96 protein-coding genes, 2 rRNA genes and 3 pseudogenes (1 of these 101 running past the window's edge) are annotated in these 115,343 nt (G+C 70.2%); 43 read left to right on the forward strand and 58 right to left on the reverse strand.

What is annotated here, in order from left to right; translation table 11 throughout:
* The 3 genes from KIS93_RS14710 to KIS93_RS14720 form a co-directional block, all read right to left on the reverse strand.
* A 23S ribosomal RNA gene (locus KIS93_RS14710) occupies window positions 1-2,675 on the reverse strand; the annotation flags it as partial.
* 283 nt (window positions 2,676-2,958) lie between these two features.
* Window positions 2,959-4,479: ribosomal RNA gene (locus KIS93_RS14715) — 16S ribosomal RNA — on the reverse strand.
* A 532-nt stretch (window positions 4,480-5,011) separates the two neighbouring features.
* Window positions 5,012-5,455, reverse strand: a complete 444-nt coding sequence (locus KIS93_RS14720) for a MarR family winged helix-turn-helix transcriptional regulator (protein ID WP_222107478.1) — start codon at window positions 5,453-5,455, stop codon at window positions 5,012-5,014.
* A gap of 109 nt (window positions 5,456-5,564) precedes the next feature.
* Between KIS93_RS14720 and KIS93_RS14725 the strand changes: the two genes are divergently transcribed.
* Window positions 5,565-5,948 (forward strand): PPOX class F420-dependent oxidoreductase, encoded by a 384-nt coding sequence (locus KIS93_RS14725; RefSeq protein ID WP_230466004.1) that lies wholly within the window; start codon window positions 5,565-5,567, stop codon window positions 5,946-5,948.
* 236 nt (window positions 5,949-6,184) lie between these two features.
* Window positions 6,185-7,792, forward strand: coding sequence for a glycosyltransferase family 39 protein (locus KIS93_RS65145; protein ID WP_230466003.1), 1,608 nt, complete (start codon window positions 6,185-6,187; stop codon window positions 7,790-7,792).
* Between the two features lie 207 nt (window positions 7,793-7,999).
* Here the strand turns inward: KIS93_RS65145 and tyrS are convergent, their stop codons facing one another.
* Window positions 8,000-9,268 carry a tyrosine--tRNA ligase gene (gene tyrS / locus KIS93_RS14735; protein ID WP_080037036.1) on the reverse strand — a complete coding sequence of 423 codons (1,269 nt, stop codon included), beginning with the start codon at window positions 9,266-9,268 and terminating at the stop codon, window positions 8,000-8,002.
* 189 nt (window positions 9,269-9,457) lie between these two features.
* On the opposite strand from tyrS, the gene KIS93_RS14740 reads away from it, so the two are divergent.
* The gene (locus tag KIS93_RS14740; protein ID WP_206067740.1) at window positions 9,458-9,757 is read left to right on the forward strand and encodes a PH domain-containing protein; all 300 of its coding nucleotides are present in this window, start codon (window positions 9,458-9,460) and stop codon (window positions 9,755-9,757) included.
* Here the strand turns inward: KIS93_RS14740 and KIS93_RS14745 are convergent.
* From KIS93_RS14745 to argC, 9 genes are read right to left on the reverse strand one after another with little or no spacing between them, the layout of a single operon-like run.
* Entirely contained in the window at window positions 9,697-10,461 is a 765-nt protein-coding gene (locus KIS93_RS14745) for a DNA-3-methyladenine glycosylase (RefSeq protein ID WP_080037034.1), read from the reverse strand. The two genes, KIS93_RS14740 and KIS93_RS14745, sit on opposite strands and share 61 nt — an antisense overlap.
* Window positions 10,443-11,864 (reverse strand): argininosuccinate lyase, encoded by a 1,422-nt coding sequence (argH, locus tag KIS93_RS14750; protein WP_080046510.1) that lies wholly within the window; start codon window positions 11,862-11,864, stop codon window positions 10,443-10,445. The genes KIS93_RS14745 and argH overlap by 19 nt, the downstream gene beginning before the upstream one ends.
* A 32-nt stretch (window positions 11,865-11,896) precedes the next feature.
* A complete protein-coding gene (locus tag KIS93_RS14755) occupies window positions 11,897-13,096 on the reverse strand; it encodes an argininosuccinate synthase (RefSeq protein ID WP_080037033.1) in 1,200 nt (399 codons plus the stop codon).
* Between the two features lie 19 nt (window positions 13,097-13,115).
* The gene (locus KIS93_RS14760; protein WP_155126573.1) at window positions 13,116-13,622 is read right to left on the reverse strand and encodes an arginine repressor; all 507 of its coding nucleotides are present in this window, start codon (window positions 13,620-13,622) and stop codon (window positions 13,116-13,118) included.
* Entirely contained in the window at window positions 13,619-14,542 is a 924-nt protein-coding gene (gene argF / locus KIS93_RS14765; RefSeq protein WP_080037032.1) for an ornithine carbamoyltransferase, read from the reverse strand. Before argF ends, KIS93_RS14760 begins: the two co-directional genes overlap by 4 nt.
* The gene (locus KIS93_RS14770) at window positions 14,539-15,705 is read right to left on the reverse strand and encodes an acetylornithine transaminase (RefSeq protein ID WP_080037031.1); all 1,167 of its coding nucleotides are present in this window, start codon (window positions 15,703-15,705) and stop codon (window positions 14,539-14,541) included. Before KIS93_RS14770 ends, argF begins: the two co-directional genes overlap by 4 nt.
* A complete protein-coding gene (argB, locus tag KIS93_RS14775) occupies window positions 15,702-16,577 on the reverse strand; it encodes an acetylglutamate kinase (protein WP_080037030.1) in 876 nt (291 codons plus the stop codon). The genes KIS93_RS14770 and argB overlap by 4 nt, the downstream gene beginning before the upstream one ends.
* Window positions 16,574-17,725, reverse strand: a complete 1,152-nt coding sequence (gene argJ / locus KIS93_RS14780; protein ID WP_080037029.1) for a bifunctional glutamate N-acetyltransferase/amino-acid acetyltransferase ArgJ — start codon at window positions 17,723-17,725, stop codon at window positions 16,574-16,576. Before argJ ends, argB begins: the two co-directional genes overlap by 4 nt.
* Window positions 17,722-18,753 carry an N-acetyl-gamma-glutamyl-phosphate reductase gene (gene argC, locus KIS93_RS14785; protein WP_080037028.1) on the reverse strand — a complete coding sequence of 344 codons (1,032 nt, stop codon included), beginning with the start codon at window positions 18,751-18,753 and terminating at the stop codon, window positions 17,722-17,724. The genes argJ and argC overlap by 4 nt, the downstream gene beginning before the upstream one ends.
* Before the next feature lie 231 nt (window positions 18,754-18,984).
* Between argC and KIS93_RS14790 the strand changes: the two genes are divergently transcribed.
* Window positions 18,985-19,440, forward strand: a complete 456-nt coding sequence (locus tag KIS93_RS14790) for a hypothetical protein (RefSeq protein WP_230466002.1) — start codon at window positions 18,985-18,987, stop codon at window positions 19,438-19,440.
* 25 nt (window positions 19,441-19,465) lie between these two features.
* Here the strand turns inward: KIS93_RS14790 and KIS93_RS14795 are convergent, their stop codons facing one another.
* From KIS93_RS14795 to KIS93_RS14815, 5 genes are all read right to left on the reverse strand, one after another.
* Window positions 19,466-21,508: a bifunctional rhamnulose-1-phosphate aldolase/short-chain dehydrogenase gene (locus KIS93_RS14795; RefSeq protein WP_080037027.1), complete on the reverse strand. Its 2,043-nt coding sequence runs from the start codon at window positions 21,506-21,508 to the stop codon at window positions 19,466-19,468.
* Between the two features lie 6 nt (window positions 21,509-21,514).
* A complete protein-coding gene (rhaI, locus tag KIS93_RS14800; protein WP_080037026.1) occupies window positions 21,515-22,666 on the reverse strand; it encodes an L-rhamnose isomerase in 1,152 nt (383 codons plus the stop codon).
* Window positions 22,667-22,676: 10 nt separating this feature from the next.
* On the reverse strand, window positions 22,677-22,994 hold the full coding sequence (locus KIS93_RS14805; RefSeq protein WP_080037025.1) for an L-rhamnose mutarotase: 318 nt from the start codon (window positions 22,992-22,994) through the stop codon (window positions 22,677-22,679).
* Window positions 22,995-23,116: 122 nt separating this feature from the next.
* The gene (locus KIS93_RS14810; RefSeq protein ID WP_080037024.1) at window positions 23,117-25,045 is read right to left on the reverse strand and encodes a beta-galactosidase; all 1,929 of its coding nucleotides are present in this window, start codon (window positions 25,043-25,045) and stop codon (window positions 23,117-23,119) included.
* A gap of 182 nt (window positions 25,046-25,227) precedes the next feature.
* Window positions 25,228-26,289: a Gfo/Idh/MocA family protein gene (locus KIS93_RS14815; RefSeq protein ID WP_080037023.1), complete on the reverse strand. Its 1,062-nt coding sequence runs from the start codon at window positions 26,287-26,289 to the stop codon at window positions 25,228-25,230.
* 138 nt (window positions 26,290-26,427) lie between these two features.
* On the opposite strand from KIS93_RS14815, the gene KIS93_RS14820 reads away from it, so the two are divergent.
* The 7 genes from KIS93_RS14820 (at window position 26,428) to KIS93_RS14850 (ending at window position 34,650) form a co-directional block, all read left to right on the forward strand.
* Window positions 26,428-27,429, forward strand: coding sequence for a LacI family DNA-binding transcriptional regulator (locus KIS93_RS14820; RefSeq protein ID WP_080037022.1), 1,002 nt, complete (start codon window positions 26,428-26,430; stop codon window positions 27,427-27,429).
* Entirely contained in the window at window positions 27,426-28,853 is a 1,428-nt protein-coding gene (locus tag KIS93_RS14825; RefSeq protein WP_080037021.1) for a rhamnulokinase, read from the forward strand. Before KIS93_RS14820 ends, KIS93_RS14825 begins: the two co-directional genes overlap by 4 nt.
* Window positions 28,854-28,916: 63 nt before the next feature.
* Window positions 28,917-32,144: a formate dehydrogenase gene (fdh, locus tag KIS93_RS14830; protein WP_080037020.1), complete on the forward strand. Its 3,228-nt coding sequence runs from the start codon at window positions 28,917-28,919 to the stop codon at window positions 32,142-32,144.
* Window positions 32,144-32,965, forward strand: coding sequence for a 4Fe-4S dicluster domain-containing protein (locus tag KIS93_RS14835; RefSeq protein WP_080037019.1), 822 nt, complete (start codon window positions 32,144-32,146; stop codon window positions 32,963-32,965). Before fdh ends, KIS93_RS14835 begins: the two co-directional genes overlap by 1 nt.
* Window positions 32,966-33,056: 91 nt before the next feature.
* Entirely contained in the window at window positions 33,057-33,962 is a 906-nt protein-coding gene (nrfD, locus tag KIS93_RS67460) for an NrfD/PsrC family molybdoenzyme membrane anchor subunit (protein WP_186404239.1), read from the forward strand.
* Window positions 33,959-34,117: a hypothetical protein gene (locus KIS93_RS14845; RefSeq protein ID WP_155126570.1), complete on the forward strand. Its 159-nt coding sequence runs from the start codon at window positions 33,959-33,961 to the stop codon at window positions 34,115-34,117. The genes nrfD and KIS93_RS14845 overlap by 4 nt, the downstream gene beginning before the upstream one ends.
* Window positions 34,114-34,650: an NUDIX hydrolase family protein gene (locus KIS93_RS14850; protein WP_080037017.1), complete on the forward strand. Its 537-nt coding sequence runs from the start codon at window positions 34,114-34,116 to the stop codon at window positions 34,648-34,650. Before KIS93_RS14845 ends, KIS93_RS14850 begins: the two co-directional genes overlap by 4 nt.
* A 14-nt stretch (window positions 34,651-34,664) precedes the next feature.
* Here KIS93_RS14850 and KIS93_RS14855 read toward each other — a convergent pair whose 3' ends face one another.
* The 4 genes and pseudogenes from KIS93_RS14855 to KIS93_RS14870 form a co-directional block, all read right to left on the reverse strand.
* Window positions 34,665-35,183, reverse strand: a complete 519-nt coding sequence (locus KIS93_RS14855; RefSeq protein WP_080037016.1) for a peptidoglycan recognition protein family protein — start codon at window positions 35,181-35,183, stop codon at window positions 34,665-34,667.
* A 112-nt stretch (window positions 35,184-35,295) separates the two neighbouring features.
* Window positions 35,296-36,962, reverse strand: a pseudogene (locus KIS93_RS14860) (arylsulfatase).
* 79 nt (window positions 36,963-37,041) lie between these two features.
* Complete coding sequence (locus tag KIS93_RS14865; protein WP_080037014.1) at window positions 37,042-37,935, reverse strand: sulfotransferase family protein; 894 nt, start codon at window positions 37,933-37,935, stop codon at window positions 37,042-37,044.
* 65 nt (window positions 37,936-38,000) lie between these two features.
* Window positions 38,001-38,882: a MurR/RpiR family transcriptional regulator gene (locus KIS93_RS14870; protein ID WP_080037013.1), complete on the reverse strand. Its 882-nt coding sequence runs from the start codon at window positions 38,880-38,882 to the stop codon at window positions 38,001-38,003.
* A gap of 80 nt (window positions 38,883-38,962) precedes the next feature.
* On the opposite strand from KIS93_RS14870, the gene KIS93_RS14875 reads away from it, so the two are divergent.
* The 10 genes and pseudogenes from KIS93_RS14875 to KIS93_RS14920 all read left to right on the forward strand — a co-directional run.
* A complete protein-coding gene (locus tag KIS93_RS14875) occupies window positions 38,963-40,507 on the forward strand; it encodes an ABC transporter substrate-binding protein (protein ID WP_080037012.1) in 1,545 nt (514 codons plus the stop codon).
* Window positions 40,504-41,469: an ABC transporter permease gene (locus tag KIS93_RS14880; RefSeq protein WP_080037011.1), complete on the forward strand. Its 966-nt coding sequence runs from the start codon at window positions 40,504-40,506 to the stop codon at window positions 41,467-41,469. The genes KIS93_RS14875 and KIS93_RS14880 overlap by 4 nt, the downstream gene beginning before the upstream one ends.
* On the forward strand, window positions 41,466-42,284 hold the full coding sequence (locus KIS93_RS14885) for an ABC transporter permease (RefSeq protein WP_230466001.1): 819 nt from the start codon (window positions 41,466-41,468) through the stop codon (window positions 42,282-42,284). Before KIS93_RS14880 ends, KIS93_RS14885 begins: the two co-directional genes overlap by 4 nt.
* Window positions 42,281-43,183 (forward strand): N-acetylmuramic acid 6-phosphate etherase, encoded by a 903-nt coding sequence (gene murQ / locus KIS93_RS14890; RefSeq protein ID WP_080037010.1) that lies wholly within the window; start codon window positions 42,281-42,283, stop codon window positions 43,181-43,183. Before KIS93_RS14885 ends, murQ begins: the two co-directional genes overlap by 4 nt.
* Window positions 43,180-44,367 carry an anhydro-N-acetylmuramic acid kinase gene (locus KIS93_RS14895; RefSeq protein ID WP_080037009.1) on the forward strand — a complete coding sequence of 396 codons (1,188 nt, stop codon included), beginning with the start codon at window positions 43,180-43,182 and terminating at the stop codon, window positions 44,365-44,367. The genes murQ and KIS93_RS14895 overlap by 4 nt, the downstream gene beginning before the upstream one ends.
* Window positions 44,364-45,389 (forward strand): serine hydrolase domain-containing protein, encoded by a 1,026-nt coding sequence (locus KIS93_RS14900; protein WP_080037008.1) that lies wholly within the window; start codon window positions 44,364-44,366, stop codon window positions 45,387-45,389. The genes KIS93_RS14895 and KIS93_RS14900 overlap by 4 nt, the downstream gene beginning before the upstream one ends.
* Window positions 45,386-46,978 (forward strand): ABC transporter ATP-binding protein, encoded by a 1,593-nt coding sequence (locus KIS93_RS14905; protein WP_080037007.1) that lies wholly within the window; start codon window positions 45,386-45,388, stop codon window positions 46,976-46,978. Before KIS93_RS14900 ends, KIS93_RS14905 begins: the two co-directional genes overlap by 4 nt.
* 4 nt (window positions 46,979-46,982) lie before the next feature.
* The gene (locus KIS93_RS14910; RefSeq protein WP_080037006.1) at window positions 46,983-47,726 is read left to right on the forward strand and encodes a carbon-nitrogen hydrolase family protein; all 744 of its coding nucleotides are present in this window, start codon (window positions 46,983-46,985) and stop codon (window positions 47,724-47,726) included.
* Between the two features lie 72 nt (window positions 47,727-47,798).
* Entirely contained in the window at window positions 47,799-48,080 is a 282-nt protein-coding gene (locus KIS93_RS67465; RefSeq protein ID WP_186404241.1) for a sensor domain-containing protein, read from the forward strand.
* Window positions 48,047-48,445 (forward strand): annotated as a pseudogene (locus KIS93_RS14920) (sensor domain-containing protein); the annotation flags it as partial. The gene KIS93_RS67465 and the pseudogene KIS93_RS14920, both read left to right, overlap by 34 nt.
* Window positions 48,446-48,454: 9 nt before the next feature.
* On the opposite strand, the gene KIS93_RS14925 reads toward KIS93_RS14920, so the two are convergent.
* Entirely contained in the window at window positions 48,455-52,141 is a 3,687-nt protein-coding gene (locus KIS93_RS14925; protein ID WP_080037004.1) for a S8 family peptidase, read from the reverse strand.
* Window positions 52,142-52,285: 144 nt separating this feature from the next.
* Here KIS93_RS14925 and KIS93_RS14930 point away from each other — a divergent pair, with 144 nt between their 5' ends.
* The 7 genes from KIS93_RS14930 to KIS93_RS14960 all read left to right on the forward strand — a co-directional run bounded on the left by KIS93_RS14930 (window position 52,286) and on the right by KIS93_RS14960 (window position 60,005).
* Complete coding sequence (locus KIS93_RS14930) at window positions 52,286-53,095, forward strand: alpha/beta fold hydrolase (protein ID WP_080037003.1); 810 nt, start codon at window positions 52,286-52,288, stop codon at window positions 53,093-53,095.
* A gap of 219 nt (window positions 53,096-53,314) precedes the next feature.
* Complete coding sequence (locus KIS93_RS14935; RefSeq protein ID WP_155126567.1) at window positions 53,315-54,364, forward strand: AAA family ATPase; 1,050 nt, start codon at window positions 53,315-53,317, stop codon at window positions 54,362-54,364.
* Entirely contained in the window at window positions 54,354-55,373 is a 1,020-nt protein-coding gene (locus KIS93_RS14940; protein WP_186404242.1) for a hypothetical protein, read from the forward strand. Before KIS93_RS14935 ends, KIS93_RS14940 begins: the two co-directional genes overlap by 11 nt.
* Window positions 55,374-55,383: 10 nt before the next feature.
* Window positions 55,384-56,706, forward strand: a complete 1,323-nt coding sequence (locus KIS93_RS14945) for a type IV secretory system conjugative DNA transfer family protein (RefSeq protein WP_186404243.1) — start codon at window positions 55,384-55,386, stop codon at window positions 56,704-56,706.
* A 39-nt stretch (window positions 56,707-56,745) separates the two neighbouring features.
* Window positions 56,746-57,837: a GTP pyrophosphokinase gene (locus tag KIS93_RS14950; protein ID WP_080037000.1), complete on the forward strand. Its 1,092-nt coding sequence runs from the start codon at window positions 56,746-56,748 to the stop codon at window positions 57,835-57,837.
* Window positions 57,837-58,262, forward strand: a complete 426-nt coding sequence (locus KIS93_RS14955; protein WP_155126564.1) for a hypothetical protein — start codon at window positions 57,837-57,839, stop codon at window positions 58,260-58,262. Before KIS93_RS14950 ends, KIS93_RS14955 begins: the two co-directional genes overlap by 1 nt.
* A gap of 252 nt (window positions 58,263-58,514) precedes the next feature.
* Complete coding sequence (locus tag KIS93_RS14960) at window positions 58,515-60,005, forward strand: P-loop NTPase family protein (RefSeq protein WP_155126561.1); 1,491 nt, start codon at window positions 58,515-58,517, stop codon at window positions 60,003-60,005.
* Between the two features lie 78 nt (window positions 60,006-60,083).
* Here the strand turns inward: KIS93_RS14960 and KIS93_RS14965 are convergent, their stop codons facing one another.
* Together KIS93_RS14965 and KIS93_RS14970 are read right to left on the reverse strand one after the other, a co-directional pair.
* Window positions 60,084-60,473 (reverse strand): hypothetical protein, encoded by a 390-nt coding sequence (locus KIS93_RS14965; protein ID WP_080036997.1) that lies wholly within the window; start codon window positions 60,471-60,473, stop codon window positions 60,084-60,086.
* Between the two features lie 50 nt (window positions 60,474-60,523).
* On the reverse strand, window positions 60,524-61,129 hold the full coding sequence (locus tag KIS93_RS14970) for a VOC family protein (RefSeq protein ID WP_080036996.1): 606 nt from the start codon (window positions 61,127-61,129) through the stop codon (window positions 60,524-60,526).
* A gap of 109 nt (window positions 61,130-61,238) precedes the next feature.
* Between KIS93_RS14970 and KIS93_RS14975 the strand changes: the two genes are divergently transcribed.
* A complete protein-coding gene (locus KIS93_RS14975) occupies window positions 61,239-64,226 on the forward strand; it encodes an alpha-mannosidase (RefSeq protein ID WP_080036995.1) in 2,988 nt (995 codons plus the stop codon).
* Window position 64,227: 1 nt separating this feature from the next.
* Here the strand turns inward: KIS93_RS14975 and KIS93_RS14980 are convergent, their stop codons facing one another.
* Window positions 64,228-65,400 (reverse strand): ROK family transcriptional regulator, encoded by a 1,173-nt coding sequence (locus KIS93_RS14980; protein WP_080036994.1) that lies wholly within the window; start codon window positions 65,398-65,400, stop codon window positions 64,228-64,230.
* Between the two features lie 86 nt (window positions 65,401-65,486).
* Between KIS93_RS14980 and KIS93_RS14985 the strand changes: the two genes are divergently transcribed.
* From KIS93_RS14985 to KIS93_RS14995, 3 genes are read left to right on the forward strand one after another with little or no spacing between them, the layout of a single operon-like run.
* Window positions 65,487-66,854, forward strand: a complete 1,368-nt coding sequence (locus KIS93_RS14985) for an extracellular solute-binding protein (protein WP_080036993.1) — start codon at window positions 65,487-65,489, stop codon at window positions 66,852-66,854.
* Window positions 66,851-67,768 carry a carbohydrate ABC transporter permease gene (locus KIS93_RS14990; protein ID WP_080036992.1) on the forward strand — a complete coding sequence of 306 codons (918 nt, stop codon included), beginning with the start codon at window positions 66,851-66,853 and terminating at the stop codon, window positions 67,766-67,768. The genes KIS93_RS14985 and KIS93_RS14990 overlap by 4 nt, the downstream gene beginning before the upstream one ends.
* The gene (locus tag KIS93_RS14995) at window positions 67,765-68,586 is read left to right on the forward strand and encodes a carbohydrate ABC transporter permease (RefSeq protein WP_080036991.1); all 822 of its coding nucleotides are present in this window, start codon (window positions 67,765-67,767) and stop codon (window positions 68,584-68,586) included. Before KIS93_RS14990 ends, KIS93_RS14995 begins: the two co-directional genes overlap by 4 nt.
* Before the next feature lie 610 nt (window positions 68,587-69,196).
* Here the strand turns inward: KIS93_RS14995 and KIS93_RS15000 are convergent.
* On the reverse strand, window positions 69,197-70,249 hold the full coding sequence (locus KIS93_RS15000; RefSeq protein ID WP_155126558.1) for a hypothetical protein: 1,053 nt from the start codon (window positions 70,247-70,249) through the stop codon (window positions 69,197-69,199).
* Window positions 70,250-70,704: 455 nt separating this feature from the next.
* The gene (locus KIS93_RS15005) at window positions 70,705-72,318 is read right to left on the reverse strand and encodes an endo-1,4-beta-xylanase (protein ID WP_230466000.1); all 1,614 of its coding nucleotides are present in this window, start codon (window positions 72,316-72,318) and stop codon (window positions 70,705-70,707) included.
* A gap of 306 nt (window positions 72,319-72,624) precedes the next feature.
* Here KIS93_RS15005 and KIS93_RS15010 point away from each other — a divergent pair, with 306 nt between their 5' ends.
* The 4 genes from KIS93_RS15010 to KIS93_RS15025 all read left to right on the forward strand — a co-directional run bounded on the left by KIS93_RS15010 (window position 72,625) and on the right by KIS93_RS15025 (window position 76,772).
* Window positions 72,625-74,286: a class I adenylate-forming enzyme family protein gene (locus KIS93_RS15010; RefSeq protein WP_080036988.1), complete on the forward strand. Its 1,662-nt coding sequence runs from the start codon at window positions 72,625-72,627 to the stop codon at window positions 74,284-74,286.
* Window positions 74,287-74,516: 230 nt separating this feature from the next.
* Window positions 74,517-74,924 carry a hypothetical protein gene (locus KIS93_RS15015; RefSeq protein WP_080036987.1) on the forward strand — a complete coding sequence of 136 codons (408 nt, stop codon included), beginning with the start codon at window positions 74,517-74,519 and terminating at the stop codon, window positions 74,922-74,924.
* Window positions 74,925-75,004: 80 nt separating this feature from the next.
* Window positions 75,005-75,358, forward strand: coding sequence for a nuclear transport factor 2 family protein (locus KIS93_RS15020; protein ID WP_080036986.1), 354 nt, complete (start codon window positions 75,005-75,007; stop codon window positions 75,356-75,358).
* 124 nt (window positions 75,359-75,482) lie between these two features.
* Window positions 75,483-76,772 (forward strand): MFS transporter, encoded by a 1,290-nt coding sequence (locus KIS93_RS15025; RefSeq protein WP_230465999.1) that lies wholly within the window; start codon window positions 75,483-75,485, stop codon window positions 76,770-76,772.
* 170 nt (window positions 76,773-76,942) lie between these two features.
* On the opposite strand, the gene KIS93_RS15030 is transcribed toward KIS93_RS15025, so the two are convergent.
* A complete protein-coding gene (locus tag KIS93_RS15030) occupies window positions 76,943-77,686 on the reverse strand; it encodes a metallophosphoesterase family protein (RefSeq protein WP_080036985.1) in 744 nt (247 codons plus the stop codon).
* Window positions 77,687-77,806: 120 nt separating this feature from the next.
* Entirely contained in the window at window positions 77,807-78,043 is a 237-nt protein-coding gene (locus KIS93_RS15035) for a hypothetical protein (protein ID WP_080036984.1), read from the reverse strand.
* A gap of 164 nt (window positions 78,044-78,207) precedes the next feature.
* On the opposite strand from KIS93_RS15035, the gene KIS93_RS15040 reads away from it, so the two are divergent.
* On the forward strand, window positions 78,208-78,693 hold the full coding sequence (locus tag KIS93_RS15040; RefSeq protein ID WP_246005286.1) for a Uma2 family endonuclease: 486 nt from the start codon (window positions 78,208-78,210) through the stop codon (window positions 78,691-78,693).
* 39 nt (window positions 78,694-78,732) lie between these two features.
* Here the strand turns inward: KIS93_RS15040 and KIS93_RS15045 are convergent.
* The 7 genes and pseudogenes from KIS93_RS15045 to infC all read right to left on the reverse strand — a co-directional run bounded on the left by KIS93_RS15045 (window position 78,733) and on the right by infC (window position 85,850).
* Window positions 78,733-81,284 (reverse strand): annotated as a pseudogene (locus KIS93_RS15045) (phenylalanine--tRNA ligase subunit beta).
* Entirely contained in the window at window positions 81,284-82,324 is a 1,041-nt protein-coding gene (pheS, locus tag KIS93_RS15050) for a phenylalanine--tRNA ligase subunit alpha (protein WP_230466446.1), read from the reverse strand. The pseudogene KIS93_RS15045 and the gene pheS overlap by 1 nt, the downstream one beginning before the upstream one ends.
* Before the next feature lie 131 nt (window positions 82,325-82,455).
* Window positions 82,456-83,547 (reverse strand): sensor histidine kinase, encoded by a 1,092-nt coding sequence (locus tag KIS93_RS15055; protein WP_080036980.1) that lies wholly within the window; start codon window positions 83,545-83,547, stop codon window positions 82,456-82,458.
* 50 nt (window positions 83,548-83,597) lie between these two features.
* Window positions 83,598-84,401 carry a TrmH family RNA methyltransferase gene (locus KIS93_RS15060; RefSeq protein ID WP_080036979.1) on the reverse strand — a complete coding sequence of 268 codons (804 nt, stop codon included), beginning with the start codon at window positions 84,399-84,401 and terminating at the stop codon, window positions 83,598-83,600.
* A gap of 77 nt (window positions 84,402-84,478) precedes the next feature.
* Window positions 84,479-84,862 carry a 50S ribosomal protein L20 gene (gene rplT, locus KIS93_RS15065; protein ID WP_043622113.1) on the reverse strand — a complete coding sequence of 128 codons (384 nt, stop codon included), beginning with the start codon at window positions 84,860-84,862 and terminating at the stop codon, window positions 84,479-84,481.
* 27 nt (window positions 84,863-84,889) lie between these two features.
* On the reverse strand, window positions 84,890-85,084 hold the full coding sequence (rpmI, locus tag KIS93_RS15070; protein WP_043622108.1) for a 50S ribosomal protein L35: 195 nt from the start codon (window positions 85,082-85,084) through the stop codon (window positions 84,890-84,892).
* Between the two features lie 121 nt (window positions 85,085-85,205).
* Window positions 85,206-85,850 carry a translation initiation factor IF-3 gene (gene infC / locus KIS93_RS15075; protein ID WP_080036978.1) on the reverse strand — a complete coding sequence of 215 codons (645 nt, stop codon included), beginning with the start codon at window positions 85,848-85,850 and terminating at the stop codon, window positions 85,206-85,208.
* A gap of 281 nt (window positions 85,851-86,131) precedes the next feature.
* On the opposite strand from infC, the gene KIS93_RS15080 reads away from it, so the two are divergent.
* Together KIS93_RS15080 and KIS93_RS15085 are read left to right on the forward strand one after the other, a co-directional pair.
* Window positions 86,132-86,410 carry a type II toxin-antitoxin system Phd/YefM family antitoxin gene (locus tag KIS93_RS15080; protein ID WP_080036977.1) on the forward strand — a complete coding sequence of 93 codons (279 nt, stop codon included), beginning with the start codon at window positions 86,132-86,134 and terminating at the stop codon, window positions 86,408-86,410.
* A gap of 67 nt (window positions 86,411-86,477) precedes the next feature.
* Window positions 86,478-86,825 carry a PIN domain-containing protein gene (locus tag KIS93_RS15085; protein ID WP_222107480.1) on the forward strand — a complete coding sequence of 116 codons (348 nt, stop codon included), beginning with the start codon at window positions 86,478-86,480 and terminating at the stop codon, window positions 86,823-86,825.
* Here KIS93_RS15085 and KIS93_RS15090 read toward each other — a convergent pair.
* From KIS93_RS15090 to KIS93_RS15140, 11 genes are all read right to left on the reverse strand, one after another.
* Window positions 86,797-87,654 carry a shikimate dehydrogenase gene (locus KIS93_RS15090; RefSeq protein WP_080036975.1) on the reverse strand — a complete coding sequence of 286 codons (858 nt, stop codon included), beginning with the start codon at window positions 87,652-87,654 and terminating at the stop codon, window positions 86,797-86,799. The genes KIS93_RS15085 and KIS93_RS15090 overlap by 29 nt on opposite strands.
* A gap of 87 nt (window positions 87,655-87,741) precedes the next feature.
* Window positions 87,742-88,893: an endolytic transglycosylase MltG gene (gene mltG / locus KIS93_RS15095; protein ID WP_080036974.1), complete on the reverse strand. Its 1,152-nt coding sequence runs from the start codon at window positions 88,891-88,893 to the stop codon at window positions 87,742-87,744.
* A 211-nt stretch (window positions 88,894-89,104) separates the two neighbouring features.
* Window positions 89,105-90,535: an endolytic transglycosylase MltG gene (gene mltG, locus KIS93_RS15100; RefSeq protein WP_268966938.1), complete on the reverse strand. Its 1,431-nt coding sequence runs from the start codon at window positions 90,533-90,535 to the stop codon at window positions 89,105-89,107.
* An 85-nt stretch (window positions 90,536-90,620) separates the two neighbouring features.
* Window positions 90,621-91,100 (reverse strand): Holliday junction resolvase RuvX, encoded by a 480-nt coding sequence (gene ruvX, locus KIS93_RS15105; RefSeq protein WP_080036973.1) that lies wholly within the window; start codon window positions 91,098-91,100, stop codon window positions 90,621-90,623.
* Between the two features lies 1 nt (window position 91,101).
* Window positions 91,102-93,774: an alanine--tRNA ligase gene (gene alaS, locus KIS93_RS15110; protein ID WP_080036972.1), complete on the reverse strand. Its 2,673-nt coding sequence runs from the start codon at window positions 93,772-93,774 to the stop codon at window positions 91,102-91,104.
* A 117-nt stretch (window positions 93,775-93,891) separates the two neighbouring features.
* Entirely contained in the window at window positions 93,892-94,125 is a 234-nt protein-coding gene (locus KIS93_RS15115) for a hypothetical protein (RefSeq protein ID WP_080036971.1), read from the reverse strand.
* Window positions 94,122-94,523: a DUF948 domain-containing protein gene (locus KIS93_RS15120; protein ID WP_080036970.1), complete on the reverse strand. Its 402-nt coding sequence runs from the start codon at window positions 94,521-94,523 to the stop codon at window positions 94,122-94,124. Before KIS93_RS15120 ends, KIS93_RS15115 begins: the two co-directional genes overlap by 4 nt.
* A gap of 85 nt (window positions 94,524-94,608) precedes the next feature.
* A complete protein-coding gene (locus KIS93_RS15125) occupies window positions 94,609-95,472 on the reverse strand; it encodes an oxygenase MpaB family protein (protein ID WP_080036969.1) in 864 nt (287 codons plus the stop codon).
* Between the two features lie 81 nt (window positions 95,473-95,553).
* Window positions 95,554-96,336 carry a cyclase family protein gene (locus KIS93_RS15130; RefSeq protein ID WP_080036968.1) on the reverse strand — a complete coding sequence of 261 codons (783 nt, stop codon included), beginning with the start codon at window positions 96,334-96,336 and terminating at the stop codon, window positions 95,554-95,556.
* 28 nt (window positions 96,337-96,364) lie between these two features.
* Entirely contained in the window at window positions 96,365-97,606 is a 1,242-nt protein-coding gene (locus tag KIS93_RS15135) for a replication-associated recombination protein A (protein WP_240973235.1), read from the reverse strand.
* A gap of 134 nt (window positions 97,607-97,740) precedes the next feature.
* A complete protein-coding gene (locus KIS93_RS15140) occupies window positions 97,741-98,220 on the reverse strand; it encodes a DUF2231 domain-containing protein (protein WP_155126552.1) in 480 nt (159 codons plus the stop codon).
* 168 nt (window positions 98,221-98,388) lie between these two features.
* On the opposite strand from KIS93_RS15140, the gene KIS93_RS15145 reads away from it, so the two are divergent.
* The gene (locus KIS93_RS15145) at window positions 98,389-99,309 is read left to right on the forward strand and encodes a peptidylprolyl isomerase (RefSeq protein ID WP_080036965.1); all 921 of its coding nucleotides are present in this window, start codon (window positions 98,389-98,391) and stop codon (window positions 99,307-99,309) included.
* A 58-nt stretch (window positions 99,310-99,367) separates the two neighbouring features.
* On the opposite strand, the gene aspS is transcribed toward KIS93_RS15145, so the two are convergent.
* The 3 genes from aspS to KIS93_RS15160 are packed head-to-tail and all read right to left on the reverse strand — an operon-like array spanning window position 99,368 to window position 103,090.
* Window positions 99,368-101,104 (reverse strand): aspartate--tRNA ligase, encoded by a 1,737-nt coding sequence (aspS, locus tag KIS93_RS15150; RefSeq protein WP_080036964.1) that lies wholly within the window; start codon window positions 101,102-101,104, stop codon window positions 99,368-99,370.
* A 43-nt stretch (window positions 101,105-101,147) separates the two neighbouring features.
* Complete coding sequence (gene hisS, locus KIS93_RS15155) at window positions 101,148-102,410, reverse strand: histidine--tRNA ligase (RefSeq protein ID WP_080036963.1); 1,263 nt, start codon at window positions 102,408-102,410, stop codon at window positions 101,148-101,150.
* Window positions 102,410-103,090 carry an MBL fold metallo-hydrolase gene (locus tag KIS93_RS15160; RefSeq protein WP_080036962.1) on the reverse strand — a complete coding sequence of 227 codons (681 nt, stop codon included), beginning with the start codon at window positions 103,088-103,090 and terminating at the stop codon, window positions 102,410-102,412. Before KIS93_RS15160 ends, hisS begins: the two co-directional genes overlap by 1 nt.
* Before the next feature lie 138 nt (window positions 103,091-103,228).
* On the opposite strand from KIS93_RS15160, the gene KIS93_RS15165 reads away from it, so the two are divergent.
* The 3 genes from KIS93_RS15165 to KIS93_RS65160 all read left to right on the forward strand — a co-directional run bounded on the left by KIS93_RS15165 (window position 103,229) and on the right by KIS93_RS65160 (window position 106,603).
* Complete coding sequence (locus KIS93_RS15165; RefSeq protein ID WP_329607692.1) at window positions 103,229-104,110, forward strand: peptidylprolyl isomerase; 882 nt, start codon at window positions 103,229-103,231, stop codon at window positions 104,108-104,110.
* A 62-nt stretch (window positions 104,111-104,172) separates the two neighbouring features.
* On the forward strand, window positions 104,173-105,402 hold the full coding sequence (locus tag KIS93_RS15170) for a DUF349 domain-containing protein (protein WP_080046504.1): 1,230 nt from the start codon (window positions 104,173-104,175) through the stop codon (window positions 105,400-105,402).
* Between the two features lie 109 nt (window positions 105,403-105,511).
* Window positions 105,512-106,603, forward strand: coding sequence for a cupin domain-containing protein (locus KIS93_RS65160; protein ID WP_080036960.1), 1,092 nt, complete (start codon window positions 105,512-105,514; stop codon window positions 106,601-106,603).
* A gap of 32 nt (window positions 106,604-106,635) precedes the next feature.
* Here KIS93_RS65160 and KIS93_RS15180 read toward each other — a convergent pair whose 3' ends face one another.
* The 7 genes from KIS93_RS15180 to ruvA form a co-directional block, all read right to left on the reverse strand.
* Entirely contained in the window at window positions 106,636-108,828 is a 2,193-nt protein-coding gene (locus tag KIS93_RS15180) for a RelA/SpoT family protein (RefSeq protein WP_155126549.1), read from the reverse strand.
* A gap of 204 nt (window positions 108,829-109,032) precedes the next feature.
* Window positions 109,033-109,551, reverse strand: a complete 519-nt coding sequence (locus tag KIS93_RS15185; protein WP_080036958.1) for an adenine phosphoribosyltransferase — start codon at window positions 109,549-109,551, stop codon at window positions 109,033-109,035.
* 187 nt (window positions 109,552-109,738) lie between these two features.
* Window positions 109,739-110,737, reverse strand: a complete 999-nt coding sequence (secF, locus tag KIS93_RS15190) for a protein translocase subunit SecF (RefSeq protein WP_080036957.1) — start codon at window positions 110,735-110,737, stop codon at window positions 109,739-109,741.
* Window position 110,738: 1 nt separating this feature from the next.
* A complete protein-coding gene (gene secD, locus KIS93_RS15195; RefSeq protein ID WP_080036956.1) occupies window positions 110,739-112,550 on the reverse strand; it encodes a protein translocase subunit SecD in 1,812 nt (603 codons plus the stop codon).
* A gap of 91 nt (window positions 112,551-112,641) precedes the next feature.
* On the reverse strand, window positions 112,642-113,034 hold the full coding sequence (yajC, locus tag KIS93_RS15200; protein WP_080036955.1) for a preprotein translocase subunit YajC: 393 nt from the start codon (window positions 113,032-113,034) through the stop codon (window positions 112,642-112,644).
* Window positions 113,035-113,246: 212 nt separating this feature from the next.
* Entirely contained in the window at window positions 113,247-114,281 is a 1,035-nt protein-coding gene (gene ruvB, locus KIS93_RS15205) for a Holliday junction branch migration DNA helicase RuvB (RefSeq protein WP_080036954.1), read from the reverse strand.
* A gap of 881 nt (window positions 114,282-115,162) precedes the next feature.
* Window positions 115,163-115,343: the 3' portion of a Holliday junction branch migration protein RuvA gene (gene ruvA, locus KIS93_RS15210; RefSeq protein WP_080036953.1), read on the reverse strand. The gene runs 440 nt beyond the window's last position; only the last 181 of its 621 coding nucleotides appear in the window; its start codon lies off the right edge, out of view; its stop codon occupies window positions 115,163-115,165.

Consider the following 115,343-nt stretch of genomic DNA (forward strand, 5'->3'; position numbering starts at 1 on the left):
ATCCCGTCGATATGGACTCTTGGGGAAGATCAGCCTGTTATCCCCGGGGTACCTTTTAGCCGTTGAGCGACACCGCTTCCACACGCCGATGCCGGATCACTAGTCCCAGCTTTCGCTCCTGCTCGACCCGTCAGTCTCACAGTCAAGCTCCCTTGTGCACTTACACTCAACACCTGATTGCCAACCAGGCTGAGGGAACCTTTGGGCGCCTCCGTTACCCTTTAGGAGGCAACCGCCCCAGTTAAACTACCCACCAGACACTGTCCCCGATCCGGATCACGGACCAGAGTTAGACGTTCAAAACGACCAGAGTGGTATTTCACCAATGACTCCACCCGAACTAGCGTCCGAGCTTCCCAGTCTCCCACCTATCCTACACAAGACGCTCCAAACGCCAATGTCAAGCTGTAGTGAAGGTCCCGGGGTCTTTCCGTCCTGCTGCGCGTAACGAGCATCTTTACTCGTAGTGCAATTTCGCCGGGTCTGCGGTTGAGACAGCGGGGAAGTCGTTACGCCATTCGTGCAGGTCGGAACTTACCCGACAAGGAATTTCGCTACCTTAGGATGGTTATAGTTACCACCGCCGTTTACCGGCGCTTAAGTTCTCACCTTCGCCACATTGCTGCGGCTAAGCGGTCCCCTTAACGTTCCGGCACCGGCAGGCGTCAGTCGTATACATCGTCTTACGACTTCGCACGGACCTGTGTTTTTAGTAAACAGTCGCTTCCCCCTGGCCACTGCGACCCCCACCAGCTCCGAGTGCAAGACTCATCACCAGCAGAGGTCCCCTTCTCCCGAAGTTACGGGGGCAATTGCCGAGTTCCTTAACCACAGTTCACCCGATCGCCTTAGTATTCTCTACCTGACCACCTGAGTCGGTTTAGGGTACGGGCCGCCACAACACTCACTAGAGGCTTTTCTCGGCAGCATAGGATCATCCACTTCACCACAATCGGCTCGGCATCACATCTCAGGCACATGGCGCGGATTTGCCTACGTTCCCCTACATGCTTACCCCAGGACAACCATCGCCTGGGCTGGACTACCTTCCTGCGTCACCCCATCGCTTACCTACTACCCAATCAGGCCGAGCGTTCACTCTGACCCGCCCGAAAGGCTTTAGCGAGTTAAGGACTCTTAGTATCAAGGGGTTCAGTATGGGCGCATTGAAGCGGGTACGGGAATATCAACCCGTTGTCCATCGACTACGCCTGTCGGCCTCGCCTTAGGTCCCGACTTACCCTGGGCGGATTAGCCTGGCCCAGGAACCCTTGGTCATCCGGCGCGAGGGTTTCTCACCCTCGATTCGCTACTCATGCCTGCATTCTCACTCGCACAGCCTCCACAACTAGATCACTCTGCTGCTTCGCCGGCTGCACGACGCTCCCCTACCCACCAACAGCACAAAGCTGTCAGTGCCACGACTTCGGCGGTGTACTTGAGCCCCGCTACATTGTCGGCGCAGAATCACTTGACCAGTGAGCTATTACGCACTCTTTCAAGGGTGGCTGCTTCTAAGCCAACCTCCTGGTTGTCTCTGCGACTCCACATCCTTTCCCACTTAGCACACGCTTAGGGGCCTTAGTCGGTGATCTGGGCTGTTTCCCTCTCGACTACGAACCTTATCGCCCGCAGTCTCACTGCCACGCTCTCACTTACCGGCATTCGGAGTTTGGCTGACGTCAGTAACCTTGTCGGGCCCATCGGCCATCCAGTGCTCTACCTCCGGCAAGAAACACGCAACGCTGCACCTAAATGCATTTCGGGGAGAACCAGCTATCACGGAGTTTGATTGCCTTTCACCCCTACACACAGATCATCCCCCAGGTTTTCAACCCTGGTGGGTTCGGTCCTCCACCCAGTCTTACCTGAGCTTCAACTGCCCATGCGTAGATCACCCCGCTTCGGGTCTACAGCATGCGACTCAAACGCCCTCTTCAGACTCGCTTTCGCTACGGCTCCCCACACGGGTTAACCTCGCCACACACCATAACTCGCAGGCTCATTCTTCAAAAGGCACGCAGTCACATCACACACCAGCAAGCTGATGTAAGCTCCTACGCTTGTAGGCACACGGTTTCAGGTACTATTTCACGACCCCTCACCGGGGCACTTTTCACCTTTCCTCACGGTACTCGTGCACTATCGGTCATCAGGGAGTATTTAGGCTTACCAGGTGGTCCTGGCAGATTCACACAGGATTCCTCGAGCCCGTGCTACTTGGGATCCCCTCCAGCAGTCCATCCGATTTCGTCCTACCCGGCTCTCACGGTCTACGGCGCCCCTTCCCAGAGGCTTCAACTATCAGACAGATTTATCACTGCTTGGCCGACCGGCAGATCGACCCAGAAGGTCCCACGACCCCGGACATGCAACGCCTGCCGGCTATCACACACGCCCAGTTTAGCCTCATCCGCTTTCGCTCACCACTACTCACGGAATCACTCTTGTTTTCTCTTCCTACGGGTACTGAGATGTTTCACTTCCCGCGTTACCACCAACCGCCCTATACATTCAGGCGGAGGCAACACCACATGACTGGTGCTAGTTTCCCCATTCGGACATCCCCGGATCAACGTCTGGTTGGCGACTCCCCGAGGCTTAACGCAGCCTCCCACGTCCTTCATCGGCTCCTGATGCCAAGGCATCCACCGTGTGCCCTAAAAAACTTGGCCACAAAGATGCTCGCGTCCACTATGCAAATCTCAAACAACAAACAGCAAACCAGCTCCCACCCCCAAAGGGATGCTCGCTGGTCCTGTCTCCGAAGAACCGGTCGCCCGTTCCTTCAGGACCCAACAGTGTGTCCGATGCCCCGTGATCCCTGAACCTGCCGTTCCACTCCCGAAGGGCGGTACTTGCCAGGCAGCGACCCCGCTGCACCGAATAGCCAGTGCTCCACTAGTGAGCTGTCACCCCACCGATCGTGCGCCGGTGACGGGTGAGAGTGCTCCTTAGAAAGGAGGTGATCCAGCCGCACCTTCCGGTACGGCTACCTTGTTACGACTTCGTCCCAATCGCCAGCCCCACCTTCGACCGCTCCCCCCAGCAAGCTGGTTGGGCCACGGGCTTCGGGTGTTGCCGACTTTCGTGACGTGACGGGCGGTGTGTACAAGGCCCGGGAACGTATTCACCGCAGCATTGCTGATCTGCGATTACTAGCGACTCCGACTTCATGGGGTCGAGTTGCAGACCCCAATCCGAACTGAGACCGGCTTTTAGGGATTCGCTCCACCTCACGGTATCGCAACCCTCTGTACCGGCCATTGTAGCATGTTTGCAGCCCAAGACATAAGGGGCATGATGACTTGACGTCATCCCCACCTTCCTCCGAGTTGACCCCGGCAGTCCCCATGAGTCCCCAGCACGCCGAAGCGCCTGCTGGCAACATGGAGCAAGGGTTGCGCTCGTTGCGGGACTTAACCCAACATCTCACGACACGAGCTGACGACAGCCATGCACCACCTGTCACCCAGTCCGAAGAGGGCTCTGTCTCCAGAGCTTTCCGGGTGATGTCAAACCTTGGTAAGGTTCTTCGCGTTGCGTCGAATTAAGCAACATGCTCCGCCGCTTGTGCGGGCCCCCGTCAATTCCTTTGAGTTTTAGCCTTGCGGCCGTACTCCCCAGGCGGGGCGCTTAATGCGTTAGCTCCGGCACGGAACCCGTGGAAGGGTCCCACACCTAGCGCCCAACGTTTACAGCGTGGACTACCAGGGTATCTAATCCTGTTCGCTCCCCACGCTTTCGCTCCTCAGCGTCAGGTAAGGCCCAGCAAGCCGCCTTCGCCACCGGTGTTCCTCCTGATATCTGCGCATTTCACCGCTACACCAGGAATTCCACTTGCCCCTACCTACCTCTAGCCGGCCCGTATCCACCGCAGACCCGCAGTTAAGCTGCGGGCTTTCACGGCAGACGCGACCAGCCACCTACGAGCTCTTTACGCCCAATAATTCCGGACAACGCTTGCGCCCTACGTATTACCGCGGCTGCTGGCACGTAGTTAGCCGGCGCTTCTTCTGCAGGTACACGTCAACTTCGTCCCTGCTGAAAGAGGTTTACAACCCGAAGGCCGTCATCCCCCACGCGGCGTCGCTGCGTCAGGCTTCCGCCCATTGCGCAATATTCCCCACTGCTGCCTCCCGTAGGAGTCTGGGCCGTGTCTCAGTCCCAGTGTGGCCGGTCGCCCTCTCAGGCCGGCTACCCGTCGTCGCCTTGGTAGGCCACTACCCCACCAACAAGCTGATAGGCCGCGAGCCCATCCCCAACCGAAAAAACTTTCCACCACCACCCGATGCCGGAGGTGGTCGTATCCGGTATTAGACCCAGTTTCCCGGGCTTATCCCAGAGTCAGGGGCAGGTTGCTCACGTGTTACTCACCCGTTCGCCGCTCGAGTACCCCGAAGGGCCTTTCCGCTCGACTTGCATGTGTTAAGCACGCCGCCAGCGTTCGTCCTGAGCCAGGATCAAACTCTCCAAACAATGTCTGGAAACTAATCCAAGCAAATCGTCAATACTTGACGAGGTGTTGCATGAAAATCATGCACTGGCTTTTAACACACTGTTGAGTTCTCAAGAAACGGACGCGTTCATCCGGCTCGAATTCAGTTTCCTGAACCCTGGCGCGGAGGCGCTATCTCGCTCTTCTCAATCTTATCCGACATCCAAGCTCCTTGTCAAGTTCAGCGACTTGACGGGAAGCGAGTCGATCTTCCAAGATTGTGTGCCCCGTTTCCGAGGCAACCCTCGTAACTTACCGTGGCATCCGGCCCGTGTCGAATCAACCGATTTTTCCGGTGATGCGCGCACGCCCAGAAGCCGCCCATGCGGGAGCGCGCCGAAGCGGCTCTGCCGGGATGGCTCGTTGTTTCAAGGGGCTTGCCCTGAGGGCCCGTCCGCCTGACCGGCGTCCGGCTCACTCCCCGGGGCGAAGTGAAAGATTAGGTCGCGATCCGCGAGACGTCAAATCGCCTCGCGCGGTCGCCCGGAGATACCGCCCATCAGGGGCGCACCTTCACAGCTCGGACGCGGCCCGGGCGATGGCGTCGTTGCAGCGGGCCAGCAAGCCCCGCAGCGTCTTCCGCTCCTCCGCGCTGAACTCGGCCGCGATCGCGCGCTCGATCACCACGGCCCGCTCGTCCGCCGCCTCCAGCGCCGCTCTTCCGGTCTCCGTGAGCCGGGTCTCCAGGACGCTGCGGTGCCAGGGATGCGGGGAGCGTTCGATGAGCCCGCGCTCCTCCAGGTTCTTGAGCACCACGGTCATCGCCTGGGGCGTGACCAGGCAGACCCGGGCCAGGGCAGCACCCGAGATGCCGGGGTTGCCGGCGAGGGCGAGCAGGGTCGCGTACTGGGGGACGGTCAGGCCGGCCGGGCGTACGGCTGCCTGCTTGGCGGCGATCAGCGCCTGCTCGGCCCGCTTGATGTCGAGACCGAGTCGTTCGTCCGCAGGCATGCCCATGAAGTGAGCGTACAACCTCATACGGGAGTACCAACTCTGATGGCCATCAAGGTTTTGATACTGTGCCGTCCGTAAGTGGAAGCAAGAGATACCTGAGAGAAGGTTGCGAGTGATCCCGGAAAGCCACCTTGACCTGCTGACCCGTCCGCTGTTCGCCCACCTGGCGACGATCGGTCCCGACGGCACGCCCAACGTGAATCCGGTCTGGACGATCTGGGACGGCGAGTACTTGCGGTTCACGACCACGACGGATCGCCGCAAGTGCCGCAATGTCCAGCAGAACCCGAACGTCGCGGTCTCCATCAACGACCCGGAGAAGCCGTACCGGTACCTGGAGATCCGCGGCGTCGTCGAGCGGGTCGAGCCCGACCCGTCGGGCACCTTCTTCGACGTGCTGGCCAAGCGGTACGGGCTGGCGTACGAGCCTCCGCTGGGTGACGCCGAGCGGCGGGTCGTGATCGTGGTGAAGCCGACGCGGACGACGCAGCAGTGACGCGGAGATGAGCGGACGAAGCGCGACCAAGGGGTAGGAGCGGGCGCGCCCGTCATGCGGACGTTGGAGGTCGGAGGTCTCGCGGGGACGGAGGCGGACAATCGCCGCGGGCATCCCATGAGACGGACAATCGCCGCGGGCGTCCCATGAGACCGACGATCGCCGCGGGGGTCCCATGAGCGGCTGAACGATCACATTCACCATGCACCGGGGCACATCACGCGTATCCTGCCCCGGTGACCACTGCCGCCACACTCGCTCCCCCGGCTCGCCGCCCGGCCGAACGCCTCCGTACCTCGTCCCCCTGGTGGATGGCGCTGGTCGGCGCGGTCGCCGGGTTCTCCGGTACGGGCTCCGCCACGCTGAACGGCGACGAGCTCGCGACGATCAGCGCCGCCTCGCGCTCGTTGTCCGGGATGATCGAACTGGCCCGGCACATCGACGGACACTTCCTGCCCTACTACCTGTTCATGCACTTCTGGGCGAAGGCGGGCACGTCGGAGCTGTGGTTGCGGTTGCCGTCGGCGCTGGCGATCGGGGTGGCGGCCTGGTTCCTGGTAGATCTGGGCCGGCGGCTGCACAGCGTGCGGGCCGGGGTGATCGGGGCGGGGATCTTCGCGATCCTGCCTTCGGTGTCCTACTACGGGGCTTTCGCCAGGTCGTACGCGTTCGCGGCGGCCGCGGTCGTGCTCTCGTTCTGGGCGCTGCACCGCGCGCTCGAACGGCCGGGCGCCGCGCGGCGGTGGGTGCTGTACGGGGTGGCGGTCGCGCTCGTCTGCTCCACGCACCTGTTCGCGGTGCTCGTGCTGCCCGCGCAGCTCCTGCTGCTGCGGCGGGCGGTGGCGGTGCGGATGCTGGGCGCGCTGGCCGTGGGGTGTGTGCCCGCCGCCGTGCTGGGACTGATCGGGTACGGCGAGCGGCACGCGATCAGCTGGATCCCGGAGCGGGGGCCGGAGGTGTGGCTGAAGTTCCCCAAGATGGCGGCGGGGGCCAACACGCTCGGGATCGTGCTGTTCGTGATGGCGCTGGCCGGGGTCGCGGTGCTCTGGCGCGCGTCGAACCAGTCGGCCGGTGCACACCACGCGGACCAGGTGAACCAGGCGGACGGTGCGAACCACGGGGACCAGGTGAACCAGGCGGACGGTGCGAACCACGCGGACCAGGTGAACCAGGCGGACGGTGCGAACCACACGGACCAGGCGGAGCAGGCAGGAAAGGCGGGCAAGGTGTGGGCGGCGGTGCTGGCCGGGTGGCTGGTGCTGCCTCCCGTGCTGCTGCTCGCGGTGTCGCTGCTCCTGACGCCGGCGTACGTGGACCGGTACCTGTTCGTGACGGCGCCCGCGCTGGCGCTGCTGGCCGGGCTGGCGGTGGCCGGACTGCCCCGGTTCCAGGTCGTGGCGGCGGTGCTGGTCGTGGTCGCCGGGTTCGCGCTGGCCTTTCCCGAGCACGCGGAGGTACGGGAGGAGGACGGCCGGTTCGAGAACATCCCGTGGGCGTTGCGCGTGATCAAGGCCGAGCCGGAGGACGCGATCGTCTACGGGCAGAGCCAGTTGCGGGCGGGCTTCGAGTACTACGCCGACTCCCTCATGCCGGCGGACGTGCTGCTGGCGGGGAGTGCGCCGGATCCGGACGGGTTCGGGTACCCGGAGGGGTCCGATGTCTCGGGGGCGCTGGAGGGGCGCGAGCGGGTTTGGGTCGTGTGGCGGGGGACGAAGCAGTCGGGGCTGAAAGGGAACTCCGTCGCGCGGGTGAAGGAAGTGGAGAAGGCGGGGTTCGAGCTCAGCCTGGCCAAGCACTCCGGGAATCTGCCAGGGCTGACGGTGGCACTGTTCACCCGCCGCTGAAGTCGGGAGCCCCGGCCGGTGCACGCGAACAGCTCCCGGCCGATGCACGCGAAAGCTCCCGGCCGATGCATGCGAAAAGCTTCCGGCCGGTGCACGAGAAAGCTCCCGACCGATGCATGCCAAAGCCCCGCGGGAGCCGCCCCGTAAAAACGAAACGGGCCCTCCGTCCGTACGGAACGGAGGGCCCGCTGCTCGCGGGAGAGGCGGTCAGCCGACCGTGACGCCGCCGATCGACTTCTTGCCGCGCCGCAGCACCATGAACCGCCCGTGCAGGAGGTCCTCGGCCGCCGGCACGTAAGACTCGTCGGTGATCTTGCGGTTGTTGAGGTAGGCGCCGCCTTCCTTGACCGCCCGCCGCGCCGCCGACTTCGACTCGACCAGCCCGCTGTCGGCCAGCAGGTCGACGAAGGAGGCGCCGAGCGCGGGCACGGCGGCCTTGGGCACCTCGGCGAGCGCGGCCTCCAGAGTGGCGGCGGGCAGCTCCTCCAGGGCGCCCTGGCCGAACAGGGCCTTGGAGGCGGCGAGCACCGCGTCCAGCTCCTGCCGGCCGTGCAGCAGCTCGGTGAGGTCTTCGGCGAGCGTGCGCTGGGCCTCGCGGGCGAAGGGGCGCTCGGCGACGGCCTTCTCCAGCTGCTCGATCTCCTCACGGCTCCGGAACGTGAACACCTTGAGGTAGTGGATCACGTCGCGGTCGTCGGAGTTGAGGAAGTACTGGTAGAAGGCGTACGGCGAGGTCATGGCGGGGTCGAGCCAGAGCGCGCCGCCCGCCGTCTTGCCGAACTTGGTGCCGTCGGCCTTGGTGATCAGCGGCTGGGTGATCACGTGGACGTGCGCGCCCTCGACGCGGCGGATCAGGTCGGCGCCGGCGGTGATGTTGCCCCACTGGTCGCTGCCGCCGATCTGCAGGGTGCAGTTGTAGCGGCGGTACAGCTCCAGGAAGTCGTTGGACTGCAGGATCTGGTAGCTGAACTCGGTGTAGCTCAGCCCCTCGCCGGCCAGGCGGGCGGAGACGGACTCCCTGGCCAGCATGCGGTTGACCGGGAAGTGCTTGCCGATGTCGCGCAGGAACGCGATGGCGCTCAGCTCGCCGGTCCAGTCGAGGTTGCTGACGAGGCGGGCCGGGTTGGGGCGGGACTCATCGAAGTCGAGGAACCTGCCGACCTGGCCGCGCAGGCGCTCGACCCATTCGGCGACGACCTCGGTGGAGTTGAGCGAGCGCTCGGTGTTGCGGCCGCTCGGGTCGCCGATGAGGCCGGTGGCGCCGCCGACCAGGCCGATCGCGTTGTGGCCGGCGAGCTGGAAGCGGCGCAGCGTCAGCAGCGGCACGAAGTGGCCGACGTGCAGGGACGCCGCCGTCGGGTCGAAGCCGCAATAGACCGTGATCGGTGCCTTGGCCATGGACGCGCGCAGGGCGTCGAGGTCGGTGGACTGGGCGATCAGGCCTCGCCACGCGAGGTCGTCAAGGATGTCGGTCACGGTGATCTGGCTTTCCTGTTCGGATGCGGATGCCTTTAGCCTGCCCGATCGGTGCGGATGCGCGCCACTTGGATACGCTGGGTGTCCATGTGGAGGGTCCGTCGCGAGCTGGCCGTTTTCAAGATCTTAGGGGCTCTGGTATGTGCCGGGCTCGGCGTTTACTGGTGGTTCGGGGATGATTTCCGGGGTGTGATCCTGGCCGTCCCCGCGGCCGTGCTGGTGGGCGGGATGGGGCTGCGTGACCTGCTCGTCCCCGTACGGCTGGCGGCCGACCCGAGCGGCATCACCGTCGTGCACGGGTTCGCGGGCCGGCGGCACGTGCCGTGGGAGGCGATCTGGGACGTCAAGGTGGACGTGCGCAGGCGCTGGGGGCTGCGCAGCGAGATGCTGGAGATCGACACCGGCGACGACCTGCACATCTTCAGCCCTCACGACCTGGGCGCCTCTCCCACGGAGGTGGCGGCGGCGCTGCGGCGGCGCGGCACGTGAGCGCGGTACGGCGACACGGTGGGGTCGCCGTCGATCCAGAACCGCCACGGGGTCTCCTTGGCGGTCGAGACGCCGGTGCGCGGCCCTGACCTGATCAGCGCGGGGTCGGCGGGGCGGCCTTCGAGCACGGTGAGCGAGTCGTGCGGGCGTCCGGCGGGCGAGCCTTCCAGGATGGTGTCGAGGCCGTTGTGCTCGCGCACCAGCCCGAGCGCCACGGCGAGCCGGGCGGGGCCGCGCGCCAGATCCCGGTCGGCGACCCGCCTGCCGGCAGGACGGACGCCGCCGTCGGAACCGGCTTCACCTTGGGACGCACCGGGCGAGCGGCGCAGGCGCGCCTCCGGCAGCCCTGCCACCACCTCGCCCGCGCGCAGCAGCACGGCCGAGCCGGAGCCTTCCGGCAGGCAGACGAGGTTCGCGCAGAAGTGCATGCCGTAGGTGAAGTACACGTACAGGTGCCCCGGCGGGCCGAACATGACGGCGTTGCGGGGCGTTCTGCCCCGGTACGTGTGCGCCGCCGGGTCCTCGCCGGGCCCGCCGTACGCCTCGACCTCGGTGAGGCGCACGGCGACGGAGCCGTGCGCGAGCACGCGCCCGAGCAGGTCGGGCGCCACCTCGGGGGAGGGCCGGTCGAAGAAGCTCCGCGGCAGCGGCGCGGGGCTCAGCCCGGCGCCGCCCCAGTCGAAGCTCAGCTCCCCGCGGCCCATGCCGCCTGGGCGTCGACGGCCTCGCGCAGCGCGACGAGCTGGTCGCGGACGCGGTCGGGCGCGGTGCCGCCGTGGGCCTTGCGGGCGGCCAGCGCGCCGGGCACGCTGAGCACGCCGCGCACGTCGGGGGTGAGGTGCGGGGAGACCTTGGCCAGCTCGTCGTCGGTGAGCTCGCCGAGGTCCTTGTCGTTGACCTGGCACCACACGACGAGGTGGCCGACGGCCTCGTGCGCCTCGCGGAACGGCACGCCGCGCCGCACCAGCAGCTCGGCCAGGTCGGTGGCCAGGGCGTAGCCGTCGGGGGCGGAGGCCTCCATGCGCGCGGTGTTGACCCGCATGGTGGCGACCAGGCCGGCCATCGCGGGCAGGACGAGCAGCAGCGTGTCGACCGCGTCGAACACCGGCTCCTTGTCCTCTTGGAGGTCGCGGTTGTAGGTCAGCGGCAGGCCCTTGAGCGTGGTCAGCAGCGACATGAGGTTGCCGATGAGCCGGCCGGACTTGCCGCGGGCCAGCTCGGCCACGTCGGGGTTCTTCTTCTGCGGCATGATGGACGAGCCGGTGGAGTAGGCGTCGTCCATCTCGATCCAGCGGAACTCCTGCGAGGCCCACAGGACGATCTCCTCGCCCAGCCGCGACAGGTGCACGCCGATCATGGCCGCGTCGAAGAGGAACTCGGCGGCGAAGTCGCGGTCGGCGACGGCGTCCATCGAGTTGGGGGCGGCGGCACTGAAGCCGAGCTCCTCCGCGACGGCCTGCGGGTCGAGCGGCAGCGAGGAGCCGGCGAGGGCGCCGGCGCCGAGCGGGGAGATCGCGGCGCGTTTGTCCCAGTCGGTGAGCCGGTCGACGTCGCGGGCGAAGGCGTGCACGTGGGCCAGGAGCTGGTGGCCGAAGGAGACGGGCTGCGCGTGCTGCAGGTGGGTCATGCCGGGCGCGGCCGTCTCGGCGTGCTGCTCGGCCTGGGCCATCAGCGCGGTCTCCAGCTCGACCAGCCGGGAGACGACCGAGCGGGCGTGGTCGCGCAGATACAGGCGCAGGTCGGTGGCGATCTGGTCGTTGCGCGAGCGGCCGGCGCGGAGCTTGCCGCCGAGCGAGCCGAGCCGCTCCAGCAGGCCGCGCTCCAGCGCGGTGTGCACGTCCTCGTCGGCGACCGTGGGCCGGAACTCGCCGGCCTTGCACGCCTGCTCCAGGTCGTCGAGCGCGCCGATCATGCGCTCGAGCTCGTCGGCGGTCAGCAGCCCCGCCCTGTGCAGCACGCGGGCGTGCGCCCTGGACGCCGCCAGGTCGTACGGCACCAGCCGCCAGTCGAAGTGCACACTCACCGACAGCCGGGCCAGCGCGTCGGACGGGCCGCTCTCGAAGCGTCCGCCCCACAGCCGCATCGGCTTGCCATCACTCACCGTCATCTCCTTCGCGTCCCCCGAGACCATAGTGCAACTCAGCCCTTCCTCGCGTCCCGGGCCGCCGCGATCTTAGCGGGCAGGGAGAACAGCTGGACAAAGCCCTTCGCCAGGGACTGGTCGAAGGTGTCGCCCGTGTCGTACGTGGCGAGCGAGAAGTCGTACAGGGAGTCCTCGGAGCGGCGGCCGGTCACGGTGGCGCTCCCACCGTGGAGCGTCATCCTGATGTCGCCGTTGACGTGCTTCTGCGCGTCGGCGATGAGCGCGTCGAGCGCGTTCTTGAGCGGCGAGAACCACAGGCCGTCGTAGACGAGCTCGCTCCAGCGCTGGTCGACGCCGCGCTTGAAGCGGGCGAGGTCGCGCTCGACGGTGACGTTCTCCAGCTCCATGTGGGCGGCGATGAGGGTGATGGCGCCGGGCGCCTCGTACACCTCGCGCGACTTGATGCCGACCAGACGGTCCTCGACCATGTCGACGCGGCCGACGCCCTGCGCGCCGGCGCGCCGGTTGAGCTCGCCGATGATCTGGTACGGCGTGAGCGCCCGCCCGTCGAGCTTGACGGGGACGCCCCGCTCGAAGGTGATGACGACCTCGTCGGGCTCGCGCGGCTGCTTCGGGTCGGCGGTGTAGGAGTACACCTCTTCGGTGGGGCCGTTCCAGATGTCCTCGAGGAAGCCGGTCTCGACGGCGCGGCCCCAGAGGTTCTGGTCGATGGAGAACGGGTTCTTCTTCGAGGTCTCGATGGGCAGGCCCTTGGCCTCGGCGTACTCGATGGCCTTGTCGCGGGTCCACGCGAAGTCGCGGGCGGGGGCGATCACCTGGAGGTCGGGGGCCAGGGCGGCGAGGCCGGCCTCGAAGCGGACCTGGTCGTTGCCCTTGCCGGTGCAGCCGTGGGAGACGATCGTGCCGCCGAACCGCCGGGCGGCCGAGACGAGGTGCCTGACGATCAGCGGCCGCGACAGGGAGGAGACCAGCGGGTAGCGGTCCATGTAGAGCGCGTTGGCCTGGAGGGCGGGCACGCAGAAGTCGGCCGCGAACTCCTCCTTGGCGTCCACCACGACGGACTCGACGGCGCCGCAGTCGAGGGCGCGCTTCTGGACGGCCTCCATCTCCTCGCCGCCCTGGCCGAGGTCCACGGCGACGGCGACGACCTCGGCGTTCATCTTCTCGGCGAGGTACGGGATGGCGACCGAGGTGTCGAGGCCGCCCGAATAGGCGAGCACTACTCTGTCGGGCATGGTGTGATCTCCAAGTCGTCTAGCTCCGCCGGTCGGCGGCCTTCAGCAGCGCCTCGGCGAGGGCGTGGCCGCCGGCCGGGTCGCGGCTGATCACGAGGATGGTGTCGTCGCCCGCGACCGTGCCGAGGATCGACTCCCAGTCGGCGTGGTCGATGGCCGAGGCGAGGAACTGTGCCGCGCCCGGCGGTGTCCGTACGATGACCAGGTTGGCCGAAGCTTCCGCGCCGACGAGCAGCTCCTCCGCGATGCGGTGCAGGCGGGCGGCGGGGCTCTCGCCGGTGCCCAGGCGGGTCAGCGGGATGCGGCCGCCGCCCTCGCCGGGCAGCGCGTAGACGAGGGAGCCGTCGTCGGCGCGCAGCTTGAGCGCGCCGAGCTCGTCGAGGTCACGCGAGAGCGTGGCCTGCGTCACTTCCACGCCGCTCTCGGCGAGCAGCTTGGCCAGCTCGGGCTGGGAGCGCACGGCCTTCCGCTGCAGCAGGTCGGTGATCTTCGCCTGCCGCGCGGCCTTGGTCATCGGGATCGTCATGGGCGAGAGACTAGCCAGTGCAAAAGGGCCTTTTGGGCGTGCAAGCGGTTCTCCGCCTGGTCCCACACGACGCTCTGCGGCCCGTCGAGCACCTCGGGGGTGATCTCGTGGTCGCGGTAGGCGGGCAGGCAGTGCAGGACGATCGCGTCGGGGGCGGCGTGCGCGAGCAGCTCCGCGTTCACCTGGTACGGCATGAGGGCGGCCATCCGCTCCTCCTTGCCGTCCTGGCCCATCGAAACCCACGTGTCGGTGGCGATCACGTGGGCGCCCTCGGCGGCGGCGGCCGGGTCCGACAGCGCGACCACCGAGCCGCCGGTCTTCGCGGCGATGGCGGCGGCCTGGTCGAGGATGACCGCGTCGGGCTGGTAGCCGGCCGGGGCGGCGACGCGGACGTGCATGCCGGCGGTGGCGCCGCCGAGCAGGTAGGAGTGCGCCATGTTGTTGGCGCCGTCGCCGACGTAGGTGAGCGTGAGCCCGGCGGTGCGGCCCAGCCGCTCCTGGACGGTCTGCAGGTCGGCCAGGATCTGGCAGGGGTGGAACTCGTCGGTGAGCGCGTTGACGACCGGCACGCGGGAGTGCGCGGCCATCTCCTCGATCAGCTCCTGGCCGGTGGTGCGCCAGACGATGGCGGCCACCTGCCGCTCCAGCACGCGGGCGATGTCGGCGGTCGGCTCGCCGCGGCCCATGAGGACGGAGACGTTGTCGACGATCAGCGGCAGGCCGCCGAGCTCGCCGATGCCGGTGTGGAAGGAGACGCGGGTCCTGGCCGACGGCTTGTCGAACAGGACGGCGACGCTCCGCGGGCCCTCGAAGGGCCGGTAGCCGAACCGGTCCTTCTTCATGGCGGCGGCGAGGTCGAGGACCTCCGCCTGCTCGGCGGGCGTGAGGTCGTCGTCCCTCAGGAAGTGTCTGACGGTCATTTGGCTGCCTCCGACAGGATCGCGGGGAAGGCGGACACGAACGCGTCCACTTCTTCGGCCGTCACGACGAGCGGGGGGGCGATGCGCACGGCGTCCGGTTGCAAAGCGTTGACCAGGAAGCCGGCGTTCGCGGCGGCCTGCTGGACCTGGGCCGAGCGGGGCTCGGCGAGCACGGCGGCCAGCCACAGGCCGCGCCCGCGCACGCCCTTGAGCAGCGGGTCGCGCACGGACTCCAGGCCGCCGCGCAGCCGCGCGGCCATGGCCCGGACGTGGTCGAGGTCGACGTGGTCGAGCACGGCCAGCGCGGCGGCGCACGAGACCGGGTTGCCGCCGAACGTGGAGCCGTGGTCGCCCTTCTCGAACAGCTTGCCCACGTCGCCGAAGCCGACGCAGGCGCCGATCGGCAGGCCGCCGCCCAGCCCCTTGGCCAGGGTGAGGATGTCGGGGGTGACGCCGTCGGCCTGGTGCGCGAACCAGTGGCCGGAGCGGCCGATGGCCGACTGGATCTCGTCGGCGACCAGCAGCGCGCCGGTGGAGTCGCAGATCTCGCGGGCCGCCTCGAAGTAGCCGTCGGGCGGCGGGACGACGCCGGCCTCGCCCTGGGTGGGCTCCAGGAAGACCGCGATGCAGTCGCCGGTCACGGCCTCCTTGAGCGCGTCGGCGTCGCCGTACGGGACGAACCGGACGGGCACGGGGAACGGGCCGAACTGGTCGCGGATGGCCTTCTTGCCCGTCAGGGACAGGGCGCCGATGGTGCGGCCGTGGAAGCCGTTCTCGGCGGCCACGAAGTAGGAGCGGCCCTCGCGCCTGCCGTACTTGAGGGCCAGCTTGTAGGCGGCCTCGTTGGCCTCGGTGCCTGAGTTGGCGAGGAAGACGCGGGCGGGGGTGTCGAGCAGGGCGAGCAGCCGCTCGGCGAGCAGCACCTCGGGCTCGTGCAGGAACAGGTTGCTGGTGTGCGCGATCGTGGCGACCTGCTGGGAGACGGCCTCGACCAGGGCCGGGTGGGCGTGGCCGAGGGAGCTGGTCGCGATGCCGGCGATGAAGTCGAGGTACTCCTTGCCGTCGACGTCCCACACGCGGGAGCCCTCGCCTCGTGCCAGGGCGACCGGGGGGACGCCGTAGTTGGGCATGAAAGCGTTCTCGAACCTTTCGAACAGGCTCATGAGGGCATCACCATCGTTCCGATTCCTTCATTGGTGAAGATCTCCAGCAGCAGGGAGTGGGGCACGCGGCCGTCGAGGACGTGGGCCCGCGGCACCCCGCCCCGCACGGCCGTCAGGCACGCCTCCATCTTGGGCACCATGCCGCTGGACAGTGTGGGCAGCATCGCTTCGAGCTCGTCGGCGGTGAGCAGGTCGATGACGTCGGTGTCGTCGGGCCAGCTGGCGTACAGGCCCTCGACGTCGGTCAGCACGATCAGCTTCTGCGCCTGGAGCGCCACGGCCAGCGCGGCGGCGGCGGTGTCGGCGTTGACGTTGTAGATCTCGTTGTCGTCGCCCCTGGCGACGCTGGAGATGACCGGGATGCGGCCGTTGTCGAGCAGGGCGTTCACGGCGCCGGGGTCGACCTTGATGATCTCGCCGACCTGGCCGATGTCGACCGGCTCGCCGTCCACGATGGCGTGCTTGCGCACGGCGGTGAACAGGTGGGCGTCCTCGCCGGACATGCCGACGGCGAACGGGCCGTGCCGGTTGACCAGGCCGACGATGTCGCGGTTGACCTGGCCGGTGAGCACCATCCGGACGACCTGCATGGCCTCGGGCGTGGTGACCCGCAGGCCGGCGGTGAACGTGGAGGCGATGCCCGCCTTGTTCAGCGCGTCGCTGATCTGGGGGCCGCCGCCGTGCACGACGACCGGGCGCAGGCCCGCCTGGTGCAGGAAGACGACGTCCTCGGCGAAGCCCTCCTTGAGGGCCTCCTCGGTCATGGCGTTGCCGCCGTACTTGATGACGACGGTGGCGCCGTGGAAGCGGGTCAGCCAGGGCAGCGCCTCGATCAGCGCCTCGGCCTTGGTCTGCGCGGTGGTCAGCCTCATGAGGAGTACGCCGAGTTCTCGTGCACGTAGTCGGCCGTCAGGTCGGTGGTGTGCACGGTGGCGGTGTGCGGGCCCGCCGACAGGTCGATGGTGATCGTCACGTCGCGGGGGCGCATGTCCACCTTGGAGCGGTCGTCGCCGACGGCGCCGCCGCGGCAGATCCAGATGCCGTTGATGGCCACGTTGAGCCGGTCGGGCTCGAACTCCGCGTCGGTGGTGCCGACGGCGGCCAGGACGCGGCCCCAGTTGGGGTCCTCGCCGTGGATGGCGCACTTGAGCAGGTTGGACCGGGCCACGGAGCGGCCGACCTTGACCGCGTCGTCCTCGGAGGCGGCGCCGACCACCTCGATGGCGATGGCCTTGGAGGCGCCCTCGGCGTCCACGAGGAGCTGCCTGGCCAGGTCGGCGCAGACGTCGATGACCCGCTGGCCGAACTCGGCGAGGTCGGGCTTGACGCCGGCGGCGCCGCTGGCCAGCAGCAGCACGGTGTCGTTGGTGGACATGCAGCCGTCGGTGTCGAGCCGGTCGAACGTCACCGAGGTCGCCCTGCGCAGCGCGGCGTCGAGCTCCTCGCTGGTCAGGTCGGCGTCGGTGGTGATCACGCACAGCATGGTGGCCAGGGCCGGGGCGAGCATGCCCGCGCCCTTGGCCATGCCGCCGACCATGTAGCCGGTGCCGCGCTTGAAGGAGATCTTGGAGACGGTGTCGGTGGTGCGGATGGCGTCGGCGGCGGCCAGGCCGCCGTCGCGGGAGAGCTGGCCCGCGGCGGTCTCGACGCCCGCCAGCAGCTCCTCCATCGGCAGCCGCTCGCCGATGAGGCCGGTGGAGCAGACCGCGACCTCGCCCGCGGAGTCGTCCAGCGCCTCGGCGACCTTCTCGGCGGTCGCATGGGTGTCCTGGAACCCTTCGGGGCCCGTGCAGGCGTTGGCGCCGCCGGAGTTGAGGACCACCGCTCGCAGCCGCCCGCCCGCGAGGACCTGCTGCGACCACAGCACGGGCGCGGCCTTCACGCGGTTGGCGGTGAAGACGCCCGCGGCGGCGCGGCTGGGCCCGTCGTTGACGACGAGGGCCAGGTCGCGGGCGCCGCCGGACTTGATTCCGGCGGCGACGCCCGCGGCCCTGAACCCCAGGGGGGCAGTGACACTCATGGAGCAACTCCTGTCGTGGGGAGGCCGAGCTCTTCCGGCAGGCCGAGGGCGAGGTTCACGCTCTGCAGGGCGCCCCCGGCGGTGCCCTTGGTGAGGTTGTCGATGGCGATGACGGCGACGACGCGATCGGCGCGGGTGTCGAGCGTCACCTGCAGCGCCGCGGTGTTGGCGCCGTAGGTCATGGAGGTGGCGGGCCAGACGCCCTCGGGCAGGAGCCGGACGAACGGCTCGTCGCGCAGCGCGCTCTCGTACGCCGCCCGCAGCGACTCGCGGGTGACGCCGGGCGCGGCGGGGGCGGTGCAGGTGGCCAGGATGCCGCGGCTCATGGGGGCCAGCGTCGGGGTGAACGAGACGCGGACGGGCGTGCCCGCGACGGCCGACAGGCCCTGCTCCATCTCGGGGGTGTGCCGGTGGACGCCGCCGACGCCGTACGCGCTGACCGAGCCGATGACCTCGCTGCCGAGCAGGTGGGGCTTGAGCGACTTGCCGGCGCCGCTGGTGCCGCTGGCGGCGACCACGACCACGTCGGGCCCGGCCAGGCCGGCGGCGAAGGCCGGGGTCAGGGCGAGCAGCACGGAGGTGGGGTAGCAGCCGGGGACGGCGATGCGCCTGGCGCCCTTGAGGACGTCGCGCTGGCCGGGCAGCTCGGGCAGGCCGTAGGGCCAGGTGCCGGCGTGCTCGCCGCCGTAGAACTCCTGCCAGGCGGCCGGGTCGGCGAGCCGGTGGTCGGCGCCGCAGTCGACCACGACCGTGTCCTCGCCGAGCTCCGCGAGCTGGGCGGCGACGGCGCCGGAGTGGCCGTGCGGCAGGGCCAGGAAGACCACGTCGTGGCCGGCGAGCACGTCAGCGGTGGTGTCGTCGATGACGCGGTCGGCCAGCTGCGGCAGGTGGGGCTGGTGGGCGCCGAGGCGGCTGCCGGCGCTGGAGGCGGCGGTGAGCGCGCCGATCTCGAACTCGGGGTGGCCCAGGAGGAGGCGGAGCAGCTCCCCTCCCGCGTAGCCGCTGGCTCCCGCGACCGCTGCCCTCAATGCGACCCTCCTGCATGATTATGCATCAACACTCATGACCTTGCTTGTGAAGATGATGCACTCTAGAGGATGAACATGCAAGCCGGAGCCGCCGCGCCGCTCGGATCGTGAGACTTGTCACCTGCAGGTGAGCTCCAAGATCCAGGCAGCAGGATGGAGGCCATGACGGAGTTCTTGTCCGAATTGGCACCGCGTACACGCGGAAGGGGGCCCGGGCCCTGGGGGCGGGCCGTGCTCGTGCTGCTGTGGCTGGCGATCTGCCTGGCGCCGCTGCCCTTAGCGGTGGGAGACCTGCAACTGGCCACCGGCCGGACCGGCACGCCCGGGACGCTGCGGGTCGTCTCGTGCGAGGACCTGGGCGAGGGACGGTACGACTGCCGGGGCTGGTTCACCCCCGACAACGGGGAGACGCCCGTGGAGGTGGCCGCCTCCCCCGACTCGGAGCCGGGCGACCTGACGCGGGCCCAGCTCACGCCGGAGGGCGACCGGGCCGCGCCGGCCGGCACCAGGGGCGTGCTGGCCGCGCTCGCGCTGCCCGGGGTCGGGCTGGGCGGGCTGGGGTTCCTGCCGTACGTGATCCTGTACTGGCGGGGCGTGCGCAGCCGGGCCGCCGTGATCGGAGGGATCCTGGTCACGGCGGCCGGAGCGATCGTGATGGTCGTCGGCGTGGTGGCCGCCTACAGCTGACAGACGCCCAGCGGCCGGCCGGCCGCTAGCGCAGGAAGGCGGCGGCCACCCCCGCGTCCACCGGGATGTGCAGGCCCGTGGTGTGGCTCAGGTCGCTCGCGGTGAGGGCGAAGACGGCGTTGGCCACGTGCTCGGGCAGCACCTCGCGCTTGAGCAGGGTGCGCTGGGCGTAGAACTCGCCGAGCTTCTCCTCCTCCACCCCGTACACGGCCGCCCGGTTGGCGCCCCAGCCGGAGGCGAAGATGCCGGAGCCGCGGACGACCCCGTCGGGGTTGACGCCGTTCACGCGGATGCCGTGGGCGCCCAGCTCGGCCGCCAGCAGGCGCACCTGGTGGGCCTGGTCGGCCTTGGCGGCGCCGTAGGCGACGTTGTTCGGGCCGGCGAAGACGGAGTTCTTGGAGGAGATGTAGACGATGTCGCCGCCCATGGCCTGGTCGATCATGACCTTGGCCGTCTCGCGGGAGACCAGGAACGAGCCGCGCGCCATCACGTCGTGCTGCAGGTCCCAGTCGGCCAGCGTGGTCTCCAGGAGGGAGCGCGACAGCGACAGGCCGGCGTTGTTGACGACGAGGTCGACGCCGCCGAACGCGAGCACGCCCGCGCGTACGGCCTCGGTGATCTGCTCCTCCGACGTGACGTCCACCCCGACCGCCACGGCGACGTCGGAGACCCGGTACGCGTTCGCGCCGATCTCGGCGGCCACCTTCTCGGCCGCGCCGAGGTCGCGGTCGGCCACGATCACGCACGCGCCCTCGGCGGCCAGCCGGCGGGCGGTGGCCGCGCCGATGCCGGAGCCGCCGCCGGTCACGAGCGCGACCCTGGTGGCCAGGGGCTTGGGCTTGGGCATGCGGCGCAGCTTGGCCTCCTCCAGCTCCCAGTACTCGATGCGGAACTTCTCCGACTCGGGGATGGGGGCGTAGCGGGAGACGGACTCGGCGCCGCGCATGACGTTGATGGCGTTGACGTAGAACTCGCCGGCCACGCGGGCGGTCTGCTTGTCCTTGCCGAAGGAGAACATGCCGACGCCCGGCACGAGCACGATCGCCGGGTCGGCGCCGCGCATGGGCGGCGAGTCGGGGGTGGCGTGCCGCTCGTAGTAGGCGGTGTACTCGGCGCGGTAGGCGGCGTGCAGCTCGCGCAGCCGCTCGGCGGCCTGCTCCAGCGGGGCGTCCGGCGCCAGGTCGAGCACCAGCGGGGCGACCTTGGTGCGCAGGAAGTGGTCGGGGCAGGAGGTGCCGAGCGCCGCGAGCCTCGGGTGCTCGGCGCGGGAGACGAAGTCGAGCACCTCGGGGGTGTCGGTGTAGTGGCCGACCACGCGCACGTCGGTCGAGGCCAGGCCCCGGATGAGCGGGAAGAGCGCGGCGGCGCGGGCGTGCCGCTCGGCCTCGGGCAGCGGGTCGTGCACGACCGGGCCGAACGGGTCGGGGCGGCCGTGCTCGGCCAGGTACGCCTCGGCGGTGCGGATGATCTCCAGCGAGCGGGCCTCGCACTCCTCGGAGGTCTCGCCCCAGGCGGTGATGCCGTGGCCGCCCAGGATGCAGCCGATGGCCTGCGGGTTGGCGTCCTTGATGGCGGCGATGTCGAGGCCGAGCTGGAAGCCGGGCCGCCGCCACGGCACCCACACGACGCGGTCGCCGAACACGCGCCTGGTCAGCTCCTCGCCGTCGGCGGCGGTGGCGATCGCGATGCCCGCGTCGGGGTGCAGGTGGTCGACGTGGCCGGCCTCGACCAGGCCGTGCATGGCGGTGTCGATCGACGGCGCGGCGCCGCCCTTGCCGTGCAGGCAGTAGTCGAAGGCCGCGACCATCTCGTCCTCGCGCTCGACGCCCGGGTAGACGCCCTTGAGCGCGCGCAGCCGGTCGAGGCGGAGCACGGCGAGGCCGGCCTGCTTGAGGGTGCCGAGGTCGCCGCCGGAGCCCTTGACCCACAGCAGCTCGACCTCCTCCCCGGTCACGGGGTCGGGCGCGGCGCCCTTGGCCGAGGTGTTGCCGCCGGCGAAGTTGGTGTTGCGCGGGTCGGCGCCGAGGCGGTGGGAGCGTTCGAGGAGCTCGTTGATGACGTTGGACATGATGGTTCAGGCCCCCCAGCCGGCCTGGTTGCCGCCGACGCGCTCGGCGGCGATCTTCTCGAAGTATCCGGACGTGGCGTAGGCGGCCATCGGGTCGGGCGCCAGGCCCATCTCCTCGCGCAGCTCGGCGAGCAGCGGCCGCACGTCGGTGTTGTAGGCGTCCATCAGGACGGCGTTGGCGCCCAGCACGTCCCCGGCCTGCTGCGCGGCGCTCAGCGCGGCGCGGTCCACGAGCAGCGCCTTGGCGGTGGCCTCCTGCACGTTCATGACCGAGCGGATCTGGCCCGGGATCTTGGGCTCGATGTTGTGGCACTGGTCCAGCATGAACGCGACCTCGTCGGTGAACCCGCCGCCCCTGATCACCTCGTACATGATGCGGAAGAGCTGGAACGGGTCGGCGGCGCCCACCATCAGGTCGTCGTCGGCGTAGAAGCGGGAGTTGAAGTCGAAGCCGCCGAGCTTGCCCTCGCGCAGCAGGAACGCGACGATGAACTCGATGTTGGTGCCGGGCGCGTGGTGGCCGGTGTCGACCACGACCTGCGCCTTGGGGCCGAGCTTGACGCAGTGCGCGTAGGCGGTGCCCCAGTCGGGCACGTCGGTGGCGTAGAAGGCGGGCTCGAACAGCTTGTACTCCAGCAGGAAACGCTGGCCCTCGCCGAGTCGGTCGTAGACCTCGGCCAGCGACTCGGCCAGGCGGTCCTGGCGGGCCCTGAGGTCGTCCTGGCCGGGGTAGTTGATGCCGTCGGAGAACCACAGCTTCAGCGTGTCGCTGCCGGTGGCGTCCATGATGTCGACGCATTCGAGCAGGTGGTCGGTGGCCTTGCGGCGCACCCGCGCGTCGGGGTGGGTGACGCTGCCCAGCTTGTAGTCGTCGTCCTGGAACACGTTGGAGTTGATCGCGCCGATGCCCACGCCCAGGTCGCGGGCGTGGCGGGCCAGGTCGGCGTAGTCGTCCACCTTGTCCCACGGGATGTGCAACGCGACCGTGGGGGCGATGCCGGTGTAGGCGTGCACCTGGGCGGCGTCGGCCAGCTTCTCGTACGGGTCGCGCGGCACCCCCTGCTGGGCGAACACCTTGAACCGGGTGCCGCTGTTGCCGTAGGCCCAGGACGGCGTCTCGATGCGCTGCGCGCGCAGCGCGGCCTTGATGTCAGTCATTACTCCCCGATCAATCCAGGTGGAACACTTCGGTCAACGGGACCATGCCCTCGTCGGGGCGGCCGTCGAGGCCCTCGAAGAACGGCGCCATCTCGGCCTGCCAGCGGGCGTTGACCTCGGTCTCGGCCATCGCCTTCTGTGCGGCCTCGAAGTCCTCGGTCTCCAGGTATCCCACGAGGAGGCCGTCGTCCCTGAGGAAGAGCGAGTAGTTGTGCCAGCCGGTGCGCGACAGCGCCTCTCGCATCTCCGGCCAGACGTCGCGGTGGCGTTCGCGGTACTCCGCCAGCCGCTCTGGGCGGACTTTCAGCAGGAAGCAGACGCGTTGCACTGACACTCCTTTCAAAAACGTTTTAATCCGTCGTGCAGGAAACTATGATTCCTGGTGCTCGCTGTCAATGGACCAGCGGGCCCCGATCCAGCGCCGATGAGGGATCGGGGCGATGACACGTTTTAACAGGTCGGGACGATCACGACGTCTCCGGCCGGCACCGTGATCACCTGGTCCCCGGTCGTGACGGTGGCGTCCTCGTCCGTGTGGTTGATCGCGAACAGGAACGAGCGCCCGTCCGGGTGCGAGCGCCGCACGACCTCCACCCCCGGCACGGTCTGCGCCGCCGGCGACACCCCCGCCTCCCGGCAGGCCGTGGCCAGGACCTCGGCCAGGGCGGCGTCGTCGAGCAGGGTGGTCAGGTAGTGGGCCGTGCCGTCGCCGAACTCGTTGCGGGTCCAGGCGGGCTCGCCCGTCGCGTACGTGTCGAGCACCTTGGCGGTGGTGACCCGCGCCGCCTCGCTCCACACGCCGCCCGTCGCGCCCGAGGCCAGCCGGATCGGCTCCTCCAGGGGGAGGAACTCCTCGGTGCTGACGCCGAGCAGGTCCCGCCACGCGCCCGGATAGCCGCCGAGCCGCACCCGGTCGTGCTCGTCCACGATCCCGCTGTACGGGCCCACGACCACGACCCCGCCCCGCCGGGCGAACGCCTCCAGGTTGGCCGCCCCCGCGTCGCTCACCAGGTAGAGCTGCGGCACCACGACCAGGCGGTACCCGGTCAGGTCGCCCTCGGGGTGGGCCAGGTCGCAGGTGACGCCGGCCCGCCACAGCGCGGCGTGCCAGCGCTTGGCCTCCTCCACCGGGTCCAGCTCGGCGGTGGGCTGGGCGGGGTGGTCCTGCGCCCACACGCTGGAGTGGTCGAGGAGCAGGGCGACGTCGGCCTTGACGGTGCTGCCCGCCACGCCGGACAGCCCGGCCAGCTCGGCCCCGAGCGCCACCACCTCGCGCCAGATCTTGGTGTCGGTGCCGGCGTGCGGCAGCATCGCCGAGTGCCACTTCTCGGCGCCCGACCTGGACTGGCGCCACTGGAAGAACATGATCCCGTCGGCGCCCCTGGCCAGGTGGGACAGGGAGTTGCGGCGCAGCTCGCCGGGGGTCTTGGCGAGGTTGCGCGGCTGCCAGTTGACCGCGCTGGTGGAGTGCTCCATGAGCAGCCACGGCCGGCCGCCGTTGAGCGAGCGGGCGTAGTCGGCGGCGAAGGCCAGGTCGATGTGGCGCTCGCGGCGGGCGCCGATCAGGTAGTGGTCGGTGGAGACGACGTCCAGCTCGGCGGCGAAGGCCCAGCAGTCCATGTCCCAGTGGGCGCCGGCCATCAGGTTGGTGGTGGCGGGGACGCCCGGGGTGAGCTGCCTGAGCAGGTCGCGCTCGGCGCGGTAGAGCTCCACCAGCGCGTCGGAGCTGAACCGGCGGAAGTCGAGCTGCTGGCCCGGGTTGGGGAAGCTGGGGGTGGCGCGGGGCGGCAGGATCTGGGCCCAGTCGCTGTAGCGCTGCGACCAGAACGCGGTGCCCCAGGCGTCGTTGAGCGCGTCGAGGGAGGAGTAGCGGGTGCGCAGCCAGGCGCGGAAGGCGGCGGCTGAGGCGTCGCAGTAGCAGCGGGCGTTGTGGCAGCCGTACTCGTTGTGCACGTGCCACAGCACCAGCGCCGGGTGGTCGCGGTAGCGCAGCGCCACCTGCTCGGCGACGCGCAGCGCCTTCTCGCGGTAGATGGGCGAGCTGGGGCAGAAGCCCTGCCGGCTGCCGTGCCACAGGCGCCGCCCGTCGGCGTCCACGGGCAGCGCCTGCGGGTAGGCGTCGGAGAACCACGGCGGCGGGGAGGCGGTGGGGGTGGCGAGGTTGGCGCCGATGCCGTGCTCGGCCAGCAGGTCCATCGCCCGGTCGAGCCAGCCGAAGTCGAACACGCCCTCGACGGGCTCGATCGATGACCAGGAGAAGATCCCGACGCTGACCCGGTTGACGCCGGCCTCGCGCATCAGCGCGACGTCCTGCTCCCACGTCTGCTCGGGCCACTGCTCGGGGTTCCAGTCACCGCCGTACGCGATGCCATCCGGCATGAAGGTCTGCCTTTCGAGATTATTGTTAGCGCTACCAGCCTGTTACGCCGGTGTTTACCGGGGATTAAAACGTTCTGGTCATAGAGCGCACAAGACCTCAGCCCACCACGAAGAGCATTGGCGCAGCTCAGCGCCGTTGATTCGGGACGAGGCCCAGGTCGTGGCGGGCGGCGGGAGGCCGGTCAGGAGCGCGCTGCGGTGAAGAACGTTTCAATGCCGCCGTCGAGCCGGTGGTAGAACGGGCTGTCCGGGGCGATCTCCGCGCGCAGCACCGGGCGGCCGGTGAAGGCGGAGGCGTACAGGCCGGTGACGAACTCCATGGCCCGCCGCGCGTCCGCGCCGGAGGCCGGCGGGCGCTCGCCCCGCTCGTAGGCGTCGAGCAGCAGGCCGAGCTGGGTGGCGTGGGTGCTGGGGACGTCCTCGGGCGGGCTCCACAGCGGCGAGGTGGAGCTCCAGTCGGCGTTGCCGTAGCCGTACAGGTGGCGCAGCTCCACCGTGGCATCGGCGAAGTCGAAGCGCAGGTAGCTCTCCTGGCGCGGCGACAGCACGCTGGTGACGACCGAGCCCATGGCGCCGTTGTCGAAGCGGACCATCGCCAGGGACACGTCCTCGGTCTCGATCGGCCGGTCGAGGCGGCCGGCCATGGCCCTGATCTCCGCCCAGTCGCCGAACACCGACAGCATGAGGTCCATCTGGTGCACGCCGTGCAGCACGGTGGTGCCGCCGCCCTCGGTGGCCCACTTGCCCCGGTACGGCACGGCGTAGTAGTCGTCGCCCCGGTGCCAGGTCGTCTGGCACAGCGCCAGCAGCGGCCGGCCCAGTGGCCGCCCCGGCGCCCCGGCGAGCGCGCGCAGGTGCTCGGCGCCGGAGCCGAAGCGCTGCTGGTAGACGACCGACAGGTACGGCCCGCCCGCCCCCTCGGCGGCGGCCATCCGGTCGAACTCGGCCAGGGAGAGCGCGGCCGGCTTCTCGCACCACACCCACGCCCCCGCCGACAGGGCCGCGATAGCCTGGTCCACGTGCAGGTACGGCGGCGTGCAGACGATCACCAGGTCGGGGCGCTCGGCATCGAGCAGCTCCCCCAGGTCCGTGTACGCCGCGGCGCCTCCGGCGAGCGCCTTGGCCCTGGCCTCGTCCACGTCCGCCACGGCCACCAGCTCCACCCGGTCGCGGTGGGCCCGCAGGGCGGGCACGTGGCTGTGCGCGGCGATGGCGCCGGCCCCTACGATGGCAGCCCGGATCACGAGCGCTCCTCTTATAGAAACGTTTTACTTCCGGCGCGCGACGTTAGGCGGCCCGTGACGGCGGTGTCAACGCGGAAGCGCGGTTCCACCGGTGCCGCGACTGGCGCACACCCCGTTAGTACGTTTTAATTTGTCCTCATGGCCATGGTCAGCATCAAGGACGTCGCCGCACACGCCGGCGTCTCCCCCGGCACGGTCTCCAACGTACTGAACCGGCCCGGCAAGGTCGCCCCCGCGACGCGCGAGCGGGTGGAGGCCGCCATCAGTGAGCTGGGGTTCGTCCGCCACGGCTCGGCCTCGACGCTGCGCGCCGGGCACAGCAGGACGATCGGCCTGAGCGTGATCGACATCGGCAACCCGTTCTTCACCGAGGTCGCCGCCGGCGTCGAGGACGTCGCCAGCGAGCTCGGCTACGCCGTGATCCTCGGCAACTCCGCCGGCTCGCAGGACAAGGAGGAGCGCAACCTGCGGGTGCTGGCCGAGCAGCGGGTGCGCGGCGTGCTGATCACCCCGTCGGGCGAGGACCCGGCCCGGCTCGACCGGCTGCGCGAGCACGGCATCAGCGTCGTGCTGGTCGACCATCCGGCGCACCGGCCCGACCAGTGCGCGGTGGCCGTGGACGACGTCGCGGGCGGCCGGGCCGCCGCGGCCCACGTGCTGGCCAGGGGCGCGCGCACCCTCGCGTACGTGACGGGCCCGCTGACCATCCGCCAGTGCGTGGAGCGGCGCGAGGGCGCCAAGGCCGCGATGCGCGCCGCCGGGCTCGACCCCGGCGACCTGCGGGTGGTCGAGACGGCGACGATGACGGCCCGCGCGGGCGAGAAGGCCGCCGCCGACCTGATCGCCGGCGGCCTGCCGGAGGCCGTCTTCTGCGCCAACGACCTGCTCGCGCTGGGCGTGCTGCGGGCGCTGCTGCGCTCGGGCGTGCGGGTGCCGGAGGAGGTGGCGCTCATCGGCTACGACGACATCGACTTCGCCGCCGCCTCCACGGTGTCGCTCACCTCGATGCGGCAGCCCACGTACCAGCTCGGCCGCATCGCCACCGAGCTGCTGCTGGACGAGTGCGACAATCCCGACACGCACGCCCACCAGCACATCATGTTCCAGCCCGAGCTCGTCGCCAGGGAGTCCACCCAATGAGCCGCCGTTTCGCCGCCGTCGACCTGGGCGCCTCCAGCGGGCGGGTGATGCTGGCCGACCTGTCCGAGGGGCTGAGCCTGACCGAGGCCCACCGTTTCCCCAACGGCCCGGTGCGCGTCGCCGGCCGCCTCTACTGGGACATCCTCGGCCTCTACCGCGAGATCCTGACGGGCCTGCGCGCGGCCGGCCCCGTCTCCTCCATCGGCGTGGACTCGTGGGCGGTGGACTACGCGCTGCTCGACGCGTCGGGCGCCATGCTGGGCAACCCGGTGCACTATCGCGACGACCGCACGGCCGGCGTGGCCGAGCGGGTGGCCGCCTCCGTCGGCGCGGAGAGCCTGTACGACGTGTCGGGGCTGCAGGTCCTGCCGTTCAACACGGTCTACCAGCTCCTGGCCGAGCCGCGGCTGGGCGAGGCGGCCACGATGCTGCTGATCCCCGACCTGATCGGCTACTGGCTGACCGGCGAGGCGGGCGCCGAGGTGACCAACGCCTCGACCACGGGCCTGCTCGACGTGCGCACCCGCGCATGGGCGCTGCCGCTGGTCAAGCAGCTCGGCCTGCCGGAGGGTATCCTGCCGCCGCTGCGGCAGCCCGGCGACCTGCTCGGCGGCCTGCGCAGGGACGTGGCGGGCGAGATCGGCTGGTCGGCGCCGGTGCGGGCGGTGGGTTCGCACGACACGGCCTCCGCCGTGGTCGCGGTGCCGGCCGCGGCGCCGGTCTCCGGCCCCGCCTTCGCCTACGTCTCGTGCGGCACGTGGTCGCTGGCCGGGGTGGAGCTGCCCGGCCCCGTGCTCACCCCCGAGAGCCGCGCCGCGAACTTCACCAACGAGGCCGGCATCGACGGCACCGTCCGCTACCTGCGCAACGTCATGGGCCTGTGGCTGCTGCAGGAGTGCCTGCGCGCCTGGCCCGGCTCCGACCTGGGCGAGCTGCTGAAGGCCGCGGCGGGCGAGCGGCCGTTCGCCGCCGTGGTCAACCCCGACGAGCCCGTCTTCCTGCCGCCGGGCGACATGCCGGCCAGGATCGCCGCCGAGTGCCGCCGCACCGGGCAGCGCCCGCCCGCCTCCCCCGCCGCGTACGTGCGGTGCGTGCTGGAGAGCCTGGCCCTGGGGCACCGCGAGGCCGTGCGGCAGGCGATGGAGCTGTCGGGCCGCGACGTCGAGGTGGTGCACCTGGTGGGCGGCGGCTCGCGCAACGAGCTGCTGTGCCAGTTCACCGCCGACGCGTGCGGGCTGCCGGTGGTGGCGGGCCCCGCGGAGGCCACCACGCTCGGCAACGTGCTGGTGCAGGCGCGGGCGGCCGGGCTGGTGTCGGACCTTGAGGAGATGCGGGCGCTGGTCGCCGCCTCGCAGCCGCTGCGCCGCTACGAGCCGTCCGGCGGGCGCGCCGGCTGGGACGAGGCGGCCTCCCGGGTGTTCTGACCTGCCGGTTTTCCTCCGGCCGCGCCAGGGCAGGACTGGGGCCGGGGGGCATCGGGGGGTGTCATGGAGTTCGGGTGGCCGCTGCTGCGGCAGCTCACGGGCGCGGACCGGACGGCGCGGGGGCCGGCGGCGAAGTCGGCGAGGACGGCGGGGCTGCGGGCCCGTACGTCCACGGCCGACCGGGTGGTGAAGTCGGTGTGCCCGTACTGCGCGGTGGGCTGCGCCCAGAACGTGTACGTACGGGACGAGCGGGTCGTCCAGATCGAGGGCGACCCCGACTCGCCCGTCAGCCGCGGCCGGCTGTGCCCGAAGGGCGCGGCCAGCCTGCAGCTCACCACCGGCTCCGGGCGCCAGTACGGCGCGCTGTACCGGCCGCCGGGCGCGGCCGACTGGCAGCCGATCGAGCTGGACACCGCGATGGACATGATCGCGGACCGGATCATCGAGACCCGGCGCGCGACGTGGGAGCGGGAGCACGACGGCCTGCCCACGGGCCGCACCATGGGCATCGCCAGCCTGGGCGGCGCCACGCTGGACAACGAGGAGAACTACCTCATCAAGAAGCTGCTGACGGCGCTCGGCGTGGTGCAGATCGAGAACCAGGCCCGCGTCTGTCACAGCTCGACCGTGGTGGGGCTCGGCACGTCGTTCGGGCGGGGCGGCGCCACCACCTACCTCCAGGACCTGCAGCACTCCGACTGCGTGATCATCGAGGGCTCGAACTTCGCGGAGGCGCATCCGGTCGGCTTCCAGTGGGTGATGGAGGCCAAGGCGCGCGGCGCGGTGATCATCCACGTGGATCCGCGGTTCACCCGCACGAGCGCGCTGGCGGACCTGCACGTGCCCATCAGGGCCGGCTCCGACGTGGCCTTCCTCGGCGCGATCATCAACCACGTGCTGGAGAACGAGCTGTACTTCCACGAGTACGTCGTCAACTACACCAACGCGGCCACGATCCTGAGCGAGGACTACCGCGACGCCGAGGACCTGGACGGCGTCTTCTCCGGCTTCGACGAGCAGGGCCGCTCGTACGACGTGGCCTCCTGGCAGTACGAGGGCATGGAGGCGGTCGCCGCGTCGGGCGACCGGGACCAGGAGTACGCGAAACGGACGGGCAGCTCCCCGCCGGGCCGTCCCGAGACGCAGGGCGGCACGGGGGCGCCACTGAACGGCCGGCCGCAGCGCGACGAGACGCTGCGCCACCCGCGCTGCGTGCTGCAGGTGCTCCGACGGCACTACGCCCGCTACACGCCGGAGATGGTGGAGCGGGTGTGCGGGGTGCCGCGGCACCTGTTCGAGGAGGTGTGCCGGCACCTGACGGAGAACTCGGGGCCGGACAAGACGGCCGAGTTCGTCTACGCGGTCGGCTGGACCCAGCACAGCGACGGCTCCCAGTTCATCCGGGCGGCCTGCATCCTGCAACTGCTGCTGGGCAACATCGGCCGGCCCGGCGGCGGCATCCAGGCGCTGCGCGGGCACGCCAGCATCCAGGGCTCCAGCGACATCCCGACCCTGTTCAACCTGCTGCCCGGCTACATCCCGATGCCGCACGCGCACGAGAACGAGCAGCTGCGCGACTTCCTGCGCGCCGACGCCCCGACGAAGGGCTTCTGGGCGAACATGCCGGCCTACCTGGTGAGCCTGCTCAAGGCGTGGTGGGGCGAGTCGGCGCGGGCGGACAACGACTACCGCTTCGGCTGGCTGCCGCGGCTGACGGGCTCGCACAGTACGTACGACACCGTGCTGGCGCAGATCGAGGGCACCTGCAAGGGCTACCTGCTGCTCGGCGAGAACCCGGCGGTCGGCTCGGCCAACGCCAAGATGCAGCGCCTGGGCATGGCCAACCTCGACTGGCTGGTGGTGCGCGACCTCAACCTGATCGAGAGCGCGACCTGGTGGAAGGACGGCCCGGAGATCGAGACGGGCGAGCTGCGCACGGCCGACCTGCGTACCGAGGTGTTCTTCCTGCCGGCGGCCTGCCACACGGAGAAGGACGGCAGCTTCACCAACACCAACCGCATGCTGCAGTGGCACCACCGGGCGGTCGAGCCGCGCGGCGACGCCCGCAGCGACCTGTGGTTCATGTACCACCTGGGCCGCATCATCCGCGAGAAGCTGGCCGGGTCGCGGGATCCGGTGGACGCGCCCGTGCTCGACCTGACGTGGGACTATCCGACGCACGGCGAGACGGCCGAGCCGTCGGCGGAGGCGGTGCTGGCCGAGATCAACGGCCGGGACGCCCAGGGCCGGCCGCTGTCGGGTTACACGGAGCTGAAGGACGACGGCTCCACGGCGTGCGGCTGCTGGATCTACTGCGGCGTGTACGCCGGCGGCATCAACCAGGCCGCCCGCCGCAAGCCCGCCTCGGAGCAGAACTGGATCGCCGCCGAGTGGGCGTGGGCCTGGCCGGCGAACCGGCGCATCCTCTACAACCGGGCCTCGGCCAGGCCCGACGGCAGCCCGTGGAGCGAGCGCAAGCGCCTGGTCTGGTGGGACGCGCAGGCCGGCGAGTGGACGGGCTACGACGTGCCCGACTTCGAGGCGGACAAGGACCCCGGCTACCGGCCGCCGCCGGACGCGCAGGGGGTGGCGGCGCTGTCGGGCATCGACCCGTTCATCATGCAGGCCGACGGCAAGGGCTGGTTGTTCGCGCCCGCCGGGGTGGTGGACGGGCCGCTGCCCACGCACTACGAGCCGCAGGACTCGCCGGTGGCCAACCCGCTGTACGGGCGGCAGCGCAACCCGGTGCGCAAGGTGTACCCGCACGAGAACAACCGGTACCAGCCGAGCGGCGACGAGCCGGGCGCCTCCGTCTACCCGTACGTGGTGACGACGTACCGGCTGACCGAGCACTTCACGGCGGGCGGGATGAGCCGGTTCACGCCGTACCTGTCGGAGCTGCAGCCGGAGATGTTCTGCGAGGTGTCGCCGGAGCTGGCGGCCGAGCGGGGGCTGGTGCACGGCGACTGGGCGACGATCGTCACCGCCCGCAACGCGATCGAGGCGCGGGTGATGGTCACCGACCGGATGCCGTCGCTGCACCTCGACGGGCGGGTGCTGCACCAGATCGGGCTGCCGTTCCACTTCGGCCCGAACGGGCTGGCCAGGGGCGACGCGGCCAACGAGCTGTCGGCGATCTCGCTGGACCCCAACTCGCACATCCAGGAGGTCAAGGCCCTGTCGGCGGACATCCGCCCGGGCCGCCGGCCGCGCGGGGCCGCGCTGCCGGAGCTGGTGCGGGCCTATCAGCGGCGGGCCGGCGTGAGCGCCGGCACCGGAATGGAGGCGTGATGGCCTTCGACCTGGACGAGCGGCTCGACGAGGGCCGCCGGGTCGGCTTCTTCACCGACACCAGCATCTGCATCGGCTGCAAGGCGTGCGAGGTGGCGTGCAAGGAGTGGAACCACGTCCCCGACGACGGCCTGAACTTCACCGGCTGGTCCTACGACAACACGGTCAAGCTGAGCGCCGACACGTGGCGGCACGTGGCCTTCGTCGAGCAGCGCAAGCCGCTCGGGCACCAGGAGCCCGGCGTCGGCGACCTGGACTTCCGCTGGCTGATGGCCTCCGACGTGTGCAAGCACTGCACGCACGCGGCCTGCCTCGACGTGTGCCCGACGGGGTCGCTGTTCCGCACCGAGTTCGGCACGGTCGTCGTGCAGGAGGACGTCTGCAACGGGTGCGGCTACTGCGTGCCCGCGTGCCCGTTCGGGGTGATCGGCAAGCGGGAGACGAGCGGCACGGCGGCCAAGTGCACGATGTGCTACGACCGGCTGGGCGCCGGGGAGGAGCCGGCCTGCGCCAAGACGTGCCCGACCGACTCCATCCAGTTCGGCGACCTCGACGAGCTGCGCGAGCGGGCCGAGCGGCGGCTGGAGCAGGTGCGCGCGGCCGGCGCGGCCTCCGCCCGCCTGTACGGGCACGACCCGGACGACGGCGTGGGCGGCACGGGCGCGTTCTTCCTGCTGCTGGACGAGCCGGAGGTGTACGGGCTGCCGCCCGACCCGGTGGTGACGACGAGGGACCTGCCGTCGATGTGGCGGCAGGCGGGGGTCGCGGCGGTGGCCCTGCTCGCCGGGCTGGCGGCGACGGCGTGGAGGCGGAAGCGATGAGTCAGACCGACGTCCGGCTGGACGACACGCCCGGCGTGCGCGGTGACCGGGAGGCCACGCCGGGCTCCGCGGGCGCCGCCGCGAGCGGCTGATGGTGCCGAAGGCCGACTTCGACTCCTACTACGGGCGGCCCGTGCTGAACGAGCCGACGTGGCGGGCCGCCGACATCGCCGGCTACCTGTTCCTGGGCGGGCTGGCGGGCGCGTCGTCCACGCTGGCCGCCGCGGCCGAGCTGACCGGCCGGCCGCGCCTGGCCAGGGCGGCCAAGGTGGGGGCGCTGGGCGCGCTGGGCGGCTCGCTGTACGCGCTGATCCACGACCTGGGCCGGCCCGAGCGCTTCGTCAACATGCTGCGGGTGTTCAAGGTGACCTCGCCGATGAGCGTGGGCACCTGGATCCTCACCGCGTACGGGCCGCACGCCGGCGCCGCCGCGGCCACGGGCGTGACCGGGCTGTTCCCCGGCCTCGGCCGGGCCGCCACGGTGGGCGCCGGGGTGGTGGGGCCGGCGGTGGCGACGTACACGGCGGCGCTGATCTGCGACACGGCCGTGCCGGTCTGGCATGAGGCGTACCGGGAGATGCCGTTCCTGTTCGCCGGGTCGGCGGCGGCGTCGGCGGGCGGGCTCGGGTTGCTGGCGGCGCCGCTGTCGGAGGCGGGCCCGGCGCGGCGGGCGGCGCTGGCGGGCGCGGCGGTGGAGGTGGCGGCGGCGGCCCGGATGGAGCGACGGCTGGGGCCGCTGGCCGAGCCGCTCAAGCGCAGCGGGCTGCTGCGGCTGGGCGAGGCGCTGTCGCTGGCCGGCGCGCTGGCCGGGGCGACCGTCGGCCGGCGCAGCAGGGTGGCGGCCATGGCGGCGGGCGCGGCCCTGCTGGCCGGGTCGGCGTGCACCAGGTTCGGGATCTTCCAGGCCGGCATGGAGTCGGCCAACGACCCCAAGCACACCGTCCAGCCGCAGCGCAGGCGGCTGGCGCGGGCGAGAGCGGAGCGTGACCTGACATGAAGCACAAGGTGCTGGAGTACTTGCCGTTCGTCGGCATCGTGCTGGCGATCTGCACGGCGTCGTGGGTGGCCGGGCGCATGCCTGCCGAGGGGCGCGCGTTCGCCGCCGGGCTGGGGCGCACCGCCGGCCCTCGTCGCCGTACGATCAGCAGATGACCGAAAAGACCGAAACCACGCCTGCTTGGCTCGCACCGGAAGAACTGGAGTCGGTGCGCGGCCGGATGCCGATCCTCTACATCGACGCCGTGCCGGTGCGGGTCGATGACACCGGCGTGGTCACCCGCGTCGGCCTGCTGCTTCGCATGTTGCCGGACGGCACGGTCAGCCGGGCGCTGGTCTCGGGCCGGGTGCTGCACCACGAGCGGATCCGTGACGCGCTGGTGCGGCACCTGGAGAAGGATCTCGGGCCCGTGGCGCTGCCCCGCATCCCCGTCTCGCCGCAGCCGTTCACCGTCGCCGAGTACTTTCCCACGCCCGGCGTGACCCCCTACCACGACCCGCGCCAGCACGCGGTGTCGCTGGCCTACATCGTGCCCGTCGCCGGCGACTGCCGGCCCCGGCAGGACGCGCTCGACCTGGTGTGGTTCACGCCGGAGGAGGCGGCTTCACCGATGGTGCAGGGGGAGATGACCGGCGGGCAGGGCGTACTGCTGCGGCAGGCGCTGGCCCACGTCGGCTGCCTGCCCTAGGCACCCTGGAGGGGTCAGGGGCGTTCGGCGCCGTCGCGGATCCAGCGGTAGAGGGGGTCGCCGGGGCAGGAGGTGTCGTAGCCGTCGCGGTGGCCCTTGACCTCGCGGCCCGCGTCGCCGTGCTCGCGCAGGTACTCGATGGCGTCGACCAGGGCGTTGAGCAGGTCGTCGTTCGGCTCGGTCAGCCCGGAGCTGCCGACCAGCGCGAGCACGGCGTAGTGGCCGGAGTTGAGGCCGGCGCCGTTGGCGGCGGGCAGGGCGTGCGGGCCGCGGCCCACGAAGGTGCGCCGGTGCGGGCAGCACACCATGTTGTAGCCGACGTCGATGTACTTCTCGCCGCGCCCGCCGGACATGTGCATGCGCTGGATGTCCTGGACCAGGTCGACGCAGCGGTCGTGGTTGCCGGGGTCGGCGAGGTCGGCGGGCACCTTGCCGCCCGTGTAGTGGATCTTGACGCCTTCGGTCGACGCCAGCCGGACGTAGGCGCTGGTCGGCTTCTTGGCGTGCCACTCGGCTCTGGTGATCAGGTTCATGTGTTCCTCTCCTGAAAGGAATGTCCTGACTACCAGAGTGTCAACTTTCTGTAGTTGTGTCATCACCTTTCGTCACCAAAATGCGCCGAGGGGGCCCGCACCCCCTCGGCGATCAGCCGGTCGAGGTGAGCGTCATCGGGCTCTCGCCGCCCCGGTGCGCGCGGCGGAACACGTGCGAGCGGCCGCCGGCCTGGAAGTCGGCGCGCGCGGTGATCCGGCCACCGGACGGCGCGGGGAAGCCGACCGAGATGGCCGTCCCCGGGTCCACCCGGGCGACGGTGTGCGCCCGCGTGCGGCGTTTGCCGTCGAGGCCCAGCTCCACCTGCGTCCACGGCACGGCGGAGCCGTTGTGCAGGGTCACCACGACCTGCCCGCCGGTCAGCTCGGTACGCAGCCCGTACGGCAGGCGCGGGTCCTCCCCGATCGAGTCGTCGAGCAGCTCCATCAGCTCCCGGGTGATCTGCGGCCTGGCGGCGGCGATGTCGCGGCTCTCCCCCGGGTCCCTGCTCAGGTCGTACAGCTCGACCCGGCCCTCGGGGCCCGCGCCGGCGATGTGCGGGGCGAACCTGACGAGCTTCCACCGGCCCCGGCGGATGGCCTGGGCCTTGCGGGGCCGGTTCCAGACGAGGTGGGTGTGCTTGGGGGCGCCCTCGCCGGTGAGCAGGCCGCGGAAGGACAGGCCGTCGAGGTGCGCGGGCACGGGCGTCTCCGCCAGGTCGGCCAGCGTCGGCAGGAGGTCCCAGGCCGCCACCGGCTGCCGCTCCACCCGCGGGCGCAGCCCCGGCGACCAGGCGATCAGCGGCACGCGGATGCCGCCCTCGTACACGTCGCGCTTGTCGGCCCGGTAGGGGCCGTTGGAGTCGAACAGCCAGGGCGTCACGCCCTTCTCGCGGTGCGGGCCGTTGTCGCTGGTGAACAGCACGAGGGTGTCCTCGGCCCGGCCCGCGTCGCGCAGGGCCCGCACGAGCGCGGCCACGTCGGTGTCGAGCCGGGCCACCTGGGCGGCGTGGCGGCGGTTCGCGGCGGTCCACGGCTTGGTCTCGTACTCCCCGGCGTCGCCGGGGATGACGCTCGGCGAGTGCGGCAGGTTGGTGGCGAAGTAGAGCAGGAACGGCTGGTCGCTGTCGGCGTTGATGAACTCGACGGCCCGCTGCCTGAACAGGTGGGGCGCGTACTTGCTGCCGTCGAGCTGCACCTTCTGCCCGTTGTGCCACAGGTACTTGGGGAAGTACTGGTGGGCGTGGCGGTGGCCGATGTAGCCGAAGAACTCGTCGAAGCCGCGCACGTTCGGGTGCGAGGGCTGGTCGGGCTGCTCGGGGCCGAAGCCCCACTTGCCGATGCAGGCGGTGCGGTAGCCGGACAGTTGCAGCAGCTCGGCGAAGGTGAGGTCGGCGTCGGTGAGCGCGTGCTGCGGGCCGCCCTCCGGGTTCTCCCGCACGGTGCTGTGGCCGTTGTGCAGGCCGGTCAGCAGGGAGCAGCGCGAGGGGCGCAGAGCGGCGCCCCCGAGTACGCGGTCTTGAACTGCACGCCTTCGGCCGCCAGCCGGTCGAGGTTCGGGGTGCGGATCAGGCGCTGCCCGTTGGCGCCGATCTCCCCCCATCCCAGGTCGTCCGCGAGGATGAGCAGGATGTTCGGCCTCCTGGGCAGGCTGCCCTTCTGGCTGCCGCTGCGGGAGGTGGCCTCGGCGCCCGCGGCTGTCACCGCGGGCAGGGCGAGGCCGGCGAAGGTACCGGCGAGTAAAGCTCGGCGCGAAGGCCCGTTGATCACGAAGGGCAACATATCGGAGGCTCGGGCGAATGGCGGGCAAATCGCAAGCGAACTCTGTCACAGAGTCGCAACCGGCCCGGTGAGCCTCCTGTCAGGCGAGATACTCCCACGTCCGGCAGATGTCGTGCAGCTCGGCGGGGATCTCGTCGGGCGTCGGCAGCGGCCGGCCCGCCACGACGGTGCCGGTGCGGATCTTGTCGCGCCAGTCGCCGATGCCCTTGACGAAGCCGCCGTGGTCCTTCTTGCCGTACTCCAGCATGGCCGGCTCGAACTCCACGCCCAGGAACAGGCAGATCCGGCGCAGCTGCCCCTCGGGGTCGGCGGTCAGCTCCTCGTAGCGCACCGTCAGCCCCTCCAGGTGGGTGCGGGCCTCCTCCAGGTACGTCATGTAGCTGAGCGTGCGCGGCACCGCCTCGCTCATGGGCCGCTTGTCCGGGTCGGCCTCGTGCCACGACTGCACGATCGACATGGGGTGGCGCAGCAGGAAGACGAAGCGCGCGTCCGGCCAGCAGGTGGCGATGCGCCGCCAGGCGAAGACGTTGCTGGGCGTCTTCTCGCACAGCACGGATTTCCCGCTGCGGGTCAGCTCGCGGTGCAGCAGCCGGTCCCACATCATGTGCTCGATGTCGCTGTGGGTGTGGCCGAGCAGCTCCATCGCCTGGCGTACGGGGTCGGTGCCGAGGCCCACGGTCATCCGCCTGAAGTGCGTCTCGATCGGCGAGTGGATGCGGGAGTGGCTGTTGAGCATGACGCGCAGCAGCGTCGAGCCGGACCGTACGGACGACAGCAGGAAGACCGGCTCGCGCAGCAGCCGGTCGTGCGCGGGATCGACGGGCGGGCGCACCTTGTCGCCCGGCAGCCGTTGCAGCTCCAGCGGCACCTTGGGCGGCGGTGGCGGTTTGGGCGGCTCCTTGCGCAGCTTGCGCGTCACTGTGTATCCCGTCAGGCCCTCGAGTGTGGCGTTGGCCCGGTACCTCCAGTTCATGGGGCTTCAAGGTAGGGCGGGCCAGTGAACCGCAGGTGAATCCGGGCTGTGAAGATGCCGCACGTTCACGTGCGCTTGACGCGCCGGTCGTGCACGACCGCGTACGTGTTGCGCAGCGCCTGCATCGACTCCTCGTACGACGCCTGCGCGACCCCCGTGAACAGGCAGTCGACCACCATGAGCTGGGCGATGCGGCTGCCCAGCGCGCCGGAGCGGAACTCGGTCTCCCGCGCGGCCGTGGTGAGCGTCACGTCGGCGGCGCGGGCCAGCGGCGAGTCGCGGAAGTTGGTGATCGCCACGGTGCCGGCCCCGGTCTTGCGCGCGATGGCGAGGAACTCGACGGTGTCGACGGTGGCGCCGCTGTGGGAGACGGCGACCGCGACGCAGCCGGGCCCGAGCGTGGCCGCCGACGTCCAGGCGGAGTGGGAGTCGTGCCAGTTGATCGCGGTGCGGCCGATGCGCGACAGCTTCTGCTGCAGGTCGAGCCCGACCAGGGCGCTGGCGCCGACGCCGAAGGTGTCGATGCGGCGGGCGGCCAGCAGCCGCGCCACGGCCTCGCCCAGCGCCTCCACGTCGAGCATGCGGGCGGTGTCGGCGATGGAGAGCGTCTCGTTCATGGCGACCTTGGAGACGATGCCCGCCAGGCTGTCGTTCCTGTCGATGTCGCCGGAGACCTCGGGCAGGCTGGAGGCGGCCAGCTCCTCCCTGGCCACGGCCCTGGTCAGGTCGATGCGGAAGTCCTTGAAGTGGGCGTAGCCCATCCGCTGGTAGAAGCGCACCACCGAGGTCGTCGAGGTGCCGCAGCGGCCGGCCAGCTCGGCGATCGACAGGTTGGCGGCGGCGGCCGGGTCGCCGGCGAACGTCTCGGCGATGCGCCGCTCCGACGGCCGCAGGGCGGGCATGGCCGCTCGGATGCGGATGAGCAGCGTCTCGGCGTCCTCGGCCATTGTCACCCCGTCGCTGGAAAGAAAATACCCCGATGGTAGGGTCTGCGTAATTTTATGACCCACTGCCCTGAGGAGGCCACATGCCCCGTGGCGCCGTCTCCGCGGTTTGCCTGACCGCCGCGCTGTCCCTCGCCCTCACCGCCTGTTCGTCCTCCTCCGGGCCTGCCCCCGCCGGAAGCGCCGCCGCCTCAGGGGGCTCGCTGGTGGTCGGCGTGACCTCCGACCCCGACACGCTCTTCCCCTGGAAGGCCACCCAGTTCACCGCCGTCAACGTGCTGCAGAACCTGTACGGCACGCTGACCGAGTTCGACAAGGACCTGAACGTGGTGCCCGGCCTGGCCGAGTCGTGGCAGCCGTCCGAGGACGGCAAGAAGCTGACGCTCAAGCTCCGGCAGGGCGTCACGTTCGCCGACGGCAGCGCGTTCGACTCCAAAGACGTCAAGGCGTCCCTGGACAAGATCATGGACGAGAAGACGGCGGCCGTGGCGCGGGCGTCGCTGGCCTCGGTGAAGTCCGTGGAGGCGCCCGACGCGAGCACCGTGGTGCTGGAGCTGACCGGCCCCGACGCCGCGCTGCCCGCCAACCTCGCCACCGTCAACATGGCGATGCTCTCCTCCGACGACACCGAGGAGAAGCTGACCGCCACGCCGAACGGCACGGGGCCGTTCACACTGGGCAAGCGGGTGGCCAGCCAGTCGATCACGCTCACCAGGAACGACAGGTACTGGGGCGCGGAGAAGCCGAAGGTCGCCTCCGTCGAGTTCCGGGTGATCCCCGACGAGTCGTCCATCGTCTCGGCCATGCAGTCGGGCAACGTGCAGCTCGCCGTCTTCAACGACCCGCTCGTCGCGCAGACCGCCGAGGGCGGCGGCACGATCACCGTGACCAAGACGCCGCAGCTCAACTACCACGTGCTCCAGCTCAACGCGCAGCACGGCGACCTCAAGGACGTCAACGTGCGCCTGGCGATCCAGTGCGCGATCGACCGCAAGCAGGTGCTCGACACCGCCGCGCTCGGCGAGGGCGAGGTGACCGGGCCGATCACCGCCCCGGCGTTCAAGTCGGACCCGAACAAGCGGCCCTGCCCGAACCGGGACCTGGCCAAGGCCGCCGAGTACCTCGGCAAGGCCGGCAAGTCCGGCGGCGTGACCGTCAAGACGATCGTGTCGCAGGGCGAGTACGCCACCTCCGTCAACGAGGCCCAGAACCTCAAGGCGCAGCTCGCCGAGGCGAAGATCAACCTGGAGCTGGAGGTGCTGGAGTCGGGCGCGTTCGTGGACCGCTGGGTGGCGGCCGACTTCGACGCCGCCGTCGCGCTGAACGGCGGCCGGCCCGACCCCGACGGCTCCTACGGCCGCTACTTCACCAGCAAGGGCAACCTGAACAAGGTCGCCGGCTACAGCTCCCCCGAGCTGGACGAGCTGTTTGCGCAGGGCAAGGCCACCACCGACCAGGCGGCGCGCAAGGCCGTCTACGACAAGATCGGCGCGGAGCTGGAGAACAACGCCGCCTGGATCTGGCTGTTCGCCGGCTACACCTACACGGCCACGACGGCGAACGTCAGCGGCTTCACGCCGATGGCCAGCGGCTCGCTGCAGTACCTGCGGACCACCGCGGTCCGATGAGGGTGCTGCGCAACCGGGTGGTGCGGCGGGTCGCGGAGACGCTGGGCATCCTGTTCGGGGTGGCCGTGGTCGTCTTCGTGATGCTGCGGGCGCTGCCCGGCGACCAGATCACCGCCGGGCTGGGCACGGAGGCCGCCGCGCTCACCCCGGCCCAGCGGCAGGCGCTGGAGCAGTACTACGGCCTGGACCAGCCGCTGGTCACGCAGTTCTTCTCCTGGCTGGGCAACCTGTTCACCGGCAACTTCGGCTACTCGGCCCGCTCCCAGCAGAGCGTGCTGGAGCTGACGCTGCACGCGCTGCCGGTGACGTTCGAGCTGGCCGTGCTGTCGATCGCGCTGGCGCTGCTGATCGGGGTGCCGCTCGGCATGCTCGCCGCCTCCCGCCCGAACGCGGCCAGGGACGCCGCCGGCCAGGTCGTGAGCCTGGCGGGCCTGTCGATCCCGGCGTTCCTGCTGGCCACGACGCTGCTGTCGATCTTCGCGGCGTCGTTCGGGTTCAACCCGAACGGGCAGGGCTTCGCCACCCTCGTCGAGGACCCGCTGCTCAACCTCCAGCAGATGCTGCTGCCCGCGCTCGTGCTCGGCTTCGGCATCGCCGCGCCCATCCTGCGCACGACCCGCACGGCGGTGCTGGAGGTGCGCTCGAACGACTTCGTGCGCACCGCCCGCGCCAAGGGCGTGCCGGAGCGGCGGCTGCAGGTCAGGCACGTGCTCGGCAACGCGCTCGTGCCGATCGTGACCATGACGGGGCTGCAGTTCGGCTACCTGCTCGGCGGCGCCGTCGTCGTCGAGCAGATCTTCTCCGTGCCGGGCATCGGGCGGCAGGTGCTGCTCGGCATCCAGCAGAAGGAGTACGCGGTGGTGCAGAGCACCGTGCTGGTGATCGCGCTGGCGTTCGTGCTGGTCAACCTGCTGACCGACCTGCTCTACCGGGTGATCGACCCGCGGGTGAGGGCATCGTGAGGCGCAGCCCCGCGGCGATCGCGGGCGTCGTGCTCCTCGCGCTGCTGGCGGTCGTGGCCCTGCTGTCGTACCTGGGGCTGCTGCCCTACGACCCGGTCGCGCAGCATCCGCCGTCGCGCTTCCAGGCGCCGTCCGGCGCGCACCTGTTCGGCACCGACCAGTTCGGACGCGACGTGTTCTCGCGGGTCGCGGCCGGGGTGGGCAACTCGGCGCTGATCGCGGTCGTCGCGGTGGCGTTCGCGACCGTGGTCGGCACGCTCGGCGGGCTGGTCTCCGGCTTCTACCGGGGCCTGGCCGACGGCGCGATCGGCGGCGTGACGAACGTGCTGTTCGCGTTCCCGCCGCTGCTGCTGGCGCTGTCGCTCGCCTCGGTGCTGGACCGCAACTGGTTCACCATCGCCGTCGCGATCGCCATCGTGTACGTGCCCATCTTCATCCGCGTCACCCGCGGCCCCGTCCTGTCGCTGCGGGAGATCGAGTACGTGAAGGCGGCCGTCTCCACCGGCCAGAGCCGCTGGCAGATCATGCTGCGCCACGTGCTGCCGAACATCACCTCGATCATCGTCGTCCAGGTGGCGCTGTCGCTGTCGTGGGCGGTGCTGACCGAGGCGTCGCTGAGCTTCCTCGGCCTCGGAACCCCGCCGCCCGCGCCGTCGCTCGGCTCGATGATCTTCGAGGCGCGCAGCCTCGTGTTCGTCGCCCCGTGGACGCTGATCGCGCCGGGCGTGGTCGTCGTGCTGCTCGTGGTGGGGCTGAACCTGCTCGGCGACGGCCTGCGTGACACCTTCGACCCCCGGAATCGAGGCAGCCGGTGAACAACCTCTCAGAACTGACGACCGAGTCGGCCGATCCGCGCTTCGCCGGCATCGACACGATGAGCGTCGGCGAGCTGGCCGCGACCATGAACGCGGCCGACACGACGGTGCCCGCCGCGGTGGCCGCGGCACTGCCCGGCATCACGGCCGCGATCGAGGCCACGGCCGCCCGCATGGAGGCCGGCGGCCGGCTCGTCTACGTGGGCGCGGGCACACCGGGCCGGCTGGGCGTGCTGGACGCCTCCGAGTGCCCGCCGACGTTCTCCACGCCGCCCGAGCAGGTCTTCGCGATCATCGCGGGCGGCGAGAGCGCGATCGTCGCCCCCTGCGAGGGGGCCGAGGACGACGAGGAGGCCGGGGCCGCCGCCGTGACGGCCGCCGGGATCGGGCCGCTGGACAGCGTGGTGGGCATCGCCTCCAGCGGGCGCACCCCGTACGTGCTGGCGGCCGTGCGGCGGGCGCGCGAGCTCGGCGCGCTGACCGTGGGGCTGTCGTGCAACGCGGGCACGCCGCTGAGCCGGGAGGCCGAGCACGCGATCGAGGTGCTGGTCGGGCCCGAGGTGATCAGCGGCTCGACCCGGCTCAAGGCGGGCACGGCGCAGAAGCTCGTGCTCAACATGTTCTCGACGATCGTGATGGTGCGGCTCGGCAAGACGTACGGCAACCTCATGGTCGATGTGAAGGCGAGCAACGGCAAGCTGCGCGAGCGGGCCGTGCGCATGGTCCGCACGATCACCGGCAGCGGGCGCGAGCAGGCGCTGGCCGCCCTGGACGCGAACGGGTTCAACGTCAAGCAGGCGGTCGTGGCCACGCGCTTCGGCCTGTCGCCGCAGGAGGCGGCGGCCCGGCTGGCCGCGGCCGGCGGGCGGCTGCGAGCGGCTCTGGGGGAGCTGTCATGAAGGTTCTCGGGATGATCTCCGGCACCTCGCACGACGGGATCGACGTGGCGGTGGTGGACTTCGAGCTGGTCGGGAGCGTGCTCGAAGGCCGTCTGGCGCACACCGCGAGCACGCCGTACCCGGATGAGCTGCGGGCGCGGCTGGTCGCCGCGCTGCCGCCCGCGCCCGCGACGCTCGCGGAGGTGTGCGTGCTGGACACGCTCATCGGGCAGAGCTTCGCCGGCGCCGCCGCCGCGGCGATCGAGGCGGCCGGGCCGGTCGACCTGATCGTCTCGCACGGGCAGACCGTCTACCACTGGGTGGAGGGCGCGCACGCGCTCGGCACCCTGCAGATCGGGCAACCCGCCTGGATCGCCGAGCGGACCGGCGCGCCCGTGCTGTCCGACGTGCGGATCAGGGACATCACCGCCGGCGGGCACGGGGCGCCCCTGGTGTCGGTGCTGGACGGGCTGCTGCTCGCCGACCACGACACCGGCCACGACACCGGCCACGACGGCGGCGCCGCCGCCGCGCTCAACCTGGGCGGCATCGCGAACATGACCGTGGTGCGCGGCGGCACCCTGTACGCCTACGACATCGGCCCGGCCAACGCGCTGATCGACGCCGTGGTGACCAGCCGGGGCCTGCACCCGCGCGGCTTCGACGAGGACGGCCGGATCGCCGCGTCGGGGCGGGTGTCGCAGCGGCTGCTGGAGGTGCTGCTCGACGAGCCGTACTACCGGCTGGCGGCGCCGAAGAGCACCGGCAAGGAGCTGTTCCACCTCGCGTACGTCGAGGCGGCCCTGGCCGAGGCCGGGGTGCCGGTGAGCGACGGGGACCTCGTTGCGACGCTGACCGAGCTCACCGTGCGCACGGTCGCCCACGACGTGCGGGCCGCCGGAGTCGGCACGCTGGTCGTCTCGGGCGGCGGCTGCCGCAACCCCGTCGTCATGGACGGCCTGCGCGCCGCCCTGCCCGGCGTGGCCGTCTCGCCGTCCGACGACTACGGCGCCCCCTCCGACGACAAGGAGGCGATCGCGTTCGCGCTGATCGGCTGGCTGACCGCGCACGGCCTGCCCGGCACCGTGCCCGGCGGGACGGGTGCCGCGAGCCCCCGCATCCTCGGCACGCTCACCCCGGGCGCCGGGCCGCTCGTCCTGCCCGCGCCGCTCGCCGATCCGCCCCGCTCCCTGAGGCTGGCATGAACGCGCCACCCGGCCTGATCATGGCGGCCCGCACGCCCTGGTTCGACCTCGACGAGTGCGCCGGACACCGGACGGTCCTGCCGGACGGCACCGGGGCGGCGCCCATGACCATGGACGCCTACCACGACCTCGCCTCGGTGACCAAGGTCGTGGCCACCACCACGATGCTCATCCGCCTGGTGTCGGACCGGCTGGTGGACCTCGACGCGCCGCTGAGCGCGTACCTGCCGAAGTCGTACGAGGCGATCACCGTGCGGGACCTGCTGCTGCACCGCGGCGGCCTGTGGGAGTGGTGGCCGCTCTACATCCAGCCGCAGCTCCCGCCGCCCCGCTACCGGCCCGGCCGCGCCCGCCACTACTCCGACCTGGGCTTCATCCTCCTCGGCCGGATCGTCACACAGGTGACGGGCCTGCGCCTGGACCGGGCGCTGGCCGAGCTGGTCACCCGGCCGCTGGGCCTGACCTCCACCACCTACGCCCGCCCGGCCGGCTCGGAGGTGGCCATGAGCGCCCTCGACGACCGGGCCGAGATGACCATGCTCGACACCGGCCGCCCGTACCCGGTGCCCTACCGCAGCGGCGACTTCGCCCGCTGGCGCACCGGGCCGGTGCTCGGCGAGGTCGCCGACGGCAACGCCTACCACGCCCTCGACGGCGTCGCCGGGCACGCGGGCCTGTTCTCGACGGTGCCCGACCTGCTGAAGTACGGCCTGGCCCTGTCCCGGTACGAGGAGTACGACCACCTGTGGCGGCCGGAGGTCGTCAGGGAGTTCTTCAGCCCGGGCCCCGACCAGGAGCAGGCGCTCGGTTTCCGCAGGTACGCGCTGGAGCTGCCGGGCGAGACCGTCACCGTCCTCGGCCACCCCGGCTACGTGGGCTGCGCGGTCGGGTTCGTGCCCGGCCGGGACGTCGCGCTGGCGCTGGCGAGCAACCGCCTGCTCGTCGAGGGCACGCCGACGCCCACCGACGACCTCTGGACCGCCCTGCTGCAGGACATCGCACACCGAACGGGGACCGCATGAGCCCGCTGTTGGAGATCCGTGACCTGTCGGTCGCCTTCCGCACCCGCGAGCGGGACGTCACCGTCGTCAGGAACGTCTCCATGGAGATCCAGCCGGGCCAGACCGTCGCCGTGGTCGGCGAGTCCGGCTCCGGCAAGTCGACCACGGCCGCCGCCGTGAACCGGCTGCTGCCTGACAACGGCCGCATCACCGGCGGGCAGGTCCTGTTCGAGGGCCGCGACCTGACCACCGCGAGCCGGCGTGAGATGACCGCGATCCGCGGCGCCGGCATCGGCCTGGTGCCGCAGGACCCGATGTCGAACCTCAACCCGCTCATGCGCGTCGGCGACCAGATCGCCGAGGCGCTGCAGGTGCACGGGGTCGCGACCGGCCGGGCGGCGCGGGCCCGCGTGCTCGAGCTGCTCGACATGGTGGGCATCCCCGACCCGGATCGGCGGATCGGGCAGTACCCGCACGAGTTCTCCGGCGGCATGCGGCAGCGCGCGCTCATCGCCATGGGCCTGGCCTGCCGGCCCCGGCTGCTCATCGCCGACGAGCCGACCTCCGCCCTCGACGTCACCGTGCAGCGGCGCATCCTCGACCAGCTCGCCGCGCTCACCGCCGAGATGGGCACGGCCGTCTTCCTCATCACGCACGACCTGGCGCTGGCCGCCGAGCGGGCGGACGTGGTGGCCGTGATGTACCAGGGCGAGATCGTCGAGACCGGGCCCGCCGCCGCGATCCTGGCCGACCCCGCGCACGAGTACACCAAGCGGCTGCTCGGCGCCGTGCCGAGCCTGTCGTCGGTCCGCGTCAGCGCGCCGCCCGCCCCCGCACCCGACCTCGTCGTGGTCGACGGGCTGCGCAAGGTGTTCCCGATCCGGGGCACCGCCGAGGAGTTCACCGCGGTGGACGGGGTGTCGTTCGCCATCCCACGCGGCCGTACCGTCTCGATCGTCGGCGAGTCCGGCTCGGGCAAGTCGACGACCGCGAACCTGCTGCTCGGCCTCGACACCCCCACCGCGGGCGGCATCCGCTTCGACGGCACCGACCTGACCGCGCTGGGCAGGAAGGAGCTGTTCGCCTTCCGCCGCCGCGTGCAGCCGGTCTTCCAGAACCCGTACGCCTCCCTCGACCCCCGCTACACCGTGGAGAAGTCGATCGCCGAGCCGCTGCGCGTGCACGGCGTCGGCACCGCCGCCGAGCGCAGGAAGGCGGCGGCCGACCTGCTGGAGAAGGTGTCGCTGCCGGCCTCGCTCGCGGGACGGCTGCCGCACGAGCTGTCCGGCGGCCAGCGGCAGCGGGTGGCCATCGCCCGCGCCCTGGCCCTGTCGCCCGAGCTGGTCGTGCTCGACGAGGCCGTCTCGGCGCTGGACGTGCTCGTGCAGGCCCAGATCCTGGAGCTGCTCGCCGAGCTGCAGCGGGAGCTCGGGCTCAGCTACCTGTTCATCAGCCACGACCTGGCCGTCGTCCGGATGATCTCGCACGCGGTGCACGTCATGCGCGACGGCCGGATCGTCGAGAGCGGCACCGCCGAGGAGATCTTCGACCACCCCTCCGACGACTACACCCGCGAGTTGCTCGCCGCCATCCCGGGCCGGTCACAGTAGAGAGGTGAAGATCCTCCTCGTTCAACCCCCGCACTGGTCCCCCGACGGTCACGCGAACTTCGACGCGATCGAGGAGCTGCTGGCCGCCCGCGCAGGGGACGTCGTGCTGCTGCCCGAACTCGCGGGCTCCAGCCTGCCCCGCGCCGACTACCTGGCCAGGGTCCGCGCCCTGGCCGAAGGCACGGGCATGACGGTCGTCGGGGGCTCCCACTACGACGGCCCCCTCAACCGGGGCGCCGTGTTCGACGGGCGCGGCACCCTGCTCATGGAGTACGAGAAGGCGCACCCGTATGGGCTGGAGCTGCGCTCCGGCGTGCGCCCCGGCCGTCCCGGCCCCGGCTTCGAGCTGGCCGGCCGCCGCCTGCACGTGCTCCTGTGCGCCGACCTGTGGTACTCCGCCAGCCTGGCCGGCCACGACCGGCTCGACGCCGTCCTCGTGCCCGCCTTCTCCGTCACCCGCTGGGACGGCCCCGCCCCGGCCCGCGAGTTATGGCAGCACATGAGCGTGGCGCGGGCCTACGAGTTCATGACGTACGTGGCGGTCAGCGACTGGCACCACGAGACCACCTACCTCGGCCACCCCTGCGCCGGCGTGACCGGCTTCGCCAACCCGTGCCCGCGCACGCACACCGGCTTCTTCACCGGCCCGCCGGACGCGCCCGTCTCGCTGCACGAGCTGGACTTCGACCGCCTCGACGCCTTCCGCGACGACCGCGGCGAGCGCGGCTTCCGTCAGGAGCCTTGGTAGGGCTGGCCCTACCCCTCACTGGGCCGCGCGCAGGATCGAGCGGGACGGGGCCCGGCCCGTAGCGTCTCTGCCATGACAACCCTCCGGCACCGCCTCGCCACCGACACCCGCTACACCCTGCTCGGCCTGCCGATGGCGGTCGTGTCCTTCGCCGTCGTCGTGGTCGGGATCTCGGCCGGGCTGGGCACCGCGATCGTGTTCGCCGGGCTGCCCGTCCTCGCCGCCACCGCCGCCATGGCCCGGCACCTTGCCGACCTGGAGCGCGTCGCGCTGCCCGGCGTGCTCGGCCGCCCCGTGGCCCGCCCGCCGTACCGGCCCGCCCCGCGCGGGCGGGCCGGCTGCGCCGCACCCTGAACCCGCTGACCAGCGGGCAGGCCGTCATGGACCTGCTGTACGCCATCATCGGCTTCCCCATCGCGCTGCTCGCCTCGATCCTCACCGCCGTCTGGTGGGCCGGCACGATCGCCGGCCTCACCTTCCCCCTGTACGGCTGGTTCATCGCGGCCCTGCCCGGCATGGAGGAGAGCCTGCCCCGGCTGCTCGGGCTGGGCGGCGACGCCGTGACCTTCGTGGTCTTCAACACCGTGGCCGGCGTGCTGTTCGCGCTGACGCTGGTGCCGGTGGTGCGCGGCGCGGCGCTGCTCAAGGCGAGCCTGGCCCAGGCCATGCTCACCCGCGCGCCCTCCGGCGGGATGGTCACCGAGCCGCGCTTCGCGTGAACCGGCCGGTCAGCGCAGGGCGTAGGCGCGGATCACCTCCTGCGTGAGCGTGTTGCCGCGCACGTCCGAGGCGTTCAGGCGGAGCGAGACGAAGCCGGGGCGCGAGCGGTCGAGCGTCGTGCGGTAGGTCCCCTCGCCGTCGGCCCGCAGCCGGGCGGGCCTCCAGGTGGCGCCGTCGTCGTCCGACACCTCCAGCGTGACCTGCTTGATCGCGCTGCGCTCGGCTCCCTCCTGGTGCCGCACGGACAGGGCGAGCCGGCGGGAGCCGGCCTGGTTGCGCAGGTCGACGGGCGCGTCGAAGGTGGCCACCAGCAGCGGCAGCACCGCCGTCCCCCGCTCCGAGTCGAACGTCCACACGCCCCGCGTGCGGGTGGACAGCTTCGCCCAGTCCGCGCCGTTCGCGAGGTCGTACTCGATCCGGTACGTGGCCCGCTCCGGCGGCAGCGTCCCCGACCCCGAGGGCAGGTAGTTCGTCTGCCACATCAGCTCGTCGCCCCGGTAGAGGCGGAAGTCGGTCTTCATGCCGCCCTCGAACGGGCTCGTGTACGCCTCGCCGTAGTTGCCCTGGGCGTCCACGAGGCCCTGCATCGACAGCCGCAGCCGGTCGCCCTCACGGCGTACCGGGTTGCGCGGGTTGGTGCCGGGCAGCAGCGGCTGCTTGAAGACGGTGCGTTCCACCCGCTCCCCCGCCTCGTACGGACGCAGCTCCGGCGACGACACGCCCGCCAGCACGGTGTCGGGGTGCGGCCACATGGTGTTGTAGGAGCGCTCCGGGGCGCCGGCGGAGGTGGTCCAGCGCAGGCCGGGGTCGGGGGTGACGTAGTCGACGCGGGTGCGCGGCGCCTTGGGCATGGGGTGGTTCGTGGAGATCGAGACCTGGTCCCAGGGCTCGAAGGCGTAGCGGGCCTCGTTGAGCGCGCCGCCGCCGGTGAGCTGGGTGTGGTAGCCGGTCTCGATCCTGGCCTGGGACCTGGCGCGGACGACGTACGTGAGCGAGTCGCGCACCCGGCCCTGCTCGCGCAGGTACAGGTCGTACACGTACGGGCTGGCCACGATGCCCTTGGCCAGGATCGGCACCGGCAGGCGGCGCAGCCGTTCGACCAGCTTCAGCCCCTCCTCGTGGGTGAGCCGCACGGTGGGGACGGCCAGCTTGACGCCGCTGCCGCCGGTCGTGACGTCGGTGCCGGGCCGGTCGCTGTAGACGGCCACCATGGCCGCGCCCGCCGCGGCGGCGGCGTTCGACTGCGCGGAGACCGGCACGCCGTCGGTGCGGCGGATAACGGCGAGCTTGCCGCGCAGGTCGCGGCCCTTGATCTCGGCTGTGCTGCCCCGGCCCGCGTCCACGGCGAGGAGCGGGCGGGTGCCGTCGAGGCGCGGGTACTCGGTGGAGAAGTCGCTGAACTGGACGGGGTCCACGTACTCGGGGCTCAGCCGGAGCCCCGGCGTGGAGAAGGCGATCTCCGGGGCCTTGAGCCGCCAGCGGGTGGCGACCACGAACGTGCCCTTGGTGACCTTCCTGGTCGGCTGGACGAACAGCCGCTCCTCGACCTGCCCGCCCGGCGTGATCGTGGTGCCGCCGCGCAGCGCGGTGCCCTGCTCGCCCGCGCGGTACCACATGAGGGCGGCGGCGGCCCCCGTGTTCCGCTTCGTCTCGTGATCGGGGGTCTCGATCTTGACCTCGACGGCCTTGCGGGCGTCCAGGACGACCTCGGTGTTCTCGGTGATCTTCATTTCGGGGTCGCCGAGCAGGCTCTCGTTGAGCGGCTTGCCGCCGGTGGTGCTGTCCTGGCCGGCGGGCATGGTGAAGATGTGGCCGAGCACCGAGTACGTGCCGGGCTTGACGAGCAGGCAGGTGCCGCTGCCGTACCTGGCGTCGGTGCAGGGCTGGGCGGGGTCGCCGGGCAGCACGCGGCCGACCAGGGTGCCCTCGTCCAGGTTCAGGACGGTGAAGCCGCCACGCCCTGGCCGGCCGTCCCTGGCGATGCCGCGCACGCGCAGCTCGACGCGCCTGGTGTCCACGCTCGCGGTCAGCAGGGTGCGTACGCCGGGCGCCGTCAGCTCCTGCCGCACCGTCCCGGCCGCGCCCGCCTTGATCGTCACCTTGGCCTCGGCGGTGCCGCCGGCCGGGACGGTGAGCGTGGCCGGCTCGACCGTGAACGCGTCGCCGGCCGTCAGCGGCAGCTCGGCGGGCGTCCGCCCGAGGTTGTGGTAGCCGATGGTGAGCGTCTTCCGCTCGCCCTCGGTGAGCCGGCCGAAGTTCAGCGAGCCCGCCGACGCCACCACCGAGCCCTTGATGGCGGCGGCCACGTCGATGCGGCCGGCGCCCTGCGCGTCCACCGGGATGTCCCCGCCCGGCCTCGCGGTGGCCATGAGCAGCGACTTCAGCTCGTTCGCCGTGATGCCGGGGCGGGCCTGGCGCAGCAGCGCCGCCGCGCCCGCCACGTGCGGGGTGGCCATGGACGTGCCGGACATCGCGACCCGGCCGCCGCCCGCCTTCGCGGCGGTGATGTCCACGCCCGGCGCGGTCACGTCGGGCTTGACCGCCTGGTCGGCCACGACCGGGCCCCTGCTGGAGAACGGGGCGAGCCGGTCCTGCTTGTCCACAGCGCCGACGGTCAGCGCCTCGGGGGCGTCACCGGGGGCGCCCACGCACGCGTCGCAGCCGTCGTTGCCCGCCGCCACCACGAACAGCGTCCCGTACTGCTCCGTCAGCCGCGAGACGGCCTCGGTGAGCGGGCCGCCCGCCTCGGGGCCGCCCAGGCTCAGGTTGACGACCTCGGCGTGCTCGTCACCGGCCGCCCACTCCATGCCGTCGATGATCCACGAGAGCCGGCCGTAGCCGTCCGCGCCCAGCACCCGCCCGTTGAGCAGCTTCACGCCCGGCGCCACCGCGGACGCCGTGCTCGCGACGTGGGTGCCGTGGCCGTGGAGATCGCCGGTGGTGTTCTCGCCGGTGAAGTCGCGCTGGCCGGCGACCTTCCCGGCCAGGTCGGGGTGGGCGGCGTCCACGCCGGTGTCGAGCACGGCCACGGTGGTGCCGGTGCCGTCGTACCCGGCGGCCCACGCCTCGGGCGCGCCGATCTGCGGGACGCTGTCCTCCAGCACCGGCCGCACCTCGCGGTCCAGCCAGATCTTCGCCACCCCGGCCAGCGGGGTGGCGGCCCGCACCTGGGGCGGCCCGGCCAGCTTGGCCAGCTCCGCCCCGAACGCCGCCGCCTTGTCCGCCGCCACCCGCACGCCCGCGCCGCCGATGCTCTCCAGCGTGCGCACCCGCTCGACGGCCGGCAGCGCCGCCTTGGCCGCGTTCGGCGCGGTGTAGGTGAGGATCAGCGGGATCTCGGCCCCGTAGCCCTGCTCGGCCAGCGCCGTCACGTTGAACAGCGCGCTGTCGAGCCGCTCGGGCACCAGGGAGGCGACGTCGTCGGGGACGACCGTCGTGCCGCGCCCGGTCTCCAGCACCTGGAACGTCGGCACCGTCCCGTCGGGCCTGGGGGCGGGGGTGACCGTGACCGTGCTGTGCCCGCCGTCCACGGCTCGCACCTGCACCCGGTCACCGGTGATCAGCGTGATCTCGCCGCTCGCCGGCTCCGGGGTGAAGGCGGCGGGAGCTGCCGCGTGGGCGCCGGCGCCTGAGAGCGGCGCGGCCGCCATGACGGCCGCGACGGCCACCACCATCCCCCGCCTTAAGCCACGCATGGACGACCTCCCGAGTATCGGTAAGCACGAATACCGAATTCCTAGCCATCCTGAACTGGCCGTGTCTATGTCTGCGGCATGGCCACATCCCGACTTGTCGTAAAGCCGCCACGCCCGAAATCGGCTCATCTACAGTGACCCACCATGGACACAGGCATGCTCGACGTCCCCGGCGCCCGGCTCCACTACGAGGTGCGCGGCTCGGGCCCCGTTCTCCTGGTGCTCCTCGGCGGCAGCACCGACCCGGCGATGGCCGCCCCGCTGGCCGGCCTCCTGTCCGACCGCTACACGGTCATCACCTACGACCGGCGCGGCTACTCCCGCAGCCCCCTGACGGAGCCGTTCGGCGACCGCCCCGTCGAACGGCACGCCGACGACGCCCTGCTCCTCCTGGAGGCGGCCGGCCCGGAGCCCGCTCACGTCTTCGCCACCCACGCGGGCGCCCTGATCGCCCTCGACCTGCTGGCCCGCCATCCTGAACGGGTGCGGCGGCTGGTCGCGCACGAGCCGCCCGTCTACGAGCTCCTGCCCGACGCCGAGCGCTGGCGCCGCATGACCGAGGAGACCCTCGACCTGTTCGCCCGTGAGGGGGTCGGCGCCGCGATGCGCCGGATGGGCGAGGAGACCGGCCTCTCGGTTCCCGGCCCGCCCGCCCCCGGCCTGCCGGAGTGGGTGCGCGACATGCTGACCAGGATGGCGGCCAACGCCGAGCCCAACCTGCGCTACGAGCTGCGGGGGTTCAGCGCTTTCGTGCCGGACGCGGTGGCGCTGCGGGGTGCGCCGGTCGTGCCGGCGTACGGGGCGCAGGACCAGGGCACGGTCTTCCACCGCAGCACGCTGGCGGTGGCCGAGCTGCTCGGCACGCGCGCCGTGGAGCTGCCCGGCGACCACGTCGGCTACCTGCGCGACCCCGGCGCCTTCGCCGAGGCGCTGCACGCCTGCCTGACGCCCTGACGCGCAGTTGTCGATCGGCACGCGCAGGCTCACGCCTGCACCATAATTCGCGTAATAGCCGTCCTACACTGCCGTCACTGTCCAAGCCGACTGCATTAGGGGTGGCCATATCCGGAGAATTTGCCAGGTCGACATGCTGTGCCGGAATACCAGCCTTTCACCGACCCCACTAGGACGTAGCATCACAAGTAAACGGGGAGCGGACTCAAGGGGCACCTTTTGACGGACAGACTCAACGACCGTAGCCACTCGGCGAAAAATATCTTCAAATTGCTATCCGAGCGCGTCGTCGGACAGGATCAAGCTCAACGCGATCTGGCAACGCTGCTCGCGATGCATCTCCAATGGTCGTTGAAACCCGACCCTCACACGGCCCCCAACGCGCTCATCATCGGCCCCACAGGAGTAGGCAAGACGCACGCCATCAGAACGGCGTCGGAGATCCTCAACATACCGCTGGCGATCGTGGATGCCACCCGCCTGACGTCACATGGCCTCGACAGCAGTCTCGACGCGGTGCTCGTCGAACTGATCAGTGCCGCGCGCCGCGTCATCGCCGGCGAACATGGCGCCTCCTCGTCAGAGCTCGACGAACAGAATCTCGCGCGCCGAGGGGTGGTATTCATCGATGAGTTCGACAAGCTGGCCACGCGGGAAAGATCCTCGCACGAACGGAACGAGCTGATCCAGCGACGGCTTCTGCAGTTCGTCGACGGCATGACCGTCGTGCTCAACCCCAGCCCCGAGAACGGCAACCAGGAGATTCTCTTCGACACCCAAGGGCTCCTCTTCATCGCAGCCGGCGCCTTCACCGATCTACTGGATGATCTCGGGCAACGGCCGCTCCGCACGATGGGTCAGATGAAGGAACACAACCGCGTCATTCCGCTTGACATTGAGCGCTATGGATTCATGCAAGAACTGGTGGCTCGGCTGCCCGTCCTCATCGAGTTCAGCAATCTCTCCGAGGACAACCTGGTCGAGATCCTTTTGCGCGACGTCATCGATCCGTCCAAATTCTACGTGCAATACATCAGTTCACTGGGCTCCGAGCTGGTGTTCACGCCCGAGTCCCGCAGATGGGCCGCGTCATCGGCCGTCAGCCTCGAAATCGGCGCACGCGGCCTGCATCAGGTCCTCTTCCCGATTCTGGCCCAACTCAGCCAGAACATCGAAGAGGAGCAAGTGCCGCCGAAGGTCGTCAAGCTCGACATGAACATGATCATGAGGCTCAAACGGCAGATCGAGGCAAAACGCAATGCAAGATGACTCTAACTGGCTTCGCGACATTCAGTATGAGCAGTACCGCGACACGGCCGAAGACCCCGCGTTCATCGAGGCCATCAGTCATGTCGGGCATTTCAATTACCTGGCCGAGACCAACTTCCTCGGCGGCTGGGACGAAGACAAGGAGCGGCGGATCACTTTCCTTCTCCAGCGGACACTGCAGGAGGCTCTGGCGGACTCGGGCATGCACAATCAGTCGATGCTGGAGGCGCGCCGGTTCCGGGACGGGCTCGAATTCGCCTACACGGATCCCGACTACGAGTTCCGCTACGTCATCGACGGGCGGGGGCGCATTCAGCTCTCACGGCCGGCGTCATCCGCTCGCCAGTTCCATGACTGGTACCGCCGTCTCATGCCCATGCTCACCGGCATGATCGTCCGAACGATCGAGATGATCGACGACGAACTGACCGGATTCGAGCGGGACGAGCCAGAGCGCGAGAAGAGTCCTTACAAGAAGAGGCCGCGAGTCATCCGTCTGGAGCGGGCCAGCTTCAACTTCGCCGTAGCGGTGGGCCTGCCATCCGCGACGGACCGCACAGAGGACGACGTCCTGCTCCCGAACGTCCAGATACTCAACCACAGTCTGCTGCGCCGCGTGCCGTCACAACGCGGATCGCTGACGGACCCGTCGACGATCTCACCGCACGAGTTCGGCAAGATCGACTATCAGGTCAATCGCTGGAATGACGAAGAGAGGATTCTGGAGATGTACAAGGTCTCCGCTCCGAGTAACAACTCCTGGCGGATCCTGGTCTTCAATTTCGCTTTCGGCGGCGACACCTACGTGCCCTCCCAGGGAGAGCGCAAGCCGTTCAGCCAGGAGAACTTCCTCACGGGGACCCGCACGGCGGAAGCGTACTTCGAATTCTTCCGGCAACGCTGCCTGTGCGGTTTCATGCGTGATGTGCTCCTCGGCGGTGGAGCGCCGGAGGACGACGCCGCGAATCCGAAGGACCTCCCGCCCTTCTCGTCGATCAGGGGCTGGTGACAGCGCGGCGATGAACGATTGGGCCATCATCCTCGACCCGGACGATCCCGGGGACCGCCGTTTCAGGGTGGGGCTGGGTACCTACGGCGACACCGTTTACCGGGCCGAGAGATTCCGGCCGGTGCTCGTCTTCGGTCCTCAGCGTAGCTACAAGACATCGGGTATCGCGGTGCCGACAATTCTGGAGTGGGAAGGGCCCGCAGTGATCACTTCCGTGCGGCGTGACGTTTTGGATGAGACGTTCGCCTGGCGCGACAGCATGGGGCGAGTAGCGATATTCGACCCGTCGGGCGCTCTCAAGGGGACGCGGTACGAGGCTTACCGGTACAGCTGGGATTGCCTCGACCAGTGCCGCTCCTGGGACGACTGCGTGCGATTGGGCCAGGCATTGACCGAGGCGGGCCGGCTTGGCGGCGTCACCGATGAACGGTTCTGGCACGCTCTGGCGGGACAACTCCTGGCTCCCTTCCTCTTCGCCGGAACCTTGGGCAACCGGACCATGGGTGAAGTCGTCGACTGGATCAGGAGGCAAGAAGAGGCGGACGCGAGATCCATTCTTGAGATCGAGGCGAACGAAAGAGCGTTGGCCTCCGCTGAAAACACGTGGAAACGCCATGAGAAGGTACGGGACAGCGTCTACACGACGGCCAGCTCAGCGCTTCGCGTGTTCGATTACATGGATCTCAGTGTCGACCAGCCGCCATTTCTCGATCTTGACTCCTTCATCGGCTCCCAAGCGGACACTCTCTACATCTGCGCCCCACCGGACGAGCAAGAGGAGTTCCGCCCTCTGTTCACGGGCCTGGTCAGGACGGTCATCCGTTGCGTATACGCGGTCAACGTCAATGCGATCGACGCGAAAAACGACCAGATCAAGGGAGAGGACGGATCACAGCCGACCGTCTCACGCGCGCCTTGCCCTCTCCTGCTCTTGCTGGACGAGGCCGGGAACATCGCTCCACTGGAGAACCTGGGGACGCTCGCCACCACCGCTGCGGGCACGGGAATCCAGTTGGTCACGATATTTCATGATCTCTCACAGATGGAAGGCCTCTACGATCGGTATATCGCTCAGTCGATCGTCAGCAATCATTCAGCCACCATCGTACTGCCCGGTATCAGGGATCAGGCGACTCTGTCCTATCTGGAAGCACTGCTCACCGGCGAGCGGGTCGCCAACACCAGGGAGGGCGCTTGGAACACCCCCCGCCCTATCCGGGGGATGAAGCGCGGTGACGCACTGATGCTCTACGAGAACCTTCGCCCCATTGTTCTCGCACTGAGGTCGAAATTCACGAGCACGGAAATAGCCGACAGGGTCCGATATCGCTGACAGCCCATCGGGAACGCGCACGGGCGAAAGGCTTCAAGAATGACGGATGCGACCCAGCGGACCTCCAAGGAGTGGTCCTCTCTGTATGCCGGGAGACGTTCCGCACAGCTCGCCTTCACCGCATCATTGGCGACCCTCATCAAGGACCTGCTGGTGCGGGCGGGCATCGAGGTCGCGCTGTTGGAGTCGCGGACCAAATCAGTGGCCAGTCTCGAAGAGAAGCTCGCTCGCAAGGGGAAGGCGTACGGCAACCCGCTGGAGGACATCGACGATCTCACGGGAATTCGGATCGTCACGTACTATCTGGAGGATGTCGACGAGGTCGAGAGCATGCTGAAGCGTTCCTTCGATCTCCTGCCCGAACGATGCAGCCGGTGGACAGGCGAGCACCTCGACCGGTTCGGCTACCGATCGAACCACTATGTCCTGAGAATCGGCGAGCATCGTGGTTCACTCGATGAGTGGAGCGAGTTCCGCGACATGCTCGCCGAGGTTCAGGTCCGCACGGCCCTGCAGCACGCTTGGTCTGCGATCAGCCACAAACTGGCGTACAAACGCGAGGACAGTGTGCCGAGGCCGCTGCGCCGCCGCCTCGCCATGCTCAGCGCGCTTTTCGAGCTCGCTGATGAACAGTTCTCCGGGCTGCGTGCCGACACGGATCGGCTACAGGGGACGTACCAGCGTCAGGTCCGTGACCGTCGCCTGGACATCAGCATCGACCCGCTTTCCATTGCGGCGTTTCTCTCCGACGTTGATGTTTCTCGCAACCTGTCCGCACAGGTTCGCGAGGCCGGCTGGTCCGTCGACGGCGAAACCGTCTCCGAGGAGCAACTCAGACAGGACAGGACCGATCTGGTGACCGTGGCGGACCTCCTCGGCTTGGCGACCATCCAGGATCTTGAAGGGGTCCTGGCGGGACAGACCGTACCGCTCGTCCTGGAAGCCTTGCGGGAAGTGCAGGAGAAGGCCGGTGAAAAGGCGGAGACTTCGCTGGAGGATCTCCTCGCCCGCCTCCTCATCGTGTCGGCGCGAACCATTCCGGATGAGGCACTTGACATCTACGCCACCAAGATCGAGCGGGGAATCCGCGCCGTGCACCGCACCTTTCATTCTTCCCGAGAGGCTTCGTGATGGATGCTGCGCTGCTCGCCGGCATCTTCGCCCTCTTCGGCGTTGCCCTACAACAGACCTTTTCTCTCCTTTCGGCCAGGATCACCCAGCAGCAGCTGATCAACCAGGGCCGCCGGCAGGAGCATCGAGAACTGTACGGGCGCTATCTCGCTCAGGCGAGAAGGGTGCAACGGCTCCTCAAGGAGCTGAGCCGATCTCCAGCTGTGCAGAACGAGGACGGTCGCGAACGCGCTTCGGCGGAGCTCGACATCCTGGCCGAGATCACCGCGGAGATCAGACTCGTGGCCCCCGGCAAGGTTGCGGCCGCCGTCGTCGATCTTGAGGATTCCATGCGACGGCATCTGCGTGACGGCGGTGATCTGCCTGACGGACTTCCGCTCGGCCCTGTGATCACCATCCTCAGCGCCGATCTGGCGCATATGTGAAGCGACCGAACCAGCAGGGAGCTCATCGTGGAGCAGACTCCCCAATCGGCAATTCAAGCCCTACTGGATGAAAGCGCCAGGCTGGAGGGCCCTGAGGCACCACTCCGCCGGTGGTGGTGGCTGGCCCTCCGCGTCGGCCTATGCCTGGGCATGGAGAGCTCCGAGGTCCGGACCAGCGTCCTGGCGAAGAGTTGGGGCGGCACAACCCTGGGACGGAGCTCCGCTGATGCCCTCCAACGCGAACTCACAGGCATGCGGATCGCCATCGTGGTGAGTTTCGACCGGACGTCCTCCGCCGAGCTCGTCACCAACCTCCGCGCCTTCCTGACTCGGCCGGATCACCCGTTGGAGACGGCTCTCGTGGTCACCCGGCAAGGGCCACATGTTCGGCTTGACACCGTTCTGGTGCGTGAAGGCTCCGACTGCCAATCCCTCGTAACGGAGCTCTACGGTAAGGCGGCCGCGCGATTCGAGGAAGTCCGAGCCTCCCTGCCCGAGGATACGAAACCCCCGTTGCCCTCCAGCCGGCGGCCGGCAGCCGAACCGATTCCCGCGGGAACGTGGCTGGTGCCCACCGGCACCGGGACACAGTGGGATTGCGCGGGCGTCTGGATCGACGCCGGCCTGCTCGGCGAAGGCATTCCGGCCGTGGGTGATTGGACGGTGTTCGTCCGGTACGGCGTCGAAGGCCTGACACATGCGGTGACCGCGGTCGCGCGCGTCCGTGAGGTGAACCTTGCCATCGGCCCGCTACGCTTGGAATTCGACCGCCTCGCGGTCCCAGACGGAAGTGCGGACCTTACGCTCTCCGCCTTCGATCCTGGTATGACGCTGGAAATCGTTCCCTTGACCTGGAGTCAGGCCACTTCGGCTTTCGCTGCTCAATCCATCCGGGAGCCGGACCTACTCGCCGGTGCCTCCTTCACCCCGGCGGACCTGATCCTCGATCTCGTGAACGGGGCCTACCCGAAGAACCTCCTCTTTAGCGTCGTGAGCTCGCTGCGGCGCGGGCGTCATCTCTTCATCGTCGGCCCGAAGGGATCCGGAAAGTCCAGGCTTGCCCGCGGACTGGCGCAGAGCGCCTGGCGCGCTTGGCTCAATCGCGGATACCAGATCCTGAGCGGTGCCAGCTACTGGAGCCTGGAGACAGCACTGGGGCCAGCCGAAGACGGCATATCCATTCCGTCCTCGTCCCCCGCACCGGAATGCGGGCCGTTGCTTTTGGCCGTCCAAAGTGATCACTGGGTTATCGTCGAGGACCTGGGCTGCGAGGATGCCGAACATGCGCTGCCCGTCATCGAAGCCGCCATGGCGAGGTCCGAAGCCCGCACCATCTTCGGACCGGCTCGCCGACCGACCCTGATGTTCAACGGCAAGTCCGATCAGCGAGGATTCTCTGTTCAGCGAGAAGGCTGGTGGCGGGTGACAGTGACATCGCCTGATGCGCTGGAAGAATTCTCGCCGCGAACACGCAAGGTGATCCATCGGTTCTTCGACGTCGTCGACGTGCAGGACCCGCACGGGCCCGTCGTGCCGGCGTTCCGTCTCCAGGACGTCATGCATCCGGAGTTGGCGACACTCTTCTCCCTTCGTCTCCGGGCCGCCGGCGGCGACATCACCATGGGAAACGTGGAGCCGGCGATCGCTTATCTCAACGACCGTCTGGCCTTGGCCGGCCACACGGACGCCCCACTGGATCTGCCTGGTCTCGTTGAGGAGGCGATGGCCATTCTGCGTTCCTGAGCCGGCACGACTCCGGTCGTCGCACCTGGCCGGAGAGCCGGAAGGATCTCACCTCCCAGCGCACGATCCGACGCACGCTCAGGGTTGGCCGGCGGGCCGGCGCATCAGCTCGGCGTCGATCTGCGGCTGCACCGGGCCGGAGACCGGCGTGACGTTGGCGCGCAGCACCAGGCCGAGCACCAGCGACAGCACCGTGACCGCGGCGCCGATCTGGTCGGCGGTGAACTCCAGGCCGAAGCCCGCCACGGCGGTCATGAGCGTGGTCACCGCGCCCGTCAGCGCCGAGACCACGATGGGCCGGGTCATGACGGTGACGACGATCGACACGACGGCGCTGGCGATGGTCGAGATCGCGGCGACCTGCACCTGCGACAGGCCGAGCCCGAACGCGACCAGGAGCGCGACGAGCGCGTTCACCATGAACAGGATGACGGCGGGCTCCTGGCCCAGGATGGTGACCTTCTTCACGACGCCCCTCCTACGAAAGAGCCGTAGAACCGAGCGTGAACCGATCCCCGTCAGGAGTCCAGGGTGATGCCTTCGCGGCGCAGGTCCTCGACGACGCCGTCCACCAGGCGGGTGGCGACGGTGTGGTGGAGCCGGCCGTGCTCGCGCAGCTCGCGGACGGCGGGCACCGGGTCGGGGTCGGCGAACAGGCGCTCGTCGGAGTAGTCGACGGGGCGGCCGGTCGGGTCGACGGTCCACCAGGAGGCTTCGAGGGCGATGCCGTTGGGGTCGCTGAAGTAGATGGAGCGCAGGAAGCCGTGGTCGACGACGTCGGTCACCTCGCAGCCGTGCGCCTTGAGCCGCTCGCGCAGCCGCAGCAGCGCGTCCTCGTCGGGCAGGTGCAGCGCGAGGTGGTCGAACTGGGCCGCCTTCGCGTACGGGACGCCGGCCGGCTTGGCGAAGCGGTCGAGCTCCTGGCCGGTGTACTCGAAGAAGGCGACGGTGTTGCCGGTGCCCACCTCGAAGAAGTAGTGCTTGAAGGCGGGGACGGCGAGGGTGGTGACGAGGCGGGCGTCGAGCACGCCGTGCCAGAAGCGCACGGTGGCGTCCATGTCCGCGGTCACGAGGGCGAGGTGGTGCACGCCGCGCCAGTGCACCGTTTCCGGGGTCGCAGCCATGCGTCAACCGTACGCCTTTCAACTATCGCGGGTAAGGGACATTGCCGTGGCGGCGACAGGGTGCTTAACGTGCTGTTGGCCACTACTTGACCGATAGGAGCCCTGCCTGATGCATGACGACCGCGATCTGGTCGAAGCCCGGCTGAAGCGCGTACTGAACGAGCGGATCCGCCCGGCGATCTACCCCGAGTCCGTCCCCCTGGAGGTGGCCGTCTGGCACGCGCCCGGCGAGCCCGTGCCGGTGGCGGAGGGGCTGGCGGCCGAGCCCGAGCCGATCGCGGTGGGGCAGGCGTGGGGCGCGCCCTGGGGGACGAGCTGGTTCACCGTCACCGGCACCGTCCCCGTGGAGTGGAGCGGCCGGATCGTGGAGGCGATCCTGGACATCGGCTTCGACGCGGACCGGCCGGGCTTCCAGTGCGAGGGCCTGGTCTACCGGCCCGACGGCACGCCGGTGAAGGGCCTCAACCCGCGCAACCAGTGGGTCCGCGTCGCCGAGCCGGCCGAGGGCGGCGAGCGGGTGCGGCTGCACATCGAGGCCGCCTCCAACCCGATCATCCTGGGCCACGACGCGTTCCGGCCGACGCTGATGGGCGACAAGGAGACGGCCGGCAGCGACCCGCTGTACCTGCTGACCCGCATGGACCTGGCCGTCTTCGACAAGACGGTGTGGGAGCTGGTCATGGACCTGGAGGTGCTCGGCGAGCTGATGCTGGAGCTGCCCGTGGACAGTGGCCGCCGCTGGGAGCTGCTGCGCGCGGTGGAGCGGGCGCTGGACGCGGTGGACCTCCAGGACGTGAACGGCACCGCGGCGGCGGCCAGGGCGGAGCTGGCCGGGGTGCTGGCCGCGCCCGCGGTGCCGTCGGCGCACCGGATCAGCGCGGTCGGGCACGCCCACATCGACTCGGCGTGGTTGTGGCCGCTGCGCGAGACCGTGCGCAAGGTGGCCCGGACGACGGCCAACATGACCGCGCTGCTGGAGGACGAGCCGGACTTCGTGTTCGCGATGTCGCAGGCCCAGCAGTGGGCGTGGGTCAAGGAGCACCGGCCCGAGGTGTGGGCGAAGGTGACCAAGGCGGTGGCGGCGGGCCGGTTCGTCCCGGCGGGCGGCATGTGGGTGGAGTCCGACACGAACATGCCGGGCTCCGAGGCGATGGCCCGGCAGTTCGTGCACGGCAAGCGGTTCTTCATCGACGAGTTCGGCGTGGACAACGAGGAGGTGTGGCTGCCGGACACGTTCGGGTTCGCGGCCGGGCTGCCGCAGATCATCAAGGCGGCCGGGTCGAAGCGGCTGCTCACGCAGAAGATCTCGTGGAGCCAGACGAACACGTTCCCGCACCACACGTTCCTGTGGGAGGGCATCGACGGGACGCGCATCTTCACGCACTTCCCGCCGGTCGACACCTACAACTGCTCGATGCACGGCGGGGAGCTGGCGCACGCGGCCCGCAACTTCAAGGACAAGGGCACGGCCCGGCACTCCCTGGCCCCGACCGGCTGGGGCGACGGCGGCGGCGGCACGACGCGGGAGATGGTCGCCAAGGCGGCCCGGGTACGCGACCTGGAGGGCTCCCCCATGGTCACGTGGGAGACGCCGGCGGAGTTCTTCGCCAAGGCCGAGGCCGAGTACCCGCAGCCGCCCGTCTGGGTCGGCGAGCTCTACCTGGAGCTGCACCGCGCCACCCTGACCAGCCAGGCCAAGACCAAGCAGGGCAACCGGCGCAGCGAGTCGCTGCTGCGGGAGGCCGAGCTGTGGGCCGCGACGGCGGCGGTGCGGGTGAACGTTCCCTACCCGTACGAGCGGCTCGACCGGATCTGGAAGACGGTGCTGCTGCACCAGTTCCACGACATCCTGCCGGGGTCGTCGATCGCGTGGGTGCACCGGGAGGCGCGCAGGACGTACGAGAGCGTGGCGCGGGAGCTGACCGAGATCATCGACGGCGCGCAGCGGGCGCTGGCCGGGCAGGGCACGGGCGAGCTGGTCTTCAACGGCGCCCCGCACGCCCGCCGCGGCGTCCCGGCCGGCGGCGCCGCTCCCGCCGTGCCCGCGTCCAAGGCCGAGGCGCGCCCGCGCGAGGGCGGCGGCTTCATGCTGGAGGACGAGCGGCTCCGCGTGGAGATCGACGGCCGCGGCCTGGTCGTGTCCGCCTTCGACCGGCGGGCGGGCAGGGAGGCGGTCGCGCCGGGCCGCGCGGCGAACCTGCTCCAGCTCCACCAGGACTTCCCCAACAAGTGGGACGCCTGGGACGTGGACGCGTTCTACCGCCACACGGTCACCGACCTCACCGACGGGGAGGTCCGGGCGGACGGCGGCACGGTCGTGGTGACGCGCACGTTCGGCGGCTCGGCGGTGACGCAGCGGCTCACGGTCACGGACGGGCGGCTGGAGATCGACACGGAGGTCGACTGGCACGAGACCGAGAAGTTCCTCAAGCTCGCCTTCCCGCTGGACGTGCGCGCCGACCGGTACGCCTCGGAGAGCCAGTACGGCCACGCCTTCCGCGCCACCCACACGAACACGAGCTGGGAGGCGGCCAAGTTCGAGGCGTGCAACCACCGTTTCGTGCACATCGAGGAGCCCGGGTGGGGCGTGGCGGTGGTCAACGACTCGACCTACGGCCACGACGTGACCCGCGAGGTGGACGAGCACGGCACGACCACGACGCTGCGCGTCTCGCTGCTGCGCGCCCCGCGCTTCCCGGACCCGGAGACCGACCAGGGCACGCACCGCTTCCGTCACGCGCTGGTGCCGGGCGCGACGATCGGCGACGCGGTGCGCGAGGGGTACTTCATCAACCTGCCCGAGCGCCGGGTCACCGGGGACACGCCGGTGGAGCCGCTGGTCACGGTGGACGACGACGCCGTGGTGGTGACGGCCGTGAAGCTGGCCGACGACGAGAGCGGCGACGTGGTCGTCCGCTTCCACGAGTCGCGGGGCGGCCGGGCGCGGGCGACGCTGCGGGCCGGCTTCCCCGTCGCCGAGGTCGTCACCACGGACCTGCTGGAGCGGCCCACGGGCGAGCCGCAGCGGCCGGGAGGTGAGATCCCGGTGACGCTGCGCCCGTTCGAGCTGGTCACCCTGCGGATCAGGCGCGCCTGACCTAACCGCTGACCAGCGTGCCCAGGCGGGGCGCGTACGTGGCGTGGAAGACCAGCGAGGCCGCGCCGATCGCGGCGGCGTCGGCCGCGATCGGCGAGGTCTCCACCCGCACCGCGTGCAGCCGCCTGGCCAGCGGCCGCTCGGCGACGGCCCGCGCGATCACCTCCCGGTAGATCTCCCCCACCTCCCGCAGCGCGGGCCCGCCGAGCACGAGCAGGTCGATGTCCAGCATGTTGACCACGCTGACGGCGGCGTCGGCGAGCCGCTGCGCCACCCGCTCGATCACCCGGCGGGCGGCCGGCTCGCCGCTCGCCGCCGCCGCGCAGATGGCGGCGTGGTCGGCGCCGGTGCCGAGCGCGGCCTCGATGGCGCTCGGGCAGCACACGGCCTCCACGCACCCCCGGTTGCCGCAGTAGCACTCGGGCCCTTCCGGGTCGACCGTGATGTGCCCGAACTCGGCGGCGTTGAGCGAGCTGCCCCGGTAGACCTGGTTGTCCAGGATGAGCCCGCCGCCGATGCCGGTGCCGAGGTAGAGGTAGGCCAGGCCGGGGGCGGAGCGGGCGATGCCGGCCCAGCGCTCGCCGATGGCCGCGGCCGTGGCGTCGTTGTCCACGGTGACGGGGAAGCGGGTGTACTCCTGGAGCAGGCCCTTGATCGGCACCCGGTCCCAGCCGGGCAGCCGGGGCGGCGAGACCATCACGCCGTCGGCGTCCAGCGGCCCCGGGCAGGCCAGCCCCACGCCGAGCACCTTGCCGTCGGGCACGCCCGCCTCACGCAGGATCCGGCGGGCCGCCCTGGCCATCGTCCGGATCACCGCGTCGGGCCGGACGCCGGGCCGCTGCGGCAGGTGCAGCCGGGCGAGCGGCCGGCCCGCGAGGTCGGCCAGCACGATCGAGAGCTCCTGGGGGTCGAAGTGCACGCCGACCGCGTACCCGGCGCGGGCGTCGACCCGCAGGATCGTGCGCGGCTTGCCGCCGCTGGACGGCGCGGAGCCGTCCTCGACGACCAGCCCCTCCTCCAGCAGCCGGCGCACGATCACCGAGACGGTCTGGGCGGTGAGCCCGGTCACGGCGGCGATCTGCACGCGGCTGATCCCGTCGGACGCCGCGATGGCCTCCAGCACGACGGCGCGGTTGTAGCTGCCTACCTTGGGCAGGTTCGTGCCCTGGTACATGTGAGCAATGTCACCACAGAGTGTTGACTTAGTAAATCAAAAAGATTTACGTTCTCCGCAACCCAAGGAAACAAGGGGAGGCCGTCATGAAACGTAGCCTGGCCGGTTCCCTCCTGGTGTTGACAGCGCTGACAGCAGCAGGTTGCGGCAGCGGTGGCACCACCCAGGAGGCGTCCGGAGGAGCCAAGGAGCTCGAAGTCCTCTACAAGGTCGAGCCGACGTGGCCGCACCTGGAGAACATGCTCAAGAACGCCAAGAAGCAGTACGAGAGCGCCCACCCCGGCGTCACGATCAAGCTGACCGCCGTGCAGGGCAACAACGAGGCCTACTACACGAAACTGGCACTGCTCAACCGCTCGCCCGACTCGGCGCCCGACGTCTACCTCCACGACACCTTCCAGGTCAACGCCGACGTCGCGGCCGGCAAGCTGGCCCCGCTCGACGAGTACCTGGCGACGTGGCCCGACTGGGGCACCCAGTACCCCGACAACGTCAAGCAGGCCGCCAGGGGCATCGACGGCAAGATCTACGGCGTGCCGATCAGCACCGACACCCGCGGCCTCTGGTACCACAAGGACGTCTTCGCCAAGGCCGGCCTGCCCGTGCCGTGGGAGCCGAAGACCTGGAACGACGTCCTGACCGCGGCCCGCACGATCAAGCAGAAGGTGCCGGACGCCGTCCCGTTCAGCATGTACTCCACCAAGATCCACGGCGAGGCGGCCACCATGCAGGGCTTCGAGATGCTCCTGTACGGCACGCCCGGCGGCACCCTCTACGACGACGCGCAGAAGAAGTGGGTGGCCGGCGGCAAGAACTTCACCGACGCCCTGACCTTCATCAACACCGTCTACCGCGAGGAGCTCGGCCCCAAGCAGGCCGACGCGCACAACGCCAAGCTCGCCGACAAGGTCAACCTGGAGTGGTTCCCCGCCGGCAAGATCGGCATCTCGCTCGACGGCGCCTGGACGGCGGCGGCCTGGAAGCCGACCAGCACCAAGCCGTGGCCCGCCTGGCAGGAGAAGGTCGGCTGGACCGCCATGCCCACCCAGAACGGCGAGGCGCCCGGCTCGGTCAGCATGTCCGGCGGCTGGGTGATGGCGATGAGCTCCTACACCAAGCTCAAGAAGGAGGCGTTCGACTTCATCGCCGTGGCCACCAACAAGGAGAACTCGCTGATGTACTCGGTGAGCACCGGCGACCTGGCCCCGCGCAAGGACGTCGCGGCCGACCCGAAGTACACCGCCGACAACCCCAGCGTGAAGTTCTTCACCGACCTGGCCGAGGTGACGCACTACCGGCCGGCGTACGAGGCGTACCCGAAGGTGTCCGCGCAGGTGCAGGAGGCCATGGAGGCGGTCACCACCGGCTCGCGCACCCCCGAGGAGGCCGCCGCCGCCTACGCCAAGGCGCTGCCCGCCGCCGTCGGAGGCCCCGACAAGGTGCTGGCCCGATGACGGTCGCCACCGCCCTCTCTCCCGCCGTGACCGGTTCGCCCGCGGGCGGCCCGGCACGGCGGCGGCGGGTGCTCCGCTGGCTGCTCCCGATGGCCCCCGCGCTGGTGCTGCTGGCGTTGTTCCTCGCCGGGCCCATCCTGTGGAGCGTCTACATCGCCTTCACCAACGAGACCCTGACCGGCTCGGCCTCGGTGCACTCGCAGTTCGTCGGCTTCGACAACTTCACCCGGATGTTCGCCGACCCGAACTTCGTCAACTCGTTCCTGCTCACGTTCGTCTTCGTGATCGGCTCGGCCGTCATCGGCCAGAACACCCTCGGCCTGATCATCGCCCTGCTCCAGCGCGGCCGCGGCCGGGTGACGCGCAGCGTCGTCAACGGCGTCGTCATCGGCGCCTGGGTGATGCCCGAGATCGTGGCCGCCGCCTGCTGGTTCTCGTTCCTGGCCGAGGACGGCACCCTCAACCGGGTCCTCGGCATCTCGCAGGAATGGCTCTACACCGCCCCGATGCTCGCCGTCATCCTCGCCAACGTCTGGCGCGGCACCGCGTTCTCCATGCTCGTCTACTCGGCCGCGCTGTCGGAGGTGCCGCCCGACCTCGTCGAGGCGGCGGCCGTGGACGGCGCGAGCCCCGCCCGGCGGCTCCTGCACATCACGCTGCCGCTGATCCGCCGCTCCATCATGTCGAACCTCATGCTGATCACCCTGCAGACGCTGGCCAGCTTCGGCCTCATCTACGCCCTGACCGGCGGCGGCCCCGGCACGGCCAGCCAGACCACCCCGCTCTACATGTACGAGCAGGCCTTCCGCTACTTCGAGATCGGCTACGGCTCGGCCATCGCGCTGGTCATGCTCGTCATCGGCGCGCTGTTCTCGCTGATCTACCTGCGCCTGATCAAGGTGGAGGACGCATGACCCGGATCGCCGCCAGAGGCGCGGCCCTGCTGTCGCTCCTGCTCATCACGCTCGCCTTCCTCGGCCCGTTCCTGTGGGTGCTGATCGCCTCCGTGCAGCCCGAGGCGTCCCTGTCGGCCGCCCCGACGCTCACCTTCTCCCTGGACAACTTCAAAGCCGTCCTGACCTGGGAGACGATCATCCTGCCGCTGATCAACTCGATCGTCATCTCCGGCTCCACGGCCATCCTCACCGTCCTGGTCGCGGGGCTGGCCGCGTACCCGCTGTCGCGCTACCAGCTCCGCTACCGCCGCCACTTCATGCTGACCCTGCTCTTCACCACGGGCCTGCCCGTGACGGCGATCCTCGTCCCCGTCTACGCCATGTTCTTCCGCTTCAACCTGTACGGCTCGGTGCCGGCGATGGTGCTGTTCCTGACGGCCAGCTCGCTGCCGTTCTCCATCTGGATGATGAAGAACTTCATGGACGGGGTGCCGATCAGCCTGGAGGAGGCCGCGTGGGTGGACGGCGCCGGCTGGACCCAGTCACTACGGGCCGTCGTGGGGCCGCTGATGGCACCCGGCATCGCGGTCGTGGCCATCTTCGTGTTCGTCGGCCAGTGGGGCAACTTCTTCGCCCCGTTCGTCCTGCTGGACACGCCCGAGAAGCAGCCGGCCGCCGTCACCATCTACACGTTCTTCTCCCAGTACGGGCAGGTGGCGTACGGGCAGCTCGCCGCGTTCTCCGTCCTCTACACGGCGCCGGCGGTGGTCCTGTACGTGGCGGTCAACAAGTATCTGGCGGGCTCGTTCAACTTCGCCGGGTCGGTGAAGGGCTAGAAGTGCGCTGGAGACGTTGTGAGAGATGCGCCTGATCACTGGGGTGGGCGGCCATTCGCGTCGGGTCGTCTCTCGGGTGGCGCACAGGTGTAATGCCAGGTGGTGAGGAACTGAGCCGGTCGCTTTAGGTGGTGATCAGACGTCGGCCAGGGCCCAGGCGCTCTGGGTGGGAGTGAGGCCGGGCTTGATCAGGATGCGCAGGTTGAGTGCGGCGGCGCGGGTGTGGAGCCAGGCATTCTTTCTCATCACGCTGAGGTGGCGCAGGCACCGGGTTGTGGCGGATCGACCAGCGAAATTCACCTGGCGTGCCAGGGCACCGGACGGCCTCTGGCGTCCTGCCCGAGTGGCGGCCACATCCACGACTGCGCCCGGCAGCGCGCTCACCATCCCGAACGCAGTGACCAGAGGCGGCTCAATCGGCTCAAGCAGTTTCGAGGGTGCGGCCACCCGCTACGACAAGCCCGCGACATCGTGCAGCGCCGCCGTCACCGTCAAATCATTGGAGACCAGGCCCAAGTGGCGGGGCGACTACCTGGCAATCTCCCCCGTCTGCACTGACCGGCACGGATCCCGCAGCGGGAACAGGGCTGTTGAAAGAGCACGGCTTCGCCTAGGACTTGAGGAAGCGATTCAATTGCACCATTGCCAGCAAGTGCCCCATATCAACCTGCTCGTAGCTCGCGAGAATCCGTTCGCCCAGCTCATGGCGGAGCAAGGGCGAGCCCTCGAGGAAGTATCTGACATCCGCCAGACTGGTCCACGAATAATATTCCCCTTTGGCGGACTCCGCTTGCCCGACAAAAGTCGCCCCCGTCGCGCTTCCTCTCCCAGAAAGCAGAGAGATGATGACATCTCGCTCCGCTTCCATGTGATCCCACGAGGAGGGCGGATTGTGCTCTCTAGTGACTTGATCGGCTAGACGTAGCGCCTCCTTCTCCCGGCGAAGAGGCTCAGCCATCAAACCCACCACCAATCTCGTACCTTGAGCGCTTATTCCCTGAAGCTCGATGTCCGCTCGGGCGGCCTCATAAGACTTCAGGAAGTCGCCCTCCTTCGCGTACAGCCGGTACAACACGGCAAGTGGCGGCACTACGAGCCGATCCGACCCGGCAGGCTGCCGCGACCATAGCTGCAACCACGCCTCTTGTTTCGGCTGACTGTCGAGTGCGAGCGAAGTGATGGAACGTTCGAGGTAGGGGATATAACTACCTGTCTCCAACCCTAGATGGTATCGAGTGTAAGCCAGATTCGAGACGACTATGGGTTTCCACCAGTCCCCATGGCCCGGCGGTATCTGATGAAACAGGCTCAGCGCGGCGTAGAGTTGCCCATCCCATACTGCGGCACAGGCAACGTTGTTGAGCCACCGGACGAACTCGGCACCGCCCCTGGACGTATTGCGAAGAATATCTTCTATCCCCACTCTGTAGGCTTCCGGGTAACGTTCGGAGTCGAACAGGAAGAAGAAATATTCGACGCTGTCATGGAGATCTTCCCGCTTCGACCATCCGGATGAGGCAATATTTCCGAGAGCGCCCCCCAGAACGGCGAGCGTGGTGGCCGTGATGGCTCCGATGAAGGCGCGACGCGTTTTCACCAGCGTCAATCGGGTGGCACTTGGCTCACTCGCTGCAGGCTGCGCCTTGTCGGCGAACTGGTTCACCTTCGGTGACGCGGCTTGCATCGTTGCTCTGGACCGAGCAATTCGCCCATCAATCACACTGGGTGACTGCTGACTCTTTTTGGACCGACGCCCCCTTTTCCGCCCCATCTGAATCATCCCCAACAGAAGATCGACCGATCCTTCGGTACGTCTCCTAAACGGGCGACATACGCCGCAGGTTCCGCCGCCGCCCGCGAACAAGGTCGTTGAACAACTAATCTACGCGGCCGGTTGTCACGCGACAGCACATTCGAGAAAAGACGACTAAAAAGGTTCTCTGTCCGCGGACTACAGCTTGGACGGCTCGAAGGGCACGGCACGCATCGGAGGCTTTGCCGCGTACCAGGTGTTCGCCCAATCACGCATGCCGTTGCGGGGAGAATCCCCTGGGGCTGGTGCCGATGCCGGGCGGGCAGGAGGGCAGGCCCCAGGGGATCCTCGATCAGGGGCCCTGATCAGGCGCAGGTGTAGCCCGAGGGCGTCTGCGTGTTACCGCTGGGCCGGGTGACCTGGAAGCCGAAGCTGGTGCTGGCGTTGGCCGCCAGGTTGCCGTTGTAGCCGGCGTTCTTGGCGGTGACGGTCTGGCCGCTGACGGTCACGGAGGCGTTCCACGAGCCGGCGAGCGTGTGGCCGGCGGGCAGGGTGAAGGTGACGGTCCAGCCGGTGATCGCGGAGGAGCCGGTGTTGGTGACGGTGACGGGCTGGACGACGTAGCCGTTGTTCCACTGGGTCTGGATGGTGCCGGTGGCGGTGCATCCGCCGCCCGACGGCCCCGACTGGGTGGTGAACGTGGCGAGCGCCGAGTTGGACGACAGGTTGCCGGCGCCGTCACGGGCGCGGACGTACACCTGGTACTGGGTGTTGGGGGTGAGCCCGGTGAGGTTGATCGAGTTGGTGGTGCTCTGCCCGAGCTGCGTGTCGGTCGTCCCCTGCTCGCGGTAGACGTTGTAGCCGGCCAGGCCGCTGCCGCCGCTGTCGGTGGAGGCGGTCCAGGTGAGCGTGGCGGAGTTGGACGTCACGTTGCTGGACGTGGGCGTGCCGGGCGTGGTCGGCGGGGTGGTGTCGGTGCTGGTGCCGCCCGCGAGGGCGTCGTGCACGGCGGTGTAGGCGGGCTTCTGCTGGTAGTTCTCGTCGTAGATCAGTGCGGCGCCCTGGCCGGAGAACGTGTCGGGCACCCAGGAGTACTTGTCGGTGAAGCCCCAGATCGTCACGCCGGCGCAGGCGGTGACGGCGTTGCAGGCGTTGATGACGTTGCGGTAGTAGGTGGCCTGGGTGGTGTCCTTGCTGGAGTCGCGGGGCATCTGCATGCGGATGTCCAGCTCGGTGACGCGCACCTGGACGCCGAGGTCGGCGAAGCGCTGCATGTTCTGCTGGATGTCGCTGGGGAAGCCGTACTGGATGGCGAGGTGGCCCTGGAAGCCCACGCAGTCCACGGGCACGCCCTGCTGGCGCAGCGACGAGACCAGGTTGTACATGGCGGTGCTCTTGGCGTTGATGCCTTCGACGTTGTAGTCGTTGATGCACAGCCGGGCGTCGGGGTCGGCGGCGCGGGCGGCGCGGAAGGCGTCGGCGACGAAGCTCTGGCCGAGCGTGTTGTACCAGAACGAGGTGCGCCAGCCGCCGTTGTCGTCGAACACCTCGTTGACGACGTCCCACGACGTGACGGCCGGGTTGTCGGCGTAGCGGCCGACGACCTGGCTGATGTGGTTCTGGATGGCGGTGCGCATGGCGGAGGCGCTGAGGCCCTGCACCCAGCCGGGCGTCTGCTGGTGCCAGATCAGCGTGTGGCCGTGGACCTGCTGGTTGTTCTGGGTGGCGAAGTTGACGATGGCGTCGGCGCCGGAGAAGGTGAACTGGCCCTGGTTGGGCTCCGTCGACTCCCACTTCATCGCGTTCTCGGCGGTCACCTGGCTGAACTCGGTGGCCGCGATGGTGCGGTAGGAGGTCTCGTTGGCCAGCGGGCTGGTGGCGAGCGCCGCGCCGATGAACTTGCCCCTGGCGGCGGCGTGCGTGCGCAGCGGCGCGGACGCCTCGGCCGAGGTGGCGGGCAGGAGGAAGGCTGCGAGCATCCCCACTAACGTGAGGAGTCGTAGGAGCGAGGACGAATGCACGGACATCTACCTCCGGAGGCAGGCACTCGATTCCGAAAGTTTCGGTCTGTTCCAGACCGCATGGCAGACGGTATTGACATGCGCGTGAGCGGTCAATGGCAGGTTCACCACGGGGCTAAACCAGCAGTTGGAAGCCAGAAACTATCGGTAGATCAATGAAACTTTCACATGCACTGCGTCCCCCGATGACTGTCTAGCGCGACGTACCTACCGGTCGGTACTGTGAAATCTCCGGAATAATCGTCCACTGCGGGAGTTCTGCGTATGTCTCTTTCGCACGCCCAGGTCCAGGCCCAGCTCACCGCCCCCGGCCAGCTCTTCGAGATGGAAGAGATCGGCGACACCGGCGTACGCACGTGGAAGCACGCTCCCGCCCATTTCCGCGCCCTGCTGGAGATGAGCAGGTTCCACGGGGACAAGGTGTTCCTCGTCTACGAGGACGAGCACATCACGTTCGAGGAGCACTTCCGCCGCGCCGCCACCCTCGCGGGCCGGCTGGTCGAGGAGTACGGCGTGGCCAAGGGCGACCGGGTGGCCGTGGCGATGCGCAACTACCCCGAATGGGTGATCGCGTTCTCGGCCGCGCTGGCGGCGGGAGCCATCGCCGTCCCGCTCAACGCCTGGTGGACGGAGGCCGAGCTGGCCTACGGCGTGCGCGACTCCGGGGCCAAGGTGCTGATCGCCGACGGCGAACGCGCCGTCCGCCTGGCGCCGACGGGCGTGCCGCTGATCGTCACCAGGGGCGAGGTGCCGGCCGGGGCGCGCGCGTTCGACGAGGTCATGGGCGAGGTCGTCGCGGACGTCAAGCTTCCGGACGTCGAGCTCGCCCCCGACGACCCGGCCACCATCTTCTACACCTCCGGCACGACCGGCAGCCCCAAGGGCGCGCTCGGCAGCCACCGCAACATCGGCCAGGCGCCCATGACCGTCGCCTACGGCATGATGAAGGCGGTCGCCATGGCCGGCAAGGACGTCGGCGCGGCGGCCGGCGCCCGCCGGATCACGCTGCTGACCGTCCCGCTCTTCCACGTCACCGGCTGCTTCTCGGCCATGACCACCACGATGTTCAGCGGCGGCGGCCTGGTGCTGATGTACAAGTGGGACCCGGAGCAGGCCCTGCGCCTCATCGAGCGGGAACGGGTCACCGCCATGATCGGCGTGCCGACGAACGCCTGGCAGCTCATGTCGCACCCCGACTTCGGCAAGTACGACCTGTCGTCCCTGTCCACGCTCGGCTACGGCGGCGCCCCCGCCCCGCCCAAGCTGCTGGAGCGCATCACCACGAACCTGCCCAACCGCGCCCCCTCCAACGGCTACGGCATGACCGAGACCTCGGCCCTGGCCATCGGCAACGGCGGCGCCGACTACCACGCCAAGCCCGACAGCATCGGCCTGCCCTCCGCCGTCGTGGACGTGCGCGTCGTGGACCCGATGGGGGCCGAGCTGCCGCCGGGCGAGGTGGGCGAGCTGTGCGTGCGCGGCCCCAACGTCATCCTCGGCTACTGGAACAAGCCGGAGGCCACCGCGCAGACGTTCGTCGACGGCTGGCTGCACACCGGCGACCTGGCCAGGATCGACGACGAGGGCTTCGTCTACATCGTCGACCGCGCCAAGGACATGGTGATCAGGGGCGGCGAGAACGTCTACTGCGCCGAGGTCGAGGCGGCCCTGTTCGAGCACCCGGCCGTGGACGACGCCGCCGTCATCGGCGTGCCGCACGACGAGCTGGGCGAGGAGGTCGGCGCGGTCGTCCGGCTGGCGCCCGGCAGGACGGTCACCACCGAGGAGCTGCAGGGCTTCCTGGCGGAGCGGATCGCCAAGTTCAAGATCCCGGTGCACGTCTGGTTCCGCGAGGGCGAGCTGCCCCGCAACCCCGGCGGCAAGATCCTCAAGACGCATCTGCGCCGCGAGGTCCTCGGCCTCTGACCGGCACCTTCCGGGGCCTGCCCCGCCGTGTCCGACAGCTCCTGGGGGTCGTCCCCCAGGAGCTGTTCCGTCTGTGACGGTCCTCACAGCGCCCGCGTTTCCCCTGCTCGGGCCGCCTTCCGAACGCCGATCGCCCCCGCGCATTACCTGGCGCGTAATCGCGGCTCCTACCCCTGGCCTGACATCTTTCAGGTGTCCGCACGAACGAGGCCATCCCGAAGGAGCCCGATATGACCGCCTTGACCGTCACCGCCGACCGGATGAAGTTCCTGCGCCTCGCGCTGGCCGCCGACGCCGTCGTCACGGGCGGCAACGGGCTGATCTACCTCGCCTTCGCCGGCCCCGTCGGCACCCTGCTCGGCCCGGACGCCGGCCTGCTGCGCGGCATCGGCGCCTTCCTCCTGGTCTACGGCATCGCCGTCGGCCTCCTGGCCACCCGCCGCGCCATCAGCCCCGCCGGCACCAAGGCCGTCATCGCCCTGAACATCATCTGGACGCTGGCCAGCGTCGCCGCCGTCGTCACCGGCGCCGCCGCCTTCACCACGGTCGGCGCGATCTGGGCCATCGCCCAGGCGCTGGTGGTCGCCCTCTTCGCCGAGCTGCAGATCACCGGCCTGCGCAAGACCCGTACGAACTGACACCCACCCTCTCTTCAGGACACAGAGCAAAAGCTCTCTAAACACGGAGCAAAAGCTCTCTAGGACACGGAGCAAGAGCCATGAACCTCATCGACCGCTACATCGCCTGCTGGAACGAGACCGACCCCGAGGCCCGCGCGAAGGCCGTGGCCGAGCTGTGGACCGAGGACGGCACCTACACCGACCCGCTGGCCGACGTCACCGGCCACGCCGGCATCGCCGCCGTGATCGAGGGCGCGCAGGGCATGTTCCCCGGCCTGGTCTTCACCCCCGGCGACCTGTACGACGCCCACCACCACATCGCCCGCTTCACCTGGCACCTGGGCCCCGAGGGCGGGGAGCCGGTCGCGATCGGGTTCGACGTGGTCGAGCTGGCCGAGGACGGCAGGATCCGCAAGGTCCTCGGCTTCCTCGACAAGGTCCCCACCGCCTGAAGCCCCCTCCTCGCCACGGCCCTCCGGCACTCCGCCGGAGGGCCGTTCGCATTCCCGTGCGCTGCGAAAACGAGTTGCCCGCAGGTGGACGGGTGTCCGACAATTGCACATCGTGCTACCTGCCGTGAAACGCCTGATCCGTCACCTTTCGCTGGACTTGAGCCCGCTGCGCGACTCCCGCGACTACCGGCTGCTCTTCGGCTCCGGCGTCATCACGATGTTCGGCACCATGATCACGATGGTCGCGGTGCCGTACCAGATGAAGGAGCTGACGGACTCCTACCTGGCGGTCGGCCTGGTGAGCCTGGCGGAGTTCGTGCCGATGGTGGTGTGCGGCCTGTGGGGCGGCGCCATCGCCGACGCGCTCGACCGCCGCACCATCATCGTCTGGAGCGAGCTCGGCCTGCTGGTCACGTCCGCCGCCCTGCTCGTCAACGCGCTGTTGCCCAGCCCGCAGGTCTGGGTCCTGTACGCGGTCGGCGCCCTGTCCACCGGCCTCGCCTCCCTGCAACGCCCGAGCCTGGAGGCCGTCATCCAGCAGGTCGTCAAGCACGACCAGCAGGCGTCGGCCGCCGTGCTGTCGAGCCTGCGCTGGAACTTCGGCGCCATCGTCGCCCCCGCGCTCGGCGGCCTGCTCGTCACCTGGAGCACCGCCTCCGCCTACGCCGTGGACACGCTCACGTTCGTCCTGTCGCTCGTGCTGCTCTGGCGCGTCCGCTCGATTCCGCCCGCCGAGGACGCCGCGCCCGCCTCGCTGCGCTCGCTCCTCGAAGGCGTGCGGTACGCGGTCAGCCGCAAGGACCTCATGGGCACCTACCTCGTGGACATCGCCGCCATGGTGTTCGCCATGGCCACGTCGCTGTACCCGTTCCTCGCCGACGAGCTGCGCGCCCCGCAGGCGCTCGGCCTGCTCTACTCGGCCGCCGCGGTCGGCGCCCTGATCGCCTCGCTCACCGGCCGCTGGACGGCGCGGGTGCAGCGCCAGGGGCTCGGCGTGATCGTCGCCGCCATCCTCTGGGGCGCCGCGGTCGCCCTCACCGGCCTCGCCCCGAACGTCTGGCTCGTCTTCGTCTGCATCGCCCTCGCCGGCGCCGCCGACATGATCAGCGGCATCTTCCGGATGACGATGTGGAACCAGACGATCCCGCCCGAGTACCGAGGCCGCCTGGCCGGCATCGAGCTCCTGTCGTACGCCAGCGGCCCGATGCTCGGCAACGCCCGGGCCAGCCTCATGGCCAACTTCGGCGGCACCCGCTTCTCCCTCTCCGCCGGCGGCATCCTGTGCGTCGCCGCCGTCCTCGGCCTGGCCACCGCCCTGCCGAAGTTCCTGCATTACGACGCCAGGACGGACGAGCACGCGCTCGCCGAAAAGGCCCGCCGCGAGGCCGCCGCAGCCGCGGAGGCCACGGCCTGACCCTGAGGGCGTCGCTTGCCCCTCGGGACGCCGCTGGTCCTGAGGGGGTCCCTTGCCCCTCAGGACGCCGCTGGCCCTGAGGGCGTCGCTTGCCCCTCAGGACGCCGCCGGCCCTGAGGCCAGGCCGCCGCAGCTCCGCGCAGGCCGCCGCCTGCCCCTGAGGGCGTCGCTCAGGCCCTCCCCTCGGCCTGGGCGAACGCCCGCAGCGCCTCGGCGTCGGAGTACACGCTGGTCACGTACTCCCGCACCCACTCCTCGATCTCCTCGAACCCGCTCTCGGCCTTGAGCCGCTCCCCCACCGTCCGGGCGTCGAGCGGCGTGCATCGCAACGTCACCGCGCCGCTCTCCCCGTCGAGCAACGCCCAGTGCGCCCCGTACGTCCCGTACGGCATCCCGACGGAACCTGGATTGACCACCCGCACCCGGTCGGCCAGCCGCACGAACGGCATGTGCGTGTTGCCCACCACCACGGTCGCGGCGCTCTCCCCCGCCAGCACCTCCGCCCACCGCTCCAGCGAGCTGTCGACCAGGATCATCTCCTCGTCGCTGCGCGGGGTCGCGTGCACGAACAGGGTCGTCCCCAGCAGCCCCAGCTCCAGCACCTGCCGCGCCGGCAGCCCCGCCAGCAGCTCCACCTGCTCGCCCCGCAACCGCCCGGCCGCCCACCGCGAGATCGCATAGGGACAGTCCTTCCCTTGGACGACCTCGACCAGCTCCCGATCGGCGTTCCCGCTCACCCACAACGCCCGCTCCCCCAGCGAGACCAGCAGATCAAGCGTCTCCACCGGCATCGGCCCCGCGGCCACATCACCGGTCAGCACAATCAGATCGGCCCCGGCCACGTCGGGCTCGGCCAGCACGGCTTCAAGCGCGGGCAACACACCATGAATGTCGGAGAGAACGGCAACTCGCATACCCCCACTCTCCCGCGCCCGAGCCCCTCCCCGTGCCCATGTTCGCTACCCGACGAACTCCTCAGCCGGCCTCACGCCACCCCGGCGTGCTCCTCGGCACGCATTGAGCCACCCGGTGAATCAGCCCGCCTCACGCCACCCGTCGTACCGCTCGACCAGCTCATCCACCTTACGCAGAGCATCATCATCGTGCAGCCCTTCGACCACGACCAGCCACTGCGCGTCCTCGGCGTCGTCCTCCCCGGCCAGCGTCTCCCGCACCACCCGCGGCACGCCCAGCTCCGGAAACCACTCCCCCAGCGTCTCGGCGACCTCTTCGGCGTCGTCTCTCTCGCCGAACACGAGCAACTGCGTCATAGCATCACCTTCTCCCGGAGATCCCTGCGTGCGAACAGTTACGACAGGTAGCGTTCCGTCATGACGTTCGAAGCAGGCATGGAAACCCTTCCCCTCTGGCTCAGGCCGCCGCCGCGTGGGTTCGTCGCGGCGGACCTCGACCGACTGCCGGGCTGCCCACGCACGTGGAGCTCATCGACGGCAGCCTCGCCTTCTTCGCGCCTCAGACCTGCGGCCACAGCCTCACCGTGTCGCGCCTTCACCGGGCGCTGGCCGACGCCGCACCGCCGGGGCTGCTGGTGCGCTCCCGCATGACGATCGTCCTCGACGAGGCCCAGCGCCCGGAACCCGACGTCACCGTCATCCGCCACGACGGTGCCGATGACCCGCACCGCACCTTCTACCGAGGGGAAGACGTCGTCCTGGTCGTGGAGGTGGTCAGCGAGGACACCCGGCCACGGGACACGAGACGCAAACCCCTGCTCTACGCCGAGGCCAGCATCCCGCACTTCTGGCTGGCCGAGCCCCGGGACGACCGGTTGGTCATCCGGGCCCACGAGCTCGACCCCGCCACCGGCGCCTATACGTGCACCGGCGTCCACGGTGACCGGTTCGCGCCGATCGTTCCGTTCGCCGTGGACCTCGATCTCACCGCGATCGCCCGCATGTGAACGCGGAAGGGCCGGCACCCGACGTGCCGGCCCCCATCATCAGCCGCGGAGCTGGGCCCCCACGCGGTCGGCTGCCATCGCCACCGCCGCGTCCCGTGCCGCCGTGGTCTCCTCGGCGGTCAGGGTGCGGTCGGCGGCGCGGAAGCGCATCGAGTAGGCGAGCGACTTGTTCCCCTCGCCCACCTGCGCCCCCGCGTACACGTCGAACAGCCGGATCGACTCCAGCAGCTCCCCGGCCCCGTCGCGCAGCGCGGCCTCCACGTCGGCGACCGGCGTGAAGTCGGGCACGATCAGGGCGACGTCCTGCGTGGCCACCGGGTAGGGCGACACCGCGGGCGTCTGGACGGGGCCGGGCATGGCGGTCTCCAGCCGCGACAGCTCCAGCTCCATCGCCGCCGTGCGCGGGGGCAGCCCGTACGCCTCGACGACTCTCGGGTGCAGCTCCCGGCGTGTCCGACGAGCGTGTCGCCCACGTAGAGGGCGGCGCACCGGCCGGGGTGCCAGGGCTCGTGCTGGTCGGCGCTGATGGACAGCTCCACCCGCGCCTCGGCGGCGACGAGCCGGGCGGCCTGGACGGCATCGGCCCAGGAGGCGGCGCGCCCGCCGCCCCACCAGCCGGACCGCTCGAACTCGCCGGCCAGCACCACGGCGACGCGCAGCGGCTGGTCGGGCAGGGCCGCCTCGATGGTGGCGACCTCTTCGGCGGTGGGCCGGCGTTCGACGCCGAGCACGGGCGCCACTTCGGGCGCGTTCGGGCGGGGCCGGTAGACGGAGCCCGTCTCGAAGATCGCCACGTCGGTGTGGCCGCGCCCGACGTTGCGGACGAGGGTCTTGAGCAGCCCGGGCAGCAGCGTCGTGCGCATGAGCGGCTCGTCCTCGGACAGCGGGTTGGCCAGCCGGGCGGCGGCGCGGCGCGCGTCGTCGGCGGGCAGCAGCAGCCGGTCGAAGTCGTCGGGGCTGATGAACGGGTAGCTGAGCACCTCGACGTAGCCGCCCTCGGCCAGCGCCCTGCCGACCCGCCTGCGCAGCCGCTGGCCCTCGGTGAGGCCGGCGCCCGCCGGGGCGGAGGGCAGCACGGACGGGAGGCTCTCGTAGCCCTCCAGCCGGATGACCTCCTCGGCCAGGTCGTTGGGGTCGGTGAGGTCGGGACGCCAGGACGGCGGCGTCACGGTGATCATGTCGTCGCCGGTGACGGCCAGCTTGGCGGCCAGCGCGCCGCCGGTCACGACGCCGGTGGGGGCCACGCCGCCCTTGCGCACGGCGGGGTCGTCGCCGTCGACGACGACGCAGCCGACCTGCTCCAGCCGCGCGACCACGGTGTCCTTGGAGTAGTCGACCCCGGCGACGCGGCCGGGATAGCCGGCCGGGATGGCGATGCGGGCCGGCTCGACCTCGACCTCGGCGTGCGTGACGCCGGGCCGGATGGTGGCGCCGCCCAGCTCGGCCAGCAGCTGCACGGCCCGCCAGGAGGCGACGAGCGGCAGCTCGCGGTCGACGCCGCGCTCGAACCGCTTGGACGCCTCGGACACGAGCCCGTGCCGGCGGGACTCGCGGGAGATGCCGGTGGCGGAGAAGTGCGCGGCCTCGATGACGATGTCGGTGGAGGCGTCGGAGATCTCGGTCTCCAGGCCGCCCATCGTGCCGGCCATCGAGATGGGGCCCGACTCGTCGGTGATGAGGATGTCGTCGGGGTCGAGCTCGCGGACGACGTGGTCGAGGGTCTCCAGCCGCTCGCCGGCCGCGGCCCGGCGCACGACGATCTCGCCGCGCAGCTTGGCCCGGTCGAACGCGTGCAGCGGCTGCCCCAGCTCCAGCATCAGGTAGTTGGTGATGTCGACGGCCAGCGACACGGGGCGCATGCCGGCCCGCGTGAGGCGTACGCGCATCCACAGCGGGCTCTGCGCGGCCGGGTCGAAGCCGCTGACCTCGCGCAGCACGAACCGGTCGCACGCGGTCGGGTCGGCGATCGAGGCCGGCCACGCGGGCGCGGTCTCGGCGGGCAGCTCGACGTCGGCGGGGTCGCGGAAGGCCACGCCGAACGCGGTGGCGACCTCGCGGGCCACGCCGCGGATCGACAGGGCGTAGCCGATGTCGGGCGTGATCTCCAGCTCGATCACGTCGTCGCGCAGGCCGAGCAGCTCGACCACGTCGGTGCCGATCGGCGTGCCCGCGGGCAGCACCATGATGCCGTTGTGGTCGTCGCCGAGGCCGAGCTCGCGCTCGGAGCAGATCATGCCTTCGGACATCCGCCCGTACGTCTTGCGCGCCCCGACCTCGAACCCGCCGGGCAGCACGCCGCCGGGCAGGACGACGGGCACGCGGTCGCCGGCGGAGAAGTTGGTGGCGCCGCAGATGATCTCGCGCGGCGTCGCCTCGCCCACCTCGACCTTGCAGTGCCTGATCGGCTTCTTGAAGCCGGACAGCTCCTCGAAGTCGAGCACCTCGCCGACGACGACGTTCTTGACGTCGTGGCCGTGGGAGGTGATGGACTCGAGCTTGAGCCCGGCCGCGGTCAGCTTGTCGGCCACCTCGTGCGCGGTGGCCGCCGGGAGATCGACGTACTCCCGCAGCCAGGAGAGCGGGACCTTCATCAGATCTCCATTCCGAACGGGAGGGTGAAGCGGATGTCGCCCTCGACCATGTCACGCATGTCCTCGGCGTTGTGGCGGAACATCAGCGTCCGCTCGATGCCCATGCCGAACGCGAAGCCGGAGTAACGGGAGGGGTCGACGCCGCACGCGATGAGCACGCGCGGGTTGACCATGCCGCAGCCGCCCCACTCGATCCAGCCCTCCGACTTGCAGGTGCGGCAGGGCGGGTTGCCGGGCACGGCGGAGGCGCCGCGGCAGACGAAGCACTTGAGGTCCATCTCGGCGGACGGCTCGGTGAACGGGAAGTAGTTGGGCCGGAACCGGGTCGTGATGCCCTTGCCGAACATCACCTCGGCGAAGCGGTCGAGCGTGCCCTTGAGGTGGGCCATGGTCAGGCCCTCGTCGACGGCCAGGCCCTCGGTCTGGTGGAAGACCGGGGTGTGGGTGGCGTCGAGCTCGTCGGTGCGGAACGTCTTGCCCGGCGAGATCACGTACACCGGCAGCTCGCGCTGCAGCAGCGCGCGCACCTGCACCGGCGAGGTCTGCGTGCGCAGGACCATGCCCGAGTCGGTGGAGCCGACGAAGAACGTGTCGTGGTCGGAGCGGGCCGGGTGGTCCTTGGCGATGTTGAGCGCGTCGAAGTTGAACCATTCGCCTTCGAGCTCGGGCCCCTCGGCCACTTCGTAGCCCATGGCGACGAACGCGTCGGCGATGCGCTCCTGAAGGGTGGTCAGCGGGTGGCGGGCGCCGCGCGGGCGGCGGTCCCATGGCAGGGTGACGTCGACGGTCTCCTCGACGAGCACCCGCGCGTCGCGCTCGGCCTCCAGCTCGGCCTGGCGCGCGGCCAGCGCCTCGTTGATCGCCTTGCGGGCGCCGCCGACCCGCTTGCCCGCCTCGGCGCGGGCGGCCGGGGGCAGTGCCCCGATCTCGCGGTTGGCCAGGGCGATGGGCGAGCGGTCACCCGCGTGCGCCAGCCTGGCCTGCTTGAGTGCGTCGAGGTCGCCGGCCGCCTTGATCGCCGCGATGGCGTCGGCCTCCATCCGGGACACCTCGTCGGCATGCAACGGTGTCACCTCGACGGGATCGTAGTCAGACAAGAGTGGGCTCCGTATCCAGGGCTTGAGCGGAAAAGAGTCTAGTGGGGCCCGCCCACCGGGCCCGCATTCGGCAACTAGACGCTGGCGAAGTCGGGCGTGCCGGTGGGCACGGTAAATCGGAACTCCGCCCCGCCCTCGGGCGCGCGCTGCACCGTGATCGTGCCGCCGTGTGCCTCGACCAGGCCCTTGACGATGAACAGGCCCAGGCCGGTGCCGCCGCGGCGGCGGCTGTTGCCGCCCCGCCAGAACTGCCTGAAGACGCGCGGGGCCAGCTCGGGCTCGATGCCCTCGCCCTCATCGCGCACCGACACGGCAACTCCCCATCCGACGGACTCGATCTCTATTGTCACGGTGCCGCGCCCATGGCGCAGCGCGTTTTCCACCAGGTTACCCAGGATCTGGTCGATCTTGTCCTGGTCGAGCCACATCTCGGGCAGGTCGTCGCCGACGATCAGCCGGAAGCGGTCTTCCGGCTCGCCCGCCGCGACCCGGCCCGCGATGAGCCGGCGCGCCCTGGCGGGCAGGTCGACGACCTGGCGGCGCACCTCCAGCCGCCCCGACTCGATGCGCGAGACGTCGAGCAGCTCGGTGATGAGGCGGGTGACGCGGTCGGCGTCGTTGTTGACCGTTTCGAGCATGACGCGCTTCTGCTCGTCGGTGAAGCGGGTCCACTTGGCCAGCAGCGTCGCGGTGAATCCCTTGACGCTGGTCAGCGGCGAGCGCAGCTCGTGGGCCACGGTGGAGACCAGGTCGGCGCGGCTGCGCTCCAGCCGGGCGCGGGCGCCGCCGTCGCGCAGGGTGATGGTGACCCGCTCGACCTCGCCGCCCCGCTCGGGCTCGCGGACGAGCCTGGCCGCGACGTAGAGCTCCTGCCCGCCGGGCAGGTGCAGCGGCCGCTCAGGGGCCCGGACCCTGGTGCGCAGCCCGCCCTCGGGGTCGAGCGCCTTCCACCAGTCGCGGCCGTCGTGGTCGCGGAACGGGAACACGTCGTTCATGTGCCGGCCGACGGCGCGCTCCATGGCGACGCCGGTGAGCCGCGCGGCCGCGCGGTTGACGGCCAGGACGCACCCATATCGGTCGGTCACGATGAGGCCGTCGGGAAGATCGTCGATGGCTATCGTGCACGCGGCGGCCACTACTCGCCCGTCGGTGTCTGCGCCGTGCACGACCTCGCCTCCTCCGCCTACAACGCCGACAATAGCGGGTTTTCGGCCCCCTAGGGCACTCGCTGCGCCCTGGCCGAGGAGTAAAGGCATACCGCCGCGGCGGTGGCCAGGTTCAGGCTTTCAGCCTGTCCGTAGATGGGCACTCTGACCACATCGTCCGCCTCGGCGAGTATCTCCTCGGGCAACCCCCAGGCCTCGTTGCCGAAGATCCACGCGGTGGGACCGGAAAGATCGACGTCATCGAGCGTGTGCTTGCCCGCGCCGTCGGCCGCCAGCACGCGCAGGCCCCGCTCCCTCAGTTGACGCACGGCGGCGCCCACCGGTGCACCGATCGTCACGGGAAGATGGAACAGGCTGCCGACGCTGGCGCGCACGCACTTGCCGTTGTACGGGTCCACCGAGGCGTCGGTGAAGATCACGGAGTCGGCGCCCGCGGCGTCGGCCGCGCGCATCACGGTGCCCGCGTTGCCCGGGTCGCGTACGTGCGCCAGCACCGCCACCAGCCGCGGATCGCCGGCCAGCGACTCCTCCAGCGGCACGTGCACGAGCCGGCAGACGGCCACCAGGCCCTGCGGGGTCACGGTCTGGGAGAGCTCGGACATGACCTCGCCGCTGGCCCGGTGCACGGGGACGCCCTTGCGGGCCGCCTCGTCGACGATCTCGGGGTGGCGCAGCTCGGCCTCGGCCGTGGTGAACAGCTCCAGCGTCACGTCGTCCAGCTTGAGCGCCTCGCGCACCGCCTGCGGCCCCTCGGCCAGGAACTTCCTGTCCTGCTCGCGGAAGGCGCGCTTGGTGAGCCGCCTGGCGGCCTTCACGCGCGGCGACCTGACGTTGGTCAGCTCGGACCCGGCCACAACTTCCCCTCACCTCGTACAAACAGCAACAAAGGGCCCACCGTCGCTCGGTGGGCCCTCCGGTTGGATCGACCGCTTCAGCTCGCGGCCGGAGCGTTCACGTTCGCCGGCAGCGCCTTCTTGGCGGCCTCGACGAGCGTGGCGAAGGTCTGGCTGTCGTTGACCGCGAGGTCGGCGAGAATCTTCCTGTCGACCTCGATGTTGGCCAGCCGCAGACCCTGGATCAGGCGGTTGTACGTCATGCCGTTCTGACGAGCGGCGGCGTTGATGCGCTGGATCCACAGACGACGGAAGGCGCCCTTGCGGTCCTTACGGTCGCGGTAGGCGTACGTCATCGAGTGGAGCATCTGCTCCTTGGCCTTGCGGTAGAGCCGCGACCGCTGGCCACGGTAACCGCTCGCCCTCTCGAGGACGACCCTGCGCTTCTTCTTGGCGTTGAGCGCCCGCTTCACGCGTGCCATGTTTCTTCTCCCCGGGGAAAGTTCGCGCTACTTGGCGAGCAGCTTCTTGATCTTCTTGGAATCGGCGTCGGAAAGGACGACCTCGTTCTTGAGACGGCGCGTCAGCGTGGACGACTTCCACTCGTTGTAGTGCGCGCGGTTGGCACGGCGACGCTTGATCTTGCCGGTGCCGGTGAGCCGGAACCGCTTCTTCGCACCGCTGTGCGTCTTCATCTTCGGCATGTCGCCGTCTCTCCTCGTTTCGGTCGTGCCGGTGGCCGGGCCGGTGCTGGCCGGCCCGGTCGCGGCGTCTTACGTCTGCCGGTGGCTGCTGGGGTGCTGTAAGGCTAACCCCAGTCGCGGGTCACGCTTCCGTCGGTTCGGAAGGCTCCTCGCCGCCACGCTGGGCCTTGGCTGCGGCCTTTTCCGCCTTCGCCTCGGCCTTCTTCTTGTGCGGACCGATCACCATGATCATGTTACGGCCGTCCTGCTTGGCGTGGGACTCCACGAAGCCGAGCTCCTGGACGTCGTCCGCCAGCCGCTGCAGCAGCCGGAAGCCGAGCTCCGGCCGGGACTGCTCGCGTCCGCGGAACATGATCGTGACTTTGACCTTGTCTCCCGCCTTGAGGAACCGCACCACGTGACCCTTCTTGGTCTCGTAGTCGTGCGGGTCGATCTTCGGCCGGAGCTTGATCTCCTTGATGATCGTGTGCGCCTGATTCTTGCGCGCCTCGCGCGCCTTCATCGCGGACTCGTACTTGAACTTGCCGTAGTCCATGAGCTTGCACACGGGCGGTCGAGCCGTGGCCGCGACCTCGACCAGGTCGAGGTCGGCCTCCTGGGCGAGCTTGAGGGCGTCATGAATCGAGACGATGCCGACCTGCTCGCCGTTCGGGCCCACGAGGCGAACCTCGGGAACTCGGATACGCTCGTTGATGCGGGGCTCAGTGCTGATGGGGCCTCCTAGGTTTGCGATCCCTACGTGCTCGTCGTCCGGAGCTTGACGCATTCCCCCGAATGCGAAAAGCCCCGCACGTCGCGCATGCGGGGCCACTGAGCTCTGTGGCTTTCGTGGCCTCGAGCTCCCCGGAGTAGTCCGGCGTGATCCTGGACCCGGCCGCCTTTCGGCGACTCAGGTGGGAGGGAGACCTCCGCTTGCGCGTCCAGCAAGGCATGCCGGACCGATCAGAGAGCTACATTACCACAACGCTGAAACTCCCTCGAATCATCCCGCAGGTCGCCCCCACTCCAGTAGCCTTCTGTCCAGGAAACTAGACAGAAAGAGGCGAAATGACGACAGAACTGGCCGAAGCCACCAAATGGCAGCTTCAGGAGGCCAAGCAACGTTTCAGCGAGGTCGTCCGCAGGGCCCACGACGAGGGGCCGCAGGTCGTCACCAAGCACGGGCGCGACGTGGCGGTGATCCTCGACATGGAGGAATACCGCCAGCTCCAGGGCAGCCAGCCGGACTTCAAGGAGTTCCTGCTCTCGGCTCCCGACCTCAGCATCCTCGATCTCGACCGCGACCAGAGCACAGAGATGCGTGACCTCGGACTGGGTACCGAATGAGCTACATCCTCGACACCAACGTCGTGTCGGAGATGACCAAGCGCACCCGCGACGAGAGGGTGCAGGCATGGCTGGACACCATCGCCGGGCCCAACCTGTATCTCAGCGTCATGGCGTTCGGCGAGATCCGCAAGGGTGTCGAGCTCCTGCGCCGCCGCGACCCCGCCAGGCGAGCGTCTACGAGTCGTGGCTGGACCGCCTCCACCACGAGTTCAGAACCCGGATCCTGCCCGTCACCGTCGCGGTCGCCCAAGAGTGGGGGCGGTTGCAAGCCATGCGGCCGCTGCCGATCGTGGACGGTCTCATCGCCGCCACCGCCCGGGCGCACGACTGGATCCTGGTCACCCGCAACGAGAAGGACTTCGCCGGGCTCGACGTGGAGACGCTCAACCCGTTCGACTGGCCGACCGCCTGAGGATCTCCGCCTCGCCGGCCGCGCGCATCGCCTCCACCGGCACTTCCGTCACGCCGGTCATCAGCTGGACCTGGCGCACCGCCTGGTGCAGCAGCATCGAGAAGCCCCCGACCACGATGCCGCCCCCGGCCGTGACGGCCGCGGCCGCTTCGGTGGGCCAGGGCGAGTAGACCACGTCGAAGAGGGCCGGGACCCGGGCCAGCCGTCCCGCGAAGGCGTCCGCCGCTCCGCCGGGCAGCGTGGAGACCACCAGGTCCACGCTCGTGAACGCGTCGAGCTTGTCGAACGTCTCCACCGCCAGCGCCACCCCGAGGCGCTCGGCCACCGCCACCGTCTTCCCGGCCCGCGCGGGGTCGCGGACGAGGAGGGTGGCCGTGAACAGGCCGAGGTTGCGCAGGGCCGCCAGCGCGGAGGCGGCCGTGGCGCCGCCGCCGAGCACGGTGGCGGAGCGGGGCGCGGGCACCCCCGCCTCGGCCAGAGCCCGTTCGATGCCGTAGACGTCGGTGTTGTCGCCGTGGGCGCGCCCGTCGCGGAAGACGACGGTGTTGGCGCCGCCGACCTCGACGGCCAGGTCGGAGACGGTGTCGAGCAGGGGCAGCACGGCCCGCTTGAGCGGCATGGTGAGCGACAGGCCCGCCCAGGCGTCCTCGCCGGCGCCCGCCTGCCCGCGTACGGGCCGCAGCTCCGCCAGCAGCCCCGGCAGCCGCGCCTCGTCGCACTCGAACGCCTCGTAGCTCCACCCGTCGAGCCGCATCGCCTGGTAGGCGGCCCTGTGCAGGTAGGGCGAGAGCGAATGTCCGATGGGCGACCCCATCACCGCAGCCCGCATCCCCCACTCCTTCCGAACGAACGAAGACGACCTTACAGCGAGCGGCCGCCCGGAGGTCCGGGCGGCCGCGTCACGTGAGGCTCCTGGTCAGCCGCCGTTGGCGCGGTACTCGTTCAGCAGCTGGTTGAACTCCGCCTCGGTGGTGGCGAACTTGGTGACGTTGCTCTTGGGGTCGGTGGCGACGAAGTAGAGCCAGTCGCCCTTGGCCGGGTTGAGAGCGGCCTCGATGGCGTGGTCGCCCGGGTTGGTGATGGCGCCCGGCGGCAGGCCGTCGACGTAGTACGTGTTGTAAGGGTGCCGCGTCTTGGTCTCGGCGTTGGTGGCGGCGGTGCCGTACTTGCCGAGCGCGTACATCGTCGTGCTGTCCATCTGCAGCTTCATCGGCGGCTTGCGGTCGAGCCGGTTGTAGATGACGCGGGCGATCTTCGCCATGTCCTCGGTACGGCCGGCCTCGGCCTGCACGATGCTGGCGATGACGATGATGTCGTGCGGCGTGTGACCGAGCGCCTTGGCCCCGGCTTCGAGGTCGGCCTGCTCGGCCGCCTGCTTGAACCGGTCGACCATCTCCGCCAGCATCTCCTTGGGCGTGGTCTTGGGCTGGAACTCGTAGGTGGCGGGGAAGACGTACCCCTCCAGCTTGCCCTTGGCGTACGGCGGCAGGTCGAGGGCGTCGACGTCCTTGGCCGCGGCGGCGAACTCCTTGGCCGGCTTGCCGGTCTGCTTGGCCAGCTCGGCGAAGGTCTGGGAGAGCCGCAGGCCCTCCTTGAGCTGCACGGTGGCGAGCAGCCGGTTGGCGGGGACGAGCGCCGCGGCGGCACTGGCCGCCGACATCTTCTTGCGCAGCTTGTACGAGCCCGGCTGCAGAGAGGCGCTCATGTTGGCGTTGGAGATGGCGTTGATGAACGCTTTGGCGCTGGCGACGACCCCCTGCTGCTCCAGCTCCTGTGCCACCTCGGAGGCGCTCTGGCCCTGCTTGATCTCGATGACGACCTCGCCGGTGCCCTGACCGGTGTAGTCGTCGGGCACGAGCGCGTCGCTGAGCCACAGGTAGCCGTAGTAGCCGCCGCCGCCGATGATGCCGGCCAGGACGACGAACGCCAGCAGCGGCGCGAGGAAGCGGCCGCGGTTGCGGCGGCGGCGCCGCCTGCGCCCGCCGCGCTGGGCGGAGCGGGAGCGGCGCCGTGGCGAGCCTTCGTCGTCCTCGGCGCCGAGCAGGGTGTTCAGATCGAGATCGTTCATAGGTGCGCTGGCCAATCTCCCGGTACCGCCGGCCGGACGTCAAGCGGAACTGCCCAACCGGCTGGTGTCACCGAGCGGAACTGGGGGATCCGCCGTACGCTCTGCACCGAACGGCGGAGATCACTCTGAGTAGCCATGCTAGGGGACGGAAAGAGGACACACGCCCCACTTTGGGACCTTTGTGCGGGAACGAAGGGGGTCCCGTCGAACATCAGCTCGCCCCGAGGTTCTTGTTCAACTCTTCCCGGTATCTCACGAACTCGCTCTCTTTGCTGGTGAATTTGGTGATTCTATGCCGTGGATCCGTCGTCACAAACCACTGCCAATCACCTTCGGCAGGGTTCAGGGCCGCCATCAGCGCCTTCTCGCCAGGATTGGCGATGGGCCCGGGAGGCAGTCCTTTGTGGCGATAGGTGTTGTAAGGGGAGTTCACCTTGGTGTCACGCTCCGTGACCCGTAGTGTCCTCCGGTTCTGTGCGTACAGGACCGTGCTGTCGATCTCCAGCGGCATGTCCTTGGCCAGCCGGTTGTAGATCACCCGTGAGATCTTCGGATAGTCCTCGTCGGTGCCGCCCTCGGCCTGGATCATGCTGGCCAGCGTGACGACCTGCAGCGGCGTCAGGTTCAGGCGCGGCGCCTGCTCCTCCAGGCCCACCTGGCGCGCCGCGGCGGCGAAGCGCTCGGCCATGGCCGCCAGCACGTCCACGGCCGTGTCGCCGGGCTCGATCTCGTACGTCGCCGGGAACAGGAACCCCTCCAGGCCCTTGGCGTACTCGGGCAGGCCGACGAGGGCCTGGTCCACGCTCTTGAGCGCCTGGAGCGTCAGCCCGGCCTGCTTGGCCAGACGGTCGAACACCTCCGTCACCCGCATGCCCTCGGGCACCGTCACCCTGCGCACGATCCGCGCCGCCGGGTTGAGCAGCAGGTCGAGCGCCGCGCCCGCCGCCATGCCCTTGCGCAGCCGATAGTGGCCGGGCCGCAGCCGGTCGCTGACCGCGCGGTCCTCCGCGACGTTCACGAACGAGCCAACGCTCGCCACCACCCCGGCGTCGGCCAGCACCGAGCCGATCGCCTCCGCGCTGGAGCCGGGCGCGATCCGCACGGTCACCGTGCCGCTGCCCGGCCCGTCGAAGTCGTCGGGGCTCAGGTACGGCCTGAGCACCACGATGGCGCCCGCGCCCAGGGCCAGCGCCCCGGCCAGCAGGCCCGCGGCGAGCAGGCCGACCTTGCGCACGGCCCGCCGGCGGTGTGCGGCGGGCAGCGGGATGACCTCCGCCTCCGGCCCGGGTTCCGCTCCCGGCTCGTCCGGTGCCCCGGCCTCCGGCGGGCCCTGACGGGCTCCTTCGCCGAAGGCCTTGCCCGGCAGGCCGCCTTCCTCCGAAGAGCGGCCCTCCGGGGAGCGGCCCTCCAGGGAGCGGCCCTCCAGGGAGCGGCCCTCCAGGGAGGGACCCTCCGGGGAGCGGCCCTCTGGTGAGTGACCTTCCGGCGAGTGCCCCTCCGTCGGCACACGCCCCTCCGCAGAGTGGCCCTCCCGAGAGCCGCCCTCCGGGTCCCGTTCCTCCGCGGAGCGGTCCTCCGAGGAGGAGGTGCGGAACGGGATCACGTCGCCGACGTCGTCCTCGTCCTCAGGTGTCCCGTTCACGAGATCACCTCACCGGCGGCGAGCGCATGCCCCGCCTCAGCCGCCCGGTGCGTCCCAGCGGGACGGACCCCCGTCGCCCGCCCGCTCATGAGGCAGGTCCGTCGGCCGCCGGTGGCGGTTCGACGGGCCTGCCTGGTGGTCTTTCCGTGGCGCGCTCGGAGTCGAGCGCGTCCTGCAGCAGCACGACGGCCGCCGCCTGGTCGACGACGCCGCGCTGCTTCTTGGCGCGTACGCCGCTGGCCCGCAGCCCGTGCTGGGCCGCGACCGTGGTGAGCCGCTCGTCGAACAGCCGTACGGGCGTGGGCGCGAGCCTGGCGGCCAGCTTGGCGGCGAACTCGCGCGCCAGCCCCGCGGCCTGCCCCTCGCGCCCCGACAGCGAGGTGGGCAGCCCCACCACGACCTCGATGGCCTCGTGCTCCTCGACGATCGCCGCGATGCGGGCGAGGTCGCCCTTGCCGCGCCTGACCGTCTCGACCGGCGTGGCCAGCAGCCCGCTGGGGTCGCTGCGGGCCACGCCGATGCGTACGGAGCCGACGTCCACGCCGATCCGTGAACCGAACCTCATGTCAGCCGAGCTGCCCGGAAATCGCCTCTTCGACCAGGCGCAGCGCGTCGCCGATCGCCTCCGGCCGCGTGCCACCGCCCTGTGCGACATCGTCCTTGCCGCCACCGCCACCCCCAAGAGCCTTGGCGGCGACGCCGACCAGCTGTCCGGCCTTGAGCCCCCGCTCGCGCCCCGCCTCGTTGACCGTGGCAACCACCACCGGCCGGTCGGAGGGGGCGCCGGCGATCACGACGACCGCCGGCCTGTCGGCCGGGAACCTGCCACGCACATCCAGCGCGAGCTTACGCAGGTCATCGGCGCCGGTGCCATCAGGCGCGCGGTGTGTCACCACGGAGACACCTTGCGTGTCGCGTGCCTGGGACACCAGCTCGCCCGCCACCTGGAGCACCTGGGCCGAGCGGAGCCGCTCCAGCTCCTTCTCGGCGGTGCGCAGCCGGGTGACGATGCCCTCGATGCGCTCGGGCAGCTCCTCGCGGCGCGCCTTGAGCTGCTCGGTGAGCTGCGCGACCAGCACGCTCTCGCGCGCCAGGAAGCGGAAGGCGTCGAGGCCGACCAGCGCCTCCACGCGGCGCACGCCCGCGCCGACCGACTGCTCGCCCAGCACCTTGACCAGGCCGAGCTGGCCGGAGCTGTGGACGTGGGTGCCGCCGCACAGCTCGCGCGAGTAGTCGCCGATCTCGACGACGCGGACCTCGTCGCCGTACTTCTCGCCGAACATCGCCAGCGCGCCCATCGCCCTGGCCTCCGCCTGCGAGGTGTAGAACGCGTTGACCTTGAGGTCGTTGATGAGCACGGCGTTGACCTCGTCCTCGACGTCACGCAGCACGCTCGGCGGCACCGCGCCCGCGGAGGTGAAGTCGAAGCGGAAGCGGCCGGGAGAGTTCTCCGAGCCGGCCTGCGCGGCCGTCTCGCCGAGCGCGTTCTTGAAGCCGCGGTGGACGAGGTGGGTGGCGCTGTGGCTGCGCGAGATCGCGCGGCGGCGCTCGATGTCGATCTCCGCCTGCGCCTCGTCGCCGACCTTCAGCTCGCCGCTGCGGATCTTGCCGCGGTGCACGACGAGGCCCGCGAGCGGCGACTGCACGTCGACGACCTCGACCTCGGCGCCGCTGGTGCGGATCACGCCCTGGTCGGCGAGCTGGCCGCCGCCCTCGGCGTAGAACGGGGTGCGCTGCAGCACGACCTCGACCGTGGTGCCCGCGCCCGCCGCCGGGACGGGCACGCCGTCGACGAGGATGCCGACCACGCTGGTGTCGGCCTCGGTCTGGTCGTAGCCGAGGAACTCGACCCGCCCCGCCGACTCCAGGAGCTGCCCGAAGACGGAGATGTCGGCGTTGCCGGTCTTCTTCGCCTTCGCGTCGGCCTTGGCGCGCTGCCGCTGCTCCTTCATGAGGCGGCGGAAGCCCTCCTCGTCGACCTTGAGCCCCTGCTCGGCCGCCATCTCGAGGGTCAGGTCGATCGGGAAGCCGTAGGTGTCGTGGAGCTGGAACGCCTGGTCGCCGGAGATCGTGGTGCCGGACTTGCGCTTGGTCTCCTCGACCGCGACGTCGAAGATCGCGGTGCCGGTGCGCAGCGTGCCGAGGAAGCTCGCCTCCTCGGCGTCGATGACCGAGTGGATCTGCGGCGCGTCGGTCTTCAGCTCGGGGTACTGCTCGCCCATGACGTTGATCGCGACGTCGGTCAGCTCGTGCATGTAGCGCTCGTCGCCGGAGCCGAGCAGCCGCAGGTTGCGGATCGAGCGGCGCAGGATGCGGCGCAGCACGTAGCCGCGGCCCTCGTTGCTGGGCAGCACGCCGTCGGCGACCAGCATGGTGCCGGTGCGGACGTGGTCGGCGATCACGCGCAGGCTCACGTCGGAGCGGTGGTCGCGGCCGTAGCGGGTCTTGGTGAGCTCCGCCGCCCTGTCGAGGATCTTGTACGTGGTGTCGATCTCGTAGATGTTGTCGACGCCCTGGAGGATCGCCGCCATGCGCTCCAGGCCCATGCCGGTGTCGATGTTGCGGCTCGGCAGCTCGCCCGCCACGTCGAAGTCGACCTTGGAGCGGACCTCGCTGAGCTGGTACTGCATGAACACGAGGTTCCAGACCTCGAGGTAGCGGTCCTCGTCGGCGACGGGGCCGCCCTCCTTGCCGTACTCGGGGCCGCGGTCGTAGTAGATCTCGGAGCAGGGGCCGCCGGGGCCGGGCACGCCCATGTGCCAGTAGTTGTCCTCAAGGCCGCGGCGCTGGATGCGGCTCTCCGGCAGGCCGACCTTGTCGCGCCAGATCTCGAACGCCTCGTCGTCCTCAAGGTAGACCGTCGCCCACAGCTTGTCCTCGGGGAAGCCGAAGCCGCCGTCGGACTCGGACTTGGTGAGCAGGTCCCAGGCGAACGGGATCACTTCGGCCTTGAAGTAGTCGCCGATCGAGAAGTTGCCCAGCATCTGGAAGAACGTCGCGTGCCGGGTGGTCTTGCCGACCTCGTCGATGTCGGGGGTGCGCACGCACTTCTGAGCGGTGGCCAGCCGTGGCGCCGGAGGCTTTCGCTGCCCCAGGAAGTACGGCTTGAACGGTGCCATACCCGCGTTGACCAGGAGAAGCGTCGGGTCCTCAGCGATCAGGCTGGCCGAGGGCACTACCTTGTGCCCACGCTCCTCGAAGAAGCGCAGGAAGCGGCGCGCGATCTCTGCCGACTCCATTGTGGCCATCCTTTGCTGTAGTCAGTTGTTTCTAGCGTTGGCGATCGCCTGTTTCTGGCGCCGGCGATCGCCGCCGATCAGCGAGTCGCTGTCAGCAGGCGCCGCCGGCAGGCGCTGTCAGCGGTTGCCGTCTTCAGCGTTGTCGAGCTCGAAGCGTGCTCGCAACTCCGTTTCGCGCTCCGCGGCCTCGCCGAGCGCGTCGGAAGTAAAGTCTCTCACTCTCCGGAGCATCCCCGCCGCGCCGTCGGCCGTCCTGCGGGCGAGGTGGTCGGGGTGCAGCGCCTGCAGCCTGCGCATCACCCAGAAGGCGAGGAACGCGCCGAGCGACAGGTAGAACAGCCTTCTTATCATCGCACTCGCCCCTGCCCGGACTGTCTCGCGCGGGGCCGGGGCCGGTTGACGCGGCGGGCCTCGATGGCGCGGCGCAGGCCGTAGCCGAGCGAGGACACCTTGATCAGCGGGCCGGTGAAGATGGTCTGCGTGACCCCGCTCAGCTTGGCGGCGTGCCCGCTGACCTGCTTGACGTCCTTGGCGATGGCTTCGACGGCGACGAGCTGCCGGTTGGTCTCGTTGACCGTGACGCTCAGGTCGTCGAGCAGCGGCGCGAGGCGGTTGTTCAGGTCGGAGACCGCCTTGGTGGTCTCGGTGAGCAGCCTCGCGAGCTTGACGAGCACCATGGCCATGACGCAGACCAGGACCACCCATCCCGTGGCCGCGATCAGCCCGGCGACCTCTCCAGCGGTAAGCATCCGCTCATCTCCCTCGTACGCTGGGCCGGAACGGCAAGACCCTATCGCGTTCGAGTGACAACGTTAGTGGCGAACCGGACCTCGATCAGGCCGCCACGTCGGCGCCTGGCACTTCCGTGACCGCGCGCATGAGCCCGCGTGCCGCCCTGATCTCGGGCGCCACCAGCCGTTCCGGCATCGCCATGGCCGCCGAGCGCAGCGCCTTCAGCGCCGCGTCGGCCGCGAACTCGGCCGCGCGGTGGCTGCGGCAGCCGTACATCTGCCTGGCCCACGCGGGCAGTGTCGCGAACGCCAGCGCGCCCACGGCGGGCAGCGAGCCGAGCGCGAGCGGCGGCGCGGTGAACGCCAGCCTCAGCGAGAGCTGCGGGCTGAGGCTGCGGCGCAGCGCGTCGCGCGCCTCGTCGGTGGCGGCCAGGTACGGGCGCATGCCGGCCAGGTAGTCGTCCAGCTCCCCCGCGTCTTCCGGGACGTCGCCGAGGCCGATGAGGGTGGCGCTGCGGCGCTGCTCGGCCACGTACGCGTCGCGCTCGGCCGCGCTCAGCGGCACGCCGGAGCGTCGGGCGACCTCCAGGTACGAGGCGACCTCCACGCAGTGCACCCAGCGCAGGTTCTCCTCCTCGTTCACCCGGAACAGGGTGCCGGTGTCGGTGTCGAGCCCGATGAGGCGCGCGTGCACCCGCCGGGCCCGCTCGGCCGCGTGCTCGGCCTGCTCGCGGGTGCCGAACGTGCGCACGGACAGGTAGTCGAGCTGGCGCCGCAGCCGGGCGCGGGCCACCTCGGGGTCGTCGAGCAGGCAGTTCTGGCTGATGCCGCGGATGGTGCGGGGGTGCAGGGACTGGAGCTGGAAGGCGCGTACGGCGGCCGGCCAGCCGGGCGTCTCGGTGTGCACTCGCCAGGTGATCGACCGGGGGCCGAAAAGGCCGCCGCCGGGGGTAACCGTTGCCTTCACATGGTGGTGATGCCCCACGATCGCCGACTTAGTACGACTTTGCACGATCCGACGGCGAAACGTTACCGACGAGTACGTGGGTCACGCGACCGGAACGCGGGCGTAGGCGCGGACCGGGACGCGGCCGACGCCCAGCAGGCGCGGTGGCGCGGCCGTGAACAGCGCGCCGGTCGGCGGGAGCCCGTCGAGGCCGGTCAGCCGCTCCACGACGGGCACGCCCGCCCCGAGCAGGGTCTCCCGCGCGGGACGCGCCTCGTGCGCGCAGTCGTCGAGCCCGTCGGCGTCGGTGCCGACCAGCACCGCACCCTGCTCGACCAGCCAGGCCGCCGCCTCCGGGGCGAGGCAGTGGACCTCCCCGTGGACCTCCCCGTGGCCCTCCCCGTGGCCCTCCCGGACGCCGGTGTGCAGGAGCACGGCGTGGCCGCGTACGTCGAAGGGGGCCAGCGAGCCGACCCCGACGGCGCCGCGCCGCGCGCCCGTCACCCGCACCACCACGGCGGGCAGGTCGACCGTCGTGGCCAGCTCGACGGCGGCCAGGTCGCCGCCGGGTGCCTCCAGGTAGGTGCCGCCCTCCCGCGCGAGGTGGTCGAGCTCGACCAGCCGCTCCCGCCCCGCCACCGGCGCGCTCGTCCGGGTGTCGGACGGGCCGCCCCGGGTGCCCTTGTGCGGCTCGGCGAAGATCCGGACGTTCGCCAGCTCGACGGTGTCGGTCATGAGCAGGCCCAGAGACGCCACGAACAGCGCCGCGATCTCGGCCTCGGAGGCGTCGGGACCGGGCAGGTCCACCCGGAACCCGTGGACGGTGAGGTCGCCGCCGTTGCTGAAGACGATGCCGGCGTCGAAGGAGGCGCGGTAGTCGGTCATAAGGCGATCAACCTACCGCGCCAGAAGGTCAGGACTTGCGCAGGAAGTCGCGGATCTTCGCCCACCGCTCCGCCACCGGCGCCTCGGCCCCGTGCCGGGTCGGCTCGTAGTAGCGCCGGTCGCGCACCTGCTCGGGCGCGTACTCCTGGCGCACCAGCCCGTGCTCGAAGTCGTGCGGATACTTGTATCCGTCGCCGTGGCCGAGCTTGGCCGCCCCGGAGTAGTGGGCGTCGCGCAGGTGCCCGGGCACCTGCCCGATCAGCCCCTTGCGGACGTCGCCGACGGCCGCGCCGATGGCCTTGACCACGGCGTTGGACTTGGGGGCCATCGCGCAGTGGATGACGGCGTGCGCGAGGTTGATCTGCCCCTCGGGCAGCCCGATGAGCTGCACCGCCTGCGCCGCGGCCACCGCCGTCTGCAGGCAGGTGGGGTCGGCCATGCCGACGTCCTCGGAGGCGAAGATGACGATGCGGCGGGCGATGAAGCGCGGGTCTTCACCCGCCTCGATCATGCGGGCGAGGTAGTGCAGCGCGGCGTCGGCGTCGGAGCCGCGCATAGACTTGATGAACGCGCTGATCACGTCGTAGTGCTGGTCGCCCTGCCGGTCGTAGCGGACGGCCGCCTTGTCCACGGCCTTCTCCACGACCTCCACCGTGATGTCGTCGGCCAGCAGCGCCGCCGCCTCCAGGTAGGTCAGCGACCGGCGCGCGTCGCCGCCCGCGAGGCGTACGAGATGCTCCAGGGCCTCGGGGGCGAGCGTGGCCCGGCCGCCGAGGCCGCGCGGGTCGGACACCGCGCGCCGCAGGACGGCGCGCACGTCGTCCTCGGACAGGGACTCCAGCGTGAGCAGCAGCGAGCGCGACAGCAGCGGGGAGATGACGGAGAAGAACGGGTTTTCGGTGGTGGCGCCGATGAAGGTGACCCAGCGGTTCTCCACGGCGGGCAGCAGGGCGTCCTGCTGGGCCTTGTTGAAGCGGTGCACCTCGTCGACGAACAGCACGGTCTGTCGGCCGGTCATGCCGAGCTCGCGGCGCGCGTTGTCGATGGCGGCGCGCACGTCCTTGACGCCGGCGGAGACGGCGGAGATCTCGACGAAGCGGCGCTGGGTGACGTTGGAGACGACGTAGGCGAGCGTGGTCTTGCCCGTGCCGGGCGGCCCCCACAGGAACAGCGACATGGGAGCCTCGCTCTCGACCAGGCGCCGCAGCGGGGTGCCGGGGCCGAGCAGGTGCCGCTGGCCGATCACCTCGTCGAGCGTGCGGGGGCGCATGCGCACCGCGAGGGGCTGCGGGGTGGCCTCCTCAGCCGCCGAGTCGAACAGGCTATCCACAACGCGAGATTACACGCTGGAACGCACCCACCGGTCCCGTCGAGCCGCACGGGGCCGCCGGCCCAGGGGTCCGCTCACGACCACACGGCCCTGGCCCCCGAGTCGCCGGACTGGAAGACGTAGTAGGCGCAGACGGCCGCCAGCGCCACCGTCAGCACGGCGAGGACCATGGTGACGGGCCGGCCGAAGCGGTCGCGGCCGACGGAGTCGCGGGCCGGGTGGGTGGCGTACACGAGCAGCAGGGCCGCCGCCCCCAGCCCCAGCGCCGACATCAGCAGCGGGGTGGCGAAGCTCTCGTGCGCGGAGATCCGGGCCGCCATCTCGCCCTCGGCGGTGCCGAAGCGGGCCTCCTTGAGGCTCTCGCCGCTCTCCTTGGCCGCGAAGACCGCCGCGGGAGCCGCCAGGGCCAGCAGCACGACCGCCCACGCCACGTACGTGCGCACGCGCGGCAGCAGCGCGTACGCGACCGCGACGGCGACGAGCAGCGGGGTCAGCACCACGGCGAAGTGAATGATCAGTGGATGGGCCGGCAGGCCCAGGATCTGGTCGAACATGGTGGCCTCCTTGGTGCTCATTTCAACTACGTCCGCGGCCACCATAAGGTTCGCGACCCCAGCAGTCGCAGGTGCGGCTTTCGCCACTTACGTCCGTCACATATCGGAGGCCGGTAGCATTCGCGGAGTTGTTTGGTCATTCCTTGGCAAAGACGAGAGGACATAGCGGTGAGCGGCGACGACCGCCAGAACGAAGAGGACCGCCAGAAAGAGCTGGCGCGGGAGCACAAGGAGCGGCAGGCGAAGCGCGCGGCCGAGCAGAGCGCCAAGGCAAGGCGGAACACCTTCATCGGCGCGGCCGTGGCGGTCGTGGTGGTGGCGGGCGGCATCTTCGCCGCCACCACGCTGGTGGGCAACGACGGCGCGAGCAACGCGGCGGCTCAGCCGTCGGCCTCCGCGTCGGCCTCGGCCTCGCCCTCCGGCACGCCCGTCCTGCCGACGGCGCTGCCGAGCTCCACGCCCCGGAAGGCGAGCGACATCACCTGCACGTACAAGCGGGACAACTCGGTCCCGCACAAGTTCGTGGGGCTGCCGCCGAAGAAGCCCAACATGAAGCTCTCGACGATGACGATCAAGACCAACCACGGTGACATCGTCATCGACGTGGACCCGAACGCCACCCCGTGCTCGGTCAACTCGATGGCCTTCCTCGCCAAGAAGGGCTTCTACGAGGGCAACAAGTGCCACCGCCTGGCCAAGCCGGAGACCTCGGGCCTGTACCTGCTGCAGTGCGGTGACCCGCAGGCCAAGGCCGACGGCAAGAACAAGACCGACGGCCAGGGCAACGCCGGCTACGTCTTCGGGGACGAGGCCGTGGACGTCATGCCGTACAGCAGGGGCGTGGTCTTCCTGACCCAGCCGCTCGACGCGGCCGGGCAGAACAGCAGCCAGTTCGCCATCTCCCTGTCGGACGAGAACACCCAGCTGGAGCAGGTGTACTCGGTGCTGGGCGTGGTGAAGTCCGGCCTGGAGATCATCGACAAGGTGGCCGAGGGCGGCGTCATCGTCAACCCCGACGACATCACGGGCGACGGCGGCTCCACCGCGCCGAAGATCCCGATCATCATCAAGAAGGTCATCCTGAAGTAGGGGACCTCACGCGAAAGGGCCGGGGCGGTCACCGCCCCGGCCCTTTTCGTCGTGGCCGTTACGCCTCGGTCTTCGGCTGGGCGTCGACGCCCGCCTCCTTGCGCTGGTCGGCCGTGATCGGCGTCGGCGCGCCCGTGAGCGGGTCGAAGCCGGAGGCCGTCTTCGGGAACGCGATCACGTCGCGGATCGAGTCACCGCCCGACAGCAGCATGCAGATCCGGTCCCAGCCGTAGGCGATGCCGCCGTGCGGGGGCGGGCCGTACTTGAACGCCTCCAGCAGGAAGCCGAACTTGCTCTCCGCCTCCTCCTTGGAGATGCCGAGCACGTCGAAGACGCGCTGCTGCATCTCGGCCCGGTGGATACGGATGGAGCCGCCGCCGATCTCCATGCCGTTGCAGACCATGTCGTAGGCGTAGGCCAGCGCCTCGCCCGGGTGGTCCTGGAAGTTGTCGGCCCACTCCGGCTTCGGGCCGGTGAACGGGTGGTGCACGGCCGTCCAGCCGCCCTCGCCGTCCTCCTCGAACATGGGGGCGTCGACCACCCACAGGAACGACCACTGCGACTCGTCGATGAGGCCGCAGCGCCGCCCGATCTCCAGGCGGGCCGCGCCGAGCAGGTCGCGGGAGGCGTTGCGGGCGCCGGCGGCGAAGAAGATCGCGTCGCCCGGCTTGGCGCCGACCTTCTCGGCCAGCCCGGACAGCTCCTGCTCCGACAGGTTCTTGGCGACGGGGCCGCCGAGCGTGCCGTCCTCCTGCACCAGCACGTACGCCAGGCCCTTGGCGCCGCGCGAGCGCGCCCACTCCTGCCAGCCGTCGAGCTCCTTGCGGGTCTGCGAGGCCCCGCCGGGCATGACGACGGCGCCCACGTAGTCGGCCTGGAAGACCCGGAACGAGGTGCTGGAGAAGTATTCGGTCATCTCGACGAGCTCCTGGCCGAAGCGCAGGTCGGGCTTGTCGGAGCCGTAGCGGGCCATCGCGTCGGCGTAGGTCATGCGCGGCAGCGGGGTCGGCAGCTCGTAGCCGACGATCTCCTTCCACAGCCGGCCGATCAGCTTCTCGCCGACCGCGATGACGTCCTCCTGGTCCACGAAGGACATCTCGACGTCGATCTGGGTGAACTCCGGCTGCCGGTCGGCCCGCAGGTCCTCGTCGCGGTAGCACTTGGCGAGCTGGTAGTAGCGCTCCAGCCCGGCCACCTGGAGGAGCTGCTTGAACAGCTGCGGCGACTGCGGCAGCGCGTACCAGTTGCCGGGCTGCAGGCGCACCGGCACCAGGAAGTCGCGGGCGCCCTCGGGCGTGGAGCGGGTCAGCGTCGGCGTCTCGACGTAGACGAAGCCGAGCTCGTGCATCACCTCGTTGGCCAGGTAGGTGGCCTTGGAGCGGGTGCGCATCGCGTTGGCGACCTGCTGGCGGCGGATGTCGAGGTAGCGGTACTTCAGCCGCGCCTCCTCCGAGACGCCCACGTTGCCCTCGATCGGGAACGGCAGCGGCGCGGACTCGCTCAGCACCTCGACCCGCTCGGCCACCACCTCGATCGCGCCCGTCGGCAGGTCGGGGTTCTCGTTGCCCTCGGGCCGCACCCTGACCTGGCCGACGACCTGCACGCAGTATTCGGCGCGCAGGTCGTGGGCGTGGTCCTCCTCGCGGAAGACCACCTGCGCCGAGCCGGAGGCGTCACGCAGGTCGATGAAGACGACGCCGCCGTGGTCACGGCGGCGGGCCACCCATCCTGCGAGCGTCACCTGCTGCCCGGCGTGCTCCTCACGGAGCGACCCGGCGGTATGCGTGCGGATCACTGCACAATCCCTTCGTACGGATAGGCGAAGGAGGGGGAGCCGGTCACTGCACCTTCTCCTTCAAGACGTCGACGACCTGGGCCAGCGGCACCTCGGTCTGCTCGGCGGTGGCCAGGTCCTTCACTTGTACGGCCTCGGCCGCGAGGTCGCGCTCGCCCAGGATCAGCGCGAAGCGGGCGCCGGAACGGTCGGCCCCCTTCATCGCCCCCTTGAGCCCCTTGCCGCCGAAGGCCAGGTCGGCGCTGACGCCCGCCTCGCGCAGCTCGTCGACGAGCAGGAACATGCGGCGGCGCGCGTCGTCACCCAGCGGGACACCGTACACCTGGACACGTCGCGGCGCGGTGTCGTCGCCGAGCAACCCCTCGGCCTCCATGGCGAGGAACGTGCGGTCGACGCCGAGCGCCCATCCGACGCTGGGCAGGGGCGGGCCGTCGAGCATCTCGCTGAGGCCGTCGTAGCGCCCGCCGCCGCCCACGGCCGACTGGGAGCCGAGCCCGTCGTGCACGAACTCGAAGGTGGTGCGCGTGTAGTAGTCGAGCCCGCGCACCAGGCGCGGGTCGTCCTCGAAGGTGACCCCTGAGGCCGTCAGCAGGGCGCGGACCTCCTCGTGGTAGGCCCGGCAGTCGGCGCACAGGTGGTCGACGACCAGCGGCGCGCCGGCGAGCTGGGCCTGCACCTCGGGCCGCTTGTCGTCGAGGACCCGCAGCGGGTTGATCTCGATGCGCGCCCGGGTGTCGTCGTCGAGGTCGAGCCCGCGCAGGAACTCCTGCAGCGCCGCCCGGTAGGCGGGCCGGCAGTTCTTGTCGCCGAGGCTGTTGAGCAGCAGCCGGACCTGCTTGAGGTCGAGCGAGGCGAACCCGCGGGCGCCCAGCACGATCAGCTCGGCGTCGAGCGCCGGGTCCTCGGCGCCGAGCGCCTCGGCCCCGACCTGCCAGAAGTGGCGGTAGCGGCCCTTCTGGGAGCGCTCGTAGCGGAACTGGCTGCCGGAGTACCACACCTTGACCGGGAGCTGGCCGTTGTGCAGGTTGTGCTGCAGCACCGCGCGCACGACCGGGGCCGTGCCCTCGGGGCGCAGGGTCAGGGAGCGGCCCGCCTTGTCGGGGAAGGTGTACATCTCCTTGGAGACGATGTCGGTCGACTCGCCTACGCCCCTGGCGAACAGTTGTGTGTCTTCGAAGACAGGCGTCTCGATGTAGCCGTAGCCCGCCCGGCGCAGCGGCGCGGCCAGGGCCTCGCGCACGGCGAGGACCCGCTCGGAGCGGGGCGGCAGCCAGTCGAAGGTGCCCTTGGGTGCTTGGAAGCTCATTAGATCCCTCGTGTGGGACCGGCGTGCGGCGCTGCTTCCTTCAGGTATGGGTTGGTCGCGCGCTCGCGGCCGATCGTGGTCTGTGGTCCGTGGCCCGGCAGGACGACCGTATCGTCAGGCAGCGGCAGACACTTGGTAGCCAGGCTGCGCAGGATCGTCGGATAGTCGCCGCCGGGAAGGTCGGAGCGGCCGATGGAGCCGGCGAACAGCAGGTCGCCCGAGAACATGATCTCGTCGCCGGGCAGCCGGAAGCTCACCGACCCCCTGGTATGGCCGGGCGTGTGGTCGACCACGAACTCCAGGCCGGCGAGCGGCAGCACGGCGCCGTCGGACAGCTCGCGCACGTCGTCGGGCTCGCTCAGCGTGATGCCGCCGAACAGCGAGGCGCTGGTGTCGGACCAGCCCGCGGCGGGGTCGCTCAGCAGGTGGCGGTCGTCGGGGTGGATCCACGCGGGCACGTCGCGCGCGCCGCACACGGGGGCCACCGACCAGACGTGGTCGAGGTGGCCGTGGGTGAGCAGGACCGCCACGGGCTTGAGGCGGTGCTCGCGCAGCAGCTCGTCGACGCCGTCGGTCGCGTCCTGACCTGGATCGACGATCACGCACTCCTCGCCGGCCGCGGGCGCGACGACGTAACAATTGGTCTGGAAGGCCCCTGCGGGGAAGCCTGCGATGAGCATCTGCCTCAGGTGATCTCGTCGAAAAGCCAATGGGAATGTAACCGAAGGGTACCGGTGCGGGTCGCCGGGCTGCGAATCATTACCCGTTGGCCGATACGATTCGCCCACCTCAGTTGATTGACTATGGGAGGCAAAGCGGTGGCCACGGGGAAGGACCGGCAGAAGCAGCTGGCACGCGAGCACTACGAGCGGCAGATGCAGCGCCGCATCGAGCGCGAGCAGAAGGCCAAGCGCACGGCGATCATCGGCTCCACCGTGGGCGTGGTGATCGTGGTCGGCGGCATCGTGGCCGCGGTCGCGCTGCTCGGCGGCAACGACACGGGCACCGAGGCGGCCGCCTCGCCGTCGGCCGCGGCGACGCCGGCCGACACCGCCCAGGCGTCGGCGAGCACGGGCCCCAAGCCGTACGACGCCAAGACCGGCACGTGCGACTACGTCAAGGACACCTCCGGCGGCACGGTCAAGGACGTCGGGATGCCGCCGACCAAGGTCAAGACCGAGCCCGCCACGAAGACGATGACGTTCAAGACGAACCTGGGCGACATCGTGGTCGAGCTGAACAACGCCAAGGCGCCGTGCACGACCAACTCGCTGGAGTTCCTGGCGAAGAAGAACTATTACGACGGCAGCAAGTGCCACCGGCTCGGCAGCGACCAGTTCCCGATGCTGCAGTGCGGCGACCCGACCGCCAAGGCCGACGGCAAGAGCCAGACCGACGGCCAGGGCGGCCCCGGCTACGTGATGGCCGAGGAGAACCTCCAGGGCGCCCAGTACAAGCGCGGCGTGATGGCCATGGCCAAAACGAACGCACCCGGCAGCACCGGCAGCCAGTTCTTCCTCGTTTACGGGGACATCGGGCTCACCCCGGATTACACGCCGGTGGGTACGATCACCAAGGGGCTCGACATCCTGGACAAGGTGAACAAAGCAGGCAACATCCCTGGCGCCATGGGAGATGGGACGGGAGCACCAAAGCAAACCGTCGAAATCAAAGACGTGACAATCGCCGGCAAGAGCTGACGTAATACAAACTAGGGGCGAAGTAGTCCCGAAGGGTCTGATGGATAGTGCGGGAGGACACGGTGAGCACCGACCCGTGGGGCCGGGTAGACGACGACGGCACCGTCTACGTGCGTACGGCTGAGGGAGAGCGGGCCGTCGGCTCCTGGCAGGCCGGTGAACCCGAAGAGGCACTGGCCTACTTCCATCGCAAGTACGACGAGCTGGCCGGCCAGGTACAGCTGCTCGAACAGCGGGTCAGGGGCACCGATCTGGCCCCGGCGCAGGCCGAGGCGAGCATCACCAAGCTGCGCGAGGCCGTCTCCGAAGCGCACGCCATCGGAGACCTCGACGCGCTGACGCGGCGCCTCGACGGCCTGACCGAGCTCGTCGCACAGCGCCGCGAGGAGGTCAAGGCCGCCCGCGAGCAGGCGCGGGCCGAGGCCAGGGCGGTCAAGGAGCGCATCGTCGCCGAGGCCGAGCGCATCGCCGACGAGACCACCCACTGGAAGTCGGGCGGCGAACGGCTGCGCCAGCTCGTCGAGGAGTGGAAGGCCGCCGACCGCATCGACCGGGTCACCGAGGCCGCGCTGTGGAAGCGGCTGTCGGCCGCGCGCACGGCGTTCGCCAAGCGGCGCAAGGCGTACTTCGCGGGGCTGGACGAGCAGCGCGAGGGCGTCCGGGCCGAGAAGGAGCGCATCGTCGCCGAGGCCGAGGCCATCGCCGACTCCACCGACTGGGGCCAGACCGCGGCGATCTACCGCGAGCTGATGCAGCAGTGGAAGAACGCGGGCCGCGCCTCCCGGGAGGCCGAGGACGAGCTGTGGGCGCGCTTCAAGGCCGCCCAGGACCAGTTCTTCCAGGCCCGTTCGGCGGTGTTCGCCGAGCGTGACGCCTCACTGGCCGCCAACGCGGAGGTCAAGGAGGAGCTGCTGGCCGAGGCCGAGAAGATCCTGCCGGTCACCGACGTCCGCACGGCCAGGGCCGCGCTGCGGCACATCCTGGAGCGCTGGGAGGCCGCCGGGCCGGTGCCGCGCGAGCAGCGCGACCGGCTGGAGGGCGGGCTGCGCAAGGTCGACGAGGCCGTGCGCAAGGCCGAGGACGCCGAGTGGAAGCGCTCCAACCCCGAGGCCAGGGCCCGCGCCCAGAGCACGGTGGACCAGCTGCGCACCTCGATCGAGCAGCTGGAGAAGCGGCTGTCCAAGGCGCAGGCCGCCGGGCGGGCGAAGGACGTCAAGGAGGCCGAGGAGGCCCTGATCGCCCGCCGTTCGTGGCTGGCGGAGGCCGAGCGCACCCTCACCGAGTTCAGCTGAGCGCACCGAGCTCAGCTGGAGGCACCGAGTTCAGCTGAGCGCTTCCCCCGGGTCGCCGTCGTTCGGATCGGGCGGCGCGCGACGGGGCCCGGGACCTAGGCTGACGGGCATGGATCCCGTCACGGCCGCGCGCGCCTTCGTCGAAGAGCTCTTCCCCGGCGCCCTGTACGCCTACGTCGGCGGCAGCGTGCTCACGGGGCGCCGCACCGGCGCCTGCGGCCTCGACGTCGTGGTGGTGCTCGACGGCCTGCCGGCGCCGTACCGCGAGTCGCTGCGCTGGCGCGAGTGGCCGGTGGAGCTGTTCGTGCACAGCGAGACCAGCCTGGCCGCCTACATCGAGCACGACTTCGAGCGGCGGCGGCCCGCCCTGCCGCGCATCTGCGCCGACGGCGCCGTGGTGACCGACCGCACCGGCGGCCGGGCCAGCGACCTGCAGAACACCTTGTCCGAGCGCCTCGCGGCCGGCCCGTCCGACCTCACCCAGGGACAGGCCGAGCGGTTCAGGTACGTGCTGTCGGACCTGCTCGACGACCTCGCCGACGCCGCCGATCCGGGCGAGCGGGCGTTCATCGGCTGGGAGGTCGTCCAGGCGACCGCCAGGACGGCGCTCGGCGTGGGGCGGGCGTGGCAGGGCAGCGGCAAGTGGCTGCTGCGCGAGCTGCGCGCCCACGATGCCCCGCTGGCCGATGAGCTGCTGGCCGCCCGCGACGACCCCGCCAGGCTGGCCGCGGTGGCCACGGACGTCCTTGAGCGGGCCGGAGGACGCCTCTGGGAGGGCTACCGGGCCCAGGGGGATCCCTTCCACCAGCCCCTGCGTCACGTGCCCTCAGGGGCGCTCTCCGGCGAAACGGCACAAAGCGGTGGGATGCGGCGGCTGGCCGCCATCAGCGGCGCCACCACCGGCTCCTCCCGGCTGTGGATGGGGCAGACGCACGTCGCCGCCGCCACCCGCTCCTCCGACCACCACCACGGCGCCTCCGAGACGGCCATCTACGTGGTCAGCGGGCGGCCGTCGTTCGTGTTCCTGGAGGACGACAAGGAGGTGCGCATCGACGCCGGGCCCGGCGACTACGTGTTCGTGCCGCCGTACGTGCCGCACCGCGAGGAGAACCCCGACCCCTCACAGGAGGCGGTCGTGGTGATCGCGCGCAGCACGCAGGAGGCCATCGTGGTCAACCTGCCGGACCTGCGCCAGCACTGAGCTCAACTGCCCGGCCTGCGCCGGCACTGAGCTCAGCTGCCGGCGCCGCTCACCCGGTAGACGTCGAACACGCCCTGGATGCTGCGCACCGCCTTGAGCACGTGGCCCAGATGCTTCGGATCGCCCATCTCGAACGTGAACTTGCTGATCGCCACCCGGTCGCGCGACGTCGTCACCGAAGCGCTCAGGATGTTGACGTGCTGGTCCGACAGCGTACGGGTGACGTCGGACAGCAGCCGCGGCCGGTCGAGCGCCTCCACCTGGATCGCCACCAGGAACACGCTGTCGTCGCTCGGCGACCAGCTCACCTCCACCAGGCGGTCGGGCTGCGACTTGAGCTGCTGCACGTTCGTGCAGTCGGCCCGGTGCACCGACACGCCGTGGCCCCTGGTGACGAAACCGACGATCTCGTCGCCGGGCACCGGGGTGCAGCACTTCGACAGGCGTACCCACACGTCGGCGTCGCCCGCCACCACCACGCCCGCGCCGCCACCGCCACGGGGACGGCCGCGCAGCCGCGTCGGCAGCGAGGTCTCGGCGATGTCCTCCTCGGCGCTGTCGACGCCGCCGATCGAGGCCACCAGCTTCTGCACGACCGCCTGGGCCGCGATGTGGCCCTCGCCGACGGCCGCGTACAGGGCCGACACGTCGGGATAACGCAAGTCGCGGGCCAGCGCCAGCAGCGCCTCGCCCGACATCAGCCGCTGCAGCGGCAGGCCCTGCTTGCGCATGGCCCGGCCGATGGCCTCCTTGCCCGCCTCGATCGCGGTCTCGCGGCGCTCCTTGGAGAACCACTGACGGATCTTGTTGCGGGCCCGGCCCGACTTGACGAACTTCAGCCAGTCGCGCGACGGCCCCGCGTCGGGCGACTTGGAGGTGAAGATCTCCACCGTGTCGCCGTTGCCGAGCCGCGACTCCAGCGGCACCAGCCGCCCGTTGACCCGGGCGCCGATGCAGCGGTGACCCACCTCCGTGTGCACCGCGTACGCGAAGTCGACCGGCGTGGCCCCCTCGGGCAGGGCGATGACCTGGCCCTTCGGGGTGAACACGTACACCTCGGAGACCGACAGGTCGAACCGCAGCGACTCCAGGAACTCGCCCGGGTCGGAGGTCTCCTTCTGCCAGTCGAGGAGCTGGCGCAGCCAGGCCATGTCGCTGCCCGGCTTGACCTTGCCCGTGGGGCCGGGGGCGCCGACCTCCTCCTTGTACTTCCAGTGCGCGGCCACGCCGTACTCGGCCCTGTGGTGCATCGCGTGGGTGCGGATCTGCAGCTCCACCGGCTTGCCCTCAGGACCGATCACCGTGGTGTGCAGCGACTGGTACATGTTGAACTTGGGCATCGCGATGTAGTCCTTGAACCGGCCCGGCACCGGGTTCCACCTGGCGTGGATGGTGCCGAGCGCGGCGTAGCAGTCGCGCACGCTGTCGACGAGGACCCGGATGCCCACCAGGTCGTAGATGTCGTCGAACGCGACATCCCTGGCGATCATCTTCTGGTAGACCGAGTAGTAGTGCTTCGGCCGGCCCTTCACCACCGCGCGGATCTTCGCCTCGCGCAGGTCGCCGTGGACCTTCTCGATGACCTCCTGGAGGAACAGGTCTCTGCGCGGCGCCCGCTCCGAGACCATGCGGGCGATCTCGTCGTACCGCTTGGGGTAGAGCATGGCGAACGCGAGGTCCTCCAGCTCCCACTTGATCGTGTTCATGCCCAGGCGGTGCGCCAGCGGCGCGAAGATCTCCAGCACCTCGCGCGACTTCTGGTGCCGCTTGTGCTCCGGCAGGTACCGCATGGTGCGCATGTTGTGCAGGCGGTCGGCCAGTTTGATGATCAGTACGCGGATGTCGCGCGACATGGCCACGACCATCTTGCGCACGGTCTCGGCCTGGGCCGCGTCGCCGAACTTGACCTTGTCGAGCTTGGTGACGCCGTCGACCAGGGAGCCGATCGTGTCGCCGAAGTCGGCGCGCAGCTCGTCGAGGCTGTAGGCGGTGTCCTCGACCGTGTCGTGCAGCAGCGCCGCGCACAACGTCTCGTCGTCGGTGCCCAGCTCGGCCAGGATCGTCGCCACCGCCAGCGGATGCGTGATGTACGGGTCGCCCGACTTCCGCTTCTGGTCACGATGATGGTAGGCGGCCACGTCGTAGGCGCGCTCGATCAGCCGCAGGTCAGCCTTCGGATGGGTCGCCCTGACCGTGCGGAAAAGCGGCTCCAGCACCGGGTTCATGGCCCCACCCCCAAACCGCCTTCGGCGCACCGCCGGCACGCCCGGCGTCTCGGCATTGCCTGAGTCGGCTACCTCGGGCACGACCACTTCACGGGGCACTCAGACTCCTCCCGCACCGACTCCCCACGCAAAAGCTCCTCACGTTTCGAGTCCAGATCCCCCCAGTGTATCCAGGCGGCGAACCCGGACCGCCGCGGGCCGGGCTCAGACGATCACCAGGGAGTGCAGCTCCACCCCCGGCAACCGCTCCCGCCCCTTGAGAAAGGCCAGCTCCATCAGCACGGCGATGCCGACGACCGCGGCTCCGGCCCTCTCCACCAGCTCCACGGCCGCCTTCGCCGTGCCGCCCGTGGCCAGCACGTCGTCGACGATGAGCACCCGGTCACCGGGCGCGAACGCGTCACGGTGCACCTCGATGGTCGCGGAGCCGTACTCCAGATCGTAGGACTCTTCCAGGGTCGCGGCGGGCAGTTTCCCCTTCTTGCGCACCGGGACGAACCCCGCCGCCGCCCGGTACGCCACCGGCGCGGCGAGAATGAAGCCGCGCGCCTCGATGCCCACGATCTTGTCCACCTGGTGCAGGCCGGCCAGCTCGTCCACCACGGCCGCCATCGCCACCGGGTCGGCCAGCAGCGGGGTGATGTCCTTGAACATGACCCCGGGCTTGGGGTAGTCGGGCACATCCCTGATCCGGTCGAGGATCAGCGTGCTCAGCTCGGTCATGGGTGTTTCCCTCGCATTTCTCCACTGGCCGTCTGCCGGGCTCCATGATGGTGCATCCGGGCACCCCCTCGTACCGCCGCCCCGTGCCCGTGGGGGCCTTCAGGCGGTTGACGGGCGTACCCCGGACAACGGGACGGCGCCCCCGCCCCGTCGCGGGGCGAGGGCGCCGTACGGACGCCTGCGGCGGTCAGCCCTTGGCTACGGCCGCGCTTTTGGAGCCCTTGGAGCCCTTGCCGCCACCTCCCGTGGAGGCCAGCCGCCTGGCGATCGCCTGGTACTTCGGCTCGCGCTCCTTCAGCGTCACCAGCAGCGGCGTGGCGACGCACAGCGACGAGTACGTACCGACGATCATGCCGACGAACAGCGACAGCGACAGGTCCTTCAGCGTGCCGGCGCCGAGCACCGTCGTGCCGATGAACAGGATCGCCGCCACCGGCAGGATCGCGACCAGCGAGGTGTTCAGCGACCGGATCAGCGTGTGGTTGAGCGCGTTGTTCGCGGCCATCGAGTACGTCTGCTTCGACGTGTGCCCCAGCTTGGCCGTGACCTCCTTGATCATGTCGAACACCACGACCGCGTCGTAGAGCGAGTAACCGAGGATGGTCAGGAAGCCCAGCAGCGTCGCGGGCGTGACCTCGAAGCCCGACCAGGCGTAGATGCCGGCCGTGATGACCAGGTCGTGCACGAGCGCGACGATGGCGGCCAGCGCCATCTTCGGCTCGAACGCCATCGACAGGTACAGGATGATCGCCAGCATGAACACGCCCAGGCCGATCCACGCCTTCTGCGACACCTCACCGCCCCAGGACGGGCCGATGGCCTGGATGCTCACCTGGTCGACCGGGACGTTGAAGTCCTTGGAGATGGCGCTCTGCACCTCGGCCCGGGTCTCCTCCGACAGGCTCTCGGTGGTCGCCCGCCAGCCGTCGGTGCCGGCCTGCTGGACGATCACCTGGTGCACGCCCTCGTCGAGGACGGACTGGCGGACCTCCTGGACGGAGGTCTGGCCCGCCTTGAACGAGAAGATCGTGCCGCCCTTGAACTCCACGCCGAGGTTGAGCCCGTTGATCAGCAGCCCGGCCAGCGAGACGACCAGCAGCAGGCCGGACAGGCTGTACCACAGGCGCCACTTGCCGACGAAGTCGACATCGATCTCGCCGCGATAGAGGCGACGCGCAAGTCCCATCTCAGGCCTCCTGCGGAGTGGTCGTGCGGCCGGTCGACGCCGTGTCGCTCATGCGCTCGGCATCGAGACCCGACAGCGGGTGCCCCTTGGCGAAGAACTTCAGCTTCGCCAGCAGGGCGATGAACGGCTTGGTGAACAGGAACACCACCACGATGTCGATCAGCGTGGTCAGGCCCATCGCGAACGCGAACCCGGCCACACCGCCCACCGCCAGGAAGTACAGCACGATCGCGGCGATGAACATGACGGCGTCGGCGATCAGGATCGTGCGCCGGGCACGAACCCAGGCCACCTCGACGGCCGCGCGAAGCGTCCGCCGACCTTCCTTCATCTCATCACGAATACGTTCGAAGTACACGATGAAGGAGTCGGCGGTGATACCGATCGAGACCACCAAACCGATGATGTGCGGCAGCGAGAGCCGGAAACCGGCGTTGTGGCCGAGCACGACCACCGCCGTGTACGTCAGGATCGTCGCCACCACGAGGCTCAGCACCGCCACGATGCCGAGACCCCGGTAGTAGAGCAGACAGTAGAGCACGACGAGGCCCAGGCCGATGATGCCGGCGATGAGGCCGCCCTGGAGCTGGTCCTGGCCGAGCGTCGAGGACACCGTGTCCACCGAGCTGCGGTTGAACTTCAGCGGCAGCGCGCCGTACTTGAGCTGGTCGGCCAGGTTGGTGGCGCTGACCTGGTCGAAGCCGCCGGTGATCTCCGCCCGGCCGCCGGGGATCGGGCCCTGGATGACCGGAGCGGTGATGACGACGCCGTCGAGCACGACCGCGACCATGTTGCGCGGCTCGGGCGAGTTGTAGGCGGCGGTGGTGAGCTTGCCCCACTCGCCGGCGCCCTTGCTCTTGAAGTCGAGCTGGACGACCCACTCCGTGGTGCCCTGGCGCACGCCCGCCGAAGCCGTGTCGATGTCGGTGCCGACGACCTTGGCGACATCGAGGACGTACTTGTAGCTGCCGTCGGTCTCGCAGGCCGCGTACTGCTTCTTCGGGTCGTCCTGGACGCCCTGGCCGCGGTTGGCGGGGTTGCTGCAGTCGAGCTTGTTGAACTGCTGGAGCACCGCCGGGTCGATGCCCGTGGTGTCGATGCCGGCGTTCGGCTCTTGGGCGGGGGGCGTGCTCGGCTGGCCGCTCGGCGTGGCCTTGGCCGTCGGGGACGCCTTGGCCTCCTGCCCCTTCTTGCCGCCCTGCTCCTGGTTCTTGCCGTCCTGGCCGGTCTGCTGCTTGCCGTTGCCGTCCTGGGCGGGGGTCGAGGCCGCGGGCGTCGGGGCGGTCAGCGCCGACGACAGCGCCTTGCCCGTCGGGCTGGCGCTCGGCGTCGTGATCGACTGCTGCGTGGACGGCTTGGTCGACGGCTGCTTGGACGGCTGGGCCGTCGGGGAGGTGGAGGTGCCGGCCGACGGGCTCGCGGAGCCCGACGGCGAGCCGCTCGGCGTCGGAGCGTTGGTGGCCAGGTTCTGCGGGGCCTGCGTGGCGGCCACGGCGAGCACCTGGCGGAAGCGCAGCTCCGCGGTGGTCGCGACCAGCTTGATGGCCTCGTTCTGACCGACACCCGGGATCGAGATGATGATGTTGTCGCCGGACTTGGCGACCTCGGCGTCGGAGATTCCGGTGCCGTTGACCCGGTCGCGGATGATGTTGACCGCGCGGTCGAGGATCTCCTCGGGCGGCGACGCGTTGTTCTGGGTCACGGGGGACAGAGTCACCGTGGTGCCGCCGGCGAGGTCGAGGCCCAGCTTCGGCGTGAACGCCTTCTGCAGGAACATCGTCCCGCCCAGGGCGAGGATGAGCGCCAGAAGCACGAGGAGCGTACGCCCCGGTCGGCTGTGGCGGCTGGTCGGTCGGGCCACTGGTCGTCAGTTCTTTCGGATAGAGGTTTGTCGCAGAGCTTAGTCAGGACTGCTTGGTACTGGAGCCCTGGTCGCCGTCGCGCTCTACGGTGGCCTCGGACTCCCTCTTGCCCTCTTCGCCGAGTTCGACCTGGTCAGCGGCCGACTCGTCGTCACTCACCGGGGTGTCGCCGGGAGTGACGACGCGGCCGATCGCGGCCTTCACCCAGCGGGTCTCGATCCCTGGCGCGATCTCGAGGATGACATCCTCGTTGTCCACGGCCACGACGTTCGCGAACAGACCCGTCGTGGTCATGACCCGGGTGCCGGGGGCCAGGGAGTTCTGCATCTTGATCGCCTCTTGCTGGCGCTTGCGCTGCGGGCGGATCAGCAGGAAGTAGAACACCACCACCAGCAGAATCAGCGGCAGGATGCTGCTGAGTTGTCCCATGTCCATAAGGGGCGACCTTCCATTGTCGTACAAGAAGTTGACACCGGCCTCGCGCCGGAAATTCCGTGCGTTGCGTCGGGGCCGCGCCGCTCAGCCCGTCAGCCTACACAGCCAGCCAAGCCACGGAGTGTAGGCGCTTGTTGCGAAACGCGGCAACGAGGCAGCGTTTCGGCGCGCGGGGAAGTTCCCATTTTGAAATGGTTGCAACCGATCTGTGATCACTCGAAAAGTGACGCTCCGAACGCATCTGGTGGCGGAGTCATGCCCAGGTGCACCCACGCCGCCGCCGTCGCCACCCGGCCGCGCGGGGTCCTGGCCAGCAGCCCCTGCCGTACGAGGAACGGCTCGGCCACCACCTCGACCGTCTCCGGCTCCTCCCCCACGGCCACCGCCAGCGTCGACAGACCGACCGGGCCCCCGCCGAACTTCTTCAGCAGCACGCCCAGCACCGCCCGGTCGAGCCGGTCGAGCCCCTCGCCGTCCACCTCGTACAGGTTGAGCGCCGCCGCCGCGATGTCACGGTTGATCACCCCGTCGGCGCGCACGTCCGCGAAGTCCCGCACCCGCCTGAGCAGCCGGTTCGCGATCCGCGGCGTGCCCCGCGAACGCCTGGCGATCTCGTGCGCGCCGTCGTCCGGCAGATCCACCCCGAGCAGCGCGGACGAGCGGCGCAGCACCTGCTCCAGCTCGGCCGTCTCGTAGAAGTCCATGTGCGCGGTGAACCCGAACCGGTCACGCAGCGGCGCCGGCAGCAACCCCGCCCGCGTGGTGGCCCCCACCAGCGTGAACGGCGCGATGTCCAGCGGGATCGCGGTGGCACCCGGCCCCTTGCCGACCACGATGTCGACCCGGAAGTCCTCCATCGCGAGATACAGCATCTCCTCCGCCGGCCTGGCCATGCGGTGGATCTCGTCGATGAACAACACCTCACCCTCGGACAGCGTCGACAGGATCGCCGCCAGATCACCGGCCCGCTCCAGCGCCGGCCCCGAGGTGATGCGCAGCGGCGCGTTCAGCTCCGCCGCGATGATCATCGCCAGCGTCGTCTTGCCCAGCCCCGGCGCCCCGCTCATCAGCACATGATCGGGCGGACTCTGCCGGCGCAGGGCACTCTCCAGCACCAGCGAAAGCTGCTCACGCACCCGGCCCTGGCCGATGAACTCGCTGAGCCGCTTGGGCCGGAGCGCGGCCTCGATCTGCAGCTCGTCCCCTCCGGCCGTGGACGAAAGAATCTCCTCCCGCTCAAACCCCACGCCCGCACCTCCTCCCGCTGACCGCCATCCGGCACCTTCGACGCCACTGAACGACCGCCCCACGCTCCCCGGCCCGCCCTCGCCGGACCGCCACGGGCCGACCGTCCACCGCACCACAAGCCAGCACCAGCCCCACGACCGGCACTTCACCGGCCGGCGCCAGCCTCACGACCGACACTGCGCGGGTCGACGCGAGCCGCACAACCGAAGCATCGCCGTCCGCCACGGGCCGAACGCCCGCCACATCACAAGCCCGCGCCGACCGCGCGACCGACGCTCCGCCGGCCTGCACTGGCCGAGCAGCCACCGCATCGCGAGACAACGCCGGCCGCACAACCGACACACCGCCGGCCGGCGCGAGCCGCGCGACCCACGCCCCGCCGGCTTGCACAGGCCGAACAGCCGCCACATCGCAAGACAACGCCAACCCCACGACCGACGCCCCGCAGGCCGACGCGGGCCGGATGATCGACGACGCACGGGCTGGCGCGAGCCGCACAGTCGACGCTCCAACGGCCGACGCCCGCCGCACGAACGACACTTCATGTGCTGGCGCCGGCCGCACGAACGACGCATCACCGGCCGCCATGAGCTGAACGGCAGACGCGGCACAGGCCGGTACGGGCCCGGTCGCCGGCTTGTGGGCGGCGGCCAGCAGGCGGCGGTGCCTTGAGGCCGTGCCGTCGTCGGGCTTTGGTGCCTGGGGGTCCGAAGATGTCACCTTGTGGCGCGCAGCTCTCACCTCAGCATGGACATGGCGCCGTACCAGGCGCGGGCCCTGCCCGGTGCCGGGGGTGAGTTCCCTACTCGCCCACCTCGACAAGGGCGGGCGGGGCCGGTGGAGTCCGTGCAGGTGAGCGGGCGAGCAAGGCGGACGGGGGTCATCGGACGCTCAAGGAGCGGAGGGCGGCCTTCAGGAGGGCGGCCACCTGGGGCTGACGGCCGGCGGCGAGCTCGGCGTCGGCGTCCGGCTCCACGGCGGCGACCGCCTCGTCGGCGTCCTTGCTGGAGTAGCCCAGCCCGACCAGGCCCGAGTGGACCTGGTCCCGCCACACCGCCACC

It is taken from the genome of [Actinomadura] parvosata subsp. kistnae (genome assembly GCF_900323885.1).
Taxonomy (GTDB): domain Bacteria; phylum Actinomycetota; class Actinomycetes; order Streptosporangiales; family Streptosporangiaceae; genus Nonomuraea; species Nonomuraea composti.

Bases quoted from the DNA above. Each gene is read 5' to 3' on its own strand.
- infC (WP_080036978.1), bottom strand. From the start codon at position 85,850: ATGCGTCAAGCTCCGGACGACGAGCACGTAGGGATCGCAAACCTAGGA.
- pheS (WP_230466446.1), bottom strand. From the start codon at position 82,324: ATGGAGGCCGACGCCATCGCGGCGATCAAGGCGGCCGGCGACCTCGAC.
- KIS93_RS15130 (WP_080036968.1), bottom strand. From the start codon at position 96,336: ATGACCGACTACCGCGCCTCCTTCGACGCCGGCATCGTCTTCAGCAAC.
- KIS93_RS14810 (WP_080037024.1), bottom strand. From the start codon at position 25,045: ATGCCGGATGGCATCGCGTACGGCGGTGACTGGAACCCCGAGCAGTGG.
- KIS93_RS14945 (WP_186404243.1), top strand. From the start codon at position 55,384: ATGAACGATTGGGCCATCATCCTCGACCCGGACGATCCCGGGGACCGC.
- KIS93_RS15160 (WP_080036962.1), bottom strand. From the start codon at position 103,090: ATGCTCATCGCAGGCTTCCCCGCAGGGGCCTTCCAGACCAATTGTTAC.
- KIS93_RS14760 (WP_155126573.1), bottom strand. From the start codon at position 13,622: ATGACGATCCCGATGACCAAGGCCGCGCGGCAGGCGAAGATCACCGAC.
- rpmI (WP_043622108.1), bottom strand. From the start codon at position 85,084: ATGCCGAAGATGAAGACGCACAGCGGTGCGAAGAAGCGGTTCCGGCTC.
- KIS93_RS14980 (WP_080036994.1), bottom strand. From the start codon at position 65,400: ATGTACCAGGGCACGAACCTGCCCAAGGTAGGCAGCTACAACCGCGCC.
- KIS93_RS14930 (WP_080037003.1), top strand. From the start codon at position 52,286: ATGGACACAGGCATGCTCGACGTCCCCGGCGCCCGGCTCCACTACGAG.
- argF (WP_080037032.1), bottom strand. From the start codon at position 14,542: ATGACCGTCAGACACTTCCTGAGGGACGACGACCTCACGCCCGCCGAG.
- mltG (WP_080036974.1), bottom strand. From the start codon at position 88,893: ATGAACGATCTCGATCTGAACACCCTGCTCGGCGCCGAGGACGACGAA.
- KIS93_RS14940 (WP_186404242.1), top strand. From the start codon at position 54,354: ATGCAAGATGACTCTAACTGGCTTCGCGACATTCAGTATGAGCAGTAC.
- ruvX (WP_080036973.1), bottom strand. From the start codon at position 91,100: ATGAGGTTCGGTTCACGGATCGGCGTGGACGTCGGCTCCGTACGCATC.
- yajC (WP_080036955.1), bottom strand. From the start codon at position 113,034: ATGGACATGGGACAACTCAGCAGCATCCTGCCGCTGATTCTGCTGGTG.
- rhaI (WP_080037026.1), bottom strand. From the start codon at position 22,666: ATGACTGACATCAAGGCCGCGCTGCGCGCGCAGCGCATCGAGACGCCG.
- KIS93_RS14755 (WP_080037033.1), bottom strand. From the start codon at position 13,096: ATGCCCGACAGAGTAGTGCTCGCCTATTCGGGCGGCCTCGACACCTCG.
- KIS93_RS14880 (WP_080037011.1), top strand. From the start codon at position 40,504: ATGAGGGTGCTGCGCAACCGGGTGGTGCGGCGGGTCGCGGAGACGCTG.
- KIS93_RS14720 (WP_222107478.1), bottom strand. From the start codon at position 5,455: ATGGGCATGCCTGCGGACGAACGACTCGGTCTCGACATCAAGCGGGCC.
- KIS93_RS14950 (WP_080037000.1), top strand. From the start codon at position 56,746: ATGACGGATGCGACCCAGCGGACCTCCAAGGAGTGGTCCTCTCTGTAT.
- argB (WP_080037030.1), bottom strand. From the start codon at position 16,577: ATGAGGCTGACCACCGCGCAGACCAAGGCCGAGGCGCTGATCGAGGCG.
- fdh (WP_080037020.1), top strand. From the start codon at position 28,917: ATGGAGTTCGGGTGGCCGCTGCTGCGGCAGCTCACGGGCGCGGACCGG.
- KIS93_RS14770 (WP_080037031.1), bottom strand. From the start codon at position 15,705: ATGAGCCTGTTCGAAAGGTTCGAGAACGCTTTCATGCCCAACTACGGC.
- KIS93_RS15140 (WP_155126552.1), bottom strand. From the start codon at position 98,220: ATGTTCGACCAGATCCTGGGCCTGCCGGCCCATCCACTGATCATTCAC.
- KIS93_RS15135 (WP_240973235.1), bottom strand. From the start codon at position 97,606: ATGCGCCCCCGCACGCTCGACGAGGTGATCGGCCAGCGGCACCTGCTC.
- secF (WP_080036957.1), bottom strand. From the start codon at position 110,737: ATGGGACTTGCGCGTCGCCTCTATCGCGGCGAGATCGATGTCGACTTC.
- KIS93_RS15090 (WP_080036975.1), bottom strand. From the start codon at position 87,654: ATGCGGGCTGCGGTGATGGGGTCGCCCATCGGACATTCGCTCTCGCCC.
- KIS93_RS14985 (WP_080036993.1), top strand. From the start codon at position 65,487: ATGAAACGTAGCCTGGCCGGTTCCCTCCTGGTGTTGACAGCGCTGACA.
- KIS93_RS14820 (WP_080037022.1), top strand. From the start codon at position 26,428: ATGGCCATGGTCAGCATCAAGGACGTCGCCGCACACGCCGGCGTCTCC.
- KIS93_RS15120 (WP_080036970.1), bottom strand. From the start codon at position 94,523: ATGCTTACCGCTGGAGAGGTCGCCGGGCTGATCGCGGCCACGGGATGG.
- KIS93_RS15020 (WP_080036986.1), top strand. From the start codon at position 75,005: ATGAACCTCATCGACCGCTACATCGCCTGCTGGAACGAGACCGACCCC.
- argH (WP_080046510.1), bottom strand. From the start codon at position 11,864: ATGACGGTGAGTGATGGCAAGCCGATGCGGCTGTGGGGCGGACGCTTC.
- hisS (WP_080036963.1), bottom strand. From the start codon at position 102,410: ATGAGCTTCCAAGCACCCAAGGGCACCTTCGACTGGCTGCCGCCCCGC.
- KIS93_RS14995 (WP_080036991.1), top strand. From the start codon at position 67,765: ATGACCCGGATCGCCGCCAGAGGCGCGGCCCTGCTGTCGCTCCTGCTC.
- KIS93_RS15035 (WP_080036984.1), bottom strand. From the start codon at position 78,043: ATGACGCAGTTGCTCGTGTTCGGCGAGAGAGACGACGCCGAAGAGGTC.
- KIS93_RS14870 (WP_080037013.1), bottom strand. From the start codon at position 38,882: ATGGCCGAGGACGCCGAGACGCTGCTCATCCGCATCCGAGCGGCCATG.
- KIS93_RS14835 (WP_080037019.1), top strand. From the start codon at position 32,144: ATGGCCTTCGACCTGGACGAGCGGCTCGACGAGGGCCGCCGGGTCGGC.
- KIS93_RS15115 (WP_080036971.1), bottom strand. From the start codon at position 94,125: ATGATAAGAAGGCTGTTCTACCTGTCGCTCGGCGCGTTCCTCGCCTTC.
- KIS93_RS14960 (WP_155126561.1), top strand. From the start codon at position 58,515: ATGCGGATCGCCATCGTGGTGAGTTTCGACCGGACGTCCTCCGCCGAG.
- KIS93_RS14900 (WP_080037008.1), top strand. From the start codon at position 44,364: ATGAACGCGCCACCCGGCCTGATCATGGCGGCCCGCACGCCCTGGTTC.
- KIS93_RS14850 (WP_080037017.1), top strand. From the start codon at position 34,114: ATGACCGAAAAGACCGAAACCACGCCTGCTTGGCTCGCACCGGAAGAA.
- KIS93_RS14825 (WP_080037021.1), top strand. From the start codon at position 27,426: ATGAGCCGCCGTTTCGCCGCCGTCGACCTGGGCGCCTCCAGCGGGCGG.
- KIS93_RS14745 (WP_080037034.1), bottom strand. From the start codon at position 10,461: ATGGGCCGCGGGGAGCTGAGCTTCGACTGGGGCGGCGCCGGGCTGAGC.
- KIS93_RS65160 (WP_080036960.1), top strand. From the start codon at position 105,512: ATGGATCCCGTCACGGCCGCGCGCGCCTTCGTCGAAGAGCTCTTCCCC.
- nrfD (WP_186404239.1), top strand. From the start codon at position 33,057: ATGGTGCCGAAGGCCGACTTCGACTCCTACTACGGGCGGCCCGTGCTG.
- argJ (WP_080037029.1), bottom strand. From the start codon at position 17,725: ATGAGTGTCACTGCCCCCCTGGGGTTCAGGGCCGCGGGCGTCGCCGCC.
- KIS93_RS15185 (WP_080036958.1), bottom strand. From the start codon at position 109,551: ATGACCGAGCTGAGCACGCTGATCCTCGACCGGATCAGGGATGTGCCC.
- KIS93_RS14955 (WP_155126564.1), top strand. From the start codon at position 57,837: ATGGATGCTGCGCTGCTCGCCGGCATCTTCGCCCTCTTCGGCGTTGCC.
- KIS93_RS15080 (WP_080036977.1), top strand. From the start codon at position 86,132: ATGACGACAGAACTGGCCGAAGCCACCAAATGGCAGCTTCAGGAGGCC.
- KIS93_RS15010 (WP_080036988.1), top strand. From the start codon at position 72,625: ATGTCTCTTTCGCACGCCCAGGTCCAGGCCCAGCTCACCGCCCCCGGC.
- KIS93_RS14895 (WP_080037009.1), top strand. From the start codon at position 43,180: ATGAAGGTTCTCGGGATGATCTCCGGCACCTCGCACGACGGGATCGAC.
- KIS93_RS67465 (WP_186404241.1), top strand. From the start codon at position 47,799: ATGACAACCCTCCGGCACCGCCTCGCCACCGACACCCGCTACACCCTG.
- KIS93_RS14925 (WP_080037004.1), bottom strand. From the start codon at position 52,141: ATGCGTGGCTTAAGGCGGGGGATGGTGGTGGCCGTCGCGGCCGTCATG.
- KIS93_RS14905 (WP_080037007.1), top strand. From the start codon at position 45,386: ATGAGCCCGCTGTTGGAGATCCGTGACCTGTCGGTCGCCTTCCGCACC.
- KIS93_RS15030 (WP_080036985.1), bottom strand. From the start codon at position 77,686: ATGCGAGTTGCCGTTCTCTCCGACATTCATGGTGTGTTGCCCGCGCTT.
- alaS (WP_080036972.1), bottom strand. From the start codon at position 93,774: ATGGAGTCGGCAGAGATCGCGCGCCGCTTCCTGCGCTTCTTCGAGGAG.
- KIS93_RS14990 (WP_080036992.1), top strand. From the start codon at position 66,851: ATGACGGTCGCCACCGCCCTCTCTCCCGCCGTGACCGGTTCGCCCGCG.
- KIS93_RS14845 (WP_155126570.1), top strand. From the start codon at position 33,959: ATGAAGCACAAGGTGCTGGAGTACTTGCCGTTCGTCGGCATCGTGCTG.
- KIS93_RS14865 (WP_080037014.1), bottom strand. From the start codon at position 37,935: ATGAACTGGAGGTACCGGGCCAACGCCACACTCGAGGGCCTGACGGGA.
- KIS93_RS14795 (WP_080037027.1), bottom strand. From the start codon at position 21,508: ATGTCCAACGTCATCAACGAGCTCCTCGAACGCTCCCACCGCCTCGGC.
- KIS93_RS15180 (WP_155126549.1), bottom strand. From the start codon at position 108,828: ATGAACCCGGTGCTGGAGCCGCTTTTCCGCACGGTCAGGGCGACCCAT.
- KIS93_RS15015 (WP_080036987.1), top strand. From the start codon at position 74,517: ATGACCGCCTTGACCGTCACCGCCGACCGGATGAAGTTCCTGCGCCTC.
- KIS93_RS15005 (WP_230466000.1), bottom strand. From the start codon at position 72,318: ATGCTCGCAGCCTTCCTCCTGCCCGCCACCTCGGCCGAGGCGTCCGCG.
- rplT (WP_043622113.1), bottom strand. From the start codon at position 84,862: ATGGCACGCGTGAAGCGGGCGCTCAACGCCAAGAAGAAGCGCAGGGTC.
- KIS93_RS14855 (WP_080037016.1), bottom strand. From the start codon at position 35,183: ATGAACCTGATCACCAGAGCCGAGTGGCACGCCAAGAAGCCGACCAGC.
- KIS93_RS14975 (WP_080036995.1), top strand. From the start codon at position 61,239: ATGCATGACGACCGCGATCTGGTCGAAGCCCGGCTGAAGCGCGTACTG.
- KIS93_RS15085 (WP_222107480.1), top strand. From the start codon at position 86,478: ATGGCTGGACACCATCGCCGGGCCCAACCTGTATCTCAGCGTCATGGC.
- KIS93_RS14970 (WP_080036996.1), bottom strand. From the start codon at position 61,129: ATGGCTGCGACCCCGGAAACGGTGCACTGGCGCGGCGTGCACCACCTC.
- KIS93_RS14875 (WP_080037012.1), top strand. From the start codon at position 38,963: ATGCCCCGTGGCGCCGTCTCCGCGGTTTGCCTGACCGCCGCGCTGTCC.